Genomic DNA, 115,343 nt, shown 5'->3' on the forward strand with positions numbered 1-115,343 from the left:
TACGAATGATTTATCGAAAAATTTAGTAAATTTACGTAATTATCTTATCATTATATATGTAATAAGTCAATATTTATGTTTTAAAAAAGTTAACAATATATCCTAATACACAGTTATGATAAATTGGGTTTATAGCTTGTCTACTTTCTTGCAGTATATAAAATATACAATATTATAATTACTATTAAAAAGGGAATAGAAAATACTATTTTAAAAGCTATGCCAATTAGTGCCATAAATAAAGCTATAACCATTACTATTCCTACCATTGGCAGCACTATAACTCCTATTACTGATAATATAAGGCAAAAAGTTAAAATTATCATTATAATACCGATTAAAGTAATCATACATTGTTCCCTCCTTTTTTCAATCCTATCATATTTTCTATATCCTTCAATATAATACTTCTATAATTATAATCAATATTATATAACTGAAATATCGCCTCATCTAACTTTTTTTCAAACATATCATTTTGTTCTCTTTGGTGAATCAATTTACTCACTAATTTTTCTATATTATTTGCGTATACAGTACTAGAATTTATTATAGGGATCCTATCCAAACTAAATTTTTTGATTTGGGGGGTGGAGTTAGCATTAGTTATTAGAAAATTTAAATAATACCATTGAATTAATTTTGAATTCAATAATCCTAGAATATAATAGGGAGAAAACCTTTCATCCAAGCATATTATACCATATAGTGATTGTTCTATTATACTCCCTTTTGTATCTAAAGCTGATATTAAATGTTTTCCTGTTTTCCTTATGATTATTTTATTTTTGGTTGTAAGTTTTTTTATATCACTAGTTCCCCCTTTTATGTTACAGGGAATAAAATCATAGTAATAATTATTTAATACCTGAAACTTTTTTATATTCTCACCCTTTAATATTTCAACTTGGTTTTTATTCAATCTAAAAGGAGTTATTTTTTCCTTATATCCTATAAATCCTGTAAAAGTTTTACATATATCACCAAGTACTAAACTGTTTTTATCAATAGAATTTTTTATATGTAAACTTTTACTACTATGATAATAGAAAAATTCACAATTCAAATTTTTTGTATATTCATTTTGCTCTACATTATATATACTTTTTTTATATACATTTACTTTTATTTTATTGTGTCTACTATACTTGTTTTCAGCTATTATAATCATAGTATCTGTATTTATCTCTGGAAATTTTATTTCAAATACAACATTTATTATATTATATTTTTCAAGCAACTTTTTTCTGAAATCTTTATATTGAAGATTGCTTGCCAATCTGTCTGGAATTATAAACCCAAATCTTCCCCCTACTTTTAAAATTTCCATAGATCTTTTTATAAAATATTCGTACAAATTAGGCAGATATGTATTACCCTCGTAATTTTTACTGTAGTACTCTTTCAAATTATCCTCTATATCCTTTTTATGCTTTCTGCTCAAAGAAACCCAGGGAGGATTTCCAAGTATATAGTCATATTTTTGTTCCCAAAACTCTCCTATGTGTGAAAATTCATGTTCCTTATGTTCTTTCTCCCATCTTATCAGACTGTTGCAGCATATAATATTATTTTTAAAATTAAAATTAATTCCACTTTTTCCTATCAGGTTTATTTTGGCAAGTTCTACTGCTTTTTCATCCAAATCTGCCCCGTATATACATTCTTTAAGTATATGATAACTCAGGTTAGAATACTGCCAGTATTCTAACCCATATATATTTTTCAATCCATTTTTAGTTTCAATAATATACCTTTCATCTTTAAATTTACATCGTATACTTTCTAAATTTTCATTGAATTTTCTCATTAAAATGTCATATGCCTTCAATAAAAAATAGCCGCTTCCACATGAAGGATCCAGTACTTTAACAAAAGGATTTAACTTAACATCTAAATTTGACAAGGTATTTTCTACTATATATTCTACTATAAAATAAGGGGTATAAAAACTTCCCCTTTCTTTTCTTTCTGACTTGTTCATTGATTTTTCATAAACCTCGCCAAGTACAGTAGAGTCATAGCGTTTCTCCATAAGCTCATATTTCTCCTCTCCTTAAAAATCCAAAAATACTTATATTTCTCCTAGAGATATATTATTACCAGATGGATCCATTTTATCCTTAGAATTCAGTTTTTTGATTTGAACCATTAAAAATATCCCTGTCAGTATAGAAGCTACTCCATCGGATACAGGTGCTGCCATCCATACACCATTAAGTCCAAAAATATGGGGTAATAAAAAAAGCATTGGAATAAGCACTATTACCTGCCTTGAAAGTGCTAGAAACATAGAGACCTTTGCCTTTGCTATAGCTTGGAAGAAATTAGCACTTACTACTTGAAATCCTACCACAGGAAATAACAACATATATATTTTTATTCCATTTACTGTTATAGCAGTCAAATTAGCATCTGATTTATTAAAAAACCCTACCAAAATATTGGGAAAAATATGAGCGCATAGTGCTCCTGCAGTAGATATTACAGTCGCAGCTATAATAGCCAGCTTCAGTGCCTTTTTCACACGGGGATATAATTCTGCTCCATAATTGAAACCAATTACCGGTTGAGATCCCTGGTTAATTCCAAATATGGGCATAAGAGTTACAGTAACTATTCCATTTATTATTCCCATGGCACCTATGGCCAGATCTCCTCCATATATTCCAAGACTCCTGTTTAATACTATATTTACAACACTAGCTGCAAGCTGCATGGCAAAAGGAGACATACCTATGGAAAATATACTTATAACCGTTTCCCATTTCAATATTAAATTTCCTTTTTTTATCTTAAGCATACTGTTTCCCTTCAAAAAGTAGTATAACACCCATATCATATTTATGCATTGAGCGATAACAGTAGCAAAAGCAGCTCCTTTTATACCAAAATGAAATATATATATAAATATAAAATCCAGTATTATATTTGTTATTCCTCCTATAAGCATTGTGGTCATGGCTTTTTTAGGATTTCCTTCTGATCTTATCACATTGTTAAGTCCAAATCCTATTATTTGAAATATGGAGCCACAAAGTATTATAGTAATAAATTCCCGGGCATAACTTATGGTATTATTACTTGCTCCAAAGGCTATAAGCATGGGATCCACTAATATAAGCCCTAATACAGTTACTATAATAGACACTATTATAAGAAGTACTAGTGCATTACCTAATATGTGTTCGGCTCCCTGCTTATTATTTTGCCCAAGTTTTATAGATATTCTTGCGGCAGCTCCTATACCTACCAACATACCAAACGCCATCACTATTATTGCTATGGGAAATGTCAAACTTACTCCAGATATAGCCATAGCCCCTACAACTCTTCCTATAAACATTCTATCTACTACAATATATAATGAATTCACTAGCATACCAACTATAGCTGGTATAGAAAACTCAAGCAGCAATTTACTTACTTTTTCATTTCCTAATTTAATAGAACGTTCCAAATAAAAAGCACCTCCTTCATACACATTTAAGTGTAATACTTTTCTGTTTTATTGTAAAACAAATTCTATATATTAAATTATAATATATCTCCTATCATAATTATTATTTTTAAATAATCGTAACACATATTCAACAAAATTGTCATAACTCATTAACAGTTCTGACATACAACTGTAACAAAACGCATTTATTATATAATAATAAAATGGTTATATTAATTTAAGGGAGGGTCCTTGTATGGATAACTTTAATAACGGTGAAAATACTTCAAAAGCAATAGTAAAGTACGACTTTAGAGATAAATTTAAAAAAACTTCCAATTTTAAAAGACTTTTATCCTATATAGCAGTGGGATTAATATCCAGCTTGATAGGAGGAAGTGTATCAGTAGCAGCATTTTTATATCTGATACCAACTACAACTTTTTTCAAAAACACACCACTTTATGAAAGTATTAATTCAAGTGCAAACACCAATACATCTACTACCTCGCAGACCAAAGCATCTACCATATCTACTACAAGTACAAATGGTCTTACTGTAGCTGAAATAGCAAAAAAAGTAAGTCCTGCGGTAGTTGGAGTATCTATTAAGACTATTTCTCAAAATAATGTATTTGGCTTCTCAAATAATGGTGACACTGAGGAAGATGATGGAATGGGATCTGGAATAATAATAAGTTCTGATGGATATATACTTACCAATTACCATGTAGTACAAAGTGCTCAGAGTATAACTGTAATACTGAGTACCAAGAAAGAAGTACCTGCCAAAGTTATAAACTATGATGCAGATCAGGACTTAGCTGTAATAAAAGTTACTCAATCCACTACCATGCCTGCTGTAGCAGAACTTGGGGATTCGGATAAAGTTCAAGTTGGTGATTCTGTGGTAGCTATTGGAAATCCTCTAGGTAAAGAACTCATGGGCTCTGTAACAAGCGGTATCATAAGCGCTACCAAAAGAGAAATAAATACCGGAAATACCACTCAAACTTTTCTGCAGACAGATGCAGCTATAAATGCAGGAAATAGTGGAGGAGCTCTTGTGAATTCACTAGGACAGGTGATAGGTGTAAATTCCGCTAAAATAGGTGGAAATGGTGTTGAAGGTATAGGTTTTTCAATTCCTATAAATACAGTAAAATCCAAATTAACGGGCCTTTTAAAGCCAGTATTGAAAATTGGAATTGCAGGAAGGGATATAGATTCCACTTTATCCAAGCAATATAATCTTCCAGAAGGTGTATATGTAGCTGAAGTAGAAGAATTCAGTGCTGCTGAAAAAGCAGGATTGAAATCAGGAGATATTATACAAAAATTTGATGGTAAGTCTGTTAAGTCCATAAGTGAAATAAATACTATAAAAGCTACCCATGAATCTGGCGACACTGTTTCTATGGTAGTATATAGAAATGGCTCTACCAAAAAATTGGACTTAAAATTATCAGAATAAATATTAGGGGCTGTTCATCCAGCCCTTAAATTACATTAATCAACTCTTTTACCCCTACCTTTTAAGTATACAAAGAAGCTTATACTCAATACAATCCCTATAAAACTAACTAATTGGGCAACTCTAATATGTCCAATCATTAAACTATCCGTTCTCAGTCCCTCTATAAAAAATCTTCCCAGTGAATACAATCCAACATAAGTACATATTACAGTTCCTCTTTTATGCTTCTTTCTAAAAATATAAACTAAAATAATACATACTATTAAATCCCAAAGGGATTCATACAAAAATGTAGGATTATAGTAATCGCCATTTATATACATTCCTCTTTGTATAAATAAAGGAAACTTACTTATAAATTCATAACCTACAATTCCTCCATGAGCCTCTCCATTAAAAAAATTCCCCCATCTACCTATTGCCTGGCCAAGAATTATAGAAGGTGCAAAGCAGTCCCACAATTTTATAAAATCCATTTTTTTGTATCTGGAAACTATGTAAGCTGCTCCAAGTCCAAATATAATACCTCCATGAATAGCAAGCCCCCCCAGCCTTATATTAAATATATCCATGAGGTTGTTTCTATAATCTTGAAACTGGAAAACAACATAATAAACTCTAGCCCCTATAATAGCCAGAGGAAAAGATATTAAAAATACATCTATTAAACTATCAAAATTATACCCTTTATATCTACAATTTAAATTAGCTAAAATGAGAGCTGCTAAAACTCCCAGGGCTATCATTATTCCATACCACCTGATTTGAAAGCCACCAATAGAAAAAGCTATGGGATCCATAAGTATTACAACCTTTCTTTATGAATTAAAAATCATAGAAAAATCACAGCATATTAGCGATGCTTTTGTTAGTATATACATTTTAGGTAATATTATTTTAAACACTTATAACTTTTGTAACAGTTAATATAAGTACTATTATACCTATAAATATTCTATATATGGCAAAAACCCTCATAGGTTTTCTCTTTAAAAAATTCATAAACTTTTCCACTACCACTAAGGCCACTAAAAATGAAACTATGAATCCAACAGATAGGGCAATAACTTGCATTATACTCATATCTATTTTTACTTTTATAAGAGACCATCCTGATGCAGCTATCATAGTTGGTATAGCAAGAAAAAAAGAAAACTCTGCTGCAGCCACATTGGTAAGTCCGCTTATCCATCCTCCCATTATTGTAGACGCGCTTCTTGACATTCCAGGCCACAGTGCAAGGCATTGAAAACATCCTATTTTAAAAGCCTGAAAAATATTCACATCTTCAATATTTTTAGTACTATTTCCCCTTCTATATTTATTTTCCATATATATCATAAGTACTCCTCCAACTATTAGTGCAGAGGCCACCGTAATTGAGTTGAACAGTTTCTCTTGAATAAGATTATTAAATATGACCCCCAGCACAGCAGAAGGTAAAAATGCAATTAAGATAATAACCCAGAGTTTAAATCCCCATTTACCCGGTTTAATATTTTTAAGTGAATTAAATATTTTATCCCAGTAAAGAACCACTATAGCAAGTATAGCTCCCAGCTGGATTACAATTTCAAACATGTTTATATAAGCTTTATCATAAGTTGGTGCCTTAAAGTTTATCAAATCCCCCACCATTATCATATGTCCTGTAGAAGATATTGGCAGAAACTCCGTTATGCCCTCTACCACCCCAATAATAGCAGCTTTAATAATAAAGATTAATTCCATTATTTCCACTCACTCTCTATATTTTTAATTTTTACAACAACTATTATTATACTATCATTATGAGCTTTGCCACAACTACTATATTATTAATAAATTGTTACACAAAATATATGACCTAATTTAAAGATAAAATAAAACTGTTTTCTATAACAATAAAGAAAACAGTTTTCTATAAGTTTATATGCAGGTAAAGCGTCTAATCTCAGGGCCTGCTTTAACTATATCTTCTGAAACACTACCAAATTTTTTGAAATTCTCATTAAATTTTGCAGCTAATTCTTTTGCAGCTGCATCATAAGCCTGTTTATCTGTCCAGGTATTTTTAGGATCCAACATTTCTTTTGGAACTCCCGGGCATTCTTTAGGCATCATTACTTTAAATATAGGATGCTCTACAAATTCAATATTTTTAAATTTGCCATTTAAAGCTTCTCTAATCATAGCTCTCGTATAAGGGAGATTTATTCTATCTCCTTTTCCATAGCCGCCACTTAACCATCCTGTATTTACTAAATACACTTCTGTATTATGTTTGTCTATTTTTTCTCCCAACAATTTAGCATATACCGCAGGATTCATAAGCATAAATGGCTCCCCAAAACAAGATGAAAAAGTCGCTTCCGGATCAACTATGCCTCTTTCTGTGCCGGATACTTTACTAGTGTACCCCGACATAAAATGGTACATAGCAGCTTCCTTTGAAAGCTTGGATATAGGAGGCATTACACCAAAAGCATCTGCTGTCAAAAATATAATAGTCTCAGGATTTCCCCCAACTCCACTTTTTTCTATATTATCTATATAATCAATAGGATAAGCTCCTCTTGTATTTTCTGTATATCTTCCATCATTATAATCGGGTACTCCATATTCATCCGTAACTACATTTTCAAGTACAGTACCAAATCTTATGGCATTATATATCTCATGTTCTTTTTCTTTATCCAATCTTATGGTTTTTGCATAGCATCCCCCTTCAAAATTAAACACTCCCTTATCACACCATCCATGTTCATCATCACCAATTAACTTTCTCTCTGAATCCGCTGATAAAGTGGTTTTCCCCGTTCCTGAAAGTCCAAAGAAGAGGGATGTCTTGCCATCCTTTCCTATATTGGCAGAACAATGCATTGGAAGAACTCCTTTTTCAGGCAGCAAAAAATTCATTACAGAAAATAAGGATTTCTTTATTTCGCCTAAATACTGGGTTCCTCCTATCAGTATAATTTTCTTATCAAAATTTATTAATATAAAAGCCTCTGAATTTAAACCATCTGCTTTCCCTTGGGATTTGAAGTCCGGTACTGCTATTACATTAAATCCAGGTATAAAAGATTGTAAATCTTCCACCGTTGGTCTTCTAAAAAGTTGATTGGCAAATAAAGCCTCGTATGCTTTTTCACATATAACCCTTATAGGAAGAGTGTACTCTTTTAAAGCTCCTACAAATCCATCAAATACAAAAATATCTTTATTCTTCAAATAGTTTAAAACTTTATCATACATTTTATCAAAAATTTCTTCCTCTATAGATAAATTTACACTTCCCCAGTTTATTTTATCCTTTATGCTATCCTGATTAACTATAAATCTATCCTTAGGGGATCTGCCTGTATACTTTCCTGTATTAACTATTAAAGCCCCCTTATTAGATAGGCATCCTTCTCCTCTTTCCATAGCTAACTGTACTAATTTCGCAGGTGATAAATTTTTATACACATTTTTATATTCTTTAATATTTAAATACGATAAGTCTATACTCATACTACTTCCCCCTAATATTTTATATTATATATATTACACCATTTATAGAAAAATGCAACACAAAAGATTATTTTATTTTTATTATGCAGCACTTTTATCACTATCCTTGCATTAATATAATATATATTTTAAAAAACTCTTATATAAGTTATACTTTTTCCCTATGTGCTATATTATTTATGCAACTTTAATTTTTACATCCTTCACAGTTATTTCTTTAAATTTTAATGAACTAAATTCTAATACATATATTTTTTAGAAATTTATCTCCATAACATTTCCTTTCAATATATTATTTTTTATATTTATACACAAACTGTATACTTGTAGTATGTTAATATTCAAATATAATTTTATGACATTTAAAATTCTATTAAAATATAAGAATTAATAGATAACTTTTACTTTTTTGATGTAAAAATTCTCATATTGTATTATAATATTTAAGAGTTACCTTAAAGCTTATATAGTTCGCATATGATTAATGTGTCTAGACAAAAGGTGGTGTGCAAAATTAATATAAATTCTTTTTTTAGTATTATTATTTGCAAAATTGTAATAAAATTATCAAAAATTTTATTTAAAGGAGGAAGTAATTTTCCTGGAAAAGTTGCATTAAAATTAGATAAAAATATTTTAAAAACTGTATGTAATAACTATAAAATTATAATTATCACCGGTACAAATGGTAAAACTACAACCACAAGCATGATATATAATATACTAAAAGATGCAAAAAAATATGTAATTACAAATAACACAGGAGCTAACATGCTTACAGGAATAGTGTCCTGCTTTGTAGAAAATTACTCATTTAAAAAATGCTGCAGCACAAAATATGCAGTAATAGAATGTGACGAGGCAAATATACCCCTATTCACAAGCTATGTAATACCGGAGATTATAACTGTTACTAACTTATTTAGAGATCAACTGGACAGATACGGTGAAGTTTACTCCACATTAAACAAAATTATCCAGGGAATTGAAAAAGTTCCTCTTACAAATTTAGTTTTAAATGGCGACGAATCTCTGCTTGGAGATTTAAATCTACCAAATAGAACTATTTATTATGGATTTAATTGTTCTCTTACTAAAGGCAAAAAAGTGTCCCTTAATTCTGATGCAAAGTTCTGCAAAAAATGTAAAAGCCCTTACATGTATAATTTTCTTACATACAATCATTTAGGAGATTACTATTGCCCTAACTGTGGATATAAACGCCCTGAATTAGACTATACTTTAGATGAAATAAAGGAACAGACCCCAGAGGGTTCTCTTGTAATTATAAACGGAAAAGAATATTATATAAATCAGCCCGGTACATATAATATGTACAATGCTCTGTGTGCATACTCTGTAGCTGTGGTATGCGATATACCTATTTCTAATATATACAATTCCCTAAAAAATCAAAAAAGTAGTTTTGGGAGACATGAAAACATAAAGATAGGGGATAAACAAGTTAAGATAATTTTGGTAAAAAATCCCGCAGGCTATGATCAGGCTATAAATACCCTAAGCCTCGACAACAGAACCTTCAATCTAGTAGTACTTTTAAATGACAATTATGCAGATGGAAGAGATGTTTCCTGGATATGGGATGTTAATTTTGAAAAGCTATCCTCTTTAAATATAGATAAGATAATGATTTCTGGTATAAGACCTTATGATATGGCTGTAAGATTGAAAATCGCCGGCCTGCCAGATAAGGACTTTATAATCTCCGAGACCTATGAATCTCTTACTGAAGAAATAAAAAATTGCAAATTGAACACAGTATATGTACTCGCCACTTATACTGCCATGATAAACTTCAGAAAATTTCTCAATTTTAAAGGTTATATTAAAAAATTTTGGTAAAAATATTTCAATAAGGAGTTATATAAAATGGAATTGAATATATGTCACCTATATCCTGATTTACTAAATGTATACGGGGATTTAGGAAATATACTTATTTTAAAATACAGAGCACAAAAAAGAGGCATAAATGTAAACATATTTAATATATCGCTAGGAGATCCTTTTGATGAATCTAAATACGACATAGCTTTTTTTGGAGGCGGTCAAGATTATGAACAATCCATAGTATCTGAGGATCTGGTTAAAAATAAAAGGGAGGGTATTTTAAATTACATTGAAAATGAAAATGTATTTTTATCAATTTGTGGAGGATACCAGCTTTTAGGAAAGTATTATTCCACTTCTCAGGGTGAAAAACTTTCCGGCCTTAATGTACTGGATATTTACACCGAAGGTGGTAATAAAAGATTCATAGGAAATACTGTAATATATAACGAACGGTTTAAGGAGACCTATGTGGGTTTTGAAAACCATTCTGGAAGAACTTATATCGGAGACTTAGAACCCCTTGGAAAAGTAATTGTAGGCTATGGAAATAATGGTGAAGATGGTTATGAGGGGTGCATATATAAAAATTGTTTTTGTACATATTTTCATGGTTCTCTTCTTTCTAAAAATCCAGAACTGGCAGATAGATTCATAAGTATAGCCCTTACAAAAAAATATGGTACCGTAACACTGGAACCTTTAGACGATGAATTGGAAATACATGCTAAAAATTTTATAATAACAAGGGAAACCAGGAGAAAATCATAGCTTCCCCTGGTCTATTTTCATATAAGAGGTAAAAGAGATTAGAATATATTTTCGTTCTCTTTCACCTAGCTGTTCAGTTTTTATCCAAGTTTATATTAAAATCACCATTATAATCTACCTTTATGGCACATCCATTGTATATTTCTCCATTAATTATCTTCTTTGCTATAGATGTCTCAAGTACACTCTCTATATATCTTTTTAAAGGTCTGGCTCCATAAACGGGATCATATCCTTCCCTAACCATAACTTCCTTGGCACTCTCTTCTACCCTTAAAGAAATGCTCTTGTCTTTAAGTCTATTTTCTATACTCCTTAAGAATATATCTATTATAGACTTAATTTCTTCTGTATTTAACGGTTTAAACATTATTATGTCGTCTAATCTATTTAAAAACTCAGGTTTGAATTTTAATTTCATTTCATTCATTACCCTGTGTTTTATTTCTTCCTCTATTCCATTTTCCCTTTTATTTTCAAGCAGATAACTACTTCCTATATTGGATGTCATAATTATAATACAATTTTTAAAATCTACTACTTTACCCTGATTATCCGTGAGTCTTCCATCATCTAATATCTGCAAGAATACATTAAATACATCATCATGGGCCTTTTCAACTTCATCAAATAATATTACGCTGTAGGGTTTTCTTCTTACTGCTTCTGTAAGCTGCCCTCCTTCTTCATAACCCACATATCCTGGGGGAGCCCCTATAAGCCTGGAAACAGAATACTTTTCCATATATTCTGACATATCTATTCTGATTATATTTTCTTCACTGTCAAACAATGTTCTTGCTAAAGTTTTTGCCAGCTCCGTTTTCCCTACACCTGTAGGCCCCAGGAATATAAAAGAACCTATAGGCCTTCCAGGATCTTTCATTCCTGCCCTAGCCCTTATTACAGCATTGGATACTGCTCTAACCGCTTCTTTCTGCCCTATAACTCTTTTTGAAAGTTCTTCTTCTAACTTAAGAAGCTTCTCTCTTTCTCCTTCTACCAGTTTGGAAACAGGTATTCCAGTCCATTTAGATACTATCTGTGAAATTTCCTGTTCTGTTACCTCTTCTTTTAGCATGGCACTGTCATTATTTTCTTTTAGCTTTTCTTCCTCTTTCTCTATTTCCTTTTCTAGCTTTGGAACAACTCCATATTTCAATTCTGCCATTTTATTTAAATCATATTCTCTTTCTGCTTTTTCAATTTGTCCCTTTACTTCATCTAATTGCTTTTTTAAATTTCTAACTAAAGATATATTGGATTTTTCCATCTCATATTTTGAAGTAAGTTCATTGTCTCTATCTTTTAAATTACTCAGTTCTTTTTCCAAATCCTTAAGTCTCTCTATAGAGGTGGTATCTTTCTCTTTAGATAAGGCTTCTTTTTCAATTTGCAGCTGAAATATTTTTCTTTTAACACTGTCCATAACAGTGGGCATACTGTCAATTTCTGTCCTTATCATGGCACAGGCTTCATCAATTAAATCTATGGCTTTATCTGGCAAGTACCTGTCTGTTATATATCTATCTGAAAGTTTAACCGCCGTTACAATAGCAGAGTCATGAATTCTTATGCCGTGGTATATTTCAAATTTTTCTTTGAGACCCCTAAGTATTGAAATAGAATCCTCCAGATTAGGTTCGTCTATTACTACAGATTGAAATCTTCTTTCTAAAGCTTTATCCTTTTCTATATACTTTCTGTATTCATCAAAAGTAGTAGCGCCAATGCAGTGAAGTTCACCTCTTGCAAGCATTGGTTTGATTAGATTTCCTGCATCCATAGACCCTTCTGTTTTTCCAGCTCCAACTATAGTGTGAATCTCATCTATAAACAATATTATTTTTCCCTGGCTTTTTTCAACTTCCTTAAGTACAGCTTTTAGTCTCTCTTCAAACTCTCCCCTAAATTTTGCTCCTGCAATTAAAGCTCCCATGTCTAGTGAAAATATTATTTTATCTTTTAACCCTTCTGGCACATCTCCTCTTACAATTCTCTCCGCTAATCCTTCGATTATAGCAGTCTTTCCTACCCCTGGTTCTCCTATAAGTACCGGATTATTCTTAGTTCTCCTTGAAATTATTCTAACTACCCTTCTAATTTCTTCATCTCTGCCTATCACCGGATCTAATTTATGCTTCTTAGCTTCTTCTACTAGATTTCTTCCATACTTAACTAATGCCTCGTAAGTTCCTTCAGGATCCTGGGTATCCACTCTTTGATTTCCTCTAATTAAGGTTAAGGCCTCCAGAAATCCATTCTTTGTTATATTAAACTTTTTTAAAATTCCTTCTACTTCTCTAGAGCCACTTCCCATAATAGCCAGCATTACATGCTCTACACTTATATAAGAATCTTTGAATTTCTTAGTTATGTTTTCCGCCTTTATAAAAATTTCTTCAAACCTTCTGGTAGCATAAACCGAAGAACTCTGTGCACCTTCCCCCAATACTTTAGGCATTTTATTTAACACATCTTCAGTTGAGTTTATCAATGCTTTCATATCTACAGACATTTTCCCAAATATATTTGGAATTAAACCATTTTCCTCAAATACCAATGCTGAAAATAAATGAATAACATCTATCTGCTGATGGTTATACCTTACAGCTATGCTCTGTGCATTATTTATTGCCTGTTGAACTTTAATAGTAAGTTTATCTATGTCCATACTACAATTGGCTGCATAAAACTTTTTCTTAAGTTTTAATGCAACTATCCTCCTTTCTCAAAATTGATTTTAAGAGATTATCATATCTATTAAAAACCATATTTTTGGCCTAACTTTATAGCAAAATGAAAATATTTAATCGACTCTGAAACATTGCCCATATTATAATACATTTCTCCCATCTTTATATATCTTTTATATATTTTGGTGTTTGTAGCAAATTTAAGCAGCGTATCCAGTGATAGATTCATATACATCTCACCAAATTCAAAATTCCCTTGTTTTATAAGTATAACAGCTTTATAATAATAAGCTCTCTCTATATACTTTACATTATCCAAAAATATAGCATAGTTTAAAACTACATCACATACGTTCTGTGCTTTATCCAAAACTTCGTTTTTTATTAAAATATTTACAATCATGAGGTTAAATTTTACCAATTCTTTTATGTTGTCTTTAGGATACATATCCTCTGCTTTAATCAAATAATGTACTGCTCTATCTTTCATGCCTAAAATAAACAGAGCATAAGCATAATCAAATAGAGCTTTAGCTTTATCTCTTAGATTATTACCATAAAACATATATACCTTTTTTTCATATCTTTTAAACTCTTCTATATTGGTTTTAAGAGAAATAAGTGCCATTAAATGATATATTTTGGCCTTCTTTATATCTTCTTCTAAAAAATCCATTAAACCTATAATCCTATTAGCAATATCATGAGATTTTTCATAGTTACCCATCTCAAAATAACACATAGCTTGATAATAAAGAGCCTTTACCAAAAGCTCTTTATTATCAATTTTTACCCCAATATCTATAGCATTATTATAATAATTTACAGCATGTAAAAATTCCCTACACATAAAAAACCATTTAGCAATATCTATATAGTACACTACTGATCTTTCATAAGAAAAACATTTCTGTAAATAATAATAATAGTTATGTATTATATGTTGTGCTTTTTCTAATTCTTCTTTATTCAAATAACAGTCAAATAAAAGATGTAATATTTGAAAACATATATCACTATAATTGCCATCTGTTGCAAATTTTAAATTATACTTCAAAGTGTCTTCGTGATCTTTTCTATCATTACTTTTAACTATATCATCTATATTTTTTACTATTTGATCTTTTATATCCTGTTTTAAATATAAAAGATCAACTTCAAGTTTATTGGCTATAAATTTCAATACCCATTCCTCAGGCTTTACCTTATCATTTTCAATACAACTCATTTTAGACACCGATATTTTCTTATCACATAGTTCTTTTAAGGTATATCCCCTATATATTCTTGCCCTTTTAATTTTTTCTCCAGTAGAAAGTATCTCCATAATTACTCACCCGTTTTATTTAAATCTCTTTCAATATCCCAATTTTTTTAAAAATATTAACACCTTCATTTAAATATTTGGCTGCTTCCCTATCTCTTTTATTATCTATATAAAATTTCCCTAATATTATAGAAATATCACCAATCTCTTTAATATAATCCATATTCTTTACAAAACTCAATGCACTGATAAGCGTATTTTCCGCTTCTTTTTTATTGGATTCAAGCATATCTATTCTAAACTTCAATAAGTAATAATATACTAAAGTTCTATCATTACCTTCGTCTATTCTTTCCATTATTTCCTGAAGAACTTTTTTAGAATTGGATATATCCTTTAATTTTATATAATTTTCACATATATTTACAAGAGTTTCGATTATATTACCATCTTTAAGTTTTAATCTCAATTCTTTGGCTTTATTTAAATGTATAAAAGATTCTTCAATATTATCAAATTCAAAAAAAAGCTTGCCCAAATTATTCTCAATCTTTGCAATATTAACTATGTCATCTAATTTTTTATATACACTTAATGTCTTTTTAGAATATTTTATAGCATTATCTATGTCGCCCCTTTTTTTATACTCCTCAGCTAATAGAAAAAGTGTTTTTGCATATTCTTTCTCATCATCCATTTGTTTGAATTTTTCCTTTGCCAGATAAGAATAATTTATAGCCTCTGGAATATTTTCTAATTTAAAATTCACACAAGCTATGTAATAATATATTTGTGCAAGTAAGAAATCATCTCCTACATTATTTTCCTTATATACTGTTTCCGCTTGTTGAAAATAACTTAACGAGGAATAATAGGCCTTCAACTTCTTAGATATTTTTCCTAAATTCACAAAGGTATTTATAGTTTCTTCATATTTATTATCTTTTATAAATATAACATTTGCTGACAATAAAAATTGCTGTGCAATAGGATACTCCCCTTTGGCCATATGCACCATACCCCTTAAATATAGATTCTTTGCTTTTTTATATTCCAAAAAATATTTTTCAGCATAATATAAAGCCTTATCAATATATCCCTCTGACTGATTTAAATTTTCATTTATTATATAAGATTCAGCTATGTTTTCAAAATAAGTACAGATTTTTTCTGCCTGAGTTTCTTCCGACTCCATTAGATACTCAATGGAGGTTTTTAACTCAAATGCTAGATATTCCAATAAATCCATACTAGGATTTGACTTTCCGGATTCTACAAGGCTTATCTGACCCGGTGTAATTCTATCTCCTGCCAAATCTTTCAAGGTCATATTGAGCTCTTTTCTTCTTCTTTTTATTTTCTCTCCTAAAGAAAGTATTTCCATATGTTCCCTCTTCCTTTGCCCTTGTGTTTTTATTTTAACCATATTAAAATTTTACTAAATAACTATTTTAATTATATCATATTCTTAGGGACAAAAGAAAAAATTTTAACTATATTGGCATCAATACAGACTATTTAGTACATAATAGCATAAATACAGTATTAAAAGTGTATCATTTATATAATACACTTTTAATATTACATTTGAAAACATCATATTATAAAATTTGACATTTTACCATATATATTCCCCATGCTGTTTCTTAAATATCTAGAAGTTCTTCTTATTCTCCTTCTAGTGTTTTTATCCAACTCAGGTGCTATCATCATACCCACTGCTGTTCCAATTATAGCTCCTGCTACAAATTTTCCCTTCATCTAATTCATCCCTTTCATACTTTTTTATGAATTTATTTAAGCTCAAAATTCAGATATCTAAAATAAGTAGTAAGTTATATTTTATTCTATATAGCATAGAATATGCAGTTTTAACTTTTTTTAAACCAGTTAATTGTCAAAGGATATATAAGTAAAGCTGCTGCTATCCATCTAAAATAGCAACAGCCCTAATAGGTGCTCCATCGCAATTATCATATTTTATTGGAAGGGCACATAATGTGAATAATCCCTTGCCCACTTTTTCTAAACCAGTTAAATTCTCCATAATAATCATATCTGTTTTATGAAGAAGTTTTTTATGCATGGTCAAATTTTCATCTGAAATGGGATCAACACTTATCACATCTAATCCCACTCCCTTTTTATTACTACAAATTAGATATTCACAAACTTCCTCTGTAATATAAGGATATTCTCCAAAATAAGAACTTGTACCCCATCGTTTATCCCAACCAGTATGAAATAAAATAAACTGTGCCCTATAGGCTGTTTTTTCCACTTCATTAATATATTTCATAGTAATTCTTTCACCTTCCTTTAAATCACTACAATCAATCACAAGTGCTCTTCCTATAAATTGTTCTACAGGAAAAAAATCCAAATTGGTTCCATTTGGAAACAAATGAGCTGGCGAGTCCATATGTGTTCCAGTATGGGAAGACATGGTGAGCAAAGTTTCTTTAAAACCGTCTTTTTCATATGTATTTGCAACTTTTAATTTAGGTGGTTCTGTGCCTGGATAAATTGGCATGAGTTCTGAAATAGTATGCGTTAAATCAATTATCTTCAAGATAAAACCTCCTTCTCTTAAATAAACATATCTTAAATTACTTCAATATTTTTGTATTGACAGTAAGTCTTCAATTCTGTCGTTCATATACTTATAGGAATCATAAACTCCTTGATTATAAAATTCCAATGCCAATTCTTCTATAATAAATCTTAAAATAAGACTTGACGCCAAATCACCTAATTCTTCTCCTCTTTCTTCCAAAAAATAATTTTTTATTGAAGAAATCATTTCCTCTTTTTTCTCTTTACTTAATTGAATTGTATTATTATTTCTCATATATACCTCCATATTATAGAGATTATTTCCTCTAGTTTACAAGTGCACTCATTTGCTTTTTAAATAACATATTCACAAGAGCTATGGAGCGTCCCACCCCAAGCACTGCTGCCAGAGTTCCAATACCAATTCCAATTACTTTTCCTCCAAATATCAGCCCTATAAGTACGGTTATTGTAACGCATACTATGTCTATCATATTTTTTGCAAATCCAAGACCTTTATTCATCCGCTCTCCAAATGCCTGTGTAAGACCATCCGCCGCATTTGGAACAAATTTCATCTCAACAGAAATAGCCACCCCTATTCCAGTAAGCATAATGGCTGCCCCAAGTAAAAGCACTCTCAGCGTTAAACTATTAAAACTTATAATTATCATATCATTAAATACATTGATTACTCTACTAAATATCACACTCATAGGAATCTGCAGCAGATCAAAATAACGAAATTTCCTTCCACGAAGTACCATCTGTCCCACTACACACAGTATATATGTACATAAAGTTGCATTTCCTAAATTTACTCCCCAAATATTAGAAACACAATAGGGAATGGAGATAATGGGAGATACTCCCAGACCAGTCTTTGTATTCAATATAATCCCCAATGCAAGTATTACAAGTCCAATACAATACATCACTGCTCGACAGAATTTCTTCATATGTCTTCCTCTCTTCTTAACTCTATTTATAGATGATTACCTATAGAAAAGCATCTATTTAGAGATATTCTTTATAATTTTCATTATATCAAATAATAATATAGCTAGACAATCTAATTTTAAAATAAACAAAAAATTCTCCATGCAAAAATCAAACAAGGATAACAGTATTCTAAGTGCTAGAGACACTAAGAATACTGTTAATAAGGTTCAGATAACGATGCGTATTCCTCATGTGGAAACTCCACCTGAACCTAAGAATCACCTATTACAATTATCTTCTTTTACTGCTATTGGGACAAATTTATGTCACCAGACACCGCATTAACGTCTACTGTCTTATATGGTGGATTGCCTACCTGTACAACAGCCCTATTTTTTCTTGTATTTTCATAATTCAATGGAAAATCTGAATTTACATCCCCTGAGATACTCTGCCCATTAAACTTAAAACTTAAACTTTTAGGAATTACCAAATCTATATCTCCTGAAACAGAGTTTATTTTTGAGTAATTATCGATTCCTCTATAATTCACTTTAACATCTCCTGAAACAGCTTTTATATCACCCGAACCTGAAATAGAATTTATACGTATATCTCCTGATGTATTTTCTAATTTATAGTATTTAGAATATATTCCATCTGCATTTATATCTCCAGAAGTAGTTTTTATATTGACATTATTACCCGTAATGCCGCCCTTAACATGAATATCCCCTGAAGCCTGACTACAATATATGTCATTCATTTCTACTGAAGAATTAAATGACATATCTCCAGAACTTAAATTCACATATAAATCCTCAACATATTTCTTCGGTATATATACTTCAATTTTTTGATTAATATTTATAAACTGAAACACATGAAATTTGAATGTTCCATTTCTGTTGTTTGTCTTGATCTCAATGTTATCACCATTTTTGCTCATTACAAACTTATCTTCATTTTTCAGTTTACCTACTGAACTTTGAACCACCCTTAAATTTGCCTCATCTGTTGTCTGTATAAATATATCTTCATTAGAAAAATCAAGACTTATTTTATTACAATTCTTTATTGATATATCTTCGTCCTTTTGCATATTATATATTTTTCCCTTTGATTTATCCAAAAACTGAAAATTACTAAAACTATTTCCATGTAGAATTCCATATATTAAAAAATATGCTCCTACAACTGCTATAGTTATCCAAATTACAATTAACCCCTTTATCAGCCGTCTATTCATAAATTTACTCCTTTAATTTAAAACTTAACATAATTACCCTTTGCAGTGCCGCTCCTATTATAAATATGATCCATGAATATGCCCAAGCTCCAAAAACAAAATTCAATACAAAGTAAACTGCCACTATAATCAACCACATTATAGACCTTATTGATTTCATAATCTCATTTTTGTTGTCATTTAACACCTTCCATTCCTTGAATTCCTCTACTATGGTATTGTCAGCTTTAATATATTTAGGCTGTGAAGCGGCATTATACACAATAAGACAGGTAGCTACAGCATCTATTGTAAGCATAATACTTACTGATAAACTTTCATTCACCATAAAAACTTCATTTAACAATATTAAAACAACTACACTCATAATATAAAGACCTATTGACACTGATAATATAATCGCACTTTTCTGACGTTTTTTCTGTGTTATATCATTGTCTAGCACATTACTGTCATTTAACCCATTTATAAGCTCATTTACATCTCCCACACTTGAAATTGCTATTTTAAAAGCTTCTTCTTCATTCTTTCCTGATGATACCAGATCATCATATTTATCTATAAGGTTCGCCAGAAGTTCTTCCTTAAGCTCGTTGGCCTTATTGGTTTTTGGGGCATTTTCAAATAAATCCTCTAAGTTCTTTCTCAGCTTTTCATACATTTCAATTACCTCCATCAATCAATTTATCAATCAATTCTTTTGATTCATTCCAATCCACTTTATTTTGTTTTAATGCTTCTCTCCCCAATTCTGTTATAGAATAATATCTTCTTCTAGCTCCTGTGGTCTGATCTCCCCAATAAGAAGTTATAAACTCAGCCTTTTCCAGTCTTCTAAAAGCTGAATAAAGTGTTGCCTCCTTAAGTTCATACTTGCTGTTTGTTTTCTCTTTTATAAACTTATTTATTTTATATCCATAACTATCGTTTTTTACTAATTGCGCCAATATTATGGTTTCCGTATGCCCTCTTATAATATCTGAAGTTATAGACATTTGCTCACTCCTTTCTGCTGAACTTTATTTTATGATTACACATTTTAATTTAACTTTGTATATATATTATATAAATATATACTTCGCCTATCAATGTATATATTTTTTAGATATATATTTTTCAACATAGTATAAATACTTACAAAACTCATCCGAAGAATTGCTTTTCCTCAACAAAAAAATACCCACCAAATTTTAGTTTGATGGATTTGTTTAAATTACGTTATTTTTATAATCAACATATTATATAATTAGAGATGAACTATATTTTATATTTATCTCCTATGTCCAATTTATATAGTTATAACTACTACCGTCCCCTCCTTTGCTCTAACTTCCACAATTCTTAACCTCTTATATTGCTTTAAAATTCCAAGGCATTTGGAAAATTCTTTAAAATCAATCATATCAAAGTATTTTCTGTCTTTCTGGGGAATATGTGTTTTTACAAAAGATGAACTGAAAATTGATATACCAAGCTTTAAAAATATAAATGGTATAGGTATTATAAATCTCACTTTTCCTGATTTCACATACACTCTCATATACTGCTCTCCCTATTCTATTACCACCTCAACTATATCTCCATTTGCACTTTTTACATCCACTATTTTACCTAAAAGTCCATTGTCTATGGCCTCTGAAATAAGATTCAAATCAATATTTTCCATTCCTTTCACATTATCACTTAAGGGAATCTTGCCCACAGTTTTTAGCATTATCTTTATAAATTTTACTGGAAGATTTACATTTACATTATCGCCATCAATAGAATTAACTCTTATCTTTAACATCTTATCCATAATATCATTATCTGAAGAAAGTTGAACATCTGTATTTTTATCCTTAAGTGACTCTATAAGTTCCATAGCCTTATCTGCCGTAATTTTGCCATCTTCTACCATCTTTAACACTCTTGCCATTTCTTCATTCATTTTTTTATCCTCCCTATTATATTTACTCATTTAACATTTTAATGGCTTCATCTGCACTTATCTGTCCTTTATCTAGCATATCCACTACTTTCTTTTTATCAACTTTCACATCCTGGGCTACATTATATCCAAGGGCAGCTATGACCTCATCAAGCTTTGCTCTCACAGTAGGATAGGATATTCCAAGCTCCTTTTCCACATCTTTTATATTTCCTCTGTTCTTTAGAAATACCTCTATAAACTTAAGCTGTTCCAGTGTTAAATATTCAAATTTTGACATTTCAAAGTTATTTTCAATTATTGTGCTGCATTTAGGACATTTAAGTTTTGAAATTAAAAGCTTAGATTTACATATAGGACATTTGCCTATTATTTTATACGCCAACCTATCATCTCCTTCCACAAATAGTATATCATGACACTTTGATATATTCAATATATAGATTAAATATATTGAATATATTATAATTAATAATTAAAATAATTAATTTAATAATTAATTATTTTAATCAATGTTGATGTTTAGCACAATAAAATAGCTTTCCATGATATTTAACTTTATCATAGAAAGCTCCGTTTAATATGTTGTCATAATTTTTAAAAGGATTTAGAACATACTCCTAAATTGAGGATAATTTGCAATTGCAAACTGCATTATCCCCATTACCATGGCAAAAATACAAAGTACCATTACAATAACTATAGCTCCTGTATCATACCTTATTTTTTCCTCTTTATTTAGGATATATGCTGTGATAATCTCTACTCCAATAAAAATTAATATTACCGGCCACAAGGATATTATCAGTTCATAACTTATATTTTTAAACATACTATGCATTAAAAACATTGCTCCAAATACCACAAGAACTACACCTGAAGTAAATGTACCAACCCTTCTCCCCTTAATCATCCATATTCCTCTCCTTCTTTTTTCCCACAATAAGTTTTACTCCAATTATAATTATTGCTATTGCCACAATGATTTGAGGGATAATTCCTGTAAAAGAATTTACAATATTATAAATTCTATTATCTATATATGGTGCAGCAATATACATAATATTGTCCCATATAAGGTAAATTCCCATACATACCAGAAGTATTCCAAAAAATAACCTTCTCTTTTTAAATAAATTTTTATCCCAATGAAGGAACTTATCTATGGAAAACATGTAATTATCTTCTAAAAGTGAAAACTCCTCCTCAGGTAAGCTCTGTTTATTTATACAGTCAAAAAAAGAATAAAACCAAATTAAGGGTAATACAAATAAAAGAGGTCCTATATGAAGCCATGTTGAAAGAAATATTACAAAGAAAAATGCAGACATAATTGACAATCCCATTTTCATAAATCCCATGTACATATGTCCTGCACCGGGAAGAAAAGAAAATAAAATGGTTAAAAAATTACTTTTTTTCATTTTCATTATTAAATACCTCCATATTAATTATTTTATTAGTGAAATTACCAAGCTCCATATTAATGGAATTTACCACTGTAAACTTAGGTGAGCTAATTTCCAATGTCTTTACTTTGGTATTCGCTATAAAATTCAATGTACTTGAGAATACAAATATAAGGGATATACATGCGGCAAGAGAAACTCTAAGGGAATAAAATAAAAGCTGTCTATTTTTCTTTTTATATTTGACTATTTTATTTTTTACTTCTTCTTCGAATCCAAAGGGCACTTTTTTAAACTCACTATCATCAAAACTCCCTGTAAGGTGTTGGATACATTTTTCACAGTTCTCAATATGCTGGGATACAACAATAAGTTCTCTATCATCCAAATCTCCCCTTTTAAATTTTTTTATACATGAATCACTTATATGTCCATTATTATTAAATAGACTATCCCTCAAATAAATTCCTCCTTCCATAAAATTTTAAGAAGTTTTTTTGCCCTATATAATCTTGTTTGTAGTGTTTTTAAATTTTCTCCTGTATCTTTTGCCATATCTGAAATTTTTATGTTTTTACAAAAGTAATTTATTGCTACAGTCTTATAAGGTTCTTTTAATCTTCTGCACAGATTATATATTTTTTCATCACTATCCTTATTCAATAGACTTTCCTCTGGAGAATCTTTTACATCTTCTATATATTTATAATCCTCACTACTTAAACTTTCTAATTTTCTGGCAGGATTCTTAACATAATCTCTACATTTATTTAACGCAATTTTTGTAACCCAGGCTTTAAAATTCCTGCCATCAAACTTATTCATATTTTTATAGGCAGTCAAAAAAGTTTGCTGTGCTATGTCCTCTGCATCAAAATAATTTTTAGTAAAGGAAAAACAGATAGTAATAATTAGGCGTTGATACTGTTTTATGTAATTTTCAAATTGATTTTCCCAAATAATCACCACCACCTTTTTACCCTTATAATAATATAACGATTTATAAATAAAAAATACTTCACATATTTTATATTTTTGACACCTAATTTTACTTTGGATTTAGATCATTTTTCTATGGACAAGGACATTGTATTAAAAATATAATAACTAAACTTTTATATTTGATGAGCTTATGAATGGACTTGATAAAGGGATGAAAATGAGAACTAAATTTAATCAGATGAGATGATTTTTTCAAAAATTGTAATTAGTTAATACCCTCACATTTTCTAAAGTGTGGGATAAGCAATGTTCACAACTTTATAAGTGATTCTGAGGTTCAGATGGAGAGAATCGTTTGTTTTGTTATGCGTAGACTCCCTCTAAACCTTAGAATGATTTTATAGTAAAAACTTTACTACTATAGAAACAACAAGCACTACTACTCCTATAACAGAGATATTTCTATATATCCTAACAGATTCAATATCATTTTTTTCTTTTTTCATATACATGATTCCTGCAATAAGCATTCCCAGCCCAACGATAACAAAAAGTCCAAATAAAATCCATGCTTTCATTTTAGTTTCCTCCATTTCAATAATAATGATGAATTAATAATAACTGCAACGGAACCAGCATTATGTACTAATGCTCCCATAACGGGATTCAGTATACCTATAATAGCCAAAAAAATAGCAATAAAATTAAGAATCATAGAAGCAGTAAGGTTTATATTAATGGTTTGCATAGTTTTCCTAGAAAGCTGTAAAAGGTGTGGGATTTCTTTGATATCATCCCCCACAAGAGCAATATCTGCAGCATCAATTGCAATATCACTTCCAATTCCACCCATGGCTATTCCTACATGTGCTGTCTTTAATGCAGGAGCATCGTTAATTCCATCACCTACCATACAAACAAACTCACCTTTATTTTGATACTCTTCAATGGCTTTCATTTTATCTTCAGGCATACAGTTTGATTTTAAATCCGTAATCCCAGCAATTTGTGCCATATACTTTGCTGCCTGTGGTGCATCGCCAGTAATCAATACCGTTTCAATCCCTGTCTGATTGATTTTCTCAATTGTTTTCGAGGCATCAGGACGAAGGGTATCTGACAAAGCAATAAGTCCAATAGCTTTTTGATTTGCTGCAAGATAAATCACTGTGCTTCCATCTGCTCTGGCTTCTTCGGCTAATTGACAAAGGATAGCTGGCAATTCAGTTTTTTGTTCAGATAACAAAGCTTCATTGCCTGCCAATATCTTGTTACCATCTACATCGGCCAAAACCCCTCTGCCTGCAATAAGCATAAAATTGTCTGGTTCCTCTGGTAATCTGCCATTCTTCTCCTTATAATAGGAAACAATTGCTTTTCCCAGAGGATGTTCTGAACGCAATTCCGCAGATGCTGCAATTGCAAGTAATGATTCTGAGTTGATATTTGGTACACAGCTTTTTACTTGAACTACTGCAGGCTTGCCGTAGGTAATGGTACCTGTTTTATCAAATGCCATTCTCTTTATTTTCGCAAGCCGTTCTAAAGCATCACCTTCCCGAATAAGAATACCATACTTTGTAGCATTTCCAATTCCAGCCATAATCGCTGTTGGTGTTGCAAGCACTAATGCACAAGGACAAAATACAACAAGAATGGTAACTGATCGGATAATTTCATGCGTAACAAACCATGTGCCAACTGCTGCTGCAAGTGCTATCACTACAATCCACGTAGCCCACCTATCAGCTATTCCAACAATTTTTGCCTTCCCTGCATCTGCTGATTCAACAAGGCAAATCATCCTCTGCAGTGAACTATCCTCTCCAACCTTCTGTGCAACCATTTCAAAAGTGCCAAATTGATTGACAGTTCCGCTGAAAACCTCGTCCCCCTCGGTTTTATCTACGGGCAAAGATTCACCGGTCATTACAGATTGATCCACAGAAGTTTGTCCCTTAGTAATCATTCCATCAACAGCTATTGTCTCTCCTGCCAATACCCTTAAAATATCACCTTTTTTGATTTGCTCCGCGGAAATTATAGCCCCTTCGCCATTTTGTACAATCCTTGCTGTGGTGGGAGTAAGATGTACCAGCTTTTCAATTCCAGCACGAGCTTTGGCAACAGTACGCTCTTCCAAATAAGCCCCAATTGTCATAATAAAAGCTACTTCACCAGCTGCAAATATTTCTCCAATGAAAATTGACGCAATCAGCGCAATGGAAACTAGCACATCTGCCTTAATATCAAACTCAGTTACCAACCCCCAAATAGCCCCTTTTATAATAGGAATACCACAAAGAATAATAGCAATCCATGCCGCATTGATAGGCAAATTTGCTATATTGAAAAAGCTTACAGCTAAAGCCACTATTGATAATAAAATAAATAATAAAGTTCTTTTATTATCATCTTTTAGTAATCGTATCAATAAAACCACTCCTTTATATACCCATAGGGGTACATGTATAGTATACCCCCATGGGTATATTGTGTCAATAGAAAAAGCAACTGTTACTTCACAACAGTTGCCCATTAGGACATCTATGACATTCTTGAAAAATGTTCTACAGCCTTGGCAAAATCCGCTATTGTTTTATCAGCATCTCCATGTTCAATACCTTCTCTGACACAATGATTTAAATGACCTTCTAAAATCACTTGGCCTACTTTATGCAAAGCGCTCTTTGCAGCATTAATCTGAATCAAAACATCTTCACAGGGAATATCTTCATCAACCATCTTATCAATGGCTTTTATCTGTCCCATAATTTTATTCAGCCGTCTGTGCAGATTCCCTGCATCCATGCATTGGCGCATTATTACACCTCCTTATATAGGATATTATACTACAGTATTGTACTATATAGTCAAAGTTATTTTGTTGAATTTTCAGAGCCTGTATGTTGTGGAAGCCTAACAAATGGATTAACCATCTTTCTATTTTTTATTTTTAAAGAATCCTGTATAAAAGGTATTTAGTTCCTGTAATTTCAAGGCTTTCACTTTTTTCTACAAGTTACTTTAGAAAATTTTATGATTTTCATTAGACTAACAGAGAAAAATATTATAATATCAGTATTATAGTAAAATATTAATACGGGTTATTTATTTTTGCAAAAATAAATGTTAAATTATTGAATTATAGGTATTTTTTATATTATAAATTAATTCATCTATTCCAGGAGGGGATGCTTATGAAAAACATAATAAAAAATATAAAAAACAAATTTATTTTAATACCCATTTTTACTTTTATATTGTCTCTCAGTTTTTTAATATTCATAAGTTATAAAAATAATTCTATGGATTACAAATCCTACACTTTATTTCAGAAAGACTTATTGGATAAAAGAATTTCAACAGTTTACATTACAGACAACCCCAAGATAAGAATAAAATTAAAAGATGGCAGTATATATGAAACAGATAACCCTAGAACGCCCAACATTAAACAAACACTATTAGAAAATAATATACTTGTATCTGAAGATTACCCCGCAAATAGTAAACAGATATATCCGGGCACTTTGATGCTTCTCTCTGTTATATCAATTATATTTATGGCTGTTAAAAATTCTGAAAAAGTTTCTAAAAAAACCTTGCCCATTGACTCTTTGGAAACTACTGTCGTAAAAGATTTTAATTATACTTTTGAAAATGTAGCTGGAAATGAAGAGGCAAAAGAAAGTGTAAAAGATGTAGTGGATTTTTTAAAAAATCCTGAAAAATATACATCCTATGGAGCAAGAATGCCAAAAGGTATAATGTTGTATGGACAGCCTGGAACAGGAAAAACTCTCCTAGCTAAAGCAGTTGCCGGTGAAGCAAATGTTCCCTTTTATGCAGTTTCAGGTTCAGATTTTATACAGATATATGTGGGTGTGGGAGCCAGTCGTATAAGACAGTTATTTAAAAAGGCCAGAAATAACAGTACTGGAAAAGCAGTTATATTTATAGATGAAATAGATGCCATTGGTAAAAAAAGAGATGGATCCAATTCTTCTGGTGGTTCTGATGAGAGAGATCAAACCTTAAATGCCCTGCTTACAGAAATGTCTGGTTTCAATGAGAAGAAAGGAATTGTAGTAATAGCTGCAACTAATAGATTAGACATGCTGGATCCTGCACTCTTAAGGCCTGGAAGATTCGATAGACACATAGAAATAACGCTTCCAGATATTTCTTCGAGGAAAAAAATTATAGCCCTTCACCTAAACAATAAGCCTGTAGGCAATCTGAATTTACATGAATGGGCTCAGAAAACTTCTTATTTTTCAGGGGCAAAAATCGAAAACTTAGTAAATGAAGCTGCAATAATTGCATGTAAAGAAAACAGCAGAGCCATTGAAGATACACATATGGACAGAGCTTTTTCTATAATTTTGGCAGGATATGAAAAGAAAAATAGAGATTATATAAAGGATACGGACAAAAAAATAACTGCATATCATGAGGTAGGCCATGCTTTAGTATCTTTAAAGGTGCTTCCAAATGAAAAAATATCTAAAGTAACAATTATTCCAAGTACTAACGGAGTTGGAGGTTATACTTTAAGCATACCAGAGGACAAGCTTTATGAAAATAAAGATTATTTAAAAAAGAGAATAATGATACTTTTAGGAGGAAGAGCTGCAGAAGAAGTTATATTTGGTTCCAATTATATAACCACCGGTGCTCATAATGACCTTCAGCGAAGTACACATATAGCTTTCAATATGATAACCCAATATGGTATGGGAGAAACTCTAGGGCTTTTAAATATGCAAGAATTAATGAAACTAAATATAAACCAGGATAAAATTATTGAAGAATGTAAAAAATTAATCGATTCTATGTACTATCATACAAAAAACATAATAATTGAAAACAGGCCCTATCTTAAAAAAATAACTGAATTACTCATAGAAAAAGAAACATTATATGCAAAAGACTTAGATAACTTAAAATTAATATCCAAGTAGATTTAAAACACATGCTCTATATTTCAGCTTTATATGCTGAAATAAAGTGATTCAGAGGTTCAAGTGGAGTTTTACTCATAAGAAACACCTCTTTCCATCTGAACCTCAGAAGAACTTATTCAGGCGCGTAACAATGCTTATCTCCCACTTTGAAGAAGATGGGAGCATTAGCTAATTGCCGCCTTCGGATAAAAATTAAACTTTTTTAAAAGACATAGTACTCAGTACATAAGTAATAATCATGCCTCCTATAAGCCCTCCTATATGTCCAAAGTTATCCACATTGGCTATGGAAAACCCTATTATAAGGTTCATTACAATTATAGCCACTATATTCATAATAAATTCCCTGGCTACAGAATGTTTCATTTTAAGGGCAAATACCAAAGATGCACCTAAAAGTCCAAATATTGCTCCTGAAGCTCCTACGGATATGGAAGATGAAAACATATAACTAAATATAGAAGAAAACAACCCTGAAATAATATATATAATTATATATTTAAGCTTTCCATATACTTTTTCAATAAAAGTGCCCATCATATAAAGTGAGTACATATTTACTCCCAAATGTACTATACCTGCATGTAAAAACATACAGGTAAATAACCTATAGTATTGTCCTTTAGCTATAAGAAAATTTACCTTGGCCCCCATAAACACCAGAACATTTACATTACTATCCATTATGCTGCCAGACAAATATGAAGTTACTATATACACCAATACATTTAGTGCTATAATCACATAGGTGACAACTACCTCTTTTATTCCTTTTTTACTGGAGATATTTTCAGAATTCCTTATATGAATTAGCCCTTGTAATATTTGATTGGCTAGTTCTCTTGTTCCTTCTGTATAATATACTAATTGATTTAAATCAGGATTTATCAAAATCAATTCAAACTGTCTATGTATTTCATAATCTAACTGATAATTATCTATGTATTCCGCAGATAAACTAGCTTCTTTATCCATAATTACTTGTGTAAACTTTAACCTTTTATTTTGAAATAACTTTTTCAAATCTGAAATAATAAATTCTACATTTATATTCTCAATCCGAGGAAAAAATACAACTCTTATAATGTTATTTTCTTCCCTCCATAATACCCATTTACTGTATAACCCCTGGCTCTTTTTTATTTCTATAATTTTAAAATTATAGACCTTATACAATATTTCTATTAAATTATCAATATACGAATTCATTTTTTTCTCCCTAAAAGCATAAAATGATATATATCTAATTTATACTATATAAAAATTTTTATTCGGCTTTTATCAAATCAATCCAGTTATAACCACATTGGGCATCCGTAACAAGTCCAACTCGTAAGCTGGTATAAGTTTCCCTGTATCCCCATCACAAAGCACTCTTATTATTGGTCTATCTGGAAATCCTTTATTTTGCCTTACAACATAGCCTTCAATTTTATTCGATAATTTAACTCCACATCCCAGAGGATATATGGCAAAAGTATTTTTAAAATTACACACTAAATCCTGATCAAAATTACTGCCACTTCCTGAAAGTATAAGTTCATAAGCGTCATTTGGACTAAATTTTTTCCTGTAGCATCTATCGTTGCTTACTGCATCATATACATCACATATACAGACTAATTTTGCGTAATTCGTTATTTGCTTACCTTCAAGCCCATAAGGATATCCCCTGCCATCTATTCTCTCATGGTGCTGTTCGACTATTTTTATTACAGCATCTGAAATTATAACATTTTTTTTAAGAATTTTAGACCCATACAAAGGATGATTCTTTATCTCGTTAAATTCTTCATCTGTAAGTTTAGTTTGTTTATTCAATATTTCTAAAGGAATCTTTGTTTTTCCTATATCATGCAAAGAAGCACCTATGCCAATTTCTCTCAATTGCCATTTATCATATCCTGTTGAAACACCTAAAAAAGAAGCCATAATACAAGTATCTATTGAGTGAATAAAGGTATAGTTATCGTAAGTCTGTATGTCATAAAGGCTCTTATTTACATCGCCAAGTTCAATTATATAGTTTACCATATCTTCTATACCTACAAGGGATTTTCTCAATCCCTTTTCATTACAATTATACAAATTACTCATTATATTTGACATACTTTTCATTGACTCTTGCTTTAATTCCAATAACTTTTCATCTTCTATATTCACATCTTCCAATCTCTCATCTTCTACATACAAATAGAATACACCTAATTCTTTTAATTTATTTATATAATTATTTGTCAATTCTACTCCTGTCTTTAATAAAACTTGTCCATCACATGTCAATATGCTTTTTCCAAGCACATCTTTTTCTTTAACTCTATTTATGAACTCTAGTCTCATTGCTTCACCTCAATAAAATTTGATATATTCAATTTCCTTTCTAAGCATATCATATTTAAGATATAAATTAAAACATTTTAGTTAACTTACTACAAATTAATTCCACATGATCAATTCATGATTTAAAACTAAAAATGTTAAAATTTCTATTTACTTACAAATAGAAATTGGTTATTATAATTATAAAGAATATTTTTATATTATTATGGAGGAACCTCATGAAAAAATTTGTATTTTCCATAATAGTTATTTTATTAACTATTGTAATAATAAGGAATATATATGTATCAAAAAAATGTACGGATATCAACTATGCAGTTGAAAACTATTTTACTACAGGAATTTTTAACAAATATAAAATATACAACATGGAAGATATAACTCTGTCCTTTTCAAATGGTAAAGATGCTTTTATGACAGTTAAAGGTATATCAAGTAAGACACCTCACCATAAAGTAGAATATACTGTATTTTTGGAAAAAAACAATAATGGCAGCTGGAAAGTAAAAAAGGTATATTCAAATGAAGTGACTTTACAATAATCTTTCTGTATTATGGTTTTAGCTGCTTGTTTCTGCAATCTTTACATATGCCACTTATTTTAAAATCCAGTTCCTCATCTACAAGTACAAAATCTGTTTTACTCTTTATTATTTCTTCTATTTGCTGCATGGGACAATCTATCTCTACCTGTTTTTCACATACCTTACATTGTAATATGTGCTTATGGTTTTTTCTTATTACAGCATAGCTGTACCTTCCCTTATCTAAGTCAAACTTTCTTATAATTTTTTTATTTTCAAATAACTCTAAAGTTCTATAAATTGTAGATAAATCTACATTTATATTTTTCTTTTTATACTCTTGAAATAAATCTTCTACATTTATTGCACTTTCACTCTTATATAATATATCTAAAATATTTAACCTAGCCTGTGTAACTTTTATTCCATATTTTCTCAAGTATTTCTCTATATCCATAAAACCACCCCAAATTTCACTTAAAAAAGCATCATTTTGATACCAAATATAATAAGTATTATACCTCCTATATAATCTGCATACTTGCTTACAGCATGTATTTTTCTAAGATACCTTGAGACAATAAAAGCACAAGAAGTCAATATAAGAGTTACCATACCTATAAATAAAGTATGATATAGTATATCTAAAGTATTTCTCATATTGTTTAAAGTAGTAAATCCAATTACTAAAGCATCAATACTTACAGAAATTCCAAGTATAATAACCATTCCAGGCTTTACAAGTGTATGCTGTTTTTTACTTTCAAAGCCCTCCTTAAGCATAAGTATGCCTACAATTGATACTACTGCTCCTCCAACTATCTCAGGAATAGAGGCAACATACTTATTGAATAAAAAACCTCCATAAGAACCCAGCATAGCAAAGAAAAACTGAAAAAATGCAAAAGATATTACAAATTGAATTTTTTTATTTCTTTTTATCGCATTGTTTAAGCCTACAGATATAGCAACACTAAAAGCATCCAAAGAAAGTGCCAGAGCAATTAAAAATAAGGATCGAAATGTCATATTACCTTTCCTCTCACATTCGAATTATCAAGTGATTCAGAGGTTCAGATGAAGTTTACCTATGAGAACTGCTTTTCTTCATGAACCTAAGAAGAACTTATCCAGACACGTAGACCTGCTTATCTCCCACTTTGAAAAAGATGAAAACATCAGCTAATTACCGCATTTGGACAAATAATACTATCTTACTATATGTATATATATGGATTATTTATATATATATTCCTCCTTTAAATCTCATAGGAAAAACAAGCATATATCCATTATTTTTAAGCCACTCTCTTCGATTTACATAATCAGGTATTTCACATTCTACCAGCTTCCAATAATCTTTAGAATGATTCATGTACACTAAATGACATAATTCATGTACAATTATGTATTCTATTATCTGAATAGGTGCCATTAAAAGCCTGCAGTTAAGATTTATATTTCCATTTGAATAGCAGCTTCCCCATAGGGTTTTTTGACATCTAACAGTTATATTTCTAGGACATACATTCAGTTTCTTACTGTATACATCTACTTTATGCTTAAAAATCAATTTAGCTTTTTCCCTATAAAATTTATATATAACATCTCTAATACTTTCTTCATCTTCTAACAAAGTTTTGCTCCCATAAATTACGAAATTATTTTTAAAAATTTTAATATACCATTTTCGCGTATCCACTATATATCTTTCAAGTTTTAGATGTTTACCAAGCCATAGGATCTTTTTTCCCTGCTTTGTATCCCTGAATTTTACATTTCCCATTCTTTCTTTTACTATATTGACATTTTTCAATATCCAGGGCATCTTATTTTTCACAACTTCCTCTATGGACTTATAACTTATGTGGTAGGGAGCATTTATAATTACTTTTCCCTTTTCATCGATTTTGATACTTATATTTTTTTTATTTTTTCTAACTACTGTATAGCTTAATGAAAGAACCTGATGAGTAGTTTCCATATTTTTACCTCTCTATTTTTTTACAACAACAGGCTTTATGACATTTTTAACTTTTATATAATAAGTTTGTCCTTTATCTAATTTTTCTTTAGGGGTAAGAACAGCCTTATTGTCCTTTAAAATGTCTATATCAAAATCTATTCTCTTACCTGTGTTACTGTTTATAATCTCCATGGTTATATTATTACTTAAATCAAAATTTATTTCTTTGTTAAAAGTCACGGTAAATGACTTATCCTCTGGTACCTTATTTAAAGTATCCAATAACTTATAATTAGAATAGAAAAATTTATATATGTTATTAAAGTAATCATTTGGAACATTTGTCCAACCATTTTTAGTTCCTATATAAACTTTAGATTTTGATACATGTTCTATTATATATTTAAAAGTTGTCCAATATTCTTCACTTTTAGCCATATTTAAATCTATATTAAATTCTCTTTCATTTAATGTAATCTTTAAAAATCCAGTCTTGTCTGTACTATTTCTACATTTTCCTGATAATAATTGCGCTACTTTTAAAGCATCTAAATCACCTGTATCTAGGTCAGGTTTCACTCCTACTTTTTGTATTATATTGCCAAGAGGGGAATAAAATTCTTCTGTAGTCAATTTTAACGCACTTCCATTGGAAAGCCCAAATATTTGTTGTGCTACTCCTTTCCCATAGGTAACATTACCTATAAAAAATGCTTTTTTATAATCCTTAACTGCAGCAGCCAATATCTCAGAGGCGCTAGCCGTATTTCCATTAGTCAAAAATATAACTGGTTTATCTATTACAATTTTATGTCCCCCTGTTAAATATCCCATTTTGTTCTTATGCTTGTCCTCAACTATTAGAGCCAAATTATTTCCTATAAAATTCCCTGCTATATCTACCGCAGAATACATATATCCTCCTCCATTATCCCTTAGATCTATTATATAGCTTTCTGGACTTTTTAGACTAAGTTCTTCTAATATCTCATCTAATTTTTGAGAGGTATTTTCTCCAAAAGATGATATGTAAATATATGCTGTACTATTATCCAACATAATACCCTCTACTGTGGATAACTGCAGTTCTGCCCTTTGTACATTAAAATTTAATATTTCATTTTCTCTCTGCACTACAAGATTTACTTTAGTACCTTCTTCACCACGTATGCATTTTCCTATTTCATCTATACTCAAATCACTAATTGAATTTGAATCCACAGAAGTTATAATGTCCCCTTCTTTTAATCCTGCAGCTTCTGCAGGAGAGCCCTTAATCACAGAAACTATCTGAGCCCCTGTAGAAACTTTACTCATTTCTATGCCTATTCCACACACTTTGTTATCTATCTCATTTAGAAAATCTTCTTCTTCCTCCGCTGAAAAATATTGACTATAAGGATCACCCAATCCCGTTAATATTTCATCTATGGTAGATTTGTTTAATACACTGTCAGATACATCTTTAATATAATTATTTTTAATTATATTCCTGATTTCGTTTAAGGTCTGGAAATCTTCACCATGTACTTTAGCTGTAGAACCAAATATAAAAAATATTAATGAAAATATTATAAAAATATTTCTAATATTAAAATTTAGTTTTAATTTTTCAGCTGAACTTGTGGCCCCAAATTTAGATTTGATTTTCATATATATTCCTCCTAATTTTAAATTAAATTATACACTTCTTTAAAAAAGATATATACTATTTTTCAGAAATACTATATAAAAAAGGATATACATTCAATATAAAGTTTATAATATTGAGCTGCACATCCTTTCTTTCAGGCATTTCCAAATGAAGTGATTCCCAAATTCAATGGAAATTGTTAACTATTTCTTTTTATTATTGTTGATCTTTACAATTTCATTATAGTCTATAGAATTAGTTTTGGTAACTTCGGGTAAATTTATTTCTACACTTTTGTTTCTATTATAACTTTCCACACTAAAGTTAAATCCTAAATCCAAAGCACTTTTTATATTGTCTACTGTTATTTTTTCTCCCTTTTCACTTACGCTATTCATAACTGATATAATTTTACCAATGCTCGTATTTAAATCTACAGTACCATTTTCCCCTACAATATATCCATCACATATATTATAAGTTATGTCCACCCCATTATCTCCAATTATATTTACATTTTTTACTGCATCCATAAAATTTTTCATATTGCTTAGAGCTGTTTCCGGGTGTGAGCTCATAATAGCAAAGATATTCTCCAACTGTTTTTTTTGTAAATCTTTATTTCCATCCTTAGAAAGGTCTATAAATGTAATTAATAATTGTTTTACAAAACTTATAAAATCTTTATCCTGAATAAAATTTTTTTGGGTATAGTCCAATATTGATTTAAAAGTAACATCTGTAAGTTTTAAATTATAAGTTTTAGCATACTTTGGTCCTTCTTCAGTATCCATTCTCATTAACCCTTTATAGGTTATAAAATCAAATCCTGAATTCCAACCTTCTGAATATTTTTTTAAAAAGCTTTCAAATTGAGGCTGGAAATTGTCTTCAAAATTCGCCATATCTCTAAAATCCGAACTGCTATTGTCACCATTACTTATTATAGCTAAAGGATCCATAATTATATATTGTTTTTCTTGAACTTCTTTTGGAAGGTAAGGTCTTAATATATCCGGTATCTTCACAACTTCCCTAATCCCTGTATTATCTATAACCAGCCAACCCGTAGTCTGTATATTCATACCTGCAACTTGTATTGTAACATCTTTTTGCATACTTCCTAAAGCTTTCTCTTCATGGTCACTAATCTTAGCACTTAAGTCTATTTTAGAATTATTTATAAGTGAAATTATATATTTACTTTCTTCCTGAACTGTTTTAGTTGATTCATCTAGCTGGTTATAATCTGAATGTTCAATACCCTTTCCTATAGAATTTACTTCTCCTTCATTCATAGAAGTATTTACTATACTATCATTTATAATTTCATTTTTAGATATGAGCAATATACTTTCCAGAGTGGAGTCACTTATAACCCCTTGTCCACCTAAGACATTTATTTTTCTTATTAAATCCAGTTTATTTCTCAGGTAATCTTGAATTCTGCTATCATACCTATCTTTTATCAATATGATAGGAGATGAAGTTAAAGCTGCCATGGCAGAACCTAATAATCCGTCTGATAAATCATCTTCATTTGCCAGATAAACTGTATCGTAATTTATATCATTTTGAAACTTTTCAAGTACATTTACACTTATCTCATATTCATCTTTTCCTAAAATTCTATCTACATTATTAAATTTATTGATAATATCATCACTTATTAAATTACTGTCTCCCACTACATAAACTTTAGGTATATATTTATTAATATTTTCAATGTTTTTTTGGAAATCGCTGTCAATGGTCTTAGGTACTAATATTAGAGGCATTCCCTTAGAAGCCGCAATAGAGGAAATTGTAATAGAATCTGAATAATTTTTTTCATTTACCATTACTATTCCATTTTCCACGCCCACTATTTCAGCTATTTTAAAGGAAGTATCATATTTATCTTTTCCATCTATTCTTGTAATTTCAATTCCCCTATCTATAAATTCATGCTCTATATCAGAGGATATGGAATTTTCTCCTCCTATTAAGAATATCTTTTTTACCTTCAATCTATAAAGTTCTTTATTTAAATTAATCCACTGCACGGGATTATCCAATTTATCTTTTGAAGTTAATAAAATAGGTGCATTATATTTTTTAGCAAGAGGCACCGCACACAATGCATCCTGGAAATCTTGTCCACTAACTACCACTGCATAATCTGAACTTTCCTGCCACCCATTTTTGCAGATTAAAACAGAAGTGTCATATCTGGTAAAACCACCTATACGTTCTGGTGTAATTGCAGCTTCAGCCTGATTTAAAATCCCGAAGTTTAAACATAAAATAGCTAAAAGCAAACACCCAATCTTTCTTATATTCACTGAGTATCCCCCTTTATTGTTTTAATAGAGTTCACAGCATCTCTAAACAATATCTTTTTCCATTATTTCTTTTAAAATCCTCAACCCTCTTGAAATTATGTCTATTTCTTCGTCACTGGCAGATTTCAATATCTGTATACAATAGGATAATCCCTTATTGTTTAAATTATCCAGCAATCTACGTCCTTCTTCTGTTAAATATATTAATATTTTTCTTCTATCATTTATATCTCTCTTTCTATGTACAAAACCCTTTTGGGATAGCTTATCTATAATTACAGAGGCTGTACTATTAGGTAATCCTGACTTTTCAGTTATTTCCTTTAAAGTCTTAGGTACATCCTTTTCAACCTCATTTAATATAATAAGAGATGATATTCCTAAATTTGAAATATTTTCTCTGTTCATACAAAATAACTTCTTTTTCATAAGTTTTACTATCACTGTAAAATCCGTTATAATTTTATACTCTTTTTCTCTATCCATAAGCAGTTCCTTTCAAAGCAAAATCATATGATTAAATATTAGAACTTTATTAACTAAAATTCAATAATTAGTAATTAAGTTCTTTCTACAGTATAATAATTATACCATTATTGGCTATCTTCTTCCACATATTTAACAATAAAATTTAAAATTTTGTTTACAATTATTCACTTATAATAAACAATAAGTCAGGTGAAAGGCCAATAGGCTTATTGTTTACTTAAATTAAATTTATTAAATAATTATGCTGTCTACTATCTCCATACCATTCATCTGCATATTGTATAAGGATATGATCTTCATTAGCTCTCCGTCATGACTCTCTAAATCATAGGTCTCCACAGAATTTGCAGGAATTATTATTCTTTTATCCATATTTTTCTCATTAAAATAAGTTTTTAATGTAATTACAAAATTTATCACACAAATATCTGACTCACAGCCCACTACTATATAATTTTCAATGGTACTTTCATTTTCACTCAACCAATTCTTAAATAGAGGCGCATGAAAACCATTAGTACTATTTTTGGGTATCATGGCTATGTTGTTATAATCTTTTAAATTCTCCTTTAATTCTGGTATAAGTTCGCATTCTGTTGTTCCCTTTCTACAGTGAATTCCGTGAGTTTTATATTCTACCGAATCCTCTCCATGTTCATCTAAAAAAAATACTTTTTTATATCCTAAAGTGTTATTATTTAAATCAGCTATATTTTTTATTATGTTTTTAATTCTAGGTGAAGCTAAAAGTCCTTCATGTACAAAACCATTAACCATATCTACTATCACTAATGCAGTATTTTCCTTTTTAAGATCTTTTAAATCTAAATTTTTCCCTTTAACTTCTTTTTCCATTTCCAATATTTTTTTAACATCTAACATATTTCTATTCCCTCCATTTATTTTTCCTGAAAAACTTCTTTTACTATTGGGACTACATAATGGCTTCCACCTTTATCCTTAGCATTTTCCACCATGGCCACCACAAGAAAATCTGGATTGTCTACATCTACTGCAGCAAACCATCCCACTTCCGTACCCGTGTTATCTTGCTGTGAATTTTTTATCTCCGCAGTACCTGTTTTGCCCGCTAAAGTTACTCCAGATATATATGCTTCATGTCCAGTTCCAGAGGGATTTGAAACTACCTGTATCAAACCCTTCAAAATAATATCTGCCACTTCTTTTGAATATACATTTTTCTTCCATATATCTACTTTCTCATCACTTCTATATAAAAGATATGGCTTTACAATGCTTCCTTCATTTACAAAAGAATCATAAATGGCCATAAGATGTACAGGATTTAGCAATATTTCTCCTTGACCATATCCGCTATCTGCCAATTGTATATTATTCTGTATATTTCCGTCTGATGATAACTGTGATTTTGACAGACCATATTCAAAAGGCATCTTTTCTCCAAGCCCAAAATTTTTAAGTTCAGTTTCCATAATATCCTTTCCAATATCAAGTGCAGTTTGTGCAAAATATATATTATCAGAATAGATAAGGGCATTTAAAAGATTACTTGGCTGGCCATAATCCTTAACCCTAGTAACATAATATGATCCCCAGCTGCTGTCTTTTTGCCATTTAAGCCCTGTAATATTTTTGGATACTTTAGAATCCAATTTTTTACTTTTTAAAGCTATAGCTGCGGTTACAGGTTTAAAAACAGAGCCTGGCACCACATTGCTTTGAAATCGATTATAAAAAGGTCGCCTGCTGTCCCCATTTAAACTATTCCACATATCTTCAGACATTCCCATTACAAAATCATTAGGATCAAAAGAAGGAGTGCTTACAAGAGACAGAACTTCACCAGTCTTAGGGTTCATACTCACCGCCATAGCTGCATCATTTTTTAATTTATCATAAAGTAAACTCTGAATTTTAGAATCTATGGTAAGTTTAATATCTTTCCCATTATGTACCTCACGTTTAATGAGTACCTTTTTCTTATTATTGTTTTTATCTACAATATAAATTTCATAGCCGTTTTGTGCCCTTAAAGTACTTTCATATATCTTTTCCAGGCCAGTTTTCCCTATTACATCTCCTAAATTATAATTTTTATTTGCTTTTATATCCTCTTCAGTTACAGTCTGTACATATCCTGATAAATGAGCTGCCGCATTTTTCAATGGATATATTCTTGCCTTTTTATCCGTTATGGATATCCCCGGAATTTCTTTAAGTATATTTAACCTTTCATCATCTGCTGGTATAACTTTTATAGGTACAAACATATAAGACCTTACATAAGAAGCTGATAACTTTTTATTTATATCCTCCTCTGAAATTCCTAAAATACCTGCTATGTCTTTTTTAGAAGTTTCTCCGTTTTCTCCAAGGTCTCCTGGAACAATGCCAACTTGTGACACATATCCATCTTCTGCTATAATATTGTCATTTCTGTCTTTAATACTACCTCTTTTTCCTTCCACCGTATCTATTCTAACCTTATCCCCCTGACTTAAATCTGGAAATATGGCTTTGGCACTCCATACTACTTTCCAATCAGTTTTTCCACTGCTGTTTTCTTTCTCTAAAGTTATAGTATTTGCAAAATTTAATTTTCCTGCAATTGTATCCATATTCACCTTAATCGGAACCAGAGCATTTCCATCTTCATACTTTATATTCTCACTTGTATCAATGCTTACATCTATGTTCTTTACTCCTATTCCATTATAAATATTACTATATCGATTTATAAAATCCTCATCTTTAATATCATCTTTACTTTCCTTATCTATTTTACTATACATCAGTTTATAATCACTTTTTTCCCAGGCTTTTATATATGCATTTATACCCTTCGTTACCATTTTCTCTTTACTATATAATGAAATATTAAACATAACCAATATTATAAATATTATAAGTGTTATCCATAAAAATTTACCTTTCATAAAACAATACCTCGCATCAATATTTAAAGTGTCATTTCTTCATTTTCTCAAGGATTTATTTTAATTCCTTTTTTATAAAATTATTCCACCCATAAACTTTCTTCTTTTTCTAGCTCTTTAAATAAAATATTAGGATAAAATAAATTATTTAAATATAATAATACACCATAAACCATCATATTATAAATTTTCCGTTGATATATTACTAGTTTAGGTTAAAATTATACAAAAATCACTAAATAAGTGGTTTGTCAAAAAATTATGGATAAAATAAAAAGGTAGCCCACCACCTCAATTGGTAGAGCCACTTTTTACAAGTTCAACTTTATCAGTTGACTAAACAACTAATATAAACTTCTACTTAAATATGAAAATTTATTTAGTTATATTTTCCTTTAATTCACTATAAACCTATCAATATCATTTTTAAATTTTAAGGATAATTCATTAAGGTTATTTGCATAGCCAGTAAATTCACCCATTACTGCAGTTATTTCTTCAGTAGAAGCCGACACCTGTTCTGTGCTTGAAGCTGATTCTTCTGAAACTGTAGATATACTCTGCATTGTTCCAATTATCCTATCTTTACTTTTATTGGTTTTATTTATTAAACTGTTTATAACATCTATTCTATTCGTTAGTTCCTGTACAGTAGTTATTATGTTATTAAAAATGTTTTTAGTATCTTCAGCTGCTCTATTTTGTTCATTAACTATATCAGTTGTACCTTGCATTGATTTCACTGCAGTATTTGTTATTAAACTTATATTTTCTATCAACACTTTAATTTCTTCAGTAGATTTTGAGGATTGTTCAGCAAGCTTTCTAACCTCATCTGCTACAACTGCAAAACCTCTACCAGATTCCCCAGCTCTAGCTGCCTCAATAGCCGCATTAAGTGCCAGTAGATTTGTTTGCTCTGCAATACCATTAATTGTTTTGGTTATTATCTCTATTTTTGATATATAATTACTCATATCAGTTACTATATCTGATACCTGAAGGGTCGTTTTTCTAACATTATTTGATTTATCCATCAATACTTCTAAAGTGTTGAGACCTTCGCTGCTGATATCCTTTGCGTTTTTTGAATCTTCTTCTATATTCTGCATCACTTTAACTACATTATATATTTCCGTACCTAAGCTTTCAATTTCACATACTGCATTTTCAATGTCCCTACTTTGCGTCACTGCTCCTACCGATACTCCATCTATTGCCGTTGCAACTTCATTAACAGCTTGACTTGTCTGTCCACTGCTTGTTATGATTGACTCTGAAGTCCTTTCAATGACAGATGCAGATTCTTTTAATTTATTAACAAGCATGGAAATTTCATCAATCATACCGTTAAATCCATTTGCAAGTTGCCCAAATTCATCTTTAGATTTATTACTTATTTTTGATGTTAAATCTCCAGATGCAGCCTTTTTAAAGGCATTTCTCAAAACAATTATATTATTGCTTATCCATTTACTTAATAAGAGTGCGATAATAATGGAAACTATGCCTGATATAACTCCAAAAATAATTATTGCATTTCTAATTATATCTATATCATTTTTAAGCTCATCCTGTTGTATTGCCCCAAGTATTTTCCATCCACTTGCTTTGTTTGTTACAAAAACATTATATTTTTTTTGTCCATTATAAATATAATCATTAAATCCTTTATCGTTAGCACTTACATTTTTCCAATAACTCATTTTTCTGGCATCATCTTTATTGATTTTGGTTTTATCTGGATGAGTAAGAATAATTCCTTCTTTATCTACAATAAATACATAGCCTTCTTTACCAAGTTTTATATTAGAAAGCTGTTCAGCTAATTTATCCATATCTATATCCATTGCAATAACTCCAACTATTTCTCCGTTGTATTCCACAGTTTTTGCAATAGTTACAATAGACGTATTAGTTGCAGCATCCTTATAAAAGTTAGTTACCACAATATTACCTTTATTTTTCACAGCCTCTTTATACCAAGGTCTTACTGTGGGATCATATTCTTTTCCTAATTCCTCATAGGGCCATTCATACATACGTTTAGTGCTGGTACCATAATAAATAAATCTATTATCGTCATTATTTTCTTCGAAATCCTTAAGTAAACTATTTAAGAAAGGTTCATTTCCTGGATTTATATGCAGTTCTGTAAGATCCACATTGACAGATAATATATCTAATTCTTCTTTAAATTTATCAAAGTATTTATCCATACCTCTATTTACCTCTGAAATAGTTTGTTCTGTAGTTACTTGAAATCTCTTTGCCATTATATTTTGGGCCTTTTGATATGAGATTAAGCCAAGAAGTGTAATTGGTATTACAGTTAAAACTATAAGTATAAGAATAAGCTTCATACCTATGGCGGATTTTAAGATGCTCCCTTTATTATCCATATTTTCCCTCCTCAAAGTAAATTGATATTGTCAAAAATTTTAATATAATTTCTGGCGTAATCAGTTCTGTATGTAGTTTTACATAAGGTTTTAAATTTAAGATCATCATATCAAAAAAGATATTTACCAAAAGCAACTTTTCATTAAATTTCAGTTAAAAATTCAGCTTAAAAAATCAAATTTAAACTAACTTTCATAAAAATATTAAAAGGCCGTAAAAATTTACAGCCTTTTATATCATAAAATTATTTCTTTTAAGGTTTTTACCACATAGGGTATATCTTCTTTACTTACCCAGTAATTGGTTACAAATCTCATTTTCCCATTTTCTTCAGGATTTATTTTAATTCCTTTTTTATAAAATTCCTCCACTAGCTTACTACTATCATATCCTGTTTCAGACATATCAAAAAAAACCATATTTATATGTATATCTTCTAAATTAACCTTAATGCCTGGTATTTTTGAAAGTTCTTTTCCTAAGAATAATGCATTTTCATAATCTTCTCTTAATCTCCCAGACATATGCTTTAATGCTACAATACCAGCTGCAGCTAAAAATCCTGCTTGTCTCATTCCTCCACCCATAAGCTTTCTTCCTTTTTTAGCCCTTTGAATAAAATATTTGGAGCCTGCTAATATAGAGCCCACTGGAGCACATAATCCTTTAGATAGACAGAACATAACTGAATCACAATATTTAGTTATATCCTTTACATCTACTTCTAAATATGCTGCTGCATTAAATATTCTGGCACCGTCAAGATGTACTGGTAAATTATATTTTTTTGCTTCATTAAAAACTTCATTCATATTTTTTAGTGAAAGTACTCTTCCATCAGAATAGGCATTTTCCATACATATAAGGCTTGTCTCAGGATAATGTATATCTTCTTTACATCGTATTGCGTCTCTTACTTCATAAATATCCATTTCACCGCCTTTAGTCTTCAATGTTCTAAGCTGCACTCCTGCTATAACAGCTGGAGCACCCACTTCGTGAACCACAATATGGCTATCCTCTCCAAGTATTACTTCTGTTCCTCTCCTGCAATGAGTAAACAACGCCAGTTGATTTCCGAAGGTACCACTTGGTACAAATAGTGCCGCCTCTTTCCCCATAAGTTTTGCCGCATATTTTTCCAATTCCACCACAGTAGGATCATCTCCATATACGTCATCTCCCACTTCTGCCTTATACATAGCATCTCTCATAGCTTGAGTAGGCTCTGTTGCTGTATCACTCCTAAGTTCTATAAACCACATAAACATACCTCCATATTTAATTATGTATTTACTTCGGATAAAACAAATTATTTAAATATAATAATACACCATACACCATCATATCATAGATTATCTGTTAATATATTACTGGTTTAGGTTGAAATTATACAAAACAAATATAAATTAAACTTCCAGACAGAAAAACTGTCTTGGAAGTCTAATTTTATAAATATTGTAATTTACTCTCTTATCTGTCCTTCTCCATATACTATATACTTTATAGTAGTCAATTCATTTAATCCCATAGGTCCTCTGGCATGAAGCTTTTGAGTGCTTATTCCTATTTCTGCGCCAAAGCCAAATTCTTCACCATCTGTAAATCTGGTAGATGCATTTACATATACTGCTGCTGCATCAACTTCTCTTAAAAATCTCTGAGATGAAGTATAATCATTAGTTATTATAGCTTCTGAATGTTTTGTTCCATACTTATAAATATGATCTAAAGCTTCATCCAAAGAACTAACTACTTTCACAGCTAGGATTAAATCTAAAAATTCCTGTGCATAATCTTCTGCAGTAGCAAGCCTTATATCTGGAATAAGTCTTTTAGTTTTTAAACATCCTCTTATTTCAACACCCATCTTACTTAAAGTTTCAGTTAGATGGGGTATGAGTTTTTCTGCTACAGCTTCGTGGACAAGCAACGTTTCCATAGCATTACAAACTCCAGGTCTCTGTGTCTTTGCATTTATCACTATATTTTCCGCCATAGTTAAATCTGCACTGCTATCTACATAAACATGACAATTTCCTATTCCCGTTTCAATTACAGGTACAGTAGAGTTCTCTACAACAGACTTTATAAGTCCACTTCCCCCTCTTGGTATTAAAACATCTACATATTCGTTTAATTTCATCAATACTTCTACTGCTTTTCTTTCAGTCATATTAATAAATTCTATGGTTCCTGCAGGAAGTCCCGCTTCAATGGCCCCCTTATTTATTGCATTATATATAGCCAAATTAGAATTAATAGCTTCTTTTCCTCCTTTTAATATAACTGAATTACCGCTTTTAACACATAGTGCCGCTGCATCCACTGTAACATTTGGTCTAGCCTCGTAAATTATACCTATAGTTCCAAGAGGTACTCGCACTCTTCCAATATTTAATTCATTGGATTTTTTCCACATTCTTGTAACCTCGCCTATAGGATCAGGAAGAGAAGCAACTTTCATAAGTCCTGAAGCCATAGATTCTATCCTATTTTCATTTAAGGTAAGTCTATCTATGAAAGCATCATTTTTTCCACTGCTCTTAGCATCTTCTAAATCCAACATATTGGCCTTTAAAATGTCATCCTTATTTTTATTAAGTTCTTCTGCCATTTTTATAAGAGCCGCATTTTTTATATCTGTACTCATATTTGATAGCGTTCTTGCTGCCCTGTTAGCATTTTTAGCTTTTTCTAAAATACAATCATATATATCCATTCATTTTTTAGTAGAAACAACAGGTTTCTACTAAACCTCCTTTCCTTTTCCATATATCATTTACTTGCAGCAAAGAGAGTTCCTACCTTTTTACAGGATACTATGTCCTTTATAATATTATCCTTAGACCCATTTGCTATAACCATAGATACACCTGAAGATAAAGCTATCTTTGCAGCTTTAATTTTTGTACACATACCGCCAGTCCCCAAGTCCCCCATAGAATCACTGCCGCAGCCTTCAATATCCTCTGTAATAGTATCCACATAACTTATCATATTGGCATTTTCATCTATTCTAGGGTCAGAACTATAAAGTCCATCAATATCTGAAAGCAGTATAAGTAAATCTGCTCCTATAGTTTTTGCAATTAAAGCAGATAATGTATCATTATCTCCAAATTTTATTTCTTCTACTGCCACTGCATCATTTTCATTTATGATAGGTATTACTTCCCTCCTTAAAAGCTCATTAAAAGTATTTTGAGCATGAATGCACTTATCTCTATCCTCTAGATCATTTTTAGTAAGAAGGAGCTGGGCAATTATTTTTTCATATACTGCAAATTCCTTTTCATATATTCTAAGAAGTATTCCCTGACCAATAGCTGCAGCAGCCTGCTTCTCACAAATATTCTTAGGTTTTCTTTCAAGACCCATTTTTAAAACTCCCACTCCAATAGCCCCAGAAGTCACTAAAACCATATTTTTTCCCTGATTTTGCAAATAACATATTTCCTCTACAATATTCTTTATTCTGTGAAAATCTACAACTCCATCTTCATTTATAAGTGTAGATGTGCCTACCTTTATTACAATTTTTTTTGCATTTAATAAACACTCTTCTCTATTATCTATCTTTTCCTCTATGCTCATTTTGAATCTCCTATAAACATTATAACTTTTATATATGATTTTTAAAAATTATTTATTATTTTCTTCCTTTTTTCCGACTTCCTCCATGCGAACTTTTCCTGCTTCAATAGCATTCATAATAGTTCCTCTAAAAGCACCCCGTTCCAATGCCCTTACCCCTGCAATAGTGGAACCTCCAGGAGAACACACCTTATCCTTTAATTTACCTGGATGTTCACCTGTATCTAATATCATCTTAGCTCCTCCCATAACTGTCTGTGCTGCTAAAGTTTGAGCCATTTCACGTGGAAGTCCAAGTTCTACCCCCCCATCTGCCATAGCTTCAATCATCATATACACATAAGCAGGTCCACATCCACTTATAGCTGTTATGGAATCAATATATTTTTCCTCCACTAAATAGCTTACTCCCAAGGCTTCAAACATACCATATACCAATTTAGCATGTTCTTTAGACGCATTTTTTCCTGGTGCTACTCCTGAAGCGCCTATATTAACTAACATAGGAGTGTTTGGCATAACTCTAACCACTGGTATTTCAGGTAAATGCTTTTCTATAAGTGAAGTATTTATGCCTCCTATAATTGAAATTACCGTATGTTTTTCTTTATCCCAATTACAACTCTTTATACATTCCACGACATCTTTTAGAACCTGAGGCTTAATACTTAAAACCACAATATCACAATTATCAACTATATAATTATAGGCTGTACTTCTATCACTACTTAAATGAGCTATTCCAAAATTTTCTTTCAAATATTGAAGTCTGGAATCTAAAACATCCATAACATAAATATCATCCGGTTCAAATAATTCCGTTGTTAAAAGTCCCTTGAGTATAGCTTCTCCCATTTGTCCTGTGCCAATAAATCCAATCTTTTTACCTAACTTACCCATATTTATCCTCCTAAATACCATAAAATTTCAACTAAAAATATCTTTTAAATATAGTTGAGCCTATAAGTATATAGTATATATTATTTAGATAATTAATAAAAGATCTTTACTTTAATATGTTAAATCTGCTCTATACTCTTACACATTTCAGTTAAAATATCATTTAATTTACCTGCATCCTTTTCATTTGTGAGTATGGTAATATAATCTCCTGCACAAATAACAGTATTCCCCTTTGGTATTATGATTTCACATCCTCTTCTGATTTCTGTTATTAAACAATATTCAGGCCATATTATATTTTTTATCTCTTTTCCATCCAAATAACATCCCATGCAGACTGGAACTTCTAAAATGAATTTGGATTTGGTATTTTGAACCTTTGAATCTGTATTATTAATTAAAAATCTTTCAAGCAGTGAATCATAGATAGGTTTTGAACCTAATACATCTGCAACTAAATAGGCCACTATAGATACAATACTTAATGGAAGAAAATTATTAAATCCTCCTGTCATCTCTGTGATCAATATAGTACCTGTAATTGGAGATCTCACAACTGCCGTAAAATATCCTGCCATTCCTAGAATTACAAAATTATTTATATAGTTTGTATTAATATTTAATATATTAATAAGCAAACTTCCATACCCATATCCAATTAGTGCTCCTATAGTAAGTACTGGAAGAAAAATCCCTCCTGGTGTTCCCGAGCCATAGCACAGCATAGTAAATAAGAACTTTACAATAATTAAAACTAAAATAAACTTTATAGTAAATGAGGTATTGGCTAGAGACATTATAAGTGAATTACCTCCCCCTAAAACTTGGGGTAAAAAAAATCCAAATATTATAGAAGTTAGCAGTGGAAACACTGGATTAAATTCTTTTGGAATCCACTTTTGTTTAGAATACAAATGCTGACTTTTTAAAAGGAAAATATTAAAAATTACTCCTGTAACACCCATTATAATTCCGAATAATAATATATAAAAATAATAATTCAAAGGAATAGCCGATATATGTTTAAAATTAAATACCGGGCTTAACCCTAAAAACCCGCCAGTTATAAAATCAGCAGATAATGCAGCCGAAAAAGCTGAAATTAAAATTAGTGGAGAAAAATTTTTGTGTATTTCCTCTAAAGCAAATATTGCCCCTGCCAGTGGTGCATTGAATGCTGCAGCCAGTCCCGCACTTGCCCCACTTGTAATAAGATATTTTTCCTCTATATTTACCCTTTTAAAAATTCTACTTAGCCCCTGACCTACACAAGCTCCCAACTGTACTGAAGGTCCTTCCCTTCCAAGAGAAAGACCAAATCCAATAGCAAGACTTCCCCCTACAAATTTATTTAAAATCACTTTAAACCATTTCATCTCAAGTTTTCTTAGAACAGCTCCCTTAACTTGAGGAATACCACTTCCACCTACCATAGGATCTTTTTTAACCATAAAGCCTAATATATATCCCAAAATTATAAATAGTATTATCCACAAAGGCAGAAAATATAACTTTAACAAAAGAATTTCATAAATTTTCCCAACCTTTTCCCCTAATTCTTCTATAACAACCCTAAAAAGTACTATTATAAAACCAGTTATAATCCCTACAATTATACTTTCCCCTACCAACCTTATCTTTAAATTATGCCAATGAAATAATAAACTGGATTTATCTTTTTTATACAAATCATTCATACAATTTTTCCTGACTTTCTATATATCATTTAGGGTAAGAACTTATCTAGAAACACAACAGTGCTGGTGGTATTAACTAATCCTAGCCCTAGTATAAATAAAGTTGTGAACTTCAAGGAAAGAAACCTTTCTTTAAAGTTCACAACTTATGTCCATTACTGGCTTACTTTTCTTACAAATATCTGCTTCTGATTTTCTATTTTTATTACGTCTCCTCCCATAATGGCATTTCTGTTACTGTCATATTTAGTGGTTCCAGCTACTCCTTCAAAGCTGATATTCTTTAGAGCATCTTTTATTTTATCTCCTTCTGTACTTTTAGCTTCTTTAACAGCAGCTATTAGTAAACTACCTGCATTATAAGAACTAGCTGAAATGGCATCTGGCGCTTTATTATATTTTTTCTCATAGTTTTCTTTAAATTTTACATATGCAGGTGTAGTATCTCCTGTAGAAAAGAAATTACTAAAATAACTTCCATTAACTGCATCTCCTGCAATTTCAAATAAAGCTGGTGAATCCCATCCATCTCCACCAATAAAAGTAGAGGTTATACCTAAATTTCTTGCTTGTTTTGCTATTAAAGCCACTGTACCATAGTAATCTGGTATAACCAGTACATCTGGATTAAGCTTTTTTATGTTGGTAAGCTGGGCACTAAAATCCTGATCTCCCGCATTAAAGGTAAGTGACGCCAATACCTTTCCACCTGATTTTTCAAAGTTAGTTGTAAAGAATTCATTAAGCCCCTTATCATAGTCATTCCCTACATCATAAAGCACAGCTGCTGTTTTAGCCTTTACATCCTTGGCTGCTATATCTGCAATAATTGTTCCCTGAAAAGTATCATTAAATGTGGATGTAAATACATATTCTCCCCCATTTTTTGTTACTTTAGGACTCGTACTTACAGATATCATTGGAATTTTATTAGATGCAGCAATAGGTCCCATGCTTATGGAACATTTACTGGCATAACTCCCAACTACCCCTACCACCTTATTATTATTAATTAATTTTTGTATGGCATTGGCAGAATTAGAAGGTTTATTTTCATCATCTTCAAAATAAAACTTTACCTTTTTGCCATTTATACCTCCACTGGCATTAGTTTCTTCCTCCAACATCTGCAGTGCATTCTTACACGCCTGTCCCATAACAGACACATCCCCTGTAAGCGGAAAAACTGCTCCTAATTTTATTTCCTCTGATTCAGATTGTTTACCACACCCTGCCAGTACCACAGACCCTAGCACTAAAGCCATGGATATTGACAAAAACTTTTTTAACATGTATAAATCCCCCTTAAAAATTTTATAAATGATGCTTACTTAACTTAAAAATAGTATTATTATCCACAATAAAAGCTATCCAAGGTAAGCACTCTTCACTGATTCATTAACTAGTAATTCTCCTGCGCTTCCTTTTAGGACTATTCTTCCAGTTTCTAAGACATAAGCTTTACTGGCTATAGAAAGTGCCATATTGGCATTTTGCTCTACCAATAAGATAGTAGTACCTTTTTCATTAATTTCTTTTATTATATTAAATATTTGCTGAACTATTATAGGTGCAAGTCCCATGGATGGTTCATCCATAAGAAGAAGCTGTGGTTTTACCATAAGTGCCCTGGCTATGGCCAGCATTTGTTGTTCTCCCCCACTTAAAGTACCTGCGGGCTGTTCTTTTCTTTCCTTTAATATTGGAAATACCTCAAAAATAGTTTCATAATCCTTTTTTATGCCTGCCTTATCCTTTCTTATATAGGCACCTAACTGCAGATTCTCAAAAACAGTCAGATTCGAAAATACTCTCCTTCCTTCTAAAACATGAGAAATTCCTCTGGAGACTATTTTATAAGCAGGCACTTTATTTAAAGATTTCCCTTTAAATATCACTTCTCCTGATCTACAGGGATTCAACCCTGATATAGCCCTTAAAATTGATGTTTTTCCTGCTCCGTTAGCCCCTATTAAGGTAACGATTTCTCCTTCTTCCACTTCTAGAGATATATCTTTCAGTGCATGTATTACTCCATAGTACAAATTTACATTATTCAGTTTCAACATCTATATTTTAACCTCCTCTCCTAAATAGGCACTTATAACCTTAGGATTCTTTTTTATTTCCTGAGGAGATCCTTTTGCAATCATCTGTCCATGATCAAGCACCACAAGTCTTTCACATATTCCCATAACCAACTTCATATCATGTTCAATTAAAAGTATTGAGATCTTGAATTCATCCCTTACCCATTTAATAAGTTCCATTAAATTTAGAGTTTCCTGCGGATTCATACCTGCTGCCGGTTCATCTAAAAGCAGTACCTTGGGTTCTGTGGCGAGGGCTCTTACTATCTCAAGCTTTCTTTGTTGTCCATAAGGCAAATTCATTGCAAGTTCATCTTTTTTATCCAACAATCCAAATATTTTTAACAATCTTTCTGCATTTTCATCCATAAATTTTTCTTCTCTGTAATATTTTGGCATCCTTAAAATGCACTGCCAAAAATTATATTTATCAAGATATGAAAATGAAATTTTTACATTATCAAGCACAGACATATGCTTAAACAACCTTATATTTTGAAAAGTACGTGCTATATGCTTTTTAGCCAGTTCATGAGGTTTTAAATTAATGACTTTCCTCCCCAGAATTTCTATATATCCATCTGTAGGTTGGTATACACCTGTAAGCATATTAAAAACAGTAGTCTTTCCTGCTCCGTTTGGACCTATCAATCCAACGATCTCATTTTCATCAATATCCAGATTAAAATCAGAAACTGCCGTTAAACCACCAAATTTTATTGTTAAATCTTTAGCACTAAGCAGGGACATCATACTTTCCCTCCTTTTTATGTGATATTTTTTTCTTTGCAGAACTAACAATTTTTTTGAAAGAAATTTCTTTCATACCGAATACACCTTCCGGTCTAAATATCATCAGTGCAACAAGTGCCGCTGAATATATAACCATTCTATAATCAGCTACAGGTCTTAAGATTTCCGGTAGAGAAGTCAGTATAGCCGTGGACAAAATGCAGCCGGATATACTACCCATTCCACCAAATACCACATATGTAACTATATCAAAAGATTTCAAATAATCAAAAGATTTAGGATCTAAAAACATAAAATAATGGGCATATAAAACTCCTGCTATACCTGCAAAAAAAGAAGCTGTTACAAAAGCTATCATCTTATATTTAGTGGTATTTATTCCTATGGAACTTGATGCCAGTTCATCTTCTCTTATAGAAAGCATTGCTCGCCCATAAGAAGATTTCTTTATGTTATAAGCAATTATTATAATAAGAATCGTGATAAAAAATACCATTGCAAAGCTGGTTTTTTTGGGTATTCCAGCCAATCCTTCAGCTCCACCTAATGTATTTGAATTTACTATGGCAATCCTTATTATTTCTCCAAATCCCAGAGTTGTTATAGCCAAATAGTCTCCTTTTAATCTCAATGTAGGAATACCTATGATGACTCCAAAAAAAGCTGCCATCAGTCCTCCAGCTATTAATACCAAAAAAAAGGGCGCATCTAGTTTTAAAGTTAAAATAGCTGCAGTATATCCTCCTATAGACATAAATCCTGCATGTCCTAAAGCCAGCTGCCCTGTATACCCGACTATCATATTTAAACTCACTGCTAGTATTATATTTATGCCTATAATAATCAATATTTGGACTATATACTCATCTATCATTTCCAAACTTATGAGAGTTTGAATTAAACCAAATACTATTAATACTGCCGCTAATATAAATAATATATTTTTTCTACGCTTCATATTAAACTCCCACCTACACTTTCTCATTGACTTTTTTACCAAGTAATCCACTAGGCTTAAATATAAGTATAATTATTAATATAATATAAGCTATACCATCTGAAAGTTTTGTAGATATAAAAGCTTTGGTAAATATTTCTGATATGCCAAGTACAATTCCCCCCACCATAGCACCGGGGATAAGTCCTATACCTCCTACAACTGCTGCTATAAAAGCTTTAAGTCCCGGTATCATTCCCATATATGGATCTATTTTAGGATATGACATACCTATAAGAACCCCTGCTGCTGCCGCTAATGCAGAACCTATGGCGAAAGTTAAAGATATGGTATTGTTCACATTTATACCCATAAGTTCTGTAGCTTCCGTATCAAAAGACGCAGCTCTCATGGCCTTTCCCATTTTTGTTCTATAAACAATAATCTGCAGCAAAATAACTAATATAAAACAGATCAGCAAAGTGACAATTTGCAGATTATTTATCTGAAAATCCCCTATTTTATAAAGTTTTACCTTTAAAAGTTCAGGAAATGGCCTAGGATTTGGTCCGAATATAACTCTAAAACCGTTCTCAAGCAAAAGCGATATTCCCATAGAAGTAATAAATAAAGTTATTCTGGATGAATTTCTAAGGGGCTTATATGCAATTTTTTCAATTATTATTCCTAAAAGTGCACTTCCAACCATAGCAATTATTAAGGTAGGTATAAATCCTGAATTTAAATTTTTAACTGCCAAAAACCCAAAAAAAGCTCCTGCCATATATATGTCTCCATGTGCAAAATTCATAAGCTTTACTATGCCATACACCATAGTATATCCAATTGCTATTAAAGCATAAACACCCCCCAATGCTAGTCCATTAACTAATTGCTGAGCAAAATTCATAATGTGCCTCCTGTGTAAAAAGTTATATCTATAGTCATTAAATAAATTTTTACATTTTCTATAAATAAACGATTAATTATGAACTAATTATATATTATATTTAGTTCATAATCAAGAATACTACTAAACAAAACAATATTCCTTACTAGACTATCAACTTTTATACTGGTTTTTTAATAATACTTCAAAATGTTTTTAAGCTACTTGTATCAAGAATCGACTTTTATTGTACAAAATAATAATATTTACTAATTTACAGCTATTAAATTTTATTTTTTAGAGTTTTGTAACTAATATAATTATAATAGAATAGCATAATCTTGTAGATAAATCTTTATGGAGGCATTTTAATGATTGCTAATTACCAGCCTTATGGAAATTATTATGATGGCTTTGAATATTTCTGTCCCTGGGTACGATATAGCTCTAAGGCACATTATCCTTCAAATACAACTGCTGAAATGGCCTTAAGTGCCAGAAATCAATTTATAGGAAGAATTACTAAAATAACCAGGGGAGATGTAGTAGGTCAAGTAGTAGTTGATATTGGATGTGGAAATTCAATGTCGTCCGTAATCACAACGGCTTCAATAGACCAGCTAAGATTAAGAGTAGGCTCACAAGTCAGAGTCATAGTTAAATCAACTAGTGTTATGATTATGAGTTCTTCATCCAATATGACATCTAATTCCAATAATACGATGCCTGACTCTAATAGAATAATGCCTAATTCTAACAATATGATGCCTAATTCCAATAACATGATGCCCAACTCTAATAAAATGATGCCTAATTCTAACAATACGATGCCTAAATCCAATGTGAAATCCGACAAAGAGAAATATAAGATGACATTAAGTGCTAGAAATCAGCTAAAAGGAAAAGTTACTAAAATAACTCAAGGAGATGTGGTAAGTCAAATATTGGTAGATACAGGTTGTAAAAATTTAGTATCTTCTGTAATTACAACAGCTTCCTTAAAGGATCTTGAAATTAAAGTAGGTTCAGAAGTTAAAGCTGTTATTAAGTCAACAGACGCTATGATAATGAAATAATTATTTTCATTATAAGTTAAAGTCTTAATTATATTATCAAATTATAATATATTCCATAAATATTATACACAACAAAAAAGCTGTCTCAAAACAATAAATAAATTACCATAAAAGACAGCTTTTTTAATATATTACTTAAGTTAATACTTTACTTCATATATTCAGTTACCAAATCAGTAAAAAGTATACCTTTCAAATGATCTATTTCATGACAAAAACATTTGGCTAAATCTTTTGTACCTTTTAATATAATTTTACTTCCCTCTTCATTTAATGCTTCTATTATAACTTTTGCAGGTCTTTTTAACTTTCCGAACACATTAGGAATGCTCAAACATCCTTCTATGACCTCTTGTTCTCCTGCACACTTAATTATTTTTGGATTGACTAATTTTATAAGTCCTTGTCCCATATCTATTACAGCCAATCTTTTCAATATACCAATTTGTGGAGCTGCCAAGCCCCCGCCATTTTCTGTATCATACATGGTATCAGCCATATCATTTAAAATTTGTCTTATTTTATTATCTACTGCTTTCACTTCTTTACTTTTTTTTCTCAATATATCATCACCAAAAAGCCTAATTTGTCTTAATGCCATCTAAACAACCCCTCTACTTTGCTGTGCTCTTGATTTTCTTTTACTTTTCTTAAAGAGAAAGACTTCTTCTATAAAGCAATTAAATATATTACTGATATCATAAGCTAACCATATAGAGGGCTCAAATTTTTCTGTCTCAATAGCATTTATTGCTTGCCTTGATACTCCTACAAGTTTTCCTAACTGTTCTTGAGTCAATCCAAGAGATTCTCGCAATTCTTTTAATCGATTTTTCATAAATCATCACTCCTGTAATGTTAACCTTACATAAGTATTGTAACATTATTTAGTTTATATATCAAGCTAACCTTACATCAATAATCTTTACAGCAAATAATTTTAAATATTATTCTTAATTATTACTATATATTAAGTGATTCTTGGATTCATGTGGAATTTACTCATAAAGAATACCCCTTTTCACCATGAATTTAGAAGAACTTATCCAAGGGCACAGCAGTGCTTATCTCCTACTTTTAAGAATATGGGAGTGCTAGCAATGGTGGCCTTCGGATAAAAAATAACGTGCCCCAATTTTTATTTACATAAACATAGGCACGCTTTTAATAAAAAATCAATAAAAATTTATTTAATCTGCCGTATCGGCTTCTATACTAAAATTTAATGTTCTATCTTGTTTCATCTGTTTCCCATTTTTATCATGACACTGTTTCCTCACAGTCAATGTGTAACTTTCTCCTGGAGTATATCCTACAGTGGGTGGATAAACTATTATACTTTTGTTGTTTTGTCCCAATTCTAAAGTTGTATTTACCTCATTACCTTTACTACCTGTAACTATAATTGCATCTTTAGTGGAGTCATCAAATTCTACCTCTCCCGTAAAAGTAATTGTCCATTTTTTATCCGCAGCTACCAATCCATCTTTTTTTACCTTTGCATCCACAAGCAAATCATATATAGCAGCATGTCCTATTGTTGTGGGATGAGGATCAATCATCATATTAGATAAGCTAAAGTTAACAGCACCAGAAGTTGTTTTAAGCTTTTCATAAACATCTACTATGTTGCAGTTATTAGTTTGTATTTTTATAGTTTTATTAATACGATTAATAATAGAATCAAATGCAGAATACATAGGATCCTTGGAATTAAAGGGGTTGTACAAAGTCAAAACATATATTTCTGATTCAGGTGCAATCTCTTTTATTGTTTTAATAATTTTAGGAAAATCACTTTGAAATTGAAGTATTCCTGAATTTAAACTTTGAAGTAAAGTTCCAGAACTTACTATTCCAGCTAATATAGCATCCTTATTGGGATTTGATGCAACAGCTAGAGCTAATTCAGTCTGATAATTAGGATTGTCATCCTTATTTACTCCAAATGCCTGACAAACAGCTTCAATTACAGGAGAAAGAAGATTATTCCCGCCAATACTTATTGTTATAATTTTTGCATCCTTGACTGCCTCTTTATATTCATCAGTTTGAAATTTTGTCAACAAATCACTGCTTTTGTCTCCCGATACAGATAGATTCTGTAAATTTACTTCTCCATATCTGCCAAGTGTCTCTAAATGTTTATGAAAAAGATCTACATATCCTTTACCTGAATCAGCGCTCATTCCACAAGAAATAGAATCTCCTAGTGCCAGGTAATTTATACTGGATGAAGTTTGTGACATATTTACACTACTAATTTCATCTGCTTTAACTGAAGATATGCTTATAGTACTCATGAAAACAAATATAAATGCAAGAAATATTGTGAAAAGATTACTGCCTGTAATTTTCTTCATTAATAAATCACATCCTTATAAATAGCTTATAGTTATGATAACAATGACATTATAAAAACTTAACTTTAAAATATGGAATCCATTCTTGAGCCTACAAACTCCATTCGAACCTAATAGCGATTTTATAACTCATTATCCTGTTATAACCAATTTCTTATATTTACTGGTTTAATTATAATCACTACAGCACAATAATTCCATATTTTTTATAAAAATCGCACAAAAAACTTCATCTGATTTAATTTAATGAATATATGTTAGGCATGTGTTTTGTATAAATTTCTTCATTAATCTAGCTTAATTTATTATTTAACTGCCATAAATAATTTTCATGGTCTTCATCATATATTATAAAACTACATTTCTTCAAAACTCTTTGAGAAGCAATATTGTTTTTATCTGTTCCGGCAATAACTCTTAAAACCTTCTTATCACTCAATGCCCATTGACACATACTTTTTACGACTTCTGTCATATATATTACATCAAACAATACCTTGAATTGTTCTAGATTCAAAGGTATTATTGTCAACCTTCTGATATTTAATTTCATTTTAATTCTCCCCTGGATTTTTCCATTACATTCTTTGGTATATAAATATACTTTCCATCAATATAATTTTGAATTGTAAATATGAGTTTTAATGACAATACATCTACTACTCACATACAATCAACGTTAACACAAAAATTACACTTCCTTTACTTTCAAATTTTTAGCATTAAGTAAGTTTATGATTTGAAACTACTAGTGAAATAAACATCAGTGACTTTTATAGTTATGGGGTTCAAAGAAAATCATTTCCATCTAAATATAAACCTTGTTAAGGTTCAACGAGTTTCTTACCAATGCTCCAGAATATTGCAATGCAATTTAAATACAATCCTTGTTAAGGTTCAACTATATGCTATAGACGCAAATTCCCTTATACCTTTCATTTAAATACAATCCTTGTTAAGGTTCAACTATAAAAGAATACATAAAACAAAAGAAGATAGTTGTATTTAAATACAATCCTTGTTAAGGTTCAACTAATGTACTGGTAATAGATAACAAACAAGCTGTAGAATTTAAATACAATCCTTGTTAAAGTTCAACGGATAAATAGATGAATCAATATGCATTACTTATTTATTTAAATACAATCCTTGTTAAAGTTCAACCCTTTACGAATAACAATATAATTTCCTCTATCTAAAATTTAAATACAATCCTTGTTAAAGTTCAACGGATAGCTGCGGCGCTAGGGCCATTACTTTTAATTTATTTAAATACAATCCTTGTTAAAGTTCAACCTTATAAATCACTTTGTATCACCAACACTCCTTTCTATTTAAATACAATCCTTGTTAAAGTTCAACTATTTTCATCTAATTCAAATTCATCTGGATAAATCAATTTAAATACAATCCTTGTTAAAGTTCAACTATTGCAGAGGGAATTATGTATATAGCATACCTTTATTTAAATACAATCCTTGTTAAAGTTCAACTTTCCGAGGAAGACCAATGTCCCCTTCGGTATTTTGATTTAAATACAATCCTTGTTAAAGTTCAACATATTTACACAGTTCTACTTCTATATTGTTAAGATTATTTAAATACAATCCTTGTTAAAGTTCAACCATCAGCACCTTTTGCAGTAATCACAAATGTTACCTCTTAAGCCCCTAAATAGGTTTGGACCATTACATCTATATTTATTATAATGTAGAAAGTGATTGGAGGTAAACTATGAAAGGAAAAAGTTATACGAAAGAATTAAAAGAAGAGGTATTAAGAGAAGTGAAAGAAGTAGGAAATGTTTCACTGGTATCAAGGAGACATGGGCTCTCAAAATCAACTATATTTACGTGGATAAGGAATTCTAAGGATAAGGATGAGATTAAAATTAAGCCTGGTAGAAAAGCTTTAGTTGAGGGAGAAAAAGAACTTGAAAATGAGCTGACAGAGGTAACAAAAGAAAATGATCATCTAAAAAAATTGTTAGGAGAAAAAGATTTAGAAATAGCAATTCTTAGAGATTTAATAAAAAAATCAAACCCTCAATTAAGGAAAAAGTAGAAATAGCTAAAAAGTATATAGAGCAAGGATACAATGCAGTATTTGTACTTAAAGTAGTTAAACTCGGAAGATCAACATATTACTATAATTTAAGTGTAGAAGGCAAAGAAAAGACTAGGCCTAAAGGTGGAAAGCCAAAAGGATATAGTATAAACAGAGATGGTGAGAAAGTATGCGATGATCAGATTAAGGAATTTATTTTGGAGGCCATTGACGGGGATGCTATTAACTATGGATATAGAAAAATAACTTACCATTTAAGAAAATATTGTAATCTTGTGATTAATCATAAGAAGGTTTATCGGCTTTGCAAAGAGCTCAGAATACTTAAAGATCAGAGAATAATTAGAACTAAAATAAAGAGAAATATTGCAATTAACAGAACTATAACAGGCTCAAATCAACTATGGGAAATGGATATAAAATATGGCTATATAGAAGGTGAGGATAAATTCTTCTACTTACTAAATTTAATTGATATCTTTGATAGGAGCATTATAGATTACCACATGGGTTTACACTGTGAGGCTAAAGATGCTGCAGCACTACTGAGGAAGTGCTTAATAAGAAGAAACTTGTTTGAGGAAGACTCTAAAAAGCCAGTAATAAGAACAGACAACGGACCCCAGTTTATAAGTCATAAATTTGATGAATGCTGTGAAGAACTTAAAATTGAACATGAGAGAATACCAGTGAAGACGCCAAATAAAAACGCACATGTAGAATCATTTCACAGAATACTTGAGGATGAGTGTTTAAAAATTAATGAATTTCAAAGCTATGGAGAAGCATACAAAATAGTAAATGAATTTATGGAATTCTACAATAATAGGAGATTACATTCAAGTTTAAGATTTATGGCTCCACATGAATTTTATAACCTTTATTTTGAAGAAAACCTAACAAACATTCAAATAAGGGTCTAAATTTAATAGAAATGAAGAATTTATTAGATTCTGTCCAAAACGAGGGGGTTAATCCGTTACTGTATTTAAATACAATCCTTGTTAAAGTTCAACTTGTACATAGTTACTAGGGTTGCCCCGTTTATGGATTTAAATACAATCCTTGTTAAAGTTCAACGCATCTGCAAACTCTCCTAAAACTGCGGTTGTGTCCATTTAAATACAATCCTTGTTAAAGTTCAACCTCGCAAAGTTCTTTTCAAACATCTCAAGAGCCTGATTTAAATACAATCCTTGTTAAAGTTCAACTCTGAATTAACTACAAATATAACGTTGTCTCTTATGATTTAAATACAATCCTTGTTAAAGTTCAACCCAAGGATTTAATAGAAGAAATACATAATTTAGAATTTAAATACAATCCTTGTTAAAGTTCAACAGTAGTTGCTGTAAGAGGTGCCATATCAATATTAGGTATTTAAATACAATCCTTGTTAAAGTTCAACTAATGTAAAATGCCTATTTCTTATTTTTATTATATTACTTAAAACCGTATAAATAAAGGCTTTCGTTGAAATTTTTCCAACCATTTTTCATATTTTATAAAATGTATATAAAGAGTGGTGTAATGCTAGTGATTTGATAACATTACACCACTTTTACCTTATTATGAGGTTGGAAAAATTAAAGTATTAAATTTTCCGTATTCTTTTCATTTATACCCAAAGTTTCCTCATCAAAACAACTGTCATTTATAAGCTTTATAATTGTAACGAAGTCTTTATCCTGCACAATCTTGTTTAATTCACTTTTCAATTTTATAAGTTTTGAAGGAGTTATGGCCCCTCTAAAAACAGAATTTTGATGGTGATGGAAATATTTTTTACATATTTTAAAAACTTTATTAACCCTTTTCTCATTCACATCATAAAATACAAATGCATAATTGAAGTTAAAATTTTTCCCCACAAAAATCCTCCTTACTACATCATGTTCTTTAAATTAAAAGGAATAAAATCTTCTCCTTCCACTACATGTTTTTTAAGCTTATATCCATCTAATCTTATAGCTGTCTTGTAACTTATTTTTCTTTTAAGCTTCTTGTGATTAAAAACACTTTCAAATCTCTCCTCAATAGCTTGTACAAATATCATTTTCCCTTTTTCATTTAAGAGACAATAATTATATTTTTTATCAAAGTGTTTATTTACCTGAATTTGCTTTGTGTTTACCAATTCGAAAATTGTCCTGTAGACTATAATTGGCTTAAAGACCTCAGATAAATCAAGACTTAAAGAAAATCTGCCTTCAGAAGGTTCGTGTAAATAGCTTATAGTCTGATTTAGATGGGTATTATAAATTTCAGATACAGTTTTAGAATATAAAATAGAATTTCCAAAGGATATAAGTGCATTTATAGGGTTATCAGGGGGTCTTTTTACCCTTTTATCAAGTACAAAGTCCTCTGGTAAAATATATTTGAAATTTTCATAAAATCTTCGCCATATCTCACCTTCAATTCTCAATATATGTTTTATACCTAAATCGTCATACTTCATATATTCAGGCAATTTTACTTTTATCCAATCAAGGGTGGAACGCACTTCCTTTTTATCATGCCTGTAATAATGATACAGCACCTCATATATATTATCCGCTATACCCTGAACAAATGATTTAGCTATATTATCTCTGTTATTTGAAAAAGCTTCCACCTGTTTTATGATTACTCTTCCACTTACAAGATTTTTCTTTGGATAGAAAGTTCCACTATAATATCCATAATAATTAAAGAAATGAATTACTATTCCCGCTTTTGCAGCAAAATCAAGAAATTTACTATTTACAGTAATTTCATTCATACAGTATAGTTCCCTTACAGCTTCTACCGGAAGATAGGAGTTCCCCTTATCATTATGAAATACAATAGAGTTATCTTTCCTTTTAAGCTCTCCCATACTCATCAAATATTTAACACCTCTGGCCATTTATTTCACCCTCTTTTATATGTAGTTTAGATATAACAATATTCATAATAGGCACATTTTCTACATCCTTTTACTTTTTCAATTTTAGGAGGAACTTCTTTTTCTAATAATTTTTCTATGTCACCAATAAGCTGTCTCAATTCCAATTCATTTTCTTCTGTAAGCTCCACATAAATTATTTTATTTTTCTGCTTGTTTTTTTCCTGGAATTCAATTTTGCCCTGTCTTTCTATGCCCTTATTCTTTAATATGTAGAGATAAAAAATCACCTGCCACTTAGTAGCTTCTACATCTGCATCAGATTTTTTTATTTCTACCAGATAATCTTTTGTAATTTTATCTATTTTTACATTATCTATGGATATTTCCGTATCCTTTTTCCCTTCTAATTTTAATTCATGAATGGCTTTTCCTATATGAACATCCTCACTATTATCCTCCATATTCATTCTATTGCCATGAAGCCAACACTGTCTTTTGCAGTGAAAATAATAATTTATAAGTGTACCATTTATTTTCATATACACTCCTCCATATCAAGTGATTCATAGGTTCAGACAAAGTTTTCCCATAAAAAATAATTTTCTCCATCTAAACCTCAAAAAACTTATTTACATTCCACTATTTATAATAATATATTTTTCCTAATTTTCGCCTCTAGTCTATAAATCCTCATAAACCCTATACTGGTAAGGTCAAAAAAGTCAAATAAACTATCCTTAAAGCCTTTACAAAAGCCAGTTTACATTTTAGAAAGCAAAAAATAAGTTTCTAATAAACTTACATAAATAGATTTGCCTTATTAGCAGTTTCTCCAATAAATATTTCCTGATTGAATCTGCCATCTACAATATACTTTTCCCCATCAGCTATGTAATAAATATCACCCAATAATTCCTGATAAACTTCTGGTATCTTTTTTACCTTGTATATAAAATAGTTGACTTTAGAGTTTACCCTGGATAATCTCACCTTTTTTTCAGAATAATCCATTTTATTATCAAATAAAAGACTTTTATATTCTTTCCATATTTCATCTCCCAAGAGCACGTTATTTTTTTCGTCTTCTATTCTTCTTGATAAAAATATAGTATATTTATGCTGGTTATCATCTTCTATGAGCTTCATATATTCTCCTATCTCTTTAAAATTTAAATCTTTTACAATTTTAAGGAAATGCCCATAACCATTTTCATTTAGTTCCTTCTTATTTCTTTCAATCTTGGCTATAACCTTTTCATAATACTTTTCAAAATTCTTTTCTTCTAACAATTTTTGAATTTCTTCACTGGATAACGTAAGTTCCGCTTCTCTTCTCACATCTTTTTTGTATATAACTTTACAATCATCCATTTTAAAAAATTTCACCCTGCCCTCATTAAAGCAGGATCTGTTTATTCTACCCATAAATTGTTCTTCTGCATCTAAAATGGATATATTTTTATAACCTAAATCCATATCAATATCAATTCCAGCTTCAATAATCTGGGTAGCTACTATAATTATTTTCTTGTTTATCTCTTTTGCTTTTTTTATAACTTTATTTCTATCTGATTTATTGTCATCAGAAGTCATTATTACAACTTCGCGCAAGTACTTCTTTGAAAAATTTCTATTCATATAATCAAAGAATTTATCGGCACTTTTCTTAAATATAAATTCAATAAGTATTTTATTATTGCTTTTGCTCTCTTTTTCAATATCTTCTAATAAGTTTTCAAATTGCTCCTCCTGCTCTTCTCCTATATCTATTATTTCAAATTTAACCCTATTTTTAAAAAATGGATTTTTAAAATAATATTCTCTATTTTTTATAAGATACACAAAATTATCACTGCAATTATGTACAAGTTTATTTAATCGTGGAAGAGTAGCTGACATTATTATGATTTTCACATTCAATATTTCAGAATATATATTTAAAAAATTTATTATTTCCTTCCATATTGAGTTTTTATAACTTTGTATTTCATCTAAAATTATTACCGAATTGCATAAATTCACAAGGGGAAATACTTCTTCTCTGCTTGTACCAAAAAAGGAGTTAAATAGATTTATATGAGTTGTTATAACAAAAGGATAATTTATAAAGATTCTGTTTATAAAAGCTTTTGCATAATTCCATTTTTTCTTTGTATTTAAATCCATTACTTCATTACATTCCTCATTTTTATCTTCAGTTTTTATAGGGGTTATGGAATTTATTACGGCTATGTTTTCTTTTATAGAACTATCATTACCAAATATCTTCATAAATTCAATTTCTGTCTGTTCTACCAGCGTATTGAAGGGAAATACATAAAATAACTTATTTATGTTGGAATTTGAGTTAAGTATGAGTTTAGCAAGATTTATGGAGGTTAAGGTTTTCCCCCCTCCTGTAGGTGCTTCAAGGTAATATATGTTTTTATCCCTATTGTCCCTGTAGCTTTTTTCACTTTCAATAGTTATCTCAGATCTTAATTGATTTATACTTATATATTGTCCATCCTTTACTGGATTATTGCTATACTCTCTTATACTTTTAAAAGTACTGTAGCTATCTATATCTTCATTAAATCTATCTTTCAAATCGTCATTTATTATTCCAAGACTATCAACCTTTTCACCACTCATAAATTCAGAAGTTGCATAGTAATCTGATGCTGTGAGAAGAGAAAAAAGAAATTTCGAATATATATAAATTGAAAATTCAAGTTCATTGTTGTGCCTAATACATTCATCTAAATATTCTTTTGAATTATTAAATGAATTACGTATTACCGATTCTCTCAAAGTTGTCATAGTTAAATCAGGATAGTATTCATCTTTATCACAGTCTTCCTGAAAATCTTCCAGTTTCAGCTTGTAGTTTCCCATATTATCAAGATATCCATGGTGTTTTGATATTATGTATCCATTTAAATACATGAAATATTTCAAATAGAGGCTATCTTTTAGTTCAAACTCCATATCTTTAATCCTATTATTAAAATAACTGACATATATATATGAACTTAGAAGAGAGTGCTCTGACCCTCCGTCAGAATTATCTTCATAAAGTTTATTCAACATTTTATTATATTGAAAGGATGGGTTTATCTTTCCCACATCATGCATATAAATTGTATTTACCATCATTTCTTTCCACAGGATAATTACATCTGAATTTTTACTTATTAAAATTTTATCCTGAAAATTTTGAAACACATTATTTAAATTTTTTTCCGCGCAAATAAAATTCATGTATTCATAGGTGAGATTTACGTGCTCCAAAAGTTTTTCTTTCCTCTTTTTATTACTTTTATCCCTATGGGCATACATATGTGATATATTATCAACATTTGACTGAAAGTCAAAAAGCTTTACTCTATCAAAATACAAAATATTTTCCCCCTGATTTTAAAAAAAATATAAATTGTTTTTTTCATCCAAATCCCTATATATATTTACATTTTTGTCATTCAATTTCACCCTCATATTTGTAGCAGTAAAATGCTCAAATCTGTATTGATTTAGTTCCTCATCCAATTCTACCGGAAGATATTCCATATATTTCCATGCCGTATCATCCTCTTCCTCTTGATATTTTTCAACTTGGAAGTATCTGCTTTCAAATAAGCTGTTAATTTTAATATAATTTTCAGATTTCTCTAATTCTACTTCTTTAATTTCAGTAATATCTGCAAAATGATCGTTTTTACCAAGGTAGGGTAAAAATATAGCTTTTTTATGCAGAAGCATATGTGCAAATTTCTCCGTGATTTCATCCACCTTAACATATACCATCCATTTTGGCTCTTGGAGCCACTGTTCTTTTACTACCAGATTTCCCCCGGCCTCAAGGCTTGCATACCCTACAGAATTATTGAAGGTCTGTATCTTTTTTGTTATATACCCTTGGTGGTTTAGCATTACCACAGCTACCTTTGAATCTTTAAGCCTATTGTAAAACTCTGGATATATATTATTTTTAAAGTCTCTGCTTTGACTATTATATCCAGGTAATCCAAGTACACTTCCTATTATCCCGAGCAATGCTATTTTATGTATATTGCCATATGTAAAATAATAATAGGTATTTACATCTGGTTTCTTAAAAAATGCAGTCCTGCCAGAGAGTTTAAACCTAACTGCCTTCATATCTAAACCTCTTTTCTTGTAAATATATTGAACACTGTAGCTCCTTGTGGCATATTCTCTACTTTTAATTTATAATCATTATAATAAATTTCTATATTTTTTATACTGTCTTTAATCCCCTCCAACACCTGGTCTAAATTAAGTTTAAGAATACATTTACCATCAACTTTATCAAAATCCATAAATTGAGTTAAATTAGGAAGATATGTTTTCTCATCTGTCTCCACAAATAACGCAAACTCATTTTCACAGCCTGCCTTTGCATTGGTATTAAGTGCTGTAGCCCCTATAAGTGCTCCCTCTTTAAATTTTTTATAATCTTCTTCTGTATAACCATCTGTAAGTCCCATTTGAACATAATCTTTATAGGAAATAGGATTTATGTAAAAGGGATAAAGGTAATGTGCCTCATCACTTACAATCTTGGTTCCAAGGGTGCTTTGATTTGCCTCTTTTGCCTCTTCCTTTGTATTGGATTTTTTGTCGCTTCTAAAGGGGGACAATATTTGCTGTTCCTCGGAATTTGAAGGTTTGTGCACATTAAATCCCTGTCCAATTTGAACAGCACCTGTTATGGATATATTGTTACCTTCCTCTGCAAAAGTGGCTCCAAAAGATTTTACATCCAGTGTAGAAAATAGATTTTTAATTACATCCTCACTTTTATCTTTTTTAGTAAGTGTGGTATCAAATACCTGGTTATATCTCTCTTCAAGGGATCTTGGCCTTATCTTGTCCTTATCTGTTTTAAAGGATTTTATATATAAAATTTTTTCTCCTAAATCATCCCAGTATTTTTTTATGCTGTATTTAAGTGCCTTGTCACTTCCAAATATGGAACCATCTCCTATGGTCTTTGGATAACCACTAAAATCCGCATTCCAATTTGCCATAATAGCTTTTATTCCAATAACTCCATATATTCTGTTCATTTAAGATTCCTCCTCATTTTTATTTTCATCGTCACTATCTTCTTCTGACTTTTTATATATTAAACTAGGACACAGAAAACCTGCTATTATCGAGTCCTTATCCACTTCATTTTCTGAACTATAAGCCAAAATCATATAATACATATTGCTGAATCTAAAAGAAGATTTAATTGCATAGCTGTATTTGATAAATAATCGTCTTAATTTTTCTTTTACGGTTTTATCATCTGATGCATTAAGTACTGGACTCAAAAAAGAAAAATTTTTACTGGAAGATTTATTTAAACTATAAAAATACTGTAGAAGTTGTCCTATACAAAAATAATATTCTCCCACCTCTTCAATTTCTACTTTATAATCCTTATCTTCTTTTATATTTATCTTTTCATCCACATTTTTTCTAATATATTTAATAGTATTTGCCATATTTTCTCCCCTACTCTCCTTATTGAAATAATCCAGTAACGTATGCCTTAAATTAAACTGATTTATAGCCTTATTAGCATTTCCATTATCTATGGAATTACATAAAAGGTCTAAGGTCATTTTGTTCCAAAATCCTTTTACAAGAAGTTCTTCACCTTTGTAAAACCAGGTATAAAAGCCATATCTGTATTTTAAGAGTGATTCCTTTACTTTACTGTCATTTAATTTTATATCTTTTGCTTCTGTAAAAAAATTGCTTTTTAAATATTTATTAAAAAACACTTCATTCACTTTATCACTTAACTCACTTATATTTTTCATATTTCCTCTAATTAGAATAAATTCTTTTCCGAACCCCTGCTTCAATATAGGAGTTATCTTTATAGCCCTTTTAAATTTATATCTATAATCAGTTATGGAATCATAATCTGCAATTTCTACTTCTTTTCCCTTGTTAACTCTAAAAAAATATCCTTTAAAATCACTTTTTTTATTTTCTTTTGCTTCAATGCCATCCACACAATCCTGCTGGGCATATATATAATTTCTCCCTTCAGATGCATAATTCATAAGATAATCAAATAATTTTTTTTCAATTAGAATTTTTTCTGAATCCACAAGCATGGGTAATTTACTTTTTCTAGTTTTATTTTCAAGATAGGGTTTTTTAGAATTCAGCCCCATGTTAAAGTCAGACAATCCATAAACTTTCTTGTTTATAGTTACATTATAGTCAGTACTATTGTAAATATTAGGTATTATGTACCTCTCACTCTCTTTTTCATAGTTATTCAAATTAGTATCGTAGAATAATTTAAGATAAGTTTTATTTAAATCTAATTTTTTTGCTATTTCCATTATATTTTTTTGTACCCAACTTTGTATATTCTCTATTAATTCTATATCGGGCTTACCATACTTTTCTTCTATATTTAAATAAAGTTTTCTGCTCTTGGATTTGCTTTTATATTTCACTTCAGGATTTTTTAATATATTATAATATTCCTCTATAACTTTACTACTTAGTTTACCCTTGGATTGATGAAGGTTCTCTTTTTTTACATAAAATGTATAAATATTATTACTGTGTATTATCTTATTCGGATCTATTGGTTTATTCATAGAGACTAATCTGCTTAAATAGTCCCTACGGACAAACTCCTTATACACTTCTAAGGAGTTATCAGTTTTTTTATCTACAGAAAATATTTGTATGCTATTCCACGTATCTTCCAATGTAAATTTAATATAGTCTCCAGGTGCAAGGAGATGTTTGTCTACAACCAATCCTTCTCCTTTTTCAACGTACTCCCTGCTGAATATATCGTAAATTTCATTTATCAAAAATAATTACCTCCTCTTACTTCACATATTGGTAATTCATGAAGCCATACCCACGGGGACACATATCTGCAAGCCCTGTTCCAAGAATTGTATAGGCAATATTCTGGGCTTTTTCACTGGTATCTATTGTTAAAGTAACCTTATCTCCAAGAATACTTTTATCCTTAAATTTTGTTGCTATGGGTTTTCTATTGTCTATTCTCTCATAATTAAAAATTTGTAAATTACTATCTACTATCTCTCCTGTAACTAATTCATATTTTTTTATGGTACTGTTCCTCATATATTCAAAAAAATCAGATTCATTATGAATATTTCTCCAGTATTGAGTTTTATCTTCATCTGAAATTTTTATTATAAGAGGTGTTATACTATAAATTCTCTCTATAGTCCTTTTAGGTATTTTTTTGATATTACATGTAAGTACCTTAATCCCAGATGTGTATTCATTAGGTAGAAATTTTTCGAAATGGTTTATTAAATCTTCTCCGATACACCTTACTTGAAAATTATAAATCTCCCCCTTCTTATACATTTCATTATTTGAGGCAAGAGGATATAGATTATTAAAACAATAATTTTTTATTCTATTTTCCGTATGAAATTCCTTCATTCTTTCATTTTTATAAAAAGATTGATCAAGAAGTTTACTTAATAATTCCAGTGATGCTTCCTTAAATATATCTTCAAGCGTATATATTTTAACATTAATTTCGTATACTTCCATATGTATTCTCCTTTTACATAATAGTTATATACTTATAAATTCTACTTCAATTTAACAAATCCTGCACTATTTTAAAAATTGTTAGAATATTTTACAGAAACATGATGAATTATAAGGAAATTTTTTAGATTGAACTAAAAGCTCTACACCTATATATTATTTTTAGATGCAGAGTATATACGCTTTAACTGAACCACTGACCAAAATTTATCTTTTTGATGTTATACTTATAGTAATTTTAAAATCTTTCGTGAAAAATATTAAATATATTATGAAAATATCAAAAATGATATATTTATCCATGTATTCCCCCCCTTTTATTTTTTCTAAGTATATTAAATACTATGCGAAGATATATTAAATTATGTTTTAAACCTTAACCATTAAAATTGATTGTAATATTAGCTTTAAAACTCTCGAACATATAATATTCTGCTCATATATTTTACAACACTTGTTAAGGTTCAACATAAATTTAAACATTTACCATTAAAATATTTAAATACAATTCTTGTTAAGGTTCAACTCATATTGAATCATATCATCAGTTTTTTCTATGGCAATTTAAATACAATTCTTGTTAAGGTTCAACGTATCCAAAGCTTCTGGAGCTGCATCTATTACCATTATTTAAATACAATTCTTGTTAAGGTTCAACTATTAAGAGATGCCTTGAGTTATGGAGCAATCCTAAATTTAAATACAATTCTTGTTAAGGTTCAACCTAAGTCAATATAGTTTTGTATTTCAGGTATCAGCTTATTTAAATACAATTCTTGTTAAGGTTCAACCTGACCTGTAATTGCAAGTGCAGCAGCCAGCCATTGATTTAAATACAATTCTTGTTAAGGTTCAACCCTGTACAAAATGTGCTTTTGGTTGTAAACCCATCATTTAAATACAATTCTTGTTAAGGTTCAACATTTAGGATCAATATTAAATATCTCCTTTCTGGAGTATTTAAATACAATTCTTGTTAAGGTTCAACCTCGATCTTTTCAATGTCTGTTACTGCTATTTTGTCATTTAAATACAATTCTTGTTAAGGTTCAACTCCTGTGTTCTTCTATTTTACTTTCGTTATAGGCCTATTTAAATACAATTCTTGTTAAGGTTCAACTACTGTATTTCAAATTATCACAGGATATTCTAACAAATTTAAATACAATTCTTGTTAAGGTTCAACTTAGTCATTTCAGTTGGATAGTGTTCAGCATAACTTGATTTAAATACAATTCTTGTTAAGATTCAACTATAACATTTTTAGTGCTTCATATCTTCTTTCCCCATTTAAATACAATTCTTGTTAAGATTCAACTATGGAATTTAGCAAAGGCAGAAGAATCAATACTTTATTTAAATACAATTCTTGTTAAGATTCAACCTATGTTTTTTATCTTTGTGTTTAATTCCTCTACATTTAAATACAATTCTTGTTAAGATTCAACCTGAAGCAAAAGAAAATACTAACACACCAGAAAGTAAATTTAAATACAATTCTTGTTAAGATTCAACCCTAGTTGGGTTATTAATGCCTCCTTTTTCTTTTATTTAAATACAATTCTTGTTAAGATTCAACGCTTATAGTCAAGGAAAATCCGTACTTAGAAAAGAGGATTTAAATACAATTCTTGTTAAGATTCAACCCAGTACCGCCTGTATTAAATGCTATTTTACCTTCTGATTTAAATACAATTCTTGTTAAGATTCAACGATTTAATCCATTGTTTTAGTGTCAATTCATCTTTAGATTTAAATACAATTCTTGTTAAGATTCAACATTTCCAGAGTGGAAAACAGCAGACATAATTATACCATTTAAATACAATTCTTGTTAAGATTCAACCTTCCTCACCTATAATAGTTACTATGGGGTCTATGCATTTAAATACAATTCTTGTTAAGATTCAACGTACAAAAACTTCCTTCTCGCAGAGGTCACCCTCTAATTTAAATACAATTCTTGTTAAGATTCAACTAAATAGTAAAAATTATAAAAATTGAATACGTTCAATTTAAATACAATTCTTGTTAAGATTCAACTAACGTAAAATAGCCATTTCTTATTTTTATTATATCCTTTAAACCACCATAGATAAAGCCTTTTATTAAAATCTTTCCAACCATTTTTGATTTTTTGAATATCACATAGAAGAAATGCTGTAATCCATTGGATTTCAACGGACGCAGCACTTTTAGTTGGAATTGAGGTTGGAAAATATAATGACTTTTTCATATAATTTATTTTTTATACACAGTAAGAACAAATTCTTCTCCTGATTCCTGTAAAAGTGGCTCCCTTGCCCCTAAATCTTTCATTGTTTTCAGAATCATAGGAACGCCTCTTCCCAATTGATCTATATATCTCATATTTTCCATATATTTTACCAGGAAAGGATTTCTTGCATAAGACACTCCAATTTTCATCTTTTCAATAGTAACAGTATTAGGTAATTTCCCCGGACTATGAAATTCAATACGATTATCAAACATAAAAATTCTTATTTTAGAACCTAAAATACTGTAATTTCTATGCACAAGAGCATTTATAATAGCTTCCCTGAGTACTAAAATAGGGTATTCTTCCTCTTCCTTTCTTTTTAACTCCTTAATAATTGAAGGATTTTTCATATTATTTTTTAGTACTACCAATGTCTGTTCCGCTATGTCCTGTAATCTTCCACAGATTATCTTTTTATCTATAAGTTTATCTGTTATTTCATCTCCGCGAAAATGGGCAAAACTAATTCCATTTTGAACCATGATATTCTCCACATTTTTTCCGAATATTAATAGCCCTCCTGCAGAGCACACTATTTTCCCATCTGCTTCTTTCAATATATCTGCATTAATTAATATTCTCTCAACACTATCGTTATCTTCCTCATACAAATCAAAGGTATTGTATTTTGAAAAATAGTCTCTTATTATATCCAAATTTAAATCCCTTATAGAAGTATTATAGACTGGCGATATATCAAAATGAATACTACCATTGGCCTGAAATAACCTCATTAATTCTTCTCTTGAAGCTATCCTTTTTGTAGTTCCCACCCGTACATAGTATTTGTGATCAGTTGTATAATATGGCTTATTCAATCCCTTTGGAATACTAACTATGGCTATCTTTAATCCCTTTAATTCTATATCTTCATAAATAGGAATTATATTAGGTATACAATTATTTCTACATATATTCATGATCTTCTCTTCTATATTTTTATCCTGTACTCCCTTTATATTTCCATCATCTGAAATACCTATTAATATTATTCCACCCTCACTATTAGCAAAAGCCACAATTTCTTCTGCTAATTCTTTAGCTTTTATACCTTCTTCCTTAAATTCTATGTATGAATTTTCTCCACTTTTAATTATATTTAATAATTCCAATTTATCCATAACAAAACCCATCCTTATCACACAATATACTGATTATGAATTAATTATATCACATTTATTTTGCATTTATTTACAATATCATAAATGATTCTTCAACTTAAGTAGATATTATATTAGAGTCCAACTATTATATATAATCAGTCCAAAACTAAGACATAGAAATTTAAATATAATCCTTTTTACCATATACATTATTAACTACTAGTTAGTATGCTCTAAATTCTTCAAACTTTTAGCCAGACTCATTTGTGAGAAAGAATATATAGTTATTGCCACCCATATAAAACAAAAGGCTATCATATCAACAGCTGTAAACCCTTCATTATACACAAATATTCCAATAGCCAAGCTTATGGTTGGTGAAATATACTGTGTAAAGCCGATCAATGATAAAGGAAGCCTTTTTGCGCCACTTGCAAAAAGCAACAAAGGAATAGCTGTAACCACGCCACCTCCTATGAGCAAAAGGATTACCAACGTGCCTTGTGTCTCAAAAGCACCAACTCCACTAACATGTCTTAATGCTATATATATTGCCGCAGCCGGAGTAATTATAGCTGTTTCAAGAGTTAGTCCAATTATAGAGCTTGCTTTAACCGATTTTTTAATTGCCCCATATAATGCAAAAGAAATAGCCAGTCCTAAAGAAATCCACGGAATTTTACCATACTGAATGGTTTTTATTATTACACCAACAAACGCAACAATAAGTGCAGCTCCTGTCCAATAACTCAGTTTTTCCTTGAAAATTACCACTCCCAGTGCCACCGCTAATAATGGATTAATGTAATATCCAAGACTTGCATCTACAATCTTATCTGAACTGACAGCCCAAATATACAATCCCCAGTTAATCGTAATTAAAATTGATGCAATAAAGATATAAAGCATTTGCCCTTTATATTTAGCTATACGTTTTAATTCATCCCATTTTTTAGTTACTGTAATAATTAGAATCATGAATACTAATGCCCACACAATTCTGTTAGCTAAAATTTCCATTGAAAATACGCTATCTATCATCTTCCAATATACTGGTAGAATACCCCATAATGTATATGCCGCAGCCGCATATATCACACCAACAGTTTTTTGATTATTCATTTAATTTTCTCCACTTCTATCTTTATTTTCCCTATCAATATTTCCTATCTCTTATATTATTTAAATACAATCCCTGTTAAGGTTCAACTATGTAAAATACCCATTTTTATTTCTATTATATGTCTTAAATCTCTATAAATAAAGATTTTTCTTAAAACTTTTATCACAATAGAGAAAAGCACCTGTAAAATCAGGTACTCTTCTCATATCACTAAAATTTACATTTTAACTACAGGAAAATATACTTCTGTAACAAAATCCTGTGGATTGCATCCCTCTTCAGGCCCTTTTATATATTTTTCAAAAGGTGGTCTTGATATTTTATATTTATTATGCTTTACCCATTCCATCATGGCTCCATAAGCCTGAGAAATCTCACTATAAGGACCTACAAAAGTAGTATAGGCATGTAACCCTCCTTCCATTATCCGTGTACTTATTTCATTAGAACTAAATTCTTTATCTACAGGAATGCATACTTCTACATCTGCATTATCATGATTAAAGTCTTCCTCTTCATTTTGTAGATAATAAATAGACATTATATTACCTATAGGCTTTAATCCATTTTTATACACATTTTCATATATCTTACCTATTAAGCTTCCTATATAATCCATAGAAATATTATCTCTTATACTCAGTACTGTAAGTGGTTCCCGTTCTTTTAAAATAATATTAAATTCTCTATTTTCATTCATAATATCTTCTCCTTTTGCTAATTTTTCAAATTCATATTTCATTTGATTCAATAAAAATTGATTATAATTAAGCTCTTGTGTTAAACTTTTAATTTTTATTTCCATGAGCCTTTTTAATTTCTCTAAATTATTTTCGAGTAAAATCTCTCTTATTTCCTCAAGTAAAAAACCATAAGATTTCAATTTGTTTATAATTATGACATCTTTTATTTGTTTTAAATCATAATATCGATATCCATTCTCCTCATTTACATACTTCGGTTTTAGTAAATCGATTTTATCATAGTGCCTTAAAACCTTCGATGATAATTTTGCAATTTTGGAAAATTGTCCTATTGTGTACAACTCTCTACCTCCCTGAATATATTCAAGATTTAAATTAGGTTATTTATAAGTACTTTCAATAACTGCTTTAATTATAAACTTTCCCATAATGTCAAGGTCAATATATTTTGACAAAAATACAAAGTGAATTTTCAATTAAGTAAATTTCATTGAGTAATATTTTGATTATTTACACACAATAAGTAATAAACACTAAAAAGGGTGATTAGATCATGGAATTAGATAATAAGATTAATTCTATATTAGAATCATGTGGAAACAGTCAACAAGTTATTGTTAGAAGATTTTCTATTGGAAAAGATACTCCCCTAGATGCTGCCTTAATATATAAAGATGGTTTAGTAAATCAAGATATTATAAACAGAGATATATTAAATCCCCTAATGCATAAAGTTAATGAAGATTTAAGTAAAGCACAGTCAATTAATCAAGAAATTTGTAACAAATATATCTCTATGTCCAAAATTGTTATTCAAACTGATATAAATATGGCTATAAAAGATATAAGAAGAGGTAAAACAGCTGTTCTTGTACATAAGGAGGATACTTTCATTGTTGCTGATACACAAGGAACAAAACATAGAAATATATCTGAACCTATGGATGAAATCGGAATAAGAGGTTCAAAAGAAGGTTTTATAGAGGATATTGAAATAAATTTAAGTTTAATAAAAAAGGGTTTAAAAGACAAAAATTTAATTATAGAACCTTTCATCATAGGAAGACGATCCCAAAAGGATGTGGCCTTAATATATATAAAGGATATTGCAGATAAAGACTTAATTGAAGATACAAGAAATAAGCTATTATCAATAGATGTGGATACTTTTACTTCTGCAGGAATGCTGGAACAGTATATTGAAAATCATCCATATTCCGTTTTCCCTCAAGCTCATGCGTCTCAAAGGCCAGATGTTGTGCAGCAAAATCTTTCAGAAGGTAGAATTGCTATTTTAATGGATGGAACTCCTTTTGCATTAACTATTCCCGCTTTATTTATGGAATTTTTTCAGGCTGTTGAAGATTACTCTCAAAGAACTCTTTTAAGTAATTTTAATAGAATTCTCCGGGTATTTGGTACCTTCATAGTTATTTTATTGCCTTCTATATATTTAGACTTAATTAGGTTCAATTCAGAGCTTATTCCAATTAAATTTATTATACCTATAGTTCAATCTAGAAGAGGCATAGCACTTCCTCCTCTTTTAGAAATTTTATCCATGTATGTTGTGATAGAACTTTTAAGAGAAGGAGGGCTGAGACTTCCTACAAAAATCGGTCAGACATTAAGTGTTGTAGGAGGTTTTATTATAGGTAGTGCTGCACTTGAAGCCAAATTAGTTAGTCCTGCAACTTTAGTAGTAGTAGGAGTTGCTACCATAGGAACTTTTATTATACCGAACTATGATATGTCAAGTTCAATAAGATTGATAGGATTTCCTTTTCTTTTCCTAACAAACTTTTTAGGTGCTGTTGGATTAATTGCAGGATGGTATTTTTTATTTATCCACCTCCTTTCTTTAGATAGCTTTGGCGTTCCATATATGCCTCTGGATAAATATGGTGATTTTAAAGATACCTTTATTAGGGTACCCCTATGGAAAATGAATAATAGACCAGAGGGTATTCCAAACAATAACCCAAAAAGACAAACCAACTTTAGAAACAAACTGTGGAGGAACAAAAATGAATAAATTAGAAAGTAATAATATAACTCCAGGAGAGTTCACTTGTTTACTTATTGGCTCAATGATTGGTGTAGGAATATTATCACTGCCTAATGATCTAGTTAATGTGGCAAAACAAGATTCATGGATATCTGCAGCTATTGGTGCTGTATATCCACTATATATGGTTATAGTTGCTTCATTGTTATGGAAAAAACATCCACAGGAAAACATTTTATTTTTAAGTAAAAAATATTTGGGGAAATATTTGGGGAATATCTTGAATCTTATTTTTTTATTATATTTTGTTTTATTCACTACTTCTGTGGCCTTTGGAGTATCCTTAATATTAGAAACTTTAATATCTAATTTTTTAAGCACCTCAAAAATATTACTGATAATATTTTTTTTAGCTGCATATACATCCATGAAAGGATTGAAACTTTTAGGAAGGCTAAACCAATTGATGTTCTTATATACTATATTTCTTTCTTTTATTTTGGCTGTAGCACTTCTTAGAGGAACTTATTTGAATATATGTCCTATACTGGGTTCAGGAATTCTAAATATTATAAAAGCCAGTAAAAATTCAGCTTTTGCCTATGGAGGAATTGAAGTATTATTTTTAATTTATCCCTATGTCACCGATAAAAAGAGGATTACAAAATCATCACTATTAAGTGTTATAATAACAGCCTTAATTTATTCCTGGGTTACATTTATCACCATTTATTATTTAGGCATAGATATTGTACCCAAAATCGAATGGTCTGTAAATTCAGTAACAAAAACTTTAGAAATACCAGTAATTAATAACTTTAGATTTATATTTACAATTTTATGGGCAACTATTATTTACAAGACAATATCCAATCACTATTTTATAACAGCTTTCATCTTGAAAGATTTTTTTAAAAAAATACCTATTAAAAAAATTATTTATGCACTCTATCCCCTAATGCTTTATCTATCTCTTAGATATAAAAATTCTGCAGATAGACTGAATTTCTTGAATTATATTATTCCTAAATATACTTTATTTAATATGATCTATGTAGCATTGATAACAATAATAATTTATTTAAAGAAGGATAATTTACATGAAAAACAATAAAACAAAGTATATATCTATAATTTTACTATGTATAATAATCACAATTTTCTTCTCTATAGGACTAGATGATCAGCAGCCTGTAGAAGAATTAGATATTATTTCAGGATTAGGGGCAGATTTAATAATAAAAAATAATAAAGTAGCAGAACATATTGTCCCCATGTCAATATATTTGTTTGAATCTGAAAATAAAATAAACAGTACCTTGAAAACCGGTACTGCAAAAACCAAAGGAGAAACAAGACAAAATCGACAATTGTCAAATGACAAACAAAATATATTAGGTCTTGAAAAAGTATTTATTATAAGTGAAGAACAGGCACATTATGGTTTGCAGGATTGGACAGATATTTTATTTAGAAATCCTTATTTAAACGACACTGCATATGTTGCGGTATGCAAAGGAGAGGCTTCAGATATTCTAAGTACAAACATAAAAGGCTATCCGAGTTCTTCAGATTTTATAGGGGGCTTAATTAAAAATTCCATATTTTATAACTTTTTTTCAGATAAATATAGAGTTATGAATTTATTTTTATCCATTGGAAGTGAAGGATACAATCCCGTATTGCCTTATATCGAAATAACAAATAAAGGAATTACCATCACCGGAATGGCATTGTTTAATGGTAATAAAATGATTTCAAAAATCAATGTTGGCGAATTAAGAGCTATGAACATAATGAGAGAAAATAATGTAAAAGGTATGTTTACAATACAAAAAAGCACTTGTAAATATACAAACTATTATGCTACATCAAAACGAAAAGTTCACTGTACTAAAGAAGATAATAAATATAAATTCACCATAAATATCAGTTTGGAGGGAGATTTAATAACAGATACCCTGTATAAAAATCTGCAAAACAATCCTAAAAAAGTTGAGGAATTTAGCACTAAAATGTCTGAAGATATAAAAAAAGAATGTACTAATTTTATAAATAAAATGAAATATACCTACAAAGTAGATTGTTTGGAACTTGGAAAATTTGCAGCTGCCAAATATGGGAGGCATATGGAAAAAGATTGGAATTCTGTGGTATGCAATTCAGAAATTGATGTAAACGTAAAAGTAAAACTTAATAAAATAGGAAGAGGAGATTATTAAATTTTTATAATAAAGTATCTGAAATTATATATAACTTATATGTTTTCAGATACTAAAATATTTTAACTACATATCTTCCCAATAAAATTTTTCCTGTTCCTTATCCACTACAGTACTCTTATCGAACAGTTTTACAAACACTACAGCTAACACAAGAGCAATTATGCCTCCAATTATTTCATAAGTTCTTATAGAGCCTTCCATTAATTTTCCCAAATATCCTCCTAAAAACACACCCAAAAACACCAACATAATAGGAAAAATAAATAACATAAATGCAGCTATTAGCATATTTGTACTTTTCTTTTTTTGATTATAATCTTTGCCCATTTAAAATATTAGCCTCCCGCTATAACTTTTTTATCCGAACGCTACCATTGCTAATACTCCCATCTTCTTCAAAGTGGGAGATAAGCACTGCTACGCGCCTGGATAAGTTCTTCTAAGGTTCAGATGGAGATAAGCAGTTCCTGCAGCAAACTCCACCTGAACCTAAGAATCACTTGATTCTTATATTATAACTCTTAAAATATTTAAAATAAATGATTACTATTTTAAAATTATTTAAACTCCTTGAAGGAATTTAACATTAAATGTTGAATTTATGGTACTAAAGGAGGTGATTACTTTGTCTACCAATGTAAAAATAGCATTTATAAATAATAATATTAAAGAAAGAAATGGAGAACTTCATTTAAATGACGAATGGATACGCATTGAAAATGTCAGTAATAGAAGAATCAATATGTTTGGTTGGGAGCTGTGGCACTGGAAACCAAGTAAACAATATTCCCTTATTTACAGATTTCCAAAGCGCATTGACAACCTTTTTTGGACATTGGATCCCGGTGAAATTATAATACTATTTACAGGCTATGGTTCAAACAAATTCATAGAAGAAACTAGCGATCATAAATCTGAATTTCATTTTTATTGTGGAAAAAATTCTTTTATATGGAACAATGCTGGAGACATTGCCTGTCTATTTGATACTGAATCAATGACAAGCACCCTCGCAGTTCCATAAGCAATCATTTATATAAATATCAATAAACTTTAATACATATTTTTTAATTCCTAAAATCATATTGTACATAAAAATAAGTTATCAAACTTTATATATTTATTATATTTGTAGTATAATTATTTTATATGTAATAAAACTATATTTAACTAAACATTTAATAATTGTGTACATCTAACATTTTTAGGAGGTAAAAATGACATATTCAAAAGTAAAATATGAAGGTTTAAAAAAACTATGTGATATAGTTTTTGAGAAATTCGGATTTAGTCCAGAAGATAGTGGAACTATTACAGACGTTTTACTGCTGTCAGATTTGTTTGGAATTGAATCTCACGGAATTCAAAGACTGGTAAAATATTATAGTGAAATAAAAAATGGTCTTATAAAAGTGGATTCTAAACCAAAAATAATAAAAGAAACACCTGTATCTGCAATTTTAGATGCCCAGGCTGGTATGGGACAACTGGCAGGAAGAAAAGCTATGAATATGGCTATTGAAAAGGCCAAAACTTCAGGTATGGGCATGGTAGTGGTTAGAAACTCAAATCATTACGGTATTGCTGGATATTATGCTAAAATGGCTGAAGAAGAAGGACTTCTCGGAATATCTATGACCAACTCTCCTGCTGTTATAATACCTACTTTCGGAAAAGATGCCATGCTTGGTACAAATCCCATAGCTATATCTATGCCTGCAAAACCCTATCCCTTCCTAATGGATATAGCTACTAGTGTGGTTACAAGGGGAAAAATTGAAGTATATAATAAAAGGCATGAACCACTTCCGCTAGGTCTTGCACTGGATAAAAACGGAGAAGACACAGAAGATCCTTATGATATCTTATACAATCTTCCGAAAAAACTTGGAGGAGGTCTTGTTCCACTTGGAGGGTCTAAAGAACTTACTGGAGGGCATAAAGGCTATGGACTGGCTCTTGCAGTTGAAATATTTACAGCAATTTTATCTGGAGGTATCACCGGAAATTACGTTACGCTTCAAGGTTCTTCCGGCTCTGGCACCTGCCATTATTTCTGTGCAGTAGATTATAGTATATTTGGAGATAAAAATTCCATAGAAGATAAATTGTCAGAGTACCTAAATGAACTTAGAAATTCTAAAAAAGCTAAAGGAGCTTTAAGAATATATACCCATGGAGAAAAAGAAATTGAATCCTATAAAGATAAAATGGAAAATGGCATTCCAATGAATGAAGTTACTCTTAAAGAAATAGATGAAATATGTAAATATTTTAATATAAAGACCAGTGAGTACATAAAAAAATTTCCTACTGATAATATTTAACTAAAAACAGTTTAATAAAAATTGGAGGTATTTAAATAAATGATAAAAATAGGTAATAAGAAAATATTAATTAAAACAGGAGATATAACAAAAGAAGATAGTGATGCCATAGTAAATCCTGCAAATAGTGCTCTTCAGCATGGAGGAGGAGCAGCCTTGGCCATCGCAAGAGCTGGAGGTTCCAAGATACAATCAGATAGTAATGAACTTATAAAAAAAATAGGTAGTTTACCTGTGGGAAAAGCAGTTATAACCTATGGTCACGATTTAAACTGCAAATTTGTAATACATACTGTAGGTCCTATAATGGGAGAAGGTAATGAAGATGAAAAACTAAAAAAAGCTGTAAAAAGTGTGCTTAATTTGGCAGAGTCCTATAATTTAAGCTCCATATCTGTACCTGCTATAAGTTCTGGTATATTTGGATTCCCAAAAGAACGATGTGCAAAAATACTTCTTGAAACTTCTGTAGAATTTTTAAAAGGAGGAGATATATATTTAAAAACTATTGTTATGTGTAATCATGACCAGCAAACAACAGATCTTTTTTTAAAGGAAGAATTAAAATATATTTAACTTCATGTTTACCTTATTATTTATTTTAAGATATAAATCTAAAAAATAATTAAAATATTCCCAATGGGGGATATTTTAATTATTACGCACATTCAGGTCTTGTTACATATTATAAATAGTAACATATTTTTATAGAGGTGTTTTAATGTATAATATGAAACCTGAAGTTTTTAACTTTAATTCTGTTAAAGGTATTTCCCAAAGACAACTAAATGAACATTATAAATTATATGTGGGCTATGTAAATATTTTAAACCAAATCTGGAACACTGATTATACCCCTCAAAATTATACTGATAGTAATCCAACCTATTCAAAAATGCGAAGCTTAAAACTTGGTGAAACCTATGCACTAAATGGGGTAAAACTTCATAATCTTTACTTCAAGAATATGACAGGAGGCAATACCACTCCCCATGGTCCGGTACTTAACTCCATAATAAATCAATTCTCATCTTATGATAATTTTCTTTCTTATTTAACAAATGTAGGTCTATCCATGAGAGGATGGGCAATTCTGTCTATAGATTCACTAGACAATAAATTCCACATAATAGGAAGTGATCTGCACGACAAAGGATCTGTGTGGATTTCTTACCCTATATTAGTAATGGATGTTTATGAACATGCTTATTTTATGGATTTTGGAACAAATAAAAAAGAATATATTTCTACTTTCATTAAGAATATAAATTGGACTGTTGTAAATAAAAGATTCCAAAAGTACCTTCACTTATTGCAGATTTTAAATATAAATCACAATAGATATATTCCATATGAATTTCTCAATAGACATATTTAATAATAAAAAACAGCTTTAAGAGCTGTTTTTCACTATTTCCCTGCAAATAACGTATCGATCATATCGAACAGGAAGCTAAAAGATTCCCTTCTTTTAGATTTTATTCTTTTTAGTATTGTAACTTTATCCTTTGTTTCTTCAATATCCCTTATTTCTTTATTCATATAACTCCCCCCATTCAGACAATCAAATTTTATTATTTTTCGTATACTATAACCACATCTTTATACCCCTATATGATTAAACTAAATTCATTTGTTAATATATTAACATTCTTTACATTCAATTGCAATATATATGTTAAAAAAATAACTATATACCATAAATTTAAAACTTCTATTATTCTTAAGTTAAAAATTTTAAGATATTTTTGATAATCACTTAATGATATACCTAAATGTCACTGATTTAATTCTCAATTTATATAAAATTTTGCCCCAAAAATAAAAATGATTTATTTATAATATTTTTATTTGGACCACAAATGTTATAAAAATAATAAATCATTGTCATAATATTATCAATATCATTTTGTTGTCGATAACAGAATTAACTTTTGCTTAAAAGTAAAAGCACTTAGACACATTATTGATTTCAAAATGCCTAAGTACTCTAAAATATAATTGTCACGCTTCATTTGCCTTTGTATTTTTCCCTTTAACAAGCCCTTGTATAAAAAGCATCATCAAAGTAATTCCAATTAAAATAGTAGATACCGCAGCTATCTCTGGAGTTATGCTAGTTTTCATACTCTCCCACATAGCCAAAGGAAGTGTTTTAGTTTTAGAACCTGCCAGGAACATAGTAACAGTTACTTCATCTATAGATGTGCTAAAAGCAAATATTGCTGCTGAAAATATAGAAGCTTTAATTTGAGGTAATGTAATATTAAAGAACACACTAATTTGTTTTGAACCCAGCCCCATTGCTGCTAACTCAATATTTTTATCTACTCCCTTTAGTCCCGTCATCACTGTTACAAATACCATAGGTATTGCTAGAAGCGTATGCCCTAAAACTATTCCAGGTATGGTATTAGTTAATTTTAAAGGAGCAAAGGAATTATATAAAGCTACACTGATTATAATTACAGGTATAACCATAGGCATAACCATAAATCCCATAAATACATTTTTAAATTTAAATTCCACCTTAGTAACAGCAACTGCTGCCATGGTTCCTAAAATAAGAGCAAGTATTACTGTAAGCACTGCTATTCCAAGACTTCTGCCGAAACATTGAGTCCACTGACTATCATTAAAGAAAGCATGATACCACTGAGTAGAATAACTTGGTGGTGGAAATTTAAAATAACTTAACGAAGTAAAAGACAAGGGTATCAATACAAATACAGGAGCTATAAGAAAAAACAATATCACTATTACTATTATCGGAAGCCACATTATTCTCCCTCCTTCAACATAGGATTTCTTGTTGCCAATACTGCAAGTATAGACAAAAGTACCATGGTAATAATAAATAAAACCAAGGAAAGTGCAGAGGCTAAAGGCCAGTTCAAAGTAGCACTTATATTATTCTGTATGAGGGTAGATACAAGCATATTCTTTGATCCTCCTAGTAGCGCAGGAGTAATAAAATATCCAAGAGCTAGAACAAATACCAGTATTGATCCTGATAAAATCCCCGGAACAGATAAAGGAAAAAATACCTGCCAAAAAGCTTTTATAGGCCTGGCCCCCATAACTTGAGCAACTTCCACTAACTGTATGTCAATACTTGACATAACCGAATAAACATTTAACACCATGTACGGAAATAGAACATGGGTCATACCTATTGTTACAGAAGTAGTATTATAAAGTAAATCCAAAGGCTGACTTATAAGCCCTATATTCTTCAAAAAGGTATTTAAGATCCCCTGTTCCTGTAAGATTATGATCCATGAAAAAGTACGAACCAATAAACTAATCCAAAAAGGTATCATAATAATCATTAGAATGACCTTTTTTGTTCTGGAGGATTTTGTTTTAATAATAAAATAAGCTACCGGATAAGCAAGTACAATTGATATTGCTGTTACAATAAATGAAGTTTTCAAGGTAAGCCATATAACTTGAAGATATATAGGCTCTGTAAAAATCTGTGCTATATATTTAAAAGTAAATCCATTCTCATCTATAATACTTAATTTAAATAAACTTATCATAGGTACAAATGTGAATACTATAATAAAAAGTGCAGGCAATATTACCAGTATCCATTTTACATTAAATAAATTATTTAATTTATCTTTTGTAGAATTTTTCTCAAACATCATCTCTTCTTTCTTAATACTCTCATTCATCATTTCCATTCCCCCAAAAATCAATAACTATTAATCTAAAGTTCTAGCTGTATAACTAGAACTTTAGATTTAAGAATAAATTATTTAATTAACCACTGTTGGAATTTAGTATCCACAGCATCATAGTTTTCTGCCCACCATTCTTCGTAGCCATGTATAAGTTTATTAGAGGTTTCGTCATCTCCTCTTCCTATTCTTTCTTTTATCTCTGTAGATAATAAATCCAATGCCTTAGAATTAGTTGGTGCGTAGTCGATATTCTTTGAAAATTCTGCTTGTTGTTCAGCTTCACACATAAAGGCAATAAACTTCATAGCCAATTCTTTATGAGGTGCTCCTTTTGGTACTACCCATGAATCTCCAAGAACTATAGCCTGGTTATATTCCACATCTACTGGTGAACCTTCCTTCTTTGCAGTACTCACACGTCCATTCCAAGCTGCTGCCAAAGTAACATCACCACTTGCAAGTGATTGAGGTGCTTGAGCTCCTGCAGTCCACCATATTTTTACATTGCTTTTTATTTTATCTAGACTTTTAAAAGCTCTATCTACATCTAAAGGATATAACTTATCCGCCTCAACTCCATCTGCAAGAAGTGCAGCTTCTAAAGTTCCTACGGGATATTTCCACATAGTACGGGCTCCAGGAAACTTTTGTGTATCCCAAAATTCAGCCCAGGTGGTAGGGTGATTGTTTTCTGAATAACTACTCGTGTTATAGGCTATGGCTACATCAAAAGTATCTGAACCTATTCCATATTCATTAACCAATCCTTTATCAATATTATCTGTTTTAATTACACTGTAATCTAATTTTTCAAGTAATCCCTGTTTGCCTCCTCTTGGTGCAAAATCAGAGTCTACATTTACCACATCCCATTCAACATTCTTTGATTGAACCATTGCTTTCAACTTACCATAGTCCGTTGGATTTACTACCGTTATTTTTACTCCGTATTTCTTTTCAAAAGCATCGTAATTTACTTGCCTTGCTTTGGAATAAGCTCCTCCCCAATCCACAACAACTAATTCTTTATCTTCACTGGTACTACTTTTTTCATTAGATGAACTACCACATCCTGTAAGACCGAAGATCAATATTGCACTTAATAAAAGTAATAATTTTTTCTTCATAATTTATGCCCCCTTATGCTTTATATAATTAATTTCCTATTAAAGAACTCTTTGTAATTTCCCAATTTAATATAATCTCTTTACCAGGAGTAAGTAAATTTTTATCAGAAGGTGCTGCTTTCATCATCATTTCCTCGTTATTTTCATTAACTGCTTTTACTTTTAACGAATCTCCCACAAAAATAACTTCCTTAACTATTGCTTTCATGCTATTCTCATACTGAGCTTTATCTAGTGTAATATTTATATTTTCAGGTCTTAAGGCTATGGAAACAGCTTTCCCTCTTAAATACTGATCCTCAGCATCCATTTCTGCCTTTAAAATTCGTTTATTAAATATTTCTATAAATGCAATTTTACCTTCTGTTTGAACTATTTTACCTTTAATAATATTTATCTCTCCTATAAATTCTGCTACAAATATACTTTTAGGTTTTTCATATATATTTTCAGGAGTATCTATTTGTTCTATTCTCCCTTTATTCATAATACATACTTTGTCAGACATTGTAAGAGCCTCTTCTTGATCATGGGTAACACTTATAGTGGTGATTCCAATTCTCTGCTGTATATGCTTAATTTCCAATTGCATTTTTTGTCTTAACTGCTTGTCTAAAGCCCCTAAAGGTTCATCTAATAATAACAATGGAGGATTGAATACTATGGCCCTTGCAAGTGCAACTCTCTGCTGTTGTCCTCCACTTAATTGTTTAGGATATCTATTTTCTACTCCTTCAAGATCCACTAACTTCAGCATATTTATAACTTTTTCTTTAATCTTATCTTTAGAAAATTTTCTGATTTTCAAAGGATACGCAATATTTTGAAAAATATTCATATGAGGAAACAATGCATAATTTTGAAAAAGCATACCTATATTTCTTTCATAGGGTCTCTTTTTTTCAATATTTTCTTTATTTAAAAGAATTTCACCTGAATTTATTTTTTCGAATCCGGCAATTAATTTTAATAATGAAGTTTTTCCAGAGCCACTTGGTCCCAATATAGTTAGAAACTCTCCTTTCTCCACTCCAAAACTAACTTCATCTACAGCTTTGAAACTTTTATAGTATTTTACTACATTATTCATTAATAAGTTAGCCCCAATGGTACTCATTTAACATTTCTCCTTTCTAAAACCTTCAACATTTATTTGTATTTTATTAAATGTGATAAAATCATAAATTTACCAAATATAAAAGATATAATTATTGCAATAAATCAAAAATACTTATTCATAATATAATAATATATATATGCATCTTATATATTTTTATTAATTATACTGTCTTAATATTAACATGTCAATCTTAATTCAATGTATTATTTAATAATATGCAAATACAAGCTATCGAATTTTAATACTGATATCTATAAATTGAATGTATTGTCTTTATATCATTCAATTTATAGCTTATATATTTATTTTATGATTCAAAGCTTATTGAAAAATTATCATTATATATCAATATATTTTGTTATATTATTAATAATAATATGTATAATTTATCATATTATTATTAATATTCATATATATAAAATAAACAAATATAAACTAATGAATTTGTCCCTTGAGTACATATGCTTACTATTTTTCTTGTTTTCTTTAATCAATATTTTAATTTTCATAAGCATTTATAAAAAATACTATAAAATATTTTTTATAGCATCTTATATAAAAAGGAAATATAAGTATTTTATAGAATATATTAATTGTGAGGTGTTATTAACATGAATAATAGGCTTAAAGAAATAAGAATGAGAGAATATATGATGAATCCAAAGGAATTTTCAAAATTAATAGAAGTTAACCTCAAAACATACTATGCTTGGGAAAACGGAACATCAATTCCTTCTATGAAGAAAGGATTAAAAATAGCTGAAAAATTGAATAAAAGACTAGATGACATATGGCACTTAAAATAGTGCCATATATTTTAGAGATATATTCTACAAATTAAAGAAAAGATTATATATAAACATAAAGATAACTATTTAGCTAGAGAGTACGCCATGATTTCTCTAGTTATTTTTTATTAATAATTTTAATAGAAGAACTGGCACCTATTCTGGAGGCTCCTGCATTTATCATTTTTATGGCATCTTCATAAGTCCTAATTCCACCTGATGCTTTTACTTTTAAATTAGGTGAAACTGCATCATACATTAGTGCTACATCCTCTGAAGTAGCTCCTGACATGTTAAAACCCGTAGATGTTTTTACAAAATGAGCCCCTGCCTTTTTAGCTAGCTTACAAGCTATAATTTTCTCTTCGTCATTAAGGAGACAGGTCTCAATAATAACTTTAACCAGGGCTCTTCCATTAATCTTATTAACTAGAGTTTTTATATCTTCTTCAACATAATCATGATTTCCTGATTTTAAATAACCTACATTTATAACCATATCAATTTCAGAGGCTCCCCTATTTACCGCCTGTACTGCTTCAAAAGTTTTTGTTTCAGATGTGGCAGCACCTAAAGGGAACCCCACAACTGTACACACTTTCACATCTGAGCCCTTTAATAACTGGTAGGCAGCATTAACATAACAAGGATTTATACACACCGAAGCAAATCCATATTCTAAAGCTTCTTTACATAATTTAACTATCTGTTCATAGTTAGCCTCAGGTTTTAAAAGGGTATGATCTATCATTTTTGCTAGTTCTTTTTTATCCATTATTTTATCTCCCTCTTGCCGATGAATAATAAAAAATTATGGTTCACTTCCCTATTACCCTTTTTAACATTCTAAAATGAGTAATAGGAAATGAATTTTATAGATACAATTTTATATTACCATAGTTACATTTACTATGGAATAACCAAGTAGTAAATATCAATTTACTCATCATACTATAATACATAAATTAAGCTTATTTTAGTTCCCCTATGTAATATGGATTTAATTTATTTGTATATAAGTCGGAAGCCCTTACTTGATTAGGGACCTCAAAATTAGTTAACTTATTCTTTTCTGCTGTCTTAATCCAAAAATCAATTTGCCCTGGATTAACCCACTTTTGATCAGTATATGTTACCAGCCATATTTTTAATATCCATCTTCAAATAATCTGCAGCAATTTTTAATGCTTCTTGATAATTTTTATTTATATACTGCTGTGCTTTAAGATCTGCCACTATGTAGGCTTTTACTACATCAGGATATCTTTCTATAAAATTTTCACTGAAAGCACGAACTGCAAGTCCACTAGCTGTCCCATCTCCAGCTTTTTCACCAATTTCATAGCTGGTAGCAAGAATTTTTACACCACCATCATTTTTAATTTTCATATTAAAAGGTGGATGCACAATAGCCATATCTATATTGCCCTGTTTAAGAGCCTGTTCTTGCTGCTCGTCCTTCATAACAACTATCCGAGTTTTTTTCACATATACTCCATTTTGACGTAAAAATTCTGCATTCCAAAGTTCTGCACAGCTGCCCTTACCACTCATTGCAATTTTTTTACCAACCAGGTCTTTTGGTGATTTAATTTCTCCATCATCTCTTACAAACCAGGTCATATGAGTTTTATCAAAATCAGGACTGTCAACCATACTTGTAAGTACAATTTTGAGATTAGCTCCTGCTTTCCTTGCTGAAGCAATTGTTGTAACATGACCTGAGTCAAATAGATCATTATCTTCTTTAATTACCGATTGAGGTAAACTAACATTAGGCGATAGAACTCCAGTGTACTCAGGAATTATTCCTACTTCTTTAAAAAATCCCTTTTTATCAGCTATAATAGCTTCATTAAAACTAGTTTGAGTTTGAATTTTAAGATGAAATGGTTTTGTAAGTTTACCATTGACAAATTTACCTGTATAAGTTTTGGTACTATCATAGATCTCAGATGAATTTGATTTTGTATTTCCACAGCCTGTAAACAGTGACAGAATAGCTATTATACTAAATGATACTAATAAATAAAATTTTTTTGACTTTTTCATCATAATACACTTCCTTTTTACTATTTCCATTTTGTAACTCTATTTTCAAAAGCTACTATGGTATAATTTACAATAATTCCTATTAACGACATTGTGATAATCGCAGCATACATTTTGGGTATTTGATACTTTACCTGAGTATCATATAATAAATAACCTAGTCCAGAACTCGCTCCCATCATTTCAGCGGCAATTAGCACTAATATTGCTGAAGTAGCACTAAGTCTTATACCTGTAATGATTGAGGGAAATGCAGAAGGTAATATGACCTTCCTGAATATTGTAAATTGTGAAGCTCCCATAGATCTTGCAGATTTAATTAAAATGGGATCTACATTTTTGACCCCTTCAATAGTACTTATAAGTATAGGCCATTGAACTCCCCAAAATATAATAGCTATTTTAGATGTTTCTCCAATGCCAAATACAAGTATAAACACAGGAAATAATGCTAGTGCTGAAGTTTGTCTAAAAATTTGCAGAAGAGGATCTATAAATCTCTCAAATTTTTTAAACCATCCGATAACAAGTCCTAGTGGAATAGCAACTAAAAGTGCCAGTGCAAAACCTGCCGCTGATCTTTTAAGACTTACGAATACATTTTCAAAAAGAGAACCACTAATTATTAATTGCCACAATGCTGCAAATACTTTGGAGAATGGCGGAAGAAAAACTGGATTAGCAATACCGATTATCTTTTGACATATCTATTTCTTTTCTACTTTTGGTAGCATTCAATTTTATCACTCTCCATTTAGATTATATCTATTGAAAATCTTGCAGTATAACAGAATAAATATCTTCTATCAACCTCATTGTCCCTTCATATCCTAGATAAGAACGCCTAAGAATCATCCTGTCACTCCTGCAATACCATAAGGCTGAATAGATTTCACATAGGGAACACCATATTGCTGCTCCAATCCATTTCCCAAATATCCTCCTAAAGTGCCGCATATACTAATAGTAGCTGCAGCCTCCGACATTCTGGATATCTGCTCTATAGTAGCAAAAGGTACTACAAATTGAGGAATAAGTCCAAATTTTGATAGTATTTCAGTTATATAATCTCTAGCACTTCCATTAAAATTTATCATATTTACAAGTTCTTGGCGTTTCTTTCTAGGTGGTTTCACTATACGTGTCAATATGGCATGAAAGGCTGCATCAAAACCTGATGCTCATATTTTCGATCTAAATCCTTCGCAGAAAACAGGTACCACAGGAATTTTTATTTCTTTTTCCATTTCATCTGTAATACTTTTAATATCGTCTCCAATAATTGCCGAAGCACAAGAAGTAGTAACAAATATGGCCTTAGGTTTAAACCGCTTATATGCTTCTTTTATACCTTCCCTTAACTTATCTCTGCCCCCAAATACAGTAGAATCCTCTGTCATATTAGTGTTTATCACATTTACATCTTTCTTTTCCCAACTTCTTATATTTTGTCCCCATTTGAAAGTAGTATTTTCCCCAATTACATCTGCCGAGCATCCAATATACGTGATAAGTACCCCTGGGCACGTCCAGAACTGCAGTTACTAGCCTGACTAAAGCACCTTTCTTCATTTTTAAGACATCCACATTGCACTTTTTTAACAAGATCTTTAACTGTTCCACTATAACCAGTAATAGAATAAGTCTGTTTTCCCTAGTTACTGATTCTATTACCTTAATATTAATAGACATAAAAACATCTCCTTTATAAAAATTAATTTTAAACTGTATTAAACTTTTAAATCTCCTGGTATTTTATCTTAGATAATAAAAAACCAGAAACCTTAAATAAAATATAAATTTTATTTAAAGCCTCTGGTTTCCCAGTCAACTAAAATTGAATAATGTGAATAAAAAATCCCCTTTCAAAAGAAAAGGAATATGTGCTAAAATATTTTTTAACATTAATTTCCCTCATCTTTCAGAAATATATCTGCAGAATTTAGCACTTTGCATGTAAATAAAACATACGGGTTGCTGAAACTTTATCGGGCCAGCCCCTTAGTTTCTCTTGATAAGAATATTGATTATATTATTTTTGTATTGTATATATAGTTTCTAATTACATGGTTTATTAATTTTATCTATTCTAGAATAATATTTAATTAACTTTTCTAAAGCTTCGTCTATGGACTGATTTATATCAAAAGCTTCAATTCCATTTCTATTTAAAAATACAGCAGCTTCCCTACCTATTTGACTAACTAAAACTATCCTACACCCTGAAAGATGTTTAACAATAGACAAAATTTTATCATAGTGACCCTCTTTTTCACAGCAAAAAATATCATCTACCTTTCTCAATTCCATAAATTCATAATTGCCGTCTTCCACTTTATATATATAAAATTGACTTGCTTTTCTAAAATGTTCATTTACAAATTTACCATCACTACTTGCAACTGCAACTTTATAATTCACATATGCCCTCCTATCAATCAATTAAATCTTGTAAGAACCACAGAATATATATCTTCTAAGAGTTTAAGTCCGCCTGAATATCCTACATAGGAACTATTTATTATAAGCCTCTCAAAAACAGGCCATGAAATAGCAATATAATGTGCCTTTGTCTCTTCCGCTATTTTCTTCTCCCAGGAACTTCCTATAATCAACGGATATCCGTAAAAATCCGTATTTTTAATTTCATTATCTATCCTATATCCATCTGTACAAAATTCTACTTCTGCTTCTATGCCATCATTCAATTCTTCAAAATATTCTTTTACATTATTTTGATATTTTACAGGAGTGTCATCAGTTATATATTGTTTTGAAGGGAAGAGTCCAAAATCATTTACTAAAAACTTGGTAATTGCAACACAGTACTGGGCATCTGAAATTACTACAAAACGCTTTGACATAACACGAGTCTCAAGAAATACATCTGCAAAACGCTCTATATAATAATATTCTTGTTCATGCCTTTCAATGATATCTTCTACTTTTTTTCTATCTATTTTTGCAAGCTCACCCACCGCACGTAAGAATTTACTTGTTTCAAAAGCCCCTATGAGCAATACTGGATAGTGAAAATAAGGTGTATCAAATTTATTTTCTAAAAGTTTCATATTATCAAGCCCTACCCATGGGGATACCAAAAGATTAAATTCTGCTTCTGGTATTTTATCTATATTATCAATCCCTCTTCCATATCCAAATATTGTATTGGGGGTTAATCCAAGTTCTGAAACAAGCTTTTCTAATTACCTTAAATTACCGAGCCAAAATGGATCGTGAAGAGGTATACTAGCCCATATATTTACAAATCCTTTAGTCTTTTTGTAAGAAGGTTTTAATATTGTTCAATAATAGCTTCAATCACCTATTCATGACCCAAATAATTATTACCTTTAAATCCAGGCGTCGATGCATATATCACAGGTTTTTTTGCATTTTTAAATGAACGTACTACTTCTTCTGCATCATCTCCAACTATCTCTGAGCTGCAGCTGGTTAAAACTACATAAAGATCTGCATCTATTACTTTAAGTGCATTTTCTATGGTTTCTTTGATTTTACCCTCTCCTCCAAAGATCACTTCTTTTTCACTTATATTAGTGCATGGAAATATATGCGATAAAAAATATCCTGAACTTCCAAAATCTCTTTCAAGCTTTTCAACACAACCAGGTCCAGAGTGTAAAATAGGAATAGCTCTGGTTATTCCATGTACAGTCCGCATAGCTGCCATAGCGCATTTATATCTTGGTTGTTCTAATATCTTTGTTATATTACCATACCTTTCTTTAAAAATGTTGAATTATTCTGCTCATACCACCAATCCGTATATGGCAATTTAACTCTAGACGCAAGATTTTTTTCAAAACTTCTATTATTGATTGTATCCAGCACACTATATGCAAAGTTCAATGTTCCCCTATATCCAAAAATCATATATTCATCATTTACACACAAGGCAGGTATTCCCTGTTTTATAGCCCATACAGTAGTTCCAGGGTGCCTTGAAAAATATATATCTGGATGATATTCATTTAATATATTCAATATTTCATAATTTTGTTGTTCAGTTACACTTAATCTTATATTATGAGATGAATTTTTCATTAAATAATTAACAGCAGGGGGAATTATACCGCTATCGTGCTTTCTATCATAATGCTATGCACCTGCCCATGCTATTTCAATACCAAGTTCCTGAAGCACACGGGATACCTCAAAAGTATAGCCAGGTCCCATTCCAAGTACTGCACTTAACCTGTAATAGCCCCCACCCGCTCTTCTCTCGTCTGAGAAAGCGAGGTTTTAAAATTAATTGACATACTTTTCATCTCCTTTTAGTATTTATTGAAATGATTATAATAAAAAAGAGATACTAAGTAAAATTTATAATACTTAATACCTCTGGTTTTCCAGTTAGCCTTATCTTAAATAACTTTTATTGTTACAGTAAATTAAAAAGGCCAGTTTTACTTTATAATAAAACTAGCCTCTGGTATCTCTAGTGAACTAACTAATATTTTGGGTATGATTTAAATTAACCTTATACTTTTTATATTAGATTTATAATTAACCTAATAGTATAAAAATATAAGTTTAAGTGTATTTATTGTCAAATACACCATTTTTTATTACTATACTACTTGGAAAATTTTTTGTCAATATAATAATTATATAAATTTAAATCTATGTAAAAAATTCTTAAGCTGAACTAGACTTTAAACTTTTGAATGCTTTCATCAAGCTTTTGTGCCAAATCAGATTGTTCTTCTGTAGCTTTACTAACTTGTATAATACCTTCAGTTGCATAATTTATGGAACTCTTAATTTCATTAGTACTTTCTAATGACTTTTGTGCAATTTCAGAAACACCGCTTATGGTATTAGTTATTTCATCTACTGTAACTTTTATTTCCTCTGTCATGGCGGCTAAATCTTTAGAAATATTATAGGTGATTTCAGAATCCTTAAAATATTGGGCTCCTGTATTTGAATAATTATCTAATTGCATATTTACATTTTTATCAATAAATTTCAATAATTCATTACTTGCCTTTGAAAGATTATTAAAAACTTCTTGAACCTTTATTACGGTATTTTGTATGGTAGAAACTATTTCCGAAGATTGTTCTGCTAAAATTTTTACTTCTTGTGCAACTACGCCAAATCCTTTGCCCTGTTCTCCTGCTCTTGCAGCCTCAATAGAGGCATTTAGAGCCAATAAATTAGTCTGTTCTGCAATACTTGAGATCATATCTGCCATTTCCTTTATTTCTACAACCACTTTTACATCATCAATAGCTTTTAATATACTTGCTTCTTGCTCCTTATAAATGTTTCTACACTCATCTATGGCATTTTTTACATTCTCTTCTATGGAAAGTGCCCTTACTTTAGCCTCATTTGCATTTTTATTCCCATTTTCAGCTCTATTTGATAATTCATTTACATTGGCATCTATTTCCTCTATGGATGCAGTCACTTCTTCTGTAGAGGAGGTGACTTCCTGAGAACAATTTACTATATTATTTATTGAACTATCTATAATTTTAAATTTTAACGTTATTTCTTCTACCGAATTAGAAAGTTTTTTACTAAAAGAAGTAATATCTCTAGAATTATCAATTATAGTCTTTATAAGTTCTTTAACATTTTTCTGTGCAGTATTAAGCAGCTCGGCGGTTTGGCCAAATTCATCTCCTCTTCTTATCTGTATAGGAGTACTAAAATCACAGGCAGAAAGACGTTTTGCAAAAGCTTGTATTCTTAAAAGGGGGCTAGTTATATATTTTACAATAACTATTCCACATATAATAACTATTCCAATTATAATAACCAAAATTATTGAAACCGTTATTATAATTGAATTCAAATCCCCTATGTAATCACTTTCCGGAAGAACAGCTATAGATATCCAACCTGTTTCATCAGAACGACTAAATCCGATTATATTCAAGAGTCTCCCATCATTATATTGTAACTCCCCACTTTTTTTATTCAAAATTATTTGCGCAGATGGAATTTCTTTTTTTATATTAGTCATTAATTTATTCTTATCCTTATGTGCAATAATTGTGCCATCAGACAAAGTTAATATGGAATATCCTGTTTTTCCAACTTTAGTAGATGCTATTTTATCACATAAAGTAGATATATCCATGTCTATGCCTACCACTGTTATCTTCCCATTACTAGATTGTACTTTTTTTGCAGCGGTTATAACAATTTTACCCGTAACAGCGTCTTTATAAGGTTCAGTTATAAATACCTTATCGGGAAAAGCCACAGCCTGTTTGTACCAATCTCTAGTTGTAGGATCATATCCTGAAGGTAATTCAGTTTTAGGGTATATTGTAAAGTTCTTCCCTTCGTCTCCCACATATGATTGCATTATATCCTTATTGCTGTCAGTTATACTTTCAAGTTCATCAATCATGCCATTTTCATCACCATCAATTATGGATTTATCAATAGCCAAAGCTTGTATTGAATTTTTCACTGAATTAATATGTAATTCTATAAATGAAGATTTTTCATTGGATATCTCCATGGTAAGCTGGCTTGTTTTATTATATGTAAGCTTTGATGCCATATGAAAACTTATAATGGATATTAATAAAAGCGGTATACAGACAATTAATATTAATATAGTAATAAGCTTATACTCTAATGATATTTTTTTTAACATATAATATATTTAACCTCCTTCTTTACATTAGATATTTTTGTTTATTTTTAGATGCCCCATTCCTAAATCACATTATCATATGTTACCATATATGTTTTTTAAAATCCATAAATATGCATAATTCAACATAGAATTTTTATTTATCAAAAAATAAAACCACCACTTAGCTAAATGACACTAAATGGTGGCTAAAATCCCAGCTCATATAAAAAATTTGGTTCTACTTGAATTTTTATCACCTTTCTTTTTCGGTTACTCTTTTATACTATTAAGCACATCATGAAACTTATAGTAATTTAAATATTATAAATCAGATGTCTCATAGGAACACATTTTACTAATAACTAATCTCTAACAGACTAATATTTGTACACAACAGCAATTCTTGTAAACATAAACCTTTATCCACAATAAATCAACTGCATTTCTTACCCTAACTATCTTTTAAAGTATTTAACAATTCAACTTACATTAAATTATGAGCTAGGATTTTTAAGAAGAATTTTTTACTTTCTTCTTGTTTATATTATACCTTAAAAATTCTGATAAGTCAACTGAATATTAAAAAAATTAATAGAACTAGTAAATTCCAATTATATTTCGAAATTAATAGAATTTTTTAAATATATAGCTTTCTTTAAATCACCTATATATTTTTCTCTATAAAAATACAAGTTTTCTGCATCCTTTAAGGAAATTTCCTCAAATATAATTTTTTCGCCAGGTTTCATTTGTACAATTTTCCCAATATCTACAGAAGTTATTTCTGCAATTTTAGGATACCCTCCCGTAGTCTGTCTGTCCGCCAACAGTATAATTGGATTACCATCCGGGGGAATTTGTACTGTGCCAAAAGAAACTGCTTCAGAAATCATGTCAAAAGTTTTTCTCAATTTCAATGTAGGCCCTAACAGTTTGCATCCCATTCTATCAGACTCATGGGAAATTTTAAAAGGATTGTGGAAAAATCTCTCTAAGCTCCCTTTAGTAAAATCTTTAAAATTCCTTCCTCTAATAACTCTTATAAAACCATATGTAGAATTTCCCTCCTTACATCCTTTTACATACCAATTCACTGTAGTAAATATTTTCGATGGCAATTTCCTCCTCAGTACATTTATAATATTAACCGACTGTGCCTCTGGAGAATTGAGATTAATTCTATCACCTTTTTTCAAAGCTCTACCACTATAGCCTCCTATTTCAGCTTTAATATACGTACTTTTACTTCCCATAATTTCCGGCAAATCAAATCCCCCTGCAACACATAAATAGCCATAACAACCTACTCTACAATTACTGAATTTTAATATAGCATCCCTATTTAAATATACAGGTCTCCACATAGGTACAGGTTTTTCATCTATGGTTGGTAAAAAATCCCCTCCTGTTATGGAAAAAAGGGTACCTTTTTTCATATTTAAATAAGGTCCAATCAGCGCAATTTCTAGTGCTCCTTCTCCTTCTCTATTGCCAATTAAAATATTTCCCATGCGAAGTGCATAAGTATCCATGGCACCGCCTACTATAACCCCATACTTTTGATACCCAGCTCTCCCTAAGTCTTGAATAGTCGTGAGAAACCCTGACTTTAAAACATTTATATCCAATTTTCACTTTCCTTATATTTATCATATTCACCAGGAGAAATAGGATAAAATCTCACCACATCACCTGGACGTAAAATACTTGGCGGACATGTGGAAGGAGAAAAAAGTACTTTTGGTGTATTCCCAATAATTTGCCACCCTCCAGGAGTACTTATTGAATAAACACCTGTTTGCATTCCTGCAATTCCAACAGAACCTTTTGGAACTGATCTGCGGGGTGACTTGCGCCTTGGAGCAGCTATTTTCTCAGACATTCCTCCCAGATAAGGAAATCCAGGGGCAAATCCAATCATGTATACAATATAATCATTATTAGAATGAATGTCTATTACTCTATCTACAGAAATTTTATTATATTCAGCAACATATTGAAGATCCGGTCCAAATTGCCCCCCGTAACATACAGGAATTTTCACAATCCTTTCTTCTTCGTCTATAGATACATTAAAATTATCAAGCATATTATTAATCAGAGAAGAAACTATTTCATAGGAAGATTTTTTTATTCCTTTGTAAGCTTTCTTAGTTCTTAGTTTAATTATATCGTAAAATATGGTAACTGTTGAAAAAGCAGGCACATATTCTATCATTCCTTCAAAAGGATGTTTATGAAGGTATTCCCCAAACATTCTAACTGTTTTGTGAATATCTTTATCAATTTTCCTCCCAAATTCTATTAAAATTGCAGACTCACCCATAGGGAAAATATTCCATTCAATTTTATACTGTTTCATAATGATCTAATCACCTAACTTTAAATTATTCATGTATTATTTTTTCTATATAAACCCCCAAATCCTTGAGATGTTTATTGATTTTACGTACAAAAATCAATGAGTGAGGGTTATCACCGTGAATACATAGAGTATCAGCCTTTATTCCAATGTCTTTTTTCTGCTCACACATAACTAATCCATATTTTATCATACGATAAACTCTTTCTGCTGCTTTATCAATATCTGTAATTATCGCAGCATTTCCTGCACTTCTAGGGGTAAGGGAACCATCTAATTGATAAGTCCTATCTGCAAATACTTCGCTAGCCGTTCTGAGTCCTATCCTATTTCCTTCAGATATAAGTTCACTTCCAGATAATCCAAATAGAATAAATTCAGGATTCACATTATATACACCTTCTGCAATGGCTCTGGCAAGTTTTTTATTCTTTGCGGCCATATTATAAAGTGTACCATGAGGTTTTACATGATGCATGACACCCCCTTCAGATTTTACAAAAGCATAAAGTGCTCCTATTTGGTATACCACCATATCATAAATTTCATCAGGAGATACATTAATATTACGCCTTCCAAATCCAGCTAAATCCGGTAATCCAGGATGTGCTCCAATTGCCACATCATTTAATAATGAAAGCCTTACAGTTTCATGCATTATTTTAGGATCTCCTGCATGAAATCCACAGGCAATATTAGCGGAAGTAATATATTTTAATATTTCTTCATCATTTCCCATTTTGTAGACTCCAAAGCCCTCTCCCAAATCACAATTTAAATCTATTTTATACATTTATCCGCTCCTTTTCCAATGAAATAATTATTAACTCTATATAGAAATTCATCACAAGGAATACTTTCCTCCACTTAAATTTTAGGAGAACTTACTGTGACTTGCTAAAATTAAATCTATTGTTTAATATCTATAATTATAGCTAACATTTATAAAAGCAACAACGAAGTAATTATTAATAGATATGTTATAAATAAAAAATATTATTATTTTTTATTTATAAATATGTTAAAATAGAGTAAATATTATAAATTTTAAGATAGAGGGGAAAATATTGATAGCTATAAGAACTAATAAGGAAATAAGCTACATGGCAGCAGCTGGAAAAATACTGGCATCCTGTCATAAGGAAATTAGAAAAATAATAAAACCAGGTTTAACCACTATGGAAATAGATTCTTTTGTAGAGAGATATCTGAAAGAACATGGAGCAAAACCGGAACAAAAAGGTTATATGGGATTTCCCTATGCAACCTGTGCTTCTGTAAATGACGAAATTTGCCACGGTTTTCCCACAAATAAACCTTTAAAAGAAGGAGATATTGTTACCATTGACATGGTGGTAAACCTAGATGGATGGTTAGCTGACTCTGCATGGTCCTATTCAGTAGGAAAAATTTCAGAAGAAGCTAAAAATCTTATGGAAGTTACAAAAAAATGCCTTTATAAAGGTATAAAGAAAGCTTTCTCTGGAAATAGAATAGGAGATATTGGACACACTATACAAACTTATGCAGAATCTTTAGGGTATTCCGTAGTAAGAGATTACACAGGTCATGGTATTGGCAAAGTTATGCATGATGATGTGGTAGTGCCTCATTATGGAAAACCAGGTAGAGGACTAAAACTTAGGGAAGGCATGGTAATTACTATAGAGCCTATGATAAATATAGGAACCTATAGAACCCTGTTGGATCTTAACAACTGGACTGCACGCACTGCTGATGGCAGCTTATCAGCACAATATGAACACACTATTGCCATCACCAAAAATGAACCTATAATTCTAACAGATCAAGATAATATATAAGTATATAACATAACTAATTTCAAATAATTATTATTGTTTGAAATTAGTTATTAAAAAACTATAAAAACTATTGAATAAGTAATTTTTTTAGTGTATAATCTATTTAAGAAAACATTTTATATAAAAAAAGGGAGGAGGTAACTAAATACTACTTTTAATACACTACTTTAAATAATATATAAATTGAGAGGAGGTATTACTTACATATTAAATTTTAATATTATGTAAGTATATGAATTATGATTGATAATAAAGCATTTTATAAACTAAGTTACGGCTTATATGTTATAAGCTCTATCTCTGAAGGTAAGAAAAATGGACAGATTGCCAATACAGTTTTTCAAATAACATCAGATCCAGCTAGAATTGCTGTAAGTATTAATAAACAAAATCTTACTCATGAATATATACAAAAAAGCAAGTTAATAGGGGTATCTGCCCTTTCCACGGAAACTCCTTTAGAATTTGTAGGTAAGTTTGGGTTTAAATCCGGAAGAACTACTGATAAATTTTCTGGAGTATCCTTCAAGGCAGGTGCAAGTGGCGTTCCAATAGTTCTTGACAATGCCGCTTCATGGATTGAATTAAAAGTTGAAAAAGAAATAGACATAGATACCCACACTATATTCGTTGGAAAAGTACTTAATTCAGAATTAATAAAGGATATAGATCCTATGACATATGCATATTATCAGGACGTAAAACGTGGTAAATCTCCACAGACCTCACCAACTCATGCAGCAAATAAAAATAATCCAGTAAAAGATGCTCCTAAATATCAATGTTCCGTATGTGGATTTATTTATGATCCTGCAGTTGGAGATCCTGACTCTGGTGTTGAACCAGGTACATTATTTGAAGATTTGCCTAAGAGCTGGGAATGTCCAGTCTGTGGCGTAGGCAAAGCAAAATTTAAACCTTTGGATTAAATAACCTAATCTGATTTTAAAATTTAAATTATAGAAATTTCTTTTAAGAAATTTCTATAATTTAAATTGACAATTATTAAATTTTATAATAACATACAAATAAGAAATTAAAAACTTAATAATCAGTTGAAGGGGAGTAATTTTAAGTTACAAAGTCAACATTTCGATCCAAATTTAAGGATCTGGTTTTGTAAGCCCTATGGGGTAATAAGACTTTTAACATAGTTCATAAGTTTATTTTAATTATGAACTACGTTAAAGGTCTTATTTTTATTATAAATTTAATGCCCTGATAATTAATTAAGAATTTGGAGGTAAAATTTTATGTCTACAAAAAAATCTTTATTACATCTATGCTTTTGGGTGGGACTTGCTTTAACATTTAACATAGGAATTTATATTTTTATGGGACCTGAAAAAGCTCTATCTTTTTTAGGGGGATATGTAATTGAACAGAGCCTAAGTCTTGATAACATTTTTCTATTTTTACTTATATTTGAAAGTTTTTCAATAAAACCAGAATATCAGAAAAGAGTACTTACCTATGGAATTTTCGGCGCAGTAGTATTGAGACTTATATTTATAATACTTGGAGTAACTATTATTGACAAATTTCACTGGATGCTGTATATATTTGGCCTATTACTTATAGTAAGTGGTATTAAAATGTTTTTTAAACATAATGAATCAAAGGATTTTCATAACAGCAAAATAATTAAATTAATTAATAAAATAATTCCTGTTTCCAAAGAATTGGACGGAGAGAAATTCTTCACTAAAAAGAATGGCATACTGTATGCCACTCCATTATTTGCTATATTAATACTAATAGAACTTTCAGATATAATTTTTGCAATAGATTCAATACCTGCTATATTCTCTATAACTACAGATCCATTTATAGTATATACTTCAAATATATTTGCTATATTAGGACTTAGAAACATGTATTTCCTTCTTGAAAAACTTCACAACAAATTTGATTATGTTAAATACGGGGTTGCGTGCATACTGATATTTACAGGTATTAAACTTTCAATTACTTTTTTTCACATAAATATTTCAATAATAGTATCACTATTAATTATATTTATAATAATGTCAGCAAGCATTTTAACTTCTGTTATTTTAAATAAAAGAAAAAAATCACCTTGTTCTTCTGAAGTTTCTAAAAATATTATATAGATGTATAAAAAACTACCATCTTAAATAAAATAAAGGAGACTTAAAGTCTCCTCAACTAAGTTTTAAAATACTTAAATAAGTTCATACCTTTTTACCAATACCCACGTATTACTTTTCCACATATAAAGAGAAATATTATCAAAATATTCATTGAAATCACAGGGATAATTATTAACATAATCCCATATTTCTTTAAATCTATCCTTTATTCTCTTAGATACTATAGTACAATGAAAAACTTTATTTTTTCCTTCATTGTGTTTGAATTTTACCCACGGTACCTTTTCTAATTCATCTATAAAACTATCGTGGACTTTTTTAGCTTGTGATGACATTTTTATATCCATATAAACTACATCTTCTCTAAATGCTCCGTAACCTTCAATTTTTATTGGTGACTTATAATTGCTTTTAGAAAATTTATTCAAAATATTTGTTATATCCTCAATTTTATTAGTTTCAAAAGGTGCTTTTATTGTAAAATGGGCCGGCAATTTAGTACGTTTTTTATTGAATTTATAACAGACATCATTAGTTAATTTCTCATGAAATTTTAATGCACCGCCACCTACAGTACACACTATGACATATCTCTCCATATATTATATATTCCTTTCAATGGATTTATCATTTTTATCTTTTTCCAAAAAATCCATAAGCAGCTGGATTCTTTCATTTTGCTTTTTTTGTAAGAATTCTGGTGTCCAATTATAAAAACCTTTTCCAGTCTTACTGCCTAAATTGCCACCGTCCACCTTACTTTTTAAAAGTTTAGAGGGTTCAGTATCGTTGCAAAGATCTTTAAATAGATAGGAAGATATATTATTAAATATATCAAGTCCTCCTAAATCTGCACTACATATAGGACCCGTAACTGGTAATCTTCTTCCATGGCCATATTCTATAGCCTTATCTACCTCTTCTGCCGTTGCAAATCCCTGTTCAACTATATATAATGCCTCTCTAAGCAATGCAAGCTGGAGACGATTACCTATAAAGCCAAGGCACTCTTTCCTCATTTTAACCCCTTTTTTGCCTATATGCTCAATCCAATCCATAGTTATATCCACGGTTTTTGAATCAGTATGTTTTCCCGGTACCACCTCTACCAATGGGATAAACTGTGGTGGATTCCAAAAATGAGCAATAACCACCCTCTCAGGATGCTTTGTATTTATTGCTATATCTGTGGGGCTGAGTCCTGAAGTATTAGAAGCCAAAATAACTTCAGGGGCACATATTTCATCTAGCTTAGAGAATACTTCTTGTTTAAGTTCTAAATCTTCAGCTATACATTCTATTACAAAATCAACGCCTTCTACCGCTTCTTCAATGGTTTTAACGCCCTTTATCCTTTTTAATATTTCTTTTGATATATTGGTTTTTATTTTTCCCTTTTCCTCAAGGTTCTTAAGACTAGTTTTTATACTTGTAAACCCTCTTTCCAAACTGGCATCAGTTCTCCCGAACATATTTACATTTAATCCGCTTTCCGCACAAAGCTGAACTATTCCATTTCCCATAGTACCAGTACCAAGTACAGCTACATTTTTTATATCCATAACATCCTCCTGAATTCTATATTTATAGATTATATTATAACCCATATTCCATATTTTTTAAAATTCAGGGCTTCCATTTTAATTTCCTGCATATATAAAAATATAATGTTCGGCAATAAACACCTTTACCAAACATTATATTTAATGCTTCCATGATGCTTCATCAGCACCTTATTTAATTAATCCCTTCTCTTTCAGGAAATCTTCTGCTATTACTTTAGGATCCTCACCATTATCTGCTCTATAATTCATTTCTCTCATATCCTCATCCGTAATTTTTCCTTCTAAGCTTAAGAGTATTGGTTTAATTTCAGGATACTTTTCTAATACATCTTCTCTCACCAAAGGAACTGCATAATAAGGAGGGAAAAAGTTTTTATCATCTTTTAGAAGTTTCAAATCAAATTTCTTAAGCAGTCCATCTGTAGAAAAAGCATCTGTTATCTGAGTTTCATCATTTTCAAGAGAAGAATATCTAAGTCCCCCATCTAGACCTTTTACAGTTTTAAAATTTAATCCATATAATTTTTGAAGTCCCGGGTATCCATCATCTCTGTTAGCAAACTCCATAGTACAGCCTAAATTTATACTATTACTTATTTTTGTCAAATCCGATATGGTATTTATATTATATTGATTTGACAATTCCTTTTTCATTGCCAGCACATAGGTATTATTAAATCCTAAGGGTTTAAGCCATTGCATACCATAGTTTTTCTTAAAATAATCTTCTACTATATCATAAACACGGTCTGCATCGCTTATAGATTCTCGTTTCATTATATTTACAAGTCCTGTACCTGTATATTCCACATATAAATCTATATTGCCGGACTTCATGGCACTAAAAACCACACTGCTGCCTCCCAAATTTAATTTTCTATCTACTTTATAATCCGTATTGTACTCTATTAAAGAAGAAACCATATTTCCAAGTACTATCTGTTCATTAAAGTTTTTTGAGCCAACTACTATGGTTTTTTTAGTTAATCCACTATACGTCATAAATGCAATAATACCCAATATCAATAAGGCCACCACTGTTAAAATAGGTTTTTTATTCTTTAATATTTTAGTAATATTTTTATTAGTTTTTTTCTTTGATTTTTTATGTGAAACTTTTATACCTTTAGGCGTTACTATATCTTCAATCTTTCCTATAATAAAATCAAAGAATATAGCTAGAAAACAAGCTGGAATTGCCCCTGCCAGAATCATGTTATTATTAACAGTCTGTACTCCTGAAAATACCAGATATCCCAGTCCTCCAGCTCCTACAAAAGCTGCAATAGTCATAAGTCCCACTGCAGTAACTGCCGATATTCTTATGCCAGACATTATAACTGGCATTGCGAGAGGCAGTCTAACCTTTATTAAAATCTGACTTTTAGTAAGTCCAAGTCCCTCTGCAGCTTCAATTATAGAACCATCTATGTTAGTAAGTCCTGTAAAGGTATTTTTTATAATTGGAAGTAGGGAGTATAAAACTACCATGGCAATTGCAGGTTTACTTCCTATCCCAAGCACCGGAATTAAAAAACCCAGTAAAGCCAGACTGGGTATAGATTGTATAACATTTGCAACTCCAATTACCCCGGTGGAAAGCTTCCTATTTCTTATTATAAACATTCCCAAGGGAATTCCTATGATCACAGATATTAAAACTGCGAACAGCGTTAGCTCTATATGTTCTATGAAAAGATTATATATTTGTAATTTTCTATCTATGACAAATTGAAAAAAATTATTTATAGTATTCACTAGATATCCACATCCTTATTAATAAACTGATTACTCATTACAGACAAAAGACTGCTTCTAGTAATAAGCCCTACTAAAGTTAATTTATCATCTATAACAGGAATATATCCCATTTTGTTATATTCCATTTTTTCTAAAGCGCTTACTATGGAATCTTCAAAACTAACTGTTATCACCTCTGTTTCCATAATATCCTTTAGCCTCTTATTTTTATCCATATTAAGTCTGATTTTTTTCAAAGTAACAAGTCCTATTAGATTATTATTCTCATTCACCACAAGCAAACTATCTACATGATTTGATTTCATTATTTCAAGTGCTTGTACTACCGTTCTTTCTCCGCTTGATTTTATTGGATTTTTTATCATTATATCCTTTGCCTTAATTAACTCCGGCTGATTCCAAATTCTGTTTTCTCCGATAAACTCCCGTACAAAATCATTAGCTGGATTTTTTAATATTTCTTCTGGGGTATCAAATTGCAGCACAGTACCCTTTCCCATAATACATATACGGTCAGCGAGTTTTAATGCTTCATCCATATCATGAGTTACAAAGACAATGGTCTTTTTAAAATTTTGTTGAATATTAAATATTTCATCTTGAAGTTGACCTCTTGTTATTGGATCCAATGCATTAAAAGGCTCGTCCATTAATATTATATCTGGATTCATGACCAGTGCTCTTACTATTCCAACTCTTTGCTGCTGTCCTCCACTTAATTCATTGGGATACTTGTTCATATAATCTTTAGGAGACATACCTACCAGAGTCAATAGCTCTTCCATCCTTTCCTGAATTTTTTTATTGTCCATTTTTTCAATATTAGGTATTAAAGATATATTCTCAGCCACAGTCATATGAGGAAAAAGGCCTGTCTGTTGTATTACATAACCTATATTTCTCCTAAGTTTGATAGTGTCCTCCTCTTCAATTTTATTTCTATTTATAAAAATTTCACCTGAACTTGGAGTTATCAATTTATTGATCATTTTTAAAGTAGTAGTTTTTCCACAACCACTTGGGCCGATAAAAGTTACTAATTCTCCCCTATCTACATTTAAACTTATATTATTAATAATAGATTTGTTGTTTATAGTTTTGCTTACATTTTTAAATTCTATCAACATAATCCCTCCTTTTAAAAATCAGTAACAACTTTAATTTATCATAAAGTTGTCACTTTGTAAAGATTTCCGCCATTTATCCAACAGTAATATAAGACTTATATAAGTAAATAATAGTAAAAAATTGTTAAAAACTATCCATATTTTAATATAATATAACAAATTTACTATAAACCTGAAGCTTATATGGTCTTAAAAAATCTTTTTGTAATTTATATTAAAATAAAAAAATTAAAGTTTTGAAATTTTAAAATAGTAATATCATATCTAATTATTTATCAAATCAAAAAATTTAAGTAAAAATACAAAATTAATTGTATTATGTATACTAATATAGATGAAAATAAAAGAACATAGACTTTTTTAAATAAAATCTATGTTCTCTAAATTATATATTTAAATTAACAAATAAATTTTTTAATTCTATAATAACTTGCTTCATCACCTATGGCTATAAAAACATCATCTTCTTCAAATACAGCATAGGGCCCTGGAGAAAGTATTAATTTGCCTCTTCTTCTTATACCTATTATAGTGGCAAAAGTATTTTGCCAAAACCTACATTCAGATATAGTCTTTCCAATAATATCGAATCCCTTATATATTTTAAACTCAAAAGGTATAAAAGAATTAGTGCTGGTAAATCTATTAGAATAATCTATAAGTTCATTAAGTACTCCTTCAATTTTTTTCTCTAATATATTCTTTTCATCCAATAAATCAAGCATTTCCTTTTTCAAGAAATTCATAGAATCTATATCCTTAAATTTGCCTATAAATTTTAAACAGTTATCTACAGATTTAACAATGATTCCACTGCCTTTCGTTACTTCCACAATATCCATATCATTTAAAAGAATCATTGCCCTTCTGATAGTTTCAGGAGAGACATTATAGTGGCTTGCAAGGGAGGATCTGCCATAGAGTTTATCACCTATAGAAAAATCCCCAGCTACTATTCTATTCGCTATATCTATTGCTATTTTTTGATACACAGGTTTCATAACATATTGTGATGACATTTTAGATTTACTTTAAGACCGTCTAATCCTAAAGCAATTCCCCCTTTCAAATACATTCTTTAAGCCATTAATTAGTATAGATTATTCTTAGCTGTATGTAAATAATAATTTAACTAATTTATAAATAAAAATTACTGCTGCACAACATTCATAATAAAAATAAGTATAAATAAAAAAACAAAATATAATTAGTTATTAATGACAACAAACAACTTTTATTGTATAATGAAGTTGTTGATATTGTTAAATACTAATTTATATCAAGAGAAGAACTTATCCAGGCGCATTAGCTAATTACCGCGTTCGGATAAATTAAACTTTATAAAAATAAAAAGGAGGTAACTAACATGATTAAAGTAGGATTAATAGGTTTAGGTAAAACAGGACACCATATAGCCCGAGGAATTTCAGAACAAAACAATATGAAAATCGTAGCAGCAATATGCAGCCCTAAAAGTACAAAAAAAGGTATGAACTTAGGAGAATTACTTGGAACTCATAAAACAGAAATAAAAATAAGCACTTCTGATGAGCTTCAATCCATTATTTTTAAAACTAAGCCAGATGTAATTGTAGACTTCTCAAAGCCTTCATCTACTATGGAAAATGCTTTGACAATCTCCAAGATGAAAGTAAACTTAGTAATAGGTACTACGGGTTTTACTAAAGATGATATCAGTAAATTTCAAGATATGGCTTATAGATTTAATAACGGCATAGTGTACGCTCCAAATATTACTTTAGGAGTCAATGTAGTAATGCTTTTAAGCAATATTGCTGCAAACATATTAAACAAATATGATTTTCAAATTACAGAAATTCACCATAAAAATAAAAAAGACGCACCCTCTGGTACTGCTTTAAAAATATCTTCTGAAATAGAAAATGGACTTGAATCCGCGGGAATATATAACAAAAACATACCTATAAATTTTGTACGTGCTGGTGGTGTAGTTGGAAAACATCATGTTCTCATAGTAGGGGATAATGATAAAATAGAAATAAGCCATGAATCCTTTTCAAGAAAAGCTTTCGCCGAAGGAGCCATCAATGCAGTAAACTATATCTATAAAAAATCTGGATATTATGAAATGAAAAATATACTAGATCTTAAAAGAATACTTTATAAATATATTGATACCATGGATAGCGCTTTATGTTAGCATAAAATCAGTTTTTTATAACTTTCAAATATTTTACCTATTAACAATTTCACATAATAATATAAATTCATTTCTTACATTATAATTTCACCATAAAAAATCAAAAATTTAGAGGCTTATCATAATTATGATAAGCCTCTAAATTTGCAGAAAATTCTTGATTATATATTCTCTCATGCAGAATATATTGGTAATTTAATCATTTGAGCTGCTTATATCAAAAAGGTTTTCAATAACTTTTATCCATATGTGATTATTTCTATTAAATAAATCGTCCAACGGACTTCCTCTTTGTATAATAAATTTTTGCTCACCTGTAACTTGCCCATCATACATGGAAACCACATTCATACCGTTTAGATAAATATTACGTGCATTACCATAAGTTATCTGTTTTGTCTCAAATCTGTCCAAACTAAACTGTTGGGTTCCAGCTGTATTTCCAGGATTTTCTCCATCCCTTATATAAATTGTAATAGCTAGCTTTTTATCCGTACTGTTTGTAAAATTTTTTATTCCCGCCATAAAGCACCTCGTAATTTTAACATTTTAATTTAACCATCTTAAAGAAGCTTAGCCTTATTTGAAAAATCATATGCTTCCATTGCAACCCTTTCCCATTCCGATATAGCTACACTAATATTGATACTGACTATAAAAGGTTCATCTATTTGAATCTCTTTATTAAATATTAAATCAATATAGTCTAAATCCTCCCTAATTGAGGCCCAAACACCTCTAAACCTCTGTATATCTGCCAATGGAGGTGTATGTATTTTAATCATAAGTAAAGAGAGTTCAACCACAGCTTGAATTGTTTGTTGTACAATATCCATCCCGCAAGCATTTTTCATTTTGGAATTAGAATCTATATTTATTATCCAATCATTTGCCCTTATATACATATACTGTTGACATTCCCTATATGTATTTTCAATAGAATTAGAAAAATCTATCAAATCCTCTATTACTATTGATGATAAGTTAATAATATTTTCAATCTCATTAATACAATTTAAAATAGCCTTATGAAATAGTAGTCTATCATGTTCTGAGGGCTTCATGCCCTGAACAGAACATAAAATATCCTTAAGCTTACAATATTCTACTTTTACCGTTTCCATTCCAAATTTATACAAATAATCTGAAAGTTTAATGATATTTAAGAATATAGACTCCTCCCATTTAACTGCACACTTTTTAAGTATCTGAAAAGATGAAATGAATGCCTTAATGTTTTCTTCGGCTTCGCTTCCTATTTTTATAATTTGATTTGCATAACTTTTAATAATACTCCACTCGTCAATAGTAACTTCAAATGGAGTATTGTTTGAAATTTTTAACAAATCAGGTCCAATTCCTTTTATCGATTCTAATATTTTCATTTTTAATTTAATCTCCTTCATTAAAATATTCAATTTTAATGAGCAATAACATTACCTGCATATTCAATTTGAATTGCTTCAAGTGTAGACAAATCAACGCCTTGATTATAGGCTTCAGGCACACTTATAGTCCACTGTGTAAATGGCGTTGGCTGAAAATATTTGTATTTACTGCGTTCTTCCACTTCACCCTCTATAATTATGGAACTTTCATTTCCTACTATTCCATTATACTTAAATACACGTCTTAAAGATGCTGAAGAAAATTCAAAATTTTCTTCTCTAAGTCTATCATAGTAAATACCTGATGTTGTAATTTCTATATACACTGGATTATTTTTAGAAGCCACAACCCCTATAAGCCAAACTCTCACCCTTGTAAGCCGTACACGATCCAGTCCATTGAATTCTGCAGCATCTGGACTTATTGGTATAGCTACTGAACGATTCTCTTTAAGATTTTGTACAACATTGTGAAAATTGCCCTGCTTCGTATCTGGTATTGTAACTACAATACCACGAAAATCCTGAGGTGGAGGATTAAAAGATTCAAGTACCTCTGAATATTCCTGTGTAATTATACCCATATCCTCTTCTAATTGCTCTACAGGCTTTACTATAGACAATGTAATTCTCGAATCCCTTAATCCCCAGTAACGATATGCTCCTGCATAATTTTGTACAGCAATAAATATCCAACATTTTACATTTAATTCTCTTTCAAAAAAAGCCTGCATTATTTCATCATCTTTATTAATCTGCCCTGAAAGTTTATCTACATATTCTTTTAGCCTTACTTCCTGATTCTGATCTACTTCTCTTTGAAGTATTAACCTTGCAAGTTCCTGTCCAGCCTTTACCACTGCAATCTGAGTGGCCATATAGGCTTTTCCGTATATAGCTAACTTATCTATCTCTGCTTTATACTCCAGTGCGCCAGGAATCCCAGCATCTATTGCTGGTTTCATAAATAACTCAGCATCCACTAGAAATGCATCCCAATCTGCTTCTGTGGAAATTGAATCTGTATCAGGAATTTCAACACTTATATTTTCATCTGCACTTGAAATTTTCTTTGCAGCAGTAATAATTTTATCAATTGTCTCATATGTGGTCTTAAGAAATTTTGCTAATTTCTCCAGGTTATTCATGGATTTTGACAGATTTTCCATTGCTTTTGCAAAAGCCGATAATTCTTTTACCTTATCTGCAACTTTTGCTGCATCATCTGCTGCAGCAATTCCATTTTTCACAGCACCTGCTGCTCCCGCAGCTGCTGCTTCATCGCCTACCATCATAAGTGCTACAGCAGCAGAAAATTCCACAAGTGCTGCAGCCATTGAAAATACAGCTTTGATAATTTGGTCACGTTCCCACTTTTTTGACTCATATTCAAAGGAAATTCCTGCCTGTTTTACTTTATATTGTTGTATGTTTAAGGTTGAGCTAGCCTGGATCTCTGACCCTTGAGCTATTCTGTAATTACTATCAGCTTGTAAAATCAATTGTTTATTATATTTACAGATATCTTTGTAGTTATCAAGCATATTCTGTGCAGCACTTCTACGATCATCAAAAGAAAGTTTTTCATCACTGTACCTCTGATATTGAGTTTCATATGAACTTGCTGAACATATAAATGAGTCAAAGGAATCTGCATAAACATCCTTGTCAAGATATGGTACGAAAGTCACTGGACTCGTTGACATTCTGAGATTTACAAGAAGGGCAGAACTTTTAATATTAAGATCAACGGCAGCTTTAGACCCCGTGGTTATATCCGATATCCATTCTAACATGGATTGTGCAATATCGGGTGCTGAGTAAAAGAGGATGGTGGCGAACTGAAAAATTGAAACAATATTCATTCTAAGAGGTTTTCCATATTCAAAGCCATCCTCATAATACTTATCCAAATCCTCTATTAAAAGTCTCCCCTCCGAAGAAGAAACTACTATACCTTTCTTTTTTGGGGTAATGAGTTCTAAAATATCTGGTTTATTTCCTGGAAATACACCTTTTACTTTAATATTGCTTTGAAATTCATGTGCATATATAACTAGCTTGCCTATTCCACCTTCTCGATAATCTAATATTATACTGCTGTCTACGTTAAATTCAATACGGCGTGCAACTATAAAAAGAGCTGAATCCTTATTTATTAAAATACTATTTTCATCTGTCTTTCTAACTACATCTGCAAAAATGGAAATAATTCGTGGTTTTATTCCTTTCTCCCTAATCTTATTATAAACATCTTCAAGATTTATAAGCATATCCCTTACAATAACTGTTTCTCCAGATAAGTTCTCACTTGATGTAGATGGTATATATACCTGTTCTAAAACTGACTGATACAGTTCACTCCAATCTTTTGACTGATTTTCATTCATATTTATAACCTCCTTTCACTTCAATGAAAGCACAAAAATATAATATGGTGAAACTTTATCTTATGCTGTTTCAGGAATAATGTATTTTTCAGGTTCTGCTTTTATATCATCTTCTGTTGTTACTGTTATATACGCATTTGCTCTATAATTATCTGCTATAGCAGCTGCTTTTGCCCATGCATCAATAGCCTCCTGGACACCAAGATCCTTAATAATCCATTCTGCCTCTTTAATATCCCTTTGAATTACACTAAGTATATTATTGAAATCATCAGAAAGTGAACCCCAGATTCCTTCCATTTTTTCAATAACAGGTAGTGCTAATTGCAGCTTCTCAAGTATTCCGTCCATACTGCCGTTTGCAAGTCTTAGATCATTACTCAGTACAAGGGCTTTTCTAAGATCTTCTTGTGCAGATTCCAATTTTTTTTGATATTTGTGTATATCATCAAGGGCATCTGTTGCTTTTTTCCCATATATTCCAGCAACAATTCCAGCAGCAATAGTTCCAAGTGGTATTATCCATGCATAAGTAGGAGTTGTAGCTGCAACAGTTACATCGTGTTCATATTCATCCTGCCATTTCTTAATCTGTTTACTATCATTGTCTATTTCCTTCAAAAGAGTATCTATTTCACCGCCCTTACCTTCATAAGCTTTTTTATACCTATCCGACAGAGGATCTAATAAACTTTTATCACTCTTTGTATCCTCTGCAAATTGAATAATATTTTCTTTAGCTGTTTTACAATCATCTGCATAGACTTGAGCTGTATTTTGAAGATTTGTCAGTATAGCTGTTAATTTTTTTGTTGCATCTTCCTCTGATAAAGATCCATTATTATATGCAGCAATAATCGGATTCAGTGCTCCATAATATACTGGCACTTTAGTATTATAGTGGCTTATATTAGCGGCAAGAGTGACAGTCATAGGAAAAACTACTGTTTTAAAATTATAGCAGTGATCGTAAATACTTTTATATACATTAATCAAATCACTAAATTCATTTACATCTTCAGCACTTATCTTCAGCTTGCTTG

At 30.4% G+C, this 115,343-nt stretch carries 106 protein-coding genes, 3 pseudogenes, 3 CRISPR repeat arrays and 2 riboswitches (2 of these 114 cut by a window edge); of the genes and pseudogenes, 20 read left to right on the forward strand and 89 right to left on the reverse strand.

Features of this window, described 5'->3' with window-relative positions; all coding sequences use genetic code 11:
• A riboswitch (purine riboswitch) is annotated at window positions 1–25 on the reverse strand; it reaches 76 nt to the left of the window's first position.
• Window positions 26–140: 115 nt separating this feature from the next.
• Genes CKL_RS13175 through CKL_RS13185 form a run of 3 tightly spaced genes read right to left on the reverse strand, consistent with a single transcriptional unit; the run spans window position 141 to window position 3,460 of the window.
• Window positions 141–350, reverse strand: a complete 210-nt coding sequence (locus CKL_RS13175; protein WP_041700830.1) for a hypothetical protein — start codon at window positions 348–350, stop codon at window positions 141–143.
• On the reverse strand, window positions 347–2,035 hold the full coding sequence (locus CKL_RS13180; protein ID WP_012103036.1) for a TaqI-like C-terminal specificity domain-containing protein: 1,689 nt from the start codon (window positions 2,033–2,035) through the stop codon (window positions 347–349). The genes CKL_RS13175 and CKL_RS13180 overlap by 4 nt, the downstream gene beginning before the upstream one ends.
• A gap of 39 nt (window positions 2,036–2,074) precedes the next feature.
• Entirely contained in the window at window positions 2,075–3,460 is a 1,386-nt protein-coding gene (locus CKL_RS13185; protein ID WP_012103037.1) for an MATE family efflux transporter, read from the reverse strand.
• A 238-nt stretch (window positions 3,461–3,698) separates the two neighbouring features.
• Between CKL_RS13185 and CKL_RS13190 the strand changes: the two genes are divergently transcribed.
• Entirely contained in the window at window positions 3,699–4,916 is a 1,218-nt protein-coding gene (locus tag CKL_RS13190; RefSeq protein WP_012103038.1) for a S1C family serine protease, read from the forward strand.
• 35 nt (window positions 4,917–4,951) lie between these two features.
• On the opposite strand, the gene lgt is transcribed toward CKL_RS13190, so the two are convergent.
• The 3 genes from lgt to pckA all read right to left on the reverse strand — a co-directional run bounded on the left by lgt (window position 4,952) and on the right by pckA (window position 8,414).
• Window positions 4,952–5,719, reverse strand: coding sequence for a prolipoprotein diacylglyceryl transferase (gene lgt, locus CKL_RS13195; RefSeq protein WP_012103039.1), 768 nt, complete (start codon window positions 5,717–5,719; stop codon window positions 4,952–4,954).
• A 97-nt stretch (window positions 5,720–5,816) separates the two neighbouring features.
• The gene (locus CKL_RS13200; RefSeq protein ID WP_012103040.1) at window positions 5,817–6,650 is read right to left on the reverse strand and encodes an undecaprenyl-diphosphate phosphatase; all 834 of its coding nucleotides are present in this window, start codon (window positions 6,648–6,650) and stop codon (window positions 5,817–5,819) included.
• Between the two features lie 177 nt (window positions 6,651–6,827).
• Window positions 6,828–8,414 (reverse strand): phosphoenolpyruvate carboxykinase (ATP), encoded by a 1,587-nt coding sequence (gene pckA, locus CKL_RS13205; RefSeq protein ID WP_012103041.1) that lies wholly within the window; start codon window positions 8,412–8,414, stop codon window positions 6,828–6,830.
• Between the two features lie 504 nt (window positions 8,415–8,918).
• Here pckA and CKL_RS13210 point away from each other — a divergent pair.
• The gene (locus CKL_RS13210; RefSeq protein WP_049759171.1) at window positions 8,919–10,277 is read left to right on the forward strand and encodes a Mur ligase family protein; all 1,359 of its coding nucleotides are present in this window, start codon (window positions 8,919–8,921) and stop codon (window positions 10,275–10,277) included.
• 27 nt (window positions 10,278–10,304) lie between these two features.
• On the forward strand, window positions 10,305–11,036 hold the full coding sequence (locus CKL_RS13215; protein WP_012103043.1) for a type 1 glutamine amidotransferase: 732 nt from the start codon (window positions 10,305–10,307) through the stop codon (window positions 11,034–11,036).
• Window positions 11,037–11,109: 73 nt separating this feature from the next.
• Here CKL_RS13215 and clpB read toward each other — a convergent pair whose 3' ends face one another.
• The 20 genes from clpB to CKL_RS13310 form a co-directional block, all read right to left on the reverse strand.
• Window positions 11,110–13,710 (reverse strand): ATP-dependent chaperone ClpB, encoded by a 2,601-nt coding sequence (gene clpB / locus CKL_RS13220; RefSeq protein ID WP_012103044.1) that lies wholly within the window; start codon window positions 13,708–13,710, stop codon window positions 11,110–11,112.
• A gap of 89 nt (window positions 13,711–13,799) precedes the next feature.
• Window positions 13,800–15,059, reverse strand: a complete 1,260-nt coding sequence (locus CKL_RS13225) for a helix-turn-helix domain-containing protein (RefSeq protein ID WP_012103045.1) — start codon at window positions 15,057–15,059, stop codon at window positions 13,800–13,802.
• Between the two features lie 19 nt (window positions 15,060–15,078).
• Window positions 15,079–16,383, reverse strand: coding sequence for a helix-turn-helix domain-containing protein (locus CKL_RS13230; RefSeq protein ID WP_012103046.1), 1,305 nt, complete (start codon window positions 16,381–16,383; stop codon window positions 15,079–15,081).
• A gap of 212 nt (window positions 16,384–16,595) precedes the next feature.
• Window positions 16,596–16,760, reverse strand: coding sequence for a YtxH domain-containing protein (locus CKL_RS19915; RefSeq protein ID WP_073539609.1), 165 nt, complete (start codon window positions 16,758–16,760; stop codon window positions 16,596–16,598).
• A 163-nt stretch (window positions 16,761–16,923) separates the two neighbouring features.
• Window positions 16,924–17,571, reverse strand: a complete 648-nt coding sequence (locus tag CKL_RS13235; RefSeq protein ID WP_012103047.1) for a cyclase family protein — start codon at window positions 17,569–17,571, stop codon at window positions 16,924–16,926.
• Between the two features lie 42 nt (window positions 17,572–17,613).
• Complete coding sequence (locus CKL_RS13240) at window positions 17,614–17,850, reverse strand: DUF2164 domain-containing protein (protein WP_012103048.1); 237 nt, start codon at window positions 17,848–17,850, stop codon at window positions 17,614–17,616.
• Between the two features lie 31 nt (window positions 17,851–17,881).
• Window positions 17,882–18,514 carry a YczE/YyaS/YitT family protein gene (locus tag CKL_RS13245; RefSeq protein WP_012103049.1) on the reverse strand — a complete coding sequence of 211 codons (633 nt, stop codon included), beginning with the start codon at window positions 18,512–18,514 and terminating at the stop codon, window positions 17,882–17,884.
• A gap of 290 nt (window positions 18,515–18,804) precedes the next feature.
• Window positions 18,805–19,746, reverse strand: a complete 942-nt coding sequence (locus CKL_RS13250; protein WP_012103050.1) for a DUF4097 domain-containing protein — start codon at window positions 19,744–19,746, stop codon at window positions 18,805–18,807.
• Window positions 19,747–19,750: 4 nt separating this feature from the next.
• Entirely contained in the window at window positions 19,751–20,407 is a 657-nt protein-coding gene (locus CKL_RS13255) for a permease prefix domain 1-containing protein (protein ID WP_012103051.1), read from the reverse strand.
• Window position 20,408: 1 nt separating this feature from the next.
• On the reverse strand, window positions 20,409–20,741 hold the full coding sequence (locus CKL_RS13260; RefSeq protein WP_012103052.1) for a PadR family transcriptional regulator: 333 nt from the start codon (window positions 20,739–20,741) through the stop codon (window positions 20,409–20,411).
• 293 nt (window positions 20,742–21,034) lie between these two features.
• Window positions 21,035–21,286: a thioredoxin domain-containing protein gene (locus tag CKL_RS13265; RefSeq protein WP_012103053.1), complete on the reverse strand. Its 252-nt coding sequence runs from the start codon at window positions 21,284–21,286 to the stop codon at window positions 21,035–21,037.
• A gap of 12 nt (window positions 21,287–21,298) precedes the next feature.
• On the reverse strand, window positions 21,299–21,676 hold the full coding sequence (locus CKL_RS13270; protein WP_012103054.1) for an SHOCT-like domain-containing protein: 378 nt from the start codon (window positions 21,674–21,676) through the stop codon (window positions 21,299–21,301).
• A gap of 22 nt (window positions 21,677–21,698) precedes the next feature.
• Window positions 21,699–22,061, reverse strand: coding sequence for a DUF2089 domain-containing protein (locus CKL_RS13275; RefSeq protein ID WP_012103055.1), 363 nt, complete (start codon window positions 22,059–22,061; stop codon window positions 21,699–21,701).
• A gap of 222 nt (window positions 22,062–22,283) precedes the next feature.
• Entirely contained in the window at window positions 22,284–22,589 is a 306-nt protein-coding gene (locus CKL_RS13280) for a LiaI-LiaF-like domain-containing protein (RefSeq protein WP_012103056.1), read from the reverse strand.
• Window positions 22,582–23,106: a hypothetical protein gene (locus tag CKL_RS13285; RefSeq protein ID WP_012103057.1), complete on the reverse strand. Its 525-nt coding sequence runs from the start codon at window positions 23,104–23,106 to the stop codon at window positions 22,582–22,584. The genes CKL_RS13280 and CKL_RS13285 overlap by 8 nt, the downstream gene beginning before the upstream one ends.
• Window positions 23,087–23,545 (reverse strand): hypothetical protein, encoded by a 459-nt coding sequence (locus CKL_RS13290; RefSeq protein WP_012103058.1) that lies wholly within the window; start codon window positions 23,543–23,545, stop codon window positions 23,087–23,089. The genes CKL_RS13285 and CKL_RS13290 overlap by 20 nt, the downstream gene beginning before the upstream one ends.
• The gene (locus tag CKL_RS13295; protein ID WP_172634765.1) at window positions 23,542–24,054 is read right to left on the reverse strand and encodes an RNA polymerase sigma factor; all 513 of its coding nucleotides are present in this window, start codon (window positions 24,052–24,054) and stop codon (window positions 23,542–23,544) included. Before CKL_RS13295 ends, CKL_RS13290 begins: the two co-directional genes overlap by 4 nt.
• A 371-nt stretch (window positions 24,055–24,425) precedes the next feature.
• Window positions 24,426–24,605 carry a hypothetical protein gene (locus tag CKL_RS13300; RefSeq protein ID WP_012103060.1) on the reverse strand — a complete coding sequence of 60 codons (180 nt, stop codon included), beginning with the start codon at window positions 24,603–24,605 and terminating at the stop codon, window positions 24,426–24,428.
• Window positions 24,602–26,461, reverse strand: a complete 1,860-nt coding sequence (locus tag CKL_RS13305) for a heavy metal translocating P-type ATPase (RefSeq protein ID WP_041700831.1) — start codon at window positions 26,459–26,461, stop codon at window positions 24,602–24,604. The genes CKL_RS13300 and CKL_RS13305 overlap by 4 nt, the downstream gene beginning before the upstream one ends.
• Before the next feature lie 113 nt (window positions 26,462–26,574).
• Window positions 26,575–26,850, reverse strand: coding sequence for a metal-sensing transcriptional repressor (locus CKL_RS13310; RefSeq protein ID WP_012103062.1), 276 nt, complete (start codon window positions 26,848–26,850; stop codon window positions 26,575–26,577).
• Window positions 26,851–27,239: 389 nt separating this feature from the next.
• Here CKL_RS13310 and CKL_RS13315 point away from each other — a divergent pair, with 389 nt between their 5' ends.
• Window positions 27,240–28,994, forward strand: a complete 1,755-nt coding sequence (locus CKL_RS13315) for an ATP-dependent metallopeptidase FtsH/Yme1/Tma family protein (RefSeq protein WP_148204890.1) — start codon at window positions 27,240–27,242, stop codon at window positions 28,992–28,994.
• 195 nt (window positions 28,995–29,189) lie between these two features.
• Here the strand turns inward: CKL_RS13315 and CKL_RS13320 are convergent, their stop codons facing one another.
• Window positions 29,190–30,206 carry a rhomboid family intramembrane serine protease gene (locus CKL_RS13320; protein ID WP_012103064.1) on the reverse strand — a complete coding sequence of 339 codons (1,017 nt, stop codon included), beginning with the start codon at window positions 30,204–30,206 and terminating at the stop codon, window positions 29,190–29,192.
• A gap of 72 nt (window positions 30,207–30,278) precedes the next feature.
• Window positions 30,279–31,337: an HD-GYP domain-containing protein gene (locus tag CKL_RS13325; protein ID WP_012103065.1), complete on the reverse strand. Its 1,059-nt coding sequence runs from the start codon at window positions 31,335–31,337 to the stop codon at window positions 30,279–30,281.
• Window positions 31,338–31,555: 218 nt separating this feature from the next.
• Here CKL_RS13325 and CKL_RS13330 point away from each other — a divergent pair, with 218 nt between their 5' ends.
• Window positions 31,556–31,879: a hypothetical protein gene (locus CKL_RS13330; RefSeq protein WP_012103066.1), complete on the forward strand. Its 324-nt coding sequence runs from the start codon at window positions 31,556–31,558 to the stop codon at window positions 31,877–31,879.
• Between the two features lie 10 nt (window positions 31,880–31,889).
• Here CKL_RS13330 and CKL_RS13335 read toward each other — a convergent pair whose 3' ends face one another.
• The 19 genes from CKL_RS13335 to CKL_RS13425 all read right to left on the reverse strand — a co-directional run bounded on the left by CKL_RS13335 (window position 31,890) and on the right by CKL_RS13425 (window position 54,481).
• Window positions 31,890–32,318, reverse strand: a complete 429-nt coding sequence (locus tag CKL_RS13335; protein ID WP_012103067.1) for a Fur family transcriptional regulator — start codon at window positions 32,316–32,318, stop codon at window positions 31,890–31,892.
• A 20-nt stretch (window positions 32,319–32,338) separates the two neighbouring features.
• The gene (locus CKL_RS13340; protein WP_012103068.1) at window positions 32,339–32,890 is read right to left on the reverse strand and encodes a manganese efflux pump MntP; all 552 of its coding nucleotides are present in this window, start codon (window positions 32,888–32,890) and stop codon (window positions 32,339–32,341) included.
• 211 nt (window positions 32,891–33,101) lie between these two features.
• On the reverse strand, window positions 33,102–33,845 hold the full coding sequence (locus CKL_RS13345; RefSeq protein WP_012103069.1) for a M48 family metallopeptidase: 744 nt from the start codon (window positions 33,843–33,845) through the stop codon (window positions 33,102–33,104).
• 12 nt (window positions 33,846–33,857) lie between these two features.
• On the reverse strand, window positions 33,858–35,480 hold the full coding sequence (locus tag CKL_RS13350; RefSeq protein WP_012103070.1) for a S41 family peptidase: 1,623 nt from the start codon (window positions 35,478–35,480) through the stop codon (window positions 33,858–33,860).
• A 183-nt stretch (window positions 35,481–35,663) separates the two neighbouring features.
• The gene (locus CKL_RS13355; RefSeq protein ID WP_012103071.1) at window positions 35,664–37,784 is read right to left on the reverse strand and encodes a cell wall-binding repeat-containing protein; all 2,121 of its coding nucleotides are present in this window, start codon (window positions 37,782–37,784) and stop codon (window positions 35,664–35,666) included.
• A gap of 42 nt (window positions 37,785–37,826) precedes the next feature.
• Window positions 37,827–38,270 (reverse strand): MarR family winged helix-turn-helix transcriptional regulator, encoded by a 444-nt coding sequence (locus CKL_RS13360; RefSeq protein ID WP_012103072.1) that lies wholly within the window; start codon window positions 38,268–38,270, stop codon window positions 37,827–37,829.
• A 234-nt stretch (window positions 38,271–38,504) separates the two neighbouring features.
• Entirely contained in the window at window positions 38,505–39,155 is a 651-nt protein-coding gene (locus tag CKL_RS13365) for a cysteine hydrolase family protein (protein ID WP_012103073.1), read from the reverse strand.
• Between the two features lie 17 nt (window positions 39,156–39,172).
• The gene (locus CKL_RS13370) at window positions 39,173–41,191 is read right to left on the reverse strand and encodes a penicillin-binding transpeptidase domain-containing protein (protein ID WP_012103074.1); all 2,019 of its coding nucleotides are present in this window, start codon (window positions 41,189–41,191) and stop codon (window positions 39,173–39,175) included.
• A 395-nt stretch (window positions 41,192–41,586) separates the two neighbouring features.
• Window positions 41,587–43,593, reverse strand: coding sequence for a methyl-accepting chemotaxis protein (locus CKL_RS13375; RefSeq protein ID WP_012103075.1), 2,007 nt, complete (start codon window positions 43,591–43,593; stop codon window positions 41,587–41,589).
• 237 nt (window positions 43,594–43,830) lie between these two features.
• Entirely contained in the window at window positions 43,831–44,859 is a 1,029-nt protein-coding gene (ltaE, locus tag CKL_RS13380) for a low-specificity L-threonine aldolase (protein WP_012103076.1), read from the reverse strand.
• Window positions 44,860–45,059: 200 nt separating this feature from the next.
• Window positions 45,060–46,316 carry a glutamate-5-semialdehyde dehydrogenase gene (locus CKL_RS13385; protein ID WP_012103077.1) on the reverse strand — a complete coding sequence of 419 codons (1,257 nt, stop codon included), beginning with the start codon at window positions 46,314–46,316 and terminating at the stop codon, window positions 45,060–45,062.
• Between the two features lie 56 nt (window positions 46,317–46,372).
• Window positions 46,373–47,191, reverse strand: coding sequence for a glutamate 5-kinase (proB, locus tag CKL_RS13390; RefSeq protein WP_012103078.1), 819 nt, complete (start codon window positions 47,189–47,191; stop codon window positions 46,373–46,375).
• A 48-nt stretch (window positions 47,192–47,239) separates the two neighbouring features.
• Entirely contained in the window at window positions 47,240–48,091 is an 852-nt protein-coding gene (proC, locus tag CKL_RS13395; RefSeq protein ID WP_012103079.1) for a pyrroline-5-carboxylate reductase, read from the reverse strand.
• Window positions 48,092–48,210: 119 nt separating this feature from the next.
• The gene (locus CKL_RS13400; RefSeq protein ID WP_012620766.1) at window positions 48,211–49,791 is read right to left on the reverse strand and encodes a ClC family H(+)/Cl(-) exchange transporter; all 1,581 of its coding nucleotides are present in this window, start codon (window positions 49,789–49,791) and stop codon (window positions 48,211–48,213) included.
• 155 nt (window positions 49,792–49,946) lie between these two features.
• Complete coding sequence (locus tag CKL_RS13405) at window positions 49,947–51,083, reverse strand: ABC transporter substrate-binding protein (RefSeq protein ID WP_012103081.1); 1,137 nt, start codon at window positions 51,081–51,083, stop codon at window positions 49,947–49,949.
• 75 nt (window positions 51,084–51,158) lie between these two features.
• A complete protein-coding gene (locus CKL_RS13410; protein WP_012103082.1) occupies window positions 51,159–51,860 on the reverse strand; it encodes an ABC transporter ATP-binding protein in 702 nt (233 codons plus the stop codon).
• Window positions 51,861–52,631 carry an ABC transporter ATP-binding protein gene (locus CKL_RS13415; protein WP_012103083.1) on the reverse strand — a complete coding sequence of 257 codons (771 nt, stop codon included), beginning with the start codon at window positions 52,629–52,631 and terminating at the stop codon, window positions 51,861–51,863.
• Window positions 52,618–53,592, reverse strand: coding sequence for a branched-chain amino acid ABC transporter permease (locus CKL_RS13420; RefSeq protein ID WP_012103084.1), 975 nt, complete (start codon window positions 53,590–53,592; stop codon window positions 52,618–52,620). The genes CKL_RS13415 and CKL_RS13420 overlap by 14 nt, the downstream gene beginning before the upstream one ends.
• Window positions 53,593–53,605: 13 nt before the next feature.
• Window positions 53,606–54,481: a branched-chain amino acid ABC transporter permease gene (locus CKL_RS13425; RefSeq protein ID WP_012103085.1), complete on the reverse strand. Its 876-nt coding sequence runs from the start codon at window positions 54,479–54,481 to the stop codon at window positions 53,606–53,608.
• Between the two features lie 350 nt (window positions 54,482–54,831).
• Between CKL_RS13425 and CKL_RS21360 the strand changes: the two genes are divergently transcribed.
• A complete protein-coding gene (locus CKL_RS21360; RefSeq protein WP_012103086.1) occupies window positions 54,832–55,536 on the forward strand; it encodes a TOBE domain-containing protein in 705 nt (234 codons plus the stop codon).
• A 148-nt stretch (window positions 55,537–55,684) separates the two neighbouring features.
• On the opposite strand, the gene def is transcribed toward CKL_RS21360, so the two are convergent.
• From def to CKL_RS13455, 4 genes are all read right to left on the reverse strand, one after another.
• On the reverse strand, window positions 55,685–56,137 hold the full coding sequence (gene def / locus CKL_RS13440; RefSeq protein WP_012103087.1) for a peptide deformylase: 453 nt from the start codon (window positions 56,135–56,137) through the stop codon (window positions 55,685–55,687).
• Window positions 56,138–56,374, reverse strand: a complete 237-nt coding sequence (locus CKL_RS13445) for a helix-turn-helix transcriptional regulator (protein WP_012103088.1) — start codon at window positions 56,372–56,374, stop codon at window positions 56,138–56,140. It abuts the gene before it with no gap.
• A 352-nt stretch (window positions 56,375–56,726) separates the two neighbouring features.
• Complete coding sequence (locus CKL_RS13450) at window positions 56,727–57,899, reverse strand: GDSL-type esterase/lipase family protein (RefSeq protein WP_012103089.1); 1,173 nt, start codon at window positions 57,897–57,899, stop codon at window positions 56,727–56,729.
• 292 nt (window positions 57,900–58,191) lie between these two features.
• Window positions 58,192–58,452: a GNAT family N-acetyltransferase gene (locus CKL_RS13455; RefSeq protein ID WP_012103090.1), complete on the reverse strand. Its 261-nt coding sequence runs from the start codon at window positions 58,450–58,452 to the stop codon at window positions 58,192–58,194.
• Window positions 58,453–58,705: 253 nt separating this feature from the next.
• A CRISPR array of direct repeats spans window positions 58,706–59,524; the repeat unit is 30 nt; unit sequence ATTTAAATACAATCCTTGTTAAAGTTCAAC.
• A gap of 109 nt (window positions 59,525–59,633) precedes the next feature.
• Between CKL_RS13455 and CKL_RS20895 the strand changes: the two genes are divergently transcribed.
• On the forward strand, window positions 59,634–59,963 hold the full coding sequence (locus CKL_RS20895) for a transposase (RefSeq protein ID WP_011989064.1): 330 nt from the start codon (window positions 59,634–59,636) through the stop codon (window positions 59,961–59,963).
• A gap of 17 nt (window positions 59,964–59,980) precedes the next feature.
• Window positions 59,981–60,889: an IS3 family transposase gene (locus tag CKL_RS13465; RefSeq protein WP_242649470.1), complete on the forward strand. Its 909-nt coding sequence runs from the start codon at window positions 59,981–59,983 to the stop codon at window positions 60,887–60,889.
• A gap of 63 nt (window positions 60,890–60,952) precedes the next feature.
• A CRISPR array of direct repeats spans window positions 60,953–61,374; the repeat unit is 30 nt; unit sequence ATTTAAATACAATCCTTGTTAAAGTTCAAC.
• A 178-nt stretch (window positions 61,375–61,552) separates the two neighbouring features.
• Here the strand turns inward: CKL_RS13465 and cas2 are convergent.
• From cas2 to CKL_RS13525, 11 genes are all read right to left on the reverse strand, one after another.
• Window positions 61,553–61,837 (reverse strand): CRISPR-associated endonuclease Cas2, encoded by a 285-nt coding sequence (gene cas2 / locus CKL_RS13470; protein WP_012103091.1) that lies wholly within the window; start codon window positions 61,835–61,837, stop codon window positions 61,553–61,555.
• A 14-nt stretch (window positions 61,838–61,851) separates the two neighbouring features.
• Window positions 61,852–62,856 carry a type I-B CRISPR-associated endonuclease Cas1b gene (gene cas1b, locus CKL_RS13475; RefSeq protein WP_012103092.1) on the reverse strand — a complete coding sequence of 335 codons (1,005 nt, stop codon included), beginning with the start codon at window positions 62,854–62,856 and terminating at the stop codon, window positions 61,852–61,854.
• A 26-nt stretch (window positions 62,857–62,882) separates the two neighbouring features.
• Window positions 62,883–63,377: a CRISPR-associated protein Cas4 gene (gene cas4, locus CKL_RS13480; protein WP_012103094.1), complete on the reverse strand. Its 495-nt coding sequence runs from the start codon at window positions 63,375–63,377 to the stop codon at window positions 62,883–62,885.
• 259 nt (window positions 63,378–63,636) lie between these two features.
• Window positions 63,637–66,219: a CRISPR-associated helicase/endonuclease Cas3 gene (locus CKL_RS13485; protein WP_012103095.1), complete on the reverse strand. Its 2,583-nt coding sequence runs from the start codon at window positions 66,217–66,219 to the stop codon at window positions 63,637–63,639.
• An 18-nt stretch (window positions 66,220–66,237) separates the two neighbouring features.
• Entirely contained in the window at window positions 66,238–66,978 is a 741-nt protein-coding gene (cas5b, locus tag CKL_RS13490; protein WP_012103096.1) for a type I-B CRISPR-associated protein Cas5b, read from the reverse strand.
• Between the two features lie 2 nt (window positions 66,979–66,980).
• On the reverse strand, window positions 66,981–67,910 hold the full coding sequence (locus CKL_RS13495; protein WP_012103097.1) for a type I CRISPR-associated protein Cas7: 930 nt from the start codon (window positions 67,908–67,910) through the stop codon (window positions 66,981–66,983).
• The gene (locus tag CKL_RS13500) at window positions 67,911–69,680 is read right to left on the reverse strand and encodes a hypothetical protein (protein WP_012103098.1); all 1,770 of its coding nucleotides are present in this window, start codon (window positions 69,678–69,680) and stop codon (window positions 67,911–67,913) included.
• Between the two features lie 16 nt (window positions 69,681–69,696).
• Window positions 69,697–70,407 carry a CRISPR-associated endoribonuclease Cas6 gene (locus CKL_RS13505; RefSeq protein WP_012103099.1) on the reverse strand — a complete coding sequence of 237 codons (711 nt, stop codon included), beginning with the start codon at window positions 70,405–70,407 and terminating at the stop codon, window positions 69,697–69,699.
• Between the two features lie 496 nt (window positions 70,408–70,903).
• A CRISPR array of direct repeats spans window positions 70,904–72,450; the repeat unit is 30 nt; unit sequence ATTTAAATACAATTCTTGTTAAGGTTCAAC.
• 198 nt (window positions 72,451–72,648) lie between these two features.
• Window positions 72,649–73,809, reverse strand: a complete 1,161-nt coding sequence (locus tag CKL_RS13515) for an RNA-binding domain-containing protein (RefSeq protein ID WP_172634766.1) — start codon at window positions 73,807–73,809, stop codon at window positions 72,649–72,651.
• Between the two features lie 201 nt (window positions 73,810–74,010).
• Complete coding sequence (gene rarD / locus CKL_RS13520; protein WP_012103103.1) at window positions 74,011–74,913, reverse strand: EamA family transporter RarD; 903 nt, start codon at window positions 74,911–74,913, stop codon at window positions 74,011–74,013.
• A 218-nt stretch (window positions 74,914–75,131) separates the two neighbouring features.
• Entirely contained in the window at window positions 75,132–75,959 is an 828-nt protein-coding gene (locus CKL_RS13525; RefSeq protein WP_012103104.1) for a MerR family transcriptional regulator, read from the reverse strand.
• Between the two features lie 212 nt (window positions 75,960–76,171).
• On the opposite strand from CKL_RS13525, the gene CKL_RS13530 reads away from it, so the two are divergent.
• Genes CKL_RS13530 through CKL_RS13540 form a run of 3 tightly spaced genes read left to right on the forward strand, consistent with a single transcriptional unit; the run spans window position 76,172 to window position 79,848 of the window.
• Complete coding sequence (locus CKL_RS13530; RefSeq protein ID WP_012103105.1) at window positions 76,172–77,653, forward strand: spore germination protein; 1,482 nt, start codon at window positions 76,172–76,174, stop codon at window positions 77,651–77,653.
• Entirely contained in the window at window positions 77,646–78,740 is a 1,095-nt protein-coding gene (locus CKL_RS13535) for a GerAB/ArcD/ProY family transporter (RefSeq protein WP_012103106.1), read from the forward strand. The genes CKL_RS13530 and CKL_RS13535 overlap by 8 nt, the downstream gene beginning before the upstream one ends.
• Window positions 78,727–79,848 carry a Ger(x)C family spore germination protein gene (locus CKL_RS13540; RefSeq protein ID WP_012103107.1) on the forward strand — a complete coding sequence of 374 codons (1,122 nt, stop codon included), beginning with the start codon at window positions 78,727–78,729 and terminating at the stop codon, window positions 79,846–79,848. The genes CKL_RS13535 and CKL_RS13540 overlap by 14 nt, the downstream gene beginning before the upstream one ends.
• Window positions 79,849–79,914: 66 nt before the next feature.
• On the opposite strand, the gene CKL_RS13545 is transcribed toward CKL_RS13540, so the two are convergent.
• A complete protein-coding gene (locus CKL_RS13545; RefSeq protein ID WP_012103108.1) occupies window positions 79,915–80,178 on the reverse strand; it encodes a SoxR reducing system RseC family protein in 264 nt (87 codons plus the stop codon).
• Window positions 80,179–80,467: 289 nt separating this feature from the next.
• On the opposite strand from CKL_RS13545, the gene CKL_RS13550 reads away from it, so the two are divergent.
• The 4 genes from CKL_RS13550 (at window position 80,468) to CKL_RS13565 (ending at window position 83,556) form a co-directional block, all read left to right on the forward strand.
• Window positions 80,468–80,875 (forward strand): lamin tail domain-containing protein, encoded by a 408-nt coding sequence (locus tag CKL_RS13550; protein ID WP_423200920.1) that lies wholly within the window; start codon window positions 80,468–80,470, stop codon window positions 80,873–80,875.
• A 193-nt stretch (window positions 80,876–81,068) separates the two neighbouring features.
• The gene (locus tag CKL_RS13555; protein ID WP_012103110.1) at window positions 81,069–82,178 is read left to right on the forward strand and encodes an Ldh family oxidoreductase; all 1,110 of its coding nucleotides are present in this window, start codon (window positions 81,069–81,071) and stop codon (window positions 82,176–82,178) included.
• A 39-nt stretch (window positions 82,179–82,217) separates the two neighbouring features.
• Complete coding sequence (locus tag CKL_RS13560) at window positions 82,218–82,754, forward strand: macro domain-containing protein (RefSeq protein ID WP_012103111.1); 537 nt, start codon at window positions 82,218–82,220, stop codon at window positions 82,752–82,754.
• 145 nt (window positions 82,755–82,899) lie between these two features.
• Window positions 82,900–83,556, forward strand: a complete 657-nt coding sequence (locus CKL_RS13565) for a superoxide dismutase (protein WP_012103112.1) — start codon at window positions 82,900–82,902, stop codon at window positions 83,554–83,556.
• 32 nt (window positions 83,557–83,588) lie between these two features.
• On the opposite strand, the gene CKL_RS21595 is transcribed toward CKL_RS13565, so the two are convergent.
• The 5 genes from CKL_RS21595 to CKL_RS13585 all read right to left on the reverse strand — a co-directional run bounded on the left by CKL_RS21595 (window position 83,589) and on the right by CKL_RS13585 (window position 88,114).
• On the reverse strand, window positions 83,589–83,720 hold the full coding sequence (locus CKL_RS21595; RefSeq protein WP_265873504.1) for a hypothetical protein: 132 nt from the start codon (window positions 83,718–83,720) through the stop codon (window positions 83,589–83,591).
• 462 nt (window positions 83,721–84,182) lie between these two features.
• Complete coding sequence (locus CKL_RS13570; RefSeq protein ID WP_012103113.1) at window positions 84,183–84,959, reverse strand: ABC transporter permease; 777 nt, start codon at window positions 84,957–84,959, stop codon at window positions 84,183–84,185.
• Window positions 84,959–85,864, reverse strand: a complete 906-nt coding sequence (locus tag CKL_RS13575; RefSeq protein WP_041700832.1) for an ABC transporter permease — start codon at window positions 85,862–85,864, stop codon at window positions 84,959–84,961. The genes CKL_RS13570 and CKL_RS13575 overlap by 1 nt, the downstream gene beginning before the upstream one ends.
• A gap of 77 nt (window positions 85,865–85,941) precedes the next feature.
• Window positions 85,942–86,997: an ABC transporter substrate-binding protein gene (locus CKL_RS13580; RefSeq protein ID WP_012103115.1), complete on the reverse strand. Its 1,056-nt coding sequence runs from the start codon at window positions 86,995–86,997 to the stop codon at window positions 85,942–85,944.
• Window positions 86,998–87,025: 28 nt separating this feature from the next.
• The gene (locus tag CKL_RS13585) at window positions 87,026–88,114 is read right to left on the reverse strand and encodes an ABC transporter ATP-binding protein (protein ID WP_012103116.1); all 1,089 of its coding nucleotides are present in this window, start codon (window positions 88,112–88,114) and stop codon (window positions 87,026–87,028) included.
• A 614-nt stretch (window positions 88,115–88,728) separates the two neighbouring features.
• On the opposite strand from CKL_RS13585, the gene CKL_RS13590 reads away from it, so the two are divergent.
• Complete coding sequence (locus CKL_RS13590) at window positions 88,729–88,923, forward strand: helix-turn-helix transcriptional regulator (protein WP_012620771.1); 195 nt, start codon at window positions 88,729–88,731, stop codon at window positions 88,921–88,923.
• Between the two features lie 100 nt (window positions 88,924–89,023).
• Here CKL_RS13590 and deoC read toward each other — a convergent pair whose 3' ends face one another.
• The 12 genes and pseudogenes from deoC to CKL_RS13660 form a co-directional block, all read right to left on the reverse strand.
• Window positions 89,024–89,680, reverse strand: coding sequence for a deoxyribose-phosphate aldolase (deoC, locus tag CKL_RS13595; protein WP_012103118.1), 657 nt, complete (start codon window positions 89,678–89,680; stop codon window positions 89,024–89,026).
• A 347-nt stretch (window positions 89,681–90,027) separates the two neighbouring features.
• A complete protein-coding gene (locus CKL_RS13600) occupies window positions 90,028–90,960 on the reverse strand; it encodes an ABC transporter substrate-binding protein (RefSeq protein WP_341271424.1) in 933 nt (310 codons plus the stop codon).
• Window positions 90,961–90,977: 17 nt separating this feature from the next.
• Complete coding sequence (locus CKL_RS13605; protein WP_012103120.1) at window positions 90,978–91,595, reverse strand: ABC transporter permease; 618 nt, start codon at window positions 91,593–91,595, stop codon at window positions 90,978–90,980.
• A 213-nt stretch (window positions 91,596–91,808) separates the two neighbouring features.
• Window positions 91,809–92,357, reverse strand: a pseudogene (locus tag CKL_RS21880) (nitrogenase component 1).
• Between the two features lies 1 nt (window position 92,358).
• On the reverse strand, window positions 92,359–92,649 hold the full coding sequence (locus tag CKL_RS21885) for a hypothetical protein (RefSeq protein ID WP_012103123.1): 291 nt from the start codon (window positions 92,647–92,649) through the stop codon (window positions 92,359–92,361).
• A gap of 219 nt (window positions 92,650–92,868) precedes the next feature.
• Window positions 92,869–92,978: riboswitch (SAM riboswitch) on the reverse strand.
• Window positions 92,979–93,015: 37 nt separating this feature from the next.
• On the reverse strand, window positions 93,016–93,378 hold the full coding sequence (locus CKL_RS13625) for a NifB/NifX family molybdenum-iron cluster-binding protein (RefSeq protein ID WP_012103124.1): 363 nt from the start codon (window positions 93,376–93,378) through the stop codon (window positions 93,016–93,018).
• Between the two features lie 17 nt (window positions 93,379–93,395).
• Window positions 93,396–94,690, reverse strand: a pseudogene (locus CKL_RS20905) (nitrogenase component 1).
• Window positions 94,687–95,175, reverse strand: a pseudogene (locus tag CKL_RS13640) (nitrogenase component 1); the annotation flags it as partial. The pseudogenes CKL_RS20905 and CKL_RS13640, both read right to left, overlap by 4 nt.
• 454 nt (window positions 95,176–95,629) lie before the next feature.
• Window positions 95,630–97,606 (reverse strand): methyl-accepting chemotaxis protein, encoded by a 1,977-nt coding sequence (locus tag CKL_RS13645; RefSeq protein ID WP_012103128.1) that lies wholly within the window; start codon window positions 97,604–97,606, stop codon window positions 95,630–95,632.
• A gap of 593 nt (window positions 97,607–98,199) precedes the next feature.
• Entirely contained in the window at window positions 98,200–99,216 is a 1,017-nt protein-coding gene (locus tag CKL_RS13650; protein WP_012103129.1) for a 5-oxoprolinase subunit C family protein, read from the reverse strand.
• Window positions 99,207–99,950, reverse strand: a complete 744-nt coding sequence (pxpB, locus tag CKL_RS13655; RefSeq protein WP_012103130.1) for a 5-oxoprolinase subunit PxpB — start codon at window positions 99,948–99,950, stop codon at window positions 99,207–99,209. Before pxpB ends, CKL_RS13650 begins: the two co-directional genes overlap by 10 nt.
• A gap of 25 nt (window positions 99,951–99,975) precedes the next feature.
• Complete coding sequence (locus CKL_RS13660; protein ID WP_012103131.1) at window positions 99,976–100,743, reverse strand: LamB/YcsF family protein; 768 nt, start codon at window positions 100,741–100,743, stop codon at window positions 99,976–99,978.
• A 274-nt stretch (window positions 100,744–101,017) separates the two neighbouring features.
• On the opposite strand from CKL_RS13660, the gene map reads away from it, so the two are divergent.
• From map to CKL_RS13675, 3 genes are all read left to right on the forward strand, one after another.
• Complete coding sequence (gene map / locus CKL_RS13665) at window positions 101,018–101,773, forward strand: type I methionyl aminopeptidase (protein ID WP_012103132.1); 756 nt, start codon at window positions 101,018–101,020, stop codon at window positions 101,771–101,773.
• Window positions 101,774–102,012: 239 nt separating this feature from the next.
• Window positions 102,013–102,702 (forward strand): flavin reductase, encoded by a 690-nt coding sequence (locus CKL_RS13670; RefSeq protein ID WP_012103133.1) that lies wholly within the window; start codon window positions 102,013–102,015, stop codon window positions 102,700–102,702.
• Window positions 102,703–103,026: 324 nt separating this feature from the next.
• Entirely contained in the window at window positions 103,027–103,887 is an 861-nt protein-coding gene (locus CKL_RS13675) for a TerC/Alx family metal homeostasis membrane protein (RefSeq protein ID WP_012103134.1), read from the forward strand.
• Between the two features lie 71 nt (window positions 103,888–103,958).
• Here CKL_RS13675 and CKL_RS13680 read toward each other — a convergent pair whose 3' ends face one another.
• From CKL_RS13680 to CKL_RS13700, 5 genes are all read right to left on the reverse strand, one after another.
• The gene (locus tag CKL_RS13680) at window positions 103,959–104,486 is read right to left on the reverse strand and encodes a 2'-5' RNA ligase family protein (RefSeq protein WP_012103135.1); all 528 of its coding nucleotides are present in this window, start codon (window positions 104,484–104,486) and stop codon (window positions 103,959–103,961) included.
• 3 nt (window positions 104,487–104,489) lie between these two features.
• Window positions 104,490–105,449 (reverse strand): 3-hydroxyacyl-CoA dehydrogenase family protein, encoded by a 960-nt coding sequence (locus tag CKL_RS13685; RefSeq protein ID WP_012103136.1) that lies wholly within the window; start codon window positions 105,447–105,449, stop codon window positions 104,490–104,492.
• Window positions 105,450–105,620: 171 nt separating this feature from the next.
• Entirely contained in the window at window positions 105,621–107,210 is a 1,590-nt protein-coding gene (locus CKL_RS13690; protein ID WP_012103137.1) for an ABC transporter permease/substrate-binding protein, read from the reverse strand.
• Window positions 107,210–108,337 carry a betaine/proline/choline family ABC transporter ATP-binding protein gene (locus CKL_RS13695; protein WP_012103138.1) on the reverse strand — a complete coding sequence of 376 codons (1,128 nt, stop codon included), beginning with the start codon at window positions 108,335–108,337 and terminating at the stop codon, window positions 107,210–107,212. Before CKL_RS13695 ends, CKL_RS13690 begins: the two co-directional genes overlap by 1 nt.
• Before the next feature lie 401 nt (window positions 108,338–108,738).
• The gene (locus CKL_RS13700; protein ID WP_012103139.1) at window positions 108,739–109,359 is read right to left on the reverse strand and encodes a GntR family transcriptional regulator; all 621 of its coding nucleotides are present in this window, start codon (window positions 109,357–109,359) and stop codon (window positions 108,739–108,741) included.
• Between the two features lie 347 nt (window positions 109,360–109,706).
• Here CKL_RS13700 and dapB point away from each other — a divergent pair, with 347 nt between their 5' ends.
• On the forward strand, window positions 109,707–110,522 hold the full coding sequence (gene dapB, locus CKL_RS13705) for a 4-hydroxy-tetrahydrodipicolinate reductase (protein ID WP_012103140.1): 816 nt from the start codon (window positions 109,707–109,709) through the stop codon (window positions 110,520–110,522).
• Window positions 110,523–110,717: 195 nt separating this feature from the next.
• On the opposite strand, the gene CKL_RS13710 is transcribed toward dapB, so the two are convergent.
• The 4 genes in view from CKL_RS13710 to CKL_RS13725 are tightly spaced (at most 60 nt apart) and all read right to left on the reverse strand, a layout consistent with a single transcriptional unit that may run on beyond the window.
• Window positions 110,718–111,047 (reverse strand): hypothetical protein, encoded by a 330-nt coding sequence (locus CKL_RS13710; RefSeq protein ID WP_012103141.1) that lies wholly within the window; start codon window positions 111,045–111,047, stop codon window positions 110,718–110,720.
• Window positions 111,048–111,085: 38 nt separating this feature from the next.
• Window positions 111,086–111,940, reverse strand: a complete 855-nt coding sequence (locus CKL_RS13715) for a hypothetical protein (RefSeq protein ID WP_012620777.1) — start codon at window positions 111,938–111,940, stop codon at window positions 111,086–111,088.
• A 2-nt stretch (window positions 111,941–111,942) separates the two neighbouring features.
• Window positions 111,943–114,300 carry a hypothetical protein gene (locus CKL_RS13720; protein WP_012103143.1) on the reverse strand — a complete coding sequence of 786 codons (2,358 nt, stop codon included), beginning with the start codon at window positions 114,298–114,300 and terminating at the stop codon, window positions 111,943–111,945.
• Between the two features lie 60 nt (window positions 114,301–114,360).
• Window positions 114,361–115,343: the 3' portion of an alpha-xenorhabdolysin family binary toxin subunit A gene (locus CKL_RS13725; RefSeq protein ID WP_012103144.1), read on the reverse strand. It continues 169 nt past the right edge of the window; the window shows 983 of its 1,152 coding nt (coding positions 170–1,152); the start codon falls outside the window, past its right edge; the stop codon is at window positions 114,361–114,363.

This window comes from Clostridium kluyveri DSM 555 (assembly GCF_000016505.1).
GTDB classification, from domain to species: domain Bacteria; phylum Bacillota; class Clostridia; order Clostridiales; family Clostridiaceae; genus Clostridium_B; species Clostridium_B kluyveri.

Excerpts from the sequence above, each read along its gene's own strand:
- CKL_RS13175 (WP_041700830.1), bottom strand. The coding sequence starts at position 350 with ATGATTACTTTAATCGGTATTATAATGATAATTTTAACTTTTTGCCTT.
- CKL_RS13180 (WP_012103036.1), bottom strand. The coding sequence starts at position 2,035 with ATGGAGAAACGCTATGACTCTACTGTACTTGGCGAGGTTTATGAAAAA.
- CKL_RS13190 (WP_012103038.1), top strand. The coding sequence starts at position 3,699 with ATGGATAACTTTAATAACGGTGAAAATACTTCAAAAGCAATAGTAAAG.
- lgt (WP_012103039.1), bottom strand. The coding sequence starts at position 5,719 with ATGGATCCCATAGCTTTTTCTATTGGTGGCTTTCAAATCAGGTGGTAT.
- CKL_RS13200 (WP_012103040.1), bottom strand. The coding sequence starts at position 6,650 with ATGGAATTAATCTTTATTATTAAAGCTGCTATTATTGGGGTGGTAGAG.
- pckA (WP_012103041.1), bottom strand. The coding sequence starts at position 8,414 with ATGAGTATAGACTTATCGTATTTAAATATTAAAGAATATAAAAATGTG.
- CKL_RS13215 (WP_012103043.1), top strand. The coding sequence starts at position 10,305 with ATGGAATTGAATATATGTCACCTATATCCTGATTTACTAAATGTATAC.
- clpB (WP_012103044.1), bottom strand. The coding sequence starts at position 13,710 with ATGGACATAGATAAACTTACTATTAAAGTTCAACAGGCAATAAATAAT.
- CKL_RS13225 (WP_012103045.1), bottom strand. The coding sequence starts at position 15,059 with ATGGAGATACTTTCTACTGGAGAAAAAATTAAAAGGGCAAGAATATAT.
- CKL_RS13230 (WP_012103046.1), bottom strand. The coding sequence starts at position 16,383 with ATGGAAATACTTTCTTTAGGAGAGAAAATAAAAAGAAGAAGAAAAGAG.
- CKL_RS19915 (WP_073539609.1), bottom strand. The coding sequence starts at position 16,760 with ATGAAGGGAAAATTTGTAGCAGGAGCTATAATTGGAACAGCAGTGGGT.
- CKL_RS13240 (WP_012103048.1), bottom strand. The coding sequence starts at position 17,850 with ATGAGAAATAATAATACAATTCAATTAAGTAAAGAGAAAAAAGAGGAA.
- CKL_RS13245 (WP_012103049.1), bottom strand. The coding sequence starts at position 18,514 with ATGAAGAAATTCTGTCGAGCAGTGATGTATTGTATTGGACTTGTAATA.
- CKL_RS13250 (WP_012103050.1), bottom strand. The coding sequence starts at position 19,746 with ATGAATAGACGGCTGATAAAGGGGTTAATTGTAATTTGGATAACTATA.
- CKL_RS13255 (WP_012103051.1), bottom strand. The coding sequence starts at position 20,407 with ATGTATGAAAAGCTGAGAAAGAACTTAGAGGATTTATTTGAAAATGCC.
- CKL_RS13260 (WP_012103052.1), bottom strand. The coding sequence starts at position 20,741 with ATGTCTATAACTTCAGATATTATAAGAGGGCATACGGAAACCATAATA.
- CKL_RS13265 (WP_012103053.1), bottom strand. The coding sequence starts at position 21,286 with ATGAGAGTGTATGTGAAATCAGGAAAAGTGAGATTTATAATACCTATA.
- CKL_RS13270 (WP_012103054.1), bottom strand. The coding sequence starts at position 21,676 with ATGAATGAAGAAATGGCAAGAGTGTTAAAGATGGTAGAAGATGGCAAA.
- CKL_RS13280 (WP_012103056.1), bottom strand. The coding sequence starts at position 22,589 with ATGATTAAGGGGAGAAGGGTTGGTACATTTACTTCAGGTGTAGTTCTT.
- CKL_RS13285 (WP_012103057.1), bottom strand. The coding sequence starts at position 23,106 with ATGAAAATGAAAAAAAGTAATTTTTTAACCATTTTATTTTCTTTTCTT.
- CKL_RS13300 (WP_012103060.1), bottom strand. The coding sequence starts at position 24,605 with ATGAAAGCATGGATTTTATTTGGACTTTTTGTTATCGTTGGGCTGGGA.
- CKL_RS13310 (WP_012103062.1), bottom strand. The coding sequence starts at position 26,850 with ATGCGCCAATGCATGGATGCAGGGAATCTGCACAGACGGCTGAATAAA.
- CKL_RS13320 (WP_012103064.1), bottom strand. The coding sequence starts at position 30,206 with ATGAATTCGTATATTGATAATTTAATAGAAATATTGTATAAGGTCTAT.
- CKL_RS13325 (WP_012103065.1), bottom strand. The coding sequence starts at position 31,337 with ATGAGACTAGAGTTCATAAATAGAGTTAAAGAAAAAGATGTGCTTGGA.
- CKL_RS13330 (WP_012103066.1), top strand. The coding sequence starts at position 31,556 with ATGAAAAAATTTGTATTTTCCATAATAGTTATTTTATTAACTATTGTA.
- CKL_RS13335 (WP_012103067.1), bottom strand. The coding sequence starts at position 32,318 with ATGGATATAGAGAAATACTTGAGAAAATATGGAATAAAAGTTACACAG.
- CKL_RS13340 (WP_012103068.1), bottom strand. The coding sequence starts at position 32,890 with ATGACATTTCGATCCTTATTTTTAATTGCTCTGGCACTTTCTTTGGAT.
- CKL_RS13345 (WP_012103069.1), bottom strand. The coding sequence starts at position 33,845 with ATGGAAACTACTCATCAGGTTCTTTCATTAAGCTATACAGTAGTTAGA.
- CKL_RS13350 (WP_012103070.1), bottom strand. The coding sequence starts at position 35,480 with ATGAAAATCAAATCTAAATTTGGGGCCACAAGTTCAGCTGAAAAATTA.
- CKL_RS13360 (WP_012103072.1), bottom strand. The coding sequence starts at position 38,270 with ATGGATAGAGAAAAAGAGTATAAAATTATAACGGATTTTACAGTGATA.
- CKL_RS13365 (WP_012103073.1), bottom strand. The coding sequence starts at position 39,155 with ATGTTAGATGTTAAAAAAATATTGGAAATGGAAAAAGAAGTTAAAGGG.
- CKL_RS13370 (WP_012103074.1), bottom strand. The coding sequence starts at position 41,191 with ATGAAAGGTAAATTTTTATGGATAACACTTATAATATTTATAATATTG.
- CKL_RS13375 (WP_012103075.1), bottom strand. The coding sequence starts at position 43,593 with ATGGATAATAAAGGGAGCATCTTAAAATCCGCCATAGGTATGAAGCTT.
- ltaE (WP_012103076.1), bottom strand. The coding sequence starts at position 44,859 with ATGTGGTTTATAGAACTTAGGAGTGATACAGCAACAGAGCCTACTCAA.
- CKL_RS13385 (WP_012103077.1), bottom strand. The coding sequence starts at position 46,316 with ATGGATATATATGATTGTATTTTAGAAAAAGCTAAAAATGCTAACAGG.
- proB (WP_012103078.1), bottom strand. The coding sequence starts at position 47,191 with ATGAGCATAGAGGAAAAGATAGATAATAGAGAAGAGTGTTTATTAAAT.
- proC (WP_012103079.1), bottom strand. The coding sequence starts at position 48,091 with ATGGGTAAGTTAGGTAAAAAGATTGGATTTATTGGCACAGGACAAATG.
- CKL_RS13400 (WP_012620766.1), bottom strand. The coding sequence starts at position 49,791 with ATGAATGATTTGTATAAAAAAGATAAATCCAGTTTATTATTTCATTGG.
- CKL_RS13405 (WP_012103081.1), bottom strand. The coding sequence starts at position 51,083 with ATGTTAAAAAAGTTTTTGTCAATATCCATGGCTTTAGTGCTAGGGTCT.
- CKL_RS13410 (WP_012103082.1), bottom strand. The coding sequence starts at position 51,860 with ATGTTGAAACTGAATAATGTAAATTTGTACTATGGAGTAATACATGCA.
- CKL_RS13415 (WP_012103083.1), bottom strand. The coding sequence starts at position 52,631 with ATGTCCCTGCTTAGTGCTAAAGATTTAACAATAAAATTTGGTGGTTTA.
- CKL_RS13420 (WP_012103084.1), bottom strand. The coding sequence starts at position 53,592 with ATGAAGCGTAGAAAAAATATATTATTTATATTAGCGGCAGTATTAATA.
- CKL_RS13425 (WP_012103085.1), bottom strand. The coding sequence starts at position 54,481 with ATGAATTTTGCTCAGCAATTAGTTAATGGACTAGCATTGGGGGGTGTT.
- CKL_RS21360 (WP_012103086.1), top strand. The coding sequence starts at position 54,832 with ATGATTGCTAATTACCAGCCTTATGGAAATTATTATGATGGCTTTGAA.
- def (WP_012103087.1), bottom strand. The coding sequence starts at position 56,137 with ATGGCATTAAGACAAATTAGGCTTTTTGGTGATGATATATTGAGAAAA.
- CKL_RS13445 (WP_012103088.1), bottom strand. The coding sequence starts at position 56,374 with ATGAAAAATCGATTAAAAGAATTGCGAGAATCTCTTGGATTGACTCAA.
- CKL_RS13450 (WP_012103089.1), bottom strand. The coding sequence starts at position 57,899 with ATGAAGAAAATTACAGGCAGTAATCTTTTCACAATATTTCTTGCATTT.
- CKL_RS13455 (WP_012103090.1), bottom strand. The coding sequence starts at position 58,452 with ATGAAATTAAATATCAGAAGGTTGACAATAATACCTTTGAATCTAGAA.
- CKL_RS20895 (WP_011989064.1), top strand. The coding sequence starts at position 59,634 with ATGAAAGGAAAAAGTTATACGAAAGAATTAAAAGAAGAGGTATTAAGA.
- cas1b (WP_012103092.1), bottom strand. The coding sequence starts at position 62,856 with ATGGCCAGAGGTGTTAAATATTTGATGAGTATGGGAGAGCTTAAAAGG.
- cas4 (WP_012103094.1), bottom strand. The coding sequence starts at position 63,377 with ATGAAAATAAATGGTACACTTATAAATTATTATTTTCACTGCAAAAGA.
- cas5b (WP_012103096.1), bottom strand. The coding sequence starts at position 66,978 with ATGAAGGCAGTTAGGTTTAAACTCTCTGGCAGGACTGCATTTTTTAAG.
- CKL_RS13495 (WP_012103097.1), bottom strand. The coding sequence starts at position 67,910 with ATGAACAGAATATATGGAGTTATTGGAATAAAAGCTATTATGGCAAAT.
- CKL_RS13505 (WP_012103099.1), bottom strand. The coding sequence starts at position 70,407 with ATGGAAGTATACGAAATTAATGTTAAAATATATACGCTTGAAGATATA.
- CKL_RS13515 (WP_172634766.1), bottom strand. The coding sequence starts at position 73,809 with ATGGATAAATTGGAATTATTAAATATAATTAAAAGTGGAGAAAATTCA.
- rarD (WP_012103103.1), bottom strand. The coding sequence starts at position 74,913 with ATGAATAATCAAAAAACTGTTGGTGTGATATATGCGGCTGCGGCATAT.
- CKL_RS13530 (WP_012103105.1), top strand. The coding sequence starts at position 76,172 with ATGGAATTAGATAATAAGATTAATTCTATATTAGAATCATGTGGAAAC.
- CKL_RS13535 (WP_012103106.1), top strand. The coding sequence starts at position 77,646 with ATGAATAAATTAGAAAGTAATAATATAACTCCAGGAGAGTTCACTTGT.
- CKL_RS13540 (WP_012103107.1), top strand. The coding sequence starts at position 78,727 with ATGAAAAACAATAAAACAAAGTATATATCTATAATTTTACTATGTATA.
- CKL_RS13545 (WP_012103108.1), bottom strand. The coding sequence starts at position 80,178 with ATGGGCAAAGATTATAATCAAAAAAAGAAAAGTACAAATATGCTAATA.
- CKL_RS13555 (WP_012103110.1), top strand. The coding sequence starts at position 81,069 with ATGACATATTCAAAAGTAAAATATGAAGGTTTAAAAAAACTATGTGAT.
- CKL_RS13560 (WP_012103111.1), top strand. The coding sequence starts at position 82,218 with ATGATAAAAATAGGTAATAAGAAAATATTAATTAAAACAGGAGATATA.
- CKL_RS13565 (WP_012103112.1), top strand. The coding sequence starts at position 82,900 with ATGTATAATATGAAACCTGAAGTTTTTAACTTTAATTCTGTTAAAGGT.
- CKL_RS21595 (WP_265873504.1), bottom strand. The coding sequence starts at position 83,720 with ATGAATAAAGAAATAAGGGATATTGAAGAAACAAAGGATAAAGTTACA.
- CKL_RS13570 (WP_012103113.1), bottom strand. The coding sequence starts at position 84,959 with ATGTGGCTTCCGATAATAGTAATAGTGATATTGTTTTTTCTTATAGCT.
- CKL_RS13575 (WP_041700832.1), bottom strand. The coding sequence starts at position 85,864 with ATGATGAATGAGAGTATTAAGAAAGAAGAGATGATGTTTGAGAAAAAT.
- CKL_RS13580 (WP_012103115.1), bottom strand. The coding sequence starts at position 86,997 with ATGAAGAAAAAATTATTACTTTTATTAAGTGCAATATTGATCTTCGGT.
- CKL_RS13585 (WP_012103116.1), bottom strand. The coding sequence starts at position 88,114 with ATGAGTACCATTGGGGCTAACTTATTAATGAATAATGTAGTAAAATAC.
- CKL_RS13590 (WP_012620771.1), top strand. The coding sequence starts at position 88,729 with ATGAATAATAGGCTTAAAGAAATAAGAATGAGAGAATATATGATGAAT.
- deoC (WP_012103118.1), bottom strand. The coding sequence starts at position 89,680 with ATGGATAAAAAAGAACTAGCAAAAATGATAGATCATACCCTTTTAAAA.
- CKL_RS13600 (WP_341271424.1), bottom strand. The coding sequence starts at position 90,960 with ATGATGAAAAAGTCAAAAAAATTTTATTTATTAGTATCATTTAGTATA.
- CKL_RS21885 (WP_012103123.1), bottom strand. The coding sequence starts at position 92,649 with ATGTCTATTAATATTAAGGTAATAGAATCAGTAACTAGGGAAAACAGA.
- CKL_RS13645 (WP_012103128.1), bottom strand. The coding sequence starts at position 97,606 with ATGTTAAAAAAAATATCATTAGAGTATAAGCTTATTACTATATTAATA.
- pxpB (WP_012103130.1), bottom strand. The coding sequence starts at position 99,950 with ATGAAACAGTATAAAATTGAATGGAATATTTTCCCTATGGGTGAGTCT.
- CKL_RS13660 (WP_012103131.1), bottom strand. The coding sequence starts at position 100,743 with ATGTATAAAATAGATTTAAATTGTGATTTGGGAGAGGGCTTTGGAGTC.
- CKL_RS13670 (WP_012103133.1), top strand. The coding sequence starts at position 102,013 with ATGATTGATAATAAAGCATTTTATAAACTAAGTTACGGCTTATATGTT.
- CKL_RS13675 (WP_012103134.1), top strand. The coding sequence starts at position 103,027 with ATGTCTACAAAAAAATCTTTATTACATCTATGCTTTTGGGTGGGACTT.
- CKL_RS13680 (WP_012103135.1), bottom strand. The coding sequence starts at position 104,486 with ATGGAGAGATATGTCATAGTGTGTACTGTAGGTGGCGGTGCATTAAAA.
- CKL_RS13685 (WP_012103136.1), bottom strand. The coding sequence starts at position 105,449 with ATGGATATAAAAAATGTAGCTGTACTTGGTACTGGTACTATGGGAAAT.
- CKL_RS13700 (WP_012103139.1), bottom strand. The coding sequence starts at position 109,359 with ATGTCATCACAATATGTTATGAAACCTGTGTATCAAAAAATAGCAATA.
- dapB (WP_012103140.1), top strand. The coding sequence starts at position 109,707 with ATGATTAAAGTAGGATTAATAGGTTTAGGTAAAACAGGACACCATATA.
- CKL_RS13710 (WP_012103141.1), bottom strand. The coding sequence starts at position 111,047 with ATGGCGGGAATAAAAAATTTTACAAACAGTACGGATAAAAAGCTAGCT.
- CKL_RS13720 (WP_012103143.1), bottom strand. The coding sequence starts at position 114,300 with ATGAATGAAAATCAGTCAAAAGATTGGAGTGAACTGTATCAGTCAGTT.